This is a genomic window from Enterobacter cloacae complex sp. IR5441 (assembly GCF_049238215.1).
Lineage (GTDB): Bacteria > Pseudomonadota > Gammaproteobacteria > Enterobacterales > Enterobacteriaceae > Enterobacter > Enterobacter hormaechei_C.
Genome location: NZ_JBMKIA010000001.1, coordinates 228,203 through 341,317, shown reverse-complemented (window position 1 = coordinate 341,317; position 113,115 = coordinate 228,203). Strand labels below are relative to the sequence as shown.

The 113,115-nt window shown below is 56.6% G+C and carries 105 protein-coding genes, 1 tRNA gene, 2 pseudogenes and 1 riboswitch (2 of these 109 only partly in view); of the genes and pseudogenes, 54 read left to right on the top strand and 54 right to left on the bottom strand.

What is annotated here, in order from left to right:
* The 4 genes in view from ACOTX5_RS01640 to ACOTX5_RS01625 are tightly spaced (at most 10 nt apart) and all read right to left on the bottom strand, a layout consistent with a single transcriptional unit that may run on beyond the window.
* On the bottom strand, positions 1-144 hold the 5' portion of the coding sequence (locus ACOTX5_RS01640; protein ID WP_017382918.1) for an SDR family oxidoreductase. The gene continues 606 nt to the left of window position 1, outside the view; only the first 144 of its 750 coding nucleotides appear in the window; it begins with the start codon at positions 142-144; its stop codon lies beyond the left edge, outside the window.
* A complete protein-coding gene (locus ACOTX5_RS01635; RefSeq protein WP_045910771.1) occupies positions 144-1,166 on the bottom strand; it encodes an aromatic ring-hydroxylating oxygenase subunit alpha in 1,023 nt (340 codons plus the stop codon). The genes ACOTX5_RS01640 and ACOTX5_RS01635 overlap by 1 nt, the downstream gene beginning before the upstream one ends.
* Before the next feature lie 10 nt (positions 1,167-1,176).
* Positions 1,177-1,485 (bottom strand): recombinase-like helix-turn-helix domain-containing protein, encoded by a 309-nt coding sequence (locus ACOTX5_RS01630; protein WP_017382919.1) that lies wholly within the window; start codon positions 1,483-1,485, stop codon positions 1,177-1,179.
* On the bottom strand, positions 1,482-1,805 hold the full coding sequence (locus ACOTX5_RS01625; protein ID WP_003860044.1) for a Rieske (2Fe-2S) protein: 324 nt from the start codon (positions 1,803-1,805) through the stop codon (positions 1,482-1,484). Before ACOTX5_RS01625 ends, ACOTX5_RS01630 begins: the two co-directional genes overlap by 4 nt.
* Positions 1,806-2,220: 415 nt before the next feature.
* On the opposite strand from ACOTX5_RS01625, the pseudogene ACOTX5_RS01620 reads away from it, so the two are divergent.
* Positions 2,221-3,431, top strand: a pseudogene (locus tag ACOTX5_RS01620) (MFS transporter).
* Positions 3,432-3,434: 3 nt separating this feature from the next.
* Here the strand turns inward: ACOTX5_RS01620 and speB are convergent.
* From speB to ACOTX5_RS01600, 4 genes are all read right to left on the bottom strand, one after another.
* A complete protein-coding gene (speB, locus tag ACOTX5_RS01615) occupies positions 3,435-4,355 on the bottom strand; it encodes an agmatinase (protein WP_017382921.1) in 921 nt (306 codons plus the stop codon).
* Positions 4,356-4,641: 286 nt separating this feature from the next.
* Positions 4,642-6,618 carry a biosynthetic arginine decarboxylase gene (gene speA / locus ACOTX5_RS01610; protein ID WP_017382922.1) on the bottom strand — a complete coding sequence of 659 codons (1,977 nt, stop codon included), beginning with the start codon at positions 6,616-6,618 and terminating at the stop codon, positions 4,642-4,644.
* 8 nt (positions 6,619-6,626) lie between these two features.
* Positions 6,627-6,758: an acid stress response protein YqgB gene (gene yqgB / locus ACOTX5_RS01605; protein WP_057979949.1), complete on the bottom strand. Its 132-nt coding sequence runs from the start codon at positions 6,756-6,758 to the stop codon at positions 6,627-6,629.
* Between the two features lie 94 nt (positions 6,759-6,852).
* Positions 6,853-6,993 carry a hypothetical protein gene (locus ACOTX5_RS01600; RefSeq protein ID WP_418235904.1) on the bottom strand — a complete coding sequence of 47 codons (141 nt, stop codon included), beginning with the start codon at positions 6,991-6,993 and terminating at the stop codon, positions 6,853-6,855.
* Positions 6,994-7,418: 425 nt separating this feature from the next.
* Between ACOTX5_RS01600 and metK the strand changes: the two genes are divergently transcribed.
* The 8 genes from metK to ruvX all read left to right on the top strand — a co-directional run bounded on the left by metK (position 7,419) and on the right by ruvX (position 14,558).
* The gene (gene metK, locus ACOTX5_RS01595) at positions 7,419-8,573 is read left to right on the top strand and encodes a methionine adenosyltransferase (protein ID WP_003860037.1); all 1,155 of its coding nucleotides are present in this window, start codon (positions 7,419-7,421) and stop codon (positions 8,571-8,573) included.
* Between the two features lie 416 nt (positions 8,574-8,989).
* Positions 8,990-10,387, top strand: a complete 1,398-nt coding sequence (galP, locus tag ACOTX5_RS01590) for a galactose/proton symporter (protein ID WP_015571832.1) — start codon at positions 8,990-8,992, stop codon at positions 10,385-10,387.
* A 58-nt stretch (positions 10,388-10,445) separates the two neighbouring features.
* On the top strand, positions 10,446-10,943 hold the full coding sequence (locus tag ACOTX5_RS01585; protein ID WP_015571833.1) for a SprT family zinc-dependent metalloprotease: 498 nt from the start codon (positions 10,446-10,448) through the stop codon (positions 10,941-10,943).
* A 94-nt stretch (positions 10,944-11,037) separates the two neighbouring features.
* Entirely contained in the window at positions 11,038-11,745 is a 708-nt protein-coding gene (endA, locus tag ACOTX5_RS01580; RefSeq protein ID WP_003860034.1) for a deoxyribonuclease I, read from the top strand.
* Positions 11,746-11,796: 51 nt separating this feature from the next.
* Entirely contained in the window at positions 11,797-12,528 is a 732-nt protein-coding gene (gene rsmE, locus ACOTX5_RS01575; protein WP_017382923.1) for a 16S rRNA (uracil(1498)-N(3))-methyltransferase, read from the top strand.
* Between the two features lie 31 nt (positions 12,529-12,559).
* On the top strand, positions 12,560-13,507 hold the full coding sequence (gene gshB, locus ACOTX5_RS01570; RefSeq protein ID WP_023295410.1) for a glutathione synthase: 948 nt from the start codon (positions 12,560-12,562) through the stop codon (positions 13,505-13,507).
* A gap of 74 nt (positions 13,508-13,581) precedes the next feature.
* Entirely contained in the window at positions 13,582-14,142 is a 561-nt protein-coding gene (locus ACOTX5_RS01565) for a YqgE/AlgH family protein (RefSeq protein WP_006811924.1), read from the top strand.
* Entirely contained in the window at positions 14,142-14,558 is a 417-nt protein-coding gene (ruvX, locus tag ACOTX5_RS01560; protein WP_006811925.1) for a Holliday junction resolvase RuvX, read from the top strand. Before ACOTX5_RS01565 ends, ruvX begins: the two co-directional genes overlap by 1 nt.
* A 9-nt stretch (positions 14,559-14,567) precedes the next feature.
* Here the strand turns inward: ruvX and ACOTX5_RS01555 are convergent, their stop codons facing one another.
* Complete coding sequence (locus ACOTX5_RS01555; RefSeq protein WP_045910774.1) at positions 14,568-15,548, bottom strand: type IV pilus twitching motility protein PilT; 981 nt, start codon at positions 15,546-15,548, stop codon at positions 14,568-14,570.
* Positions 15,549-15,565: 17 nt separating this feature from the next.
* Here ACOTX5_RS01555 and ACOTX5_RS01550 point away from each other — a divergent pair, with 17 nt between their 5' ends.
* From ACOTX5_RS01550 to ACOTX5_RS01525, 6 genes are read left to right on the top strand one after another with little or no spacing between them, the layout of a single operon-like run.
* The gene (locus ACOTX5_RS01550) at positions 15,566-16,267 is read left to right on the top strand and encodes a YggS family pyridoxal phosphate-dependent enzyme (RefSeq protein WP_045347340.1); all 702 of its coding nucleotides are present in this window, start codon (positions 15,566-15,568) and stop codon (positions 16,265-16,267) included.
* A 21-nt stretch (positions 16,268-16,288) separates the two neighbouring features.
* Positions 16,289-16,855, top strand: a complete 567-nt coding sequence (locus ACOTX5_RS01545) for a YggT family protein (RefSeq protein WP_015571838.1) — start codon at positions 16,289-16,291, stop codon at positions 16,853-16,855.
* Complete coding sequence (gene yggU, locus ACOTX5_RS01540) at positions 16,852-17,148, top strand: DUF167 family protein YggU (RefSeq protein WP_023304404.1); 297 nt, start codon at positions 16,852-16,854, stop codon at positions 17,146-17,148. The genes ACOTX5_RS01545 and yggU overlap by 4 nt, the downstream gene beginning before the upstream one ends.
* Before the next feature lie 3 nt (positions 17,149-17,151).
* Entirely contained in the window at positions 17,152-17,745 is a 594-nt protein-coding gene (locus ACOTX5_RS01535; RefSeq protein WP_063945136.1) for an XTP/dITP diphosphatase, read from the top strand.
* Positions 17,738-18,886, top strand: coding sequence for a radical SAM family heme chaperone HemW (hemW, locus tag ACOTX5_RS01530; RefSeq protein ID WP_045910775.1), 1,149 nt, complete (start codon positions 17,738-17,740; stop codon positions 18,884-18,886). The genes ACOTX5_RS01535 and hemW overlap by 8 nt, the downstream gene beginning before the upstream one ends.
* Positions 18,887-18,942: 56 nt before the next feature.
* Positions 18,943-19,281 carry an endonuclease domain-containing protein gene (locus ACOTX5_RS01525; RefSeq protein WP_045910776.1) on the top strand — a complete coding sequence of 113 codons (339 nt, stop codon included), beginning with the start codon at positions 18,943-18,945 and terminating at the stop codon, positions 19,279-19,281.
* Between the two features lie 81 nt (positions 19,282-19,362).
* Here ACOTX5_RS01525 and ACOTX5_RS01520 read toward each other — a convergent pair whose 3' ends face one another.
* From ACOTX5_RS01520 to trmB, 3 genes are read right to left on the bottom strand one after another with little or no spacing between them, the layout of a single operon-like run.
* Positions 19,363-20,079: a DUF2884 domain-containing protein gene (locus ACOTX5_RS01520; RefSeq protein WP_015571842.1), complete on the bottom strand. Its 717-nt coding sequence runs from the start codon at positions 20,077-20,079 to the stop codon at positions 19,363-19,365.
* Between the two features lie 56 nt (positions 20,080-20,135).
* A complete protein-coding gene (locus ACOTX5_RS01515; RefSeq protein WP_003862421.1) occupies positions 20,136-20,462 on the bottom strand; it encodes a YggL family protein in 327 nt (108 codons plus the stop codon).
* Positions 20,462-21,181 carry a tRNA (guanosine(46)-N7)-methyltransferase TrmB gene (gene trmB, locus ACOTX5_RS01510; RefSeq protein WP_015571843.1) on the bottom strand — a complete coding sequence of 240 codons (720 nt, stop codon included), beginning with the start codon at positions 21,179-21,181 and terminating at the stop codon, positions 20,462-20,464. The genes ACOTX5_RS01515 and trmB overlap by 1 nt, the downstream gene beginning before the upstream one ends.
* A 144-nt stretch (positions 21,182-21,325) precedes the next feature.
* On the opposite strand from trmB, the gene mutY reads away from it, so the two are divergent.
* The 4 genes from mutY to ACOTX5_RS01490 all read left to right on the top strand — a co-directional run bounded on the left by mutY (position 21,326) and on the right by ACOTX5_RS01490 (position 25,418).
* Positions 21,326-22,378, top strand: a complete 1,053-nt coding sequence (mutY, locus tag ACOTX5_RS01505) for an A/G-specific adenine glycosylase (protein ID WP_168728606.1) — start codon at positions 21,326-21,328, stop codon at positions 22,376-22,378.
* 26 nt (positions 22,379-22,404) lie between these two features.
* A complete protein-coding gene (locus ACOTX5_RS01500) occupies positions 22,405-22,677 on the top strand; it encodes an oxidative damage protection protein (protein ID WP_003862425.1) in 273 nt (90 codons plus the stop codon).
* 124 nt (positions 22,678-22,801) lie between these two features.
* The gene (mltC, locus tag ACOTX5_RS01495; RefSeq protein ID WP_017382930.1) at positions 22,802-23,878 is read left to right on the top strand and encodes a membrane-bound lytic murein transglycosylase MltC; all 1,077 of its coding nucleotides are present in this window, start codon (positions 22,802-22,804) and stop codon (positions 23,876-23,878) included.
* 283 nt (positions 23,879-24,161) lie between these two features.
* Positions 24,162-25,418 (top strand): nucleoside permease, encoded by a 1,257-nt coding sequence (locus ACOTX5_RS01490; RefSeq protein ID WP_015571846.1) that lies wholly within the window; start codon positions 24,162-24,164, stop codon positions 25,416-25,418.
* A 79-nt stretch (positions 25,419-25,497) separates the two neighbouring features.
* On the opposite strand, the gene citG is transcribed toward ACOTX5_RS01490, so the two are convergent.
* The 8 genes from citG to ACOTX5_RS01450 are packed head-to-tail and all read right to left on the bottom strand — an operon-like array spanning position 25,498 to position 32,809.
* Positions 25,498-26,301 (bottom strand): triphosphoribosyl-dephospho-CoA synthase CitG, encoded by an 804-nt coding sequence (citG, locus tag ACOTX5_RS01485; protein ID WP_039269791.1) that lies wholly within the window; start codon positions 26,299-26,301, stop codon positions 25,498-25,500.
* Positions 26,279-26,818, bottom strand: a complete 540-nt coding sequence (citX, locus tag ACOTX5_RS01480) for a citrate lyase holo-[acyl-carrier protein] synthase (RefSeq protein WP_045347345.1) — start codon at positions 26,816-26,818, stop codon at positions 26,279-26,281. The genes citG and citX overlap by 23 nt, the downstream gene beginning before the upstream one ends.
* Positions 26,815-28,338, bottom strand: coding sequence for a citrate lyase subunit alpha (gene citF, locus ACOTX5_RS01475; RefSeq protein ID WP_039269785.1), 1,524 nt, complete (start codon positions 28,336-28,338; stop codon positions 26,815-26,817). The genes citX and citF overlap by 4 nt, the downstream gene beginning before the upstream one ends.
* A gap of 10 nt (positions 28,339-28,348) precedes the next feature.
* Positions 28,349-29,224 (bottom strand): citrate (pro-3S)-lyase subunit beta, encoded by an 876-nt coding sequence (citE, locus tag ACOTX5_RS01470; RefSeq protein ID WP_039269783.1) that lies wholly within the window; start codon positions 29,222-29,224, stop codon positions 28,349-28,351.
* Complete coding sequence (citD, locus tag ACOTX5_RS01465) at positions 29,221-29,514, bottom strand: citrate lyase acyl carrier protein (RefSeq protein ID WP_017382935.1); 294 nt, start codon at positions 29,512-29,514, stop codon at positions 29,221-29,223. The genes citE and citD overlap by 4 nt, the downstream gene beginning before the upstream one ends.
* Before the next feature lie 16 nt (positions 29,515-29,530).
* A complete protein-coding gene (gene citC / locus ACOTX5_RS01460; RefSeq protein ID WP_039269781.1) occupies positions 29,531-30,553 on the bottom strand; it encodes a [citrate (pro-3S)-lyase] ligase in 1,023 nt (340 codons plus the stop codon).
* Positions 30,554-30,566: 13 nt separating this feature from the next.
* On the bottom strand, positions 30,567-31,430 hold the full coding sequence (locus tag ACOTX5_RS01455; RefSeq protein ID WP_015571851.1) for a fumarylacetoacetate hydrolase family protein: 864 nt from the start codon (positions 31,428-31,430) through the stop codon (positions 30,567-30,569).
* A gap of 17 nt (positions 31,431-31,447) precedes the next feature.
* Positions 31,448-32,809 carry a 2-hydroxycarboxylate transporter family protein gene (locus tag ACOTX5_RS01450; protein WP_015571852.1) on the bottom strand — a complete coding sequence of 454 codons (1,362 nt, stop codon included), beginning with the start codon at positions 32,807-32,809 and terminating at the stop codon, positions 31,448-31,450.
* A gap of 345 nt (positions 32,810-33,154) precedes the next feature.
* Here ACOTX5_RS01450 and ACOTX5_RS01445 point away from each other — a divergent pair.
* Both ACOTX5_RS01445 and ACOTX5_RS01440 read left to right on the top strand, forming a co-directional pair.
* Positions 33,155-34,792, top strand: a pseudogene (locus ACOTX5_RS01445) (ATP-binding protein).
* Positions 34,782-35,474: a response regulator gene (locus ACOTX5_RS01440; protein WP_015571854.1), complete on the top strand. Its 693-nt coding sequence runs from the start codon at positions 34,782-34,784 to the stop codon at positions 35,472-35,474. Before ACOTX5_RS01445 ends, ACOTX5_RS01440 begins: the two are co-directional and overlap by 11 nt.
* A 75-nt stretch (positions 35,475-35,549) precedes the next feature.
* Here the strand turns inward: ACOTX5_RS01440 and ACOTX5_RS01435 are convergent, their stop codons facing one another.
* Positions 35,550-37,688: an ornithine decarboxylase gene (locus ACOTX5_RS01435; protein WP_045910782.1), complete on the bottom strand. Its 2,139-nt coding sequence runs from the start codon at positions 37,686-37,688 to the stop codon at positions 35,550-35,552.
* A gap of 181 nt (positions 37,689-37,869) precedes the next feature.
* On the opposite strand from ACOTX5_RS01435, the gene ACOTX5_RS01430 reads away from it, so the two are divergent.
* Both ACOTX5_RS01430 and ACOTX5_RS01425 read left to right on the top strand, forming a co-directional pair.
* Complete coding sequence (locus ACOTX5_RS01430) at positions 37,870-38,583, top strand: DUF554 domain-containing protein (protein ID WP_017692680.1); 714 nt, start codon at positions 37,870-37,872, stop codon at positions 38,581-38,583.
* Between the two features lie 95 nt (positions 38,584-38,678).
* Positions 38,679-38,754 (top strand) — tRNA-Phe (locus ACOTX5_RS01425).
* A gap of 76 nt (positions 38,755-38,830) precedes the next feature.
* Here the strand turns inward: ACOTX5_RS01425 and ACOTX5_RS01420 are convergent.
* Both ACOTX5_RS01420 and ACOTX5_RS01415 read right to left on the bottom strand, forming a co-directional pair.
* Positions 38,831-40,615 (bottom strand): hybrid sensor histidine kinase/response regulator, encoded by a 1,785-nt coding sequence (locus ACOTX5_RS01420; protein ID WP_045910777.1) that lies wholly within the window; start codon positions 40,613-40,615, stop codon positions 38,831-38,833.
* Complete coding sequence (locus tag ACOTX5_RS01415) at positions 40,612-41,244, bottom strand: LuxR C-terminal-related transcriptional regulator (RefSeq protein ID WP_017382736.1); 633 nt, start codon at positions 41,242-41,244, stop codon at positions 40,612-40,614. Before ACOTX5_RS01415 ends, ACOTX5_RS01420 begins: the two co-directional genes overlap by 4 nt.
* A gap of 175 nt (positions 41,245-41,419) precedes the next feature.
* Here ACOTX5_RS01415 and ACOTX5_RS01410 point away from each other — a divergent pair, with 175 nt between their 5' ends.
* Complete coding sequence (locus tag ACOTX5_RS01410; protein WP_017382737.1) at positions 41,420-41,734, top strand: lipoprotein; 315 nt, start codon at positions 41,420-41,422, stop codon at positions 41,732-41,734.
* Between the two features lie 116 nt (positions 41,735-41,850).
* Entirely contained in the window at positions 41,851-44,883 is a 3,033-nt protein-coding gene (locus tag ACOTX5_RS01405) for an autotransporter outer membrane beta-barrel domain-containing protein (protein ID WP_045343986.1), read from the top strand.
* 61 nt (positions 44,884-44,944) lie between these two features.
* On the opposite strand, the gene ACOTX5_RS01400 is transcribed toward ACOTX5_RS01405, so the two are convergent.
* Positions 44,945-45,472, bottom strand: coding sequence for a helix-turn-helix transcriptional regulator (locus ACOTX5_RS01400; protein WP_045324834.1), 528 nt, complete (start codon positions 45,470-45,472; stop codon positions 44,945-44,947).
* 668 nt (positions 45,473-46,140) lie between these two features.
* On the opposite strand from ACOTX5_RS01400, the gene pgaA reads away from it, so the two are divergent.
* From pgaA to pgaD, 4 genes are read left to right on the top strand one after another with little or no spacing between them, the layout of a single operon-like run.
* A complete protein-coding gene (gene pgaA / locus ACOTX5_RS01395) occupies positions 46,141-48,579 on the top strand; it encodes a poly-beta-1,6 N-acetyl-D-glucosamine export porin PgaA (protein WP_045910778.1) in 2,439 nt (812 codons plus the stop codon).
* 8 nt (positions 48,580-48,587) lie between these two features.
* Positions 48,588-50,525, top strand: coding sequence for a poly-beta-1,6-N-acetyl-D-glucosamine N-deacetylase PgaB (gene pgaB / locus ACOTX5_RS01390; protein WP_039269771.1), 1,938 nt, complete (start codon positions 48,588-48,590; stop codon positions 50,523-50,525).
* Positions 50,518-51,849, top strand: a complete 1,332-nt coding sequence (gene pgaC / locus ACOTX5_RS01385; protein ID WP_015571860.1) for a poly-beta-1,6-N-acetyl-D-glucosamine synthase — start codon at positions 50,518-50,520, stop codon at positions 51,847-51,849. The genes pgaB and pgaC overlap by 8 nt, the downstream gene beginning before the upstream one ends.
* On the top strand, positions 51,846-52,280 hold the full coding sequence (gene pgaD / locus ACOTX5_RS01380) for a poly-beta-1,6-N-acetyl-D-glucosamine biosynthesis protein PgaD (RefSeq protein WP_015571861.1): 435 nt from the start codon (positions 51,846-51,848) through the stop codon (positions 52,278-52,280). The genes pgaC and pgaD overlap by 4 nt, the downstream gene beginning before the upstream one ends.
* A gap of 52 nt (positions 52,281-52,332) precedes the next feature.
* Here the strand turns inward: pgaD and gss are convergent, their stop codons facing one another.
* Positions 52,333-54,195 (bottom strand): bifunctional glutathionylspermidine amidase/synthase, encoded by a 1,863-nt coding sequence (gss, locus tag ACOTX5_RS01375; protein WP_039269769.1) that lies wholly within the window; start codon positions 54,193-54,195, stop codon positions 52,333-52,335.
* A 182-nt stretch (positions 54,196-54,377) separates the two neighbouring features.
* Here gss and yghU point away from each other — a divergent pair, with 182 nt between their 5' ends.
* Positions 54,378-55,244: a glutathione-dependent disulfide-bond oxidoreductase gene (yghU, locus tag ACOTX5_RS01370; protein ID WP_003862465.1), complete on the top strand. Its 867-nt coding sequence runs from the start codon at positions 54,378-54,380 to the stop codon at positions 55,242-55,244.
* 76 nt (positions 55,245-55,320) lie between these two features.
* Positions 55,321-56,082: an L-fucose operon activator gene (gene fucR, locus ACOTX5_RS01365; RefSeq protein ID WP_015571863.1), complete on the top strand. Its 762-nt coding sequence runs from the start codon at positions 55,321-55,323 to the stop codon at positions 56,080-56,082.
* Here fucR and ACOTX5_RS01360 read toward each other — a convergent pair.
* A complete protein-coding gene (locus ACOTX5_RS01360) occupies positions 56,072-57,619 on the bottom strand; it encodes a methyl-accepting chemotaxis protein (RefSeq protein WP_045910779.1) in 1,548 nt (515 codons plus the stop codon). The genes fucR and ACOTX5_RS01360 overlap by 11 nt on opposite strands.
* Positions 57,620-57,770: 151 nt before the next feature.
* Between ACOTX5_RS01360 and ACOTX5_RS01355 the strand changes: the two genes are divergently transcribed.
* The gene (locus ACOTX5_RS01355) at positions 57,771-58,811 is read left to right on the top strand and encodes an aldo/keto reductase (protein ID WP_045343997.1); all 1,041 of its coding nucleotides are present in this window, start codon (positions 57,771-57,773) and stop codon (positions 58,809-58,811) included.
* A gap of 72 nt (positions 58,812-58,883) precedes the next feature.
* Here the strand turns inward: ACOTX5_RS01355 and ACOTX5_RS01350 are convergent, their stop codons facing one another.
* On the bottom strand, positions 58,884-59,372 hold the full coding sequence (locus tag ACOTX5_RS01350) for a TIGR00645 family protein (RefSeq protein WP_045910780.1): 489 nt from the start codon (positions 59,370-59,372) through the stop codon (positions 58,884-58,886).
* Positions 59,373-59,415: 43 nt separating this feature from the next.
* Positions 59,416-59,919, bottom strand: a complete 504-nt coding sequence (locus tag ACOTX5_RS01345) for an ESA_00282 family adhesion-associated protein (protein ID WP_015571866.1) — start codon at positions 59,917-59,919, stop codon at positions 59,416-59,418.
* 103 nt (positions 59,920-60,022) lie between these two features.
* Between ACOTX5_RS01345 and ACOTX5_RS01340 the strand changes: the two genes are divergently transcribed.
* On the top strand, positions 60,023-60,427 hold the full coding sequence (locus ACOTX5_RS01340; RefSeq protein ID WP_032649523.1) for a hypothetical protein: 405 nt from the start codon (positions 60,023-60,025) through the stop codon (positions 60,425-60,427).
* A gap of 1 nt (position 60,428) precedes the next feature.
* Positions 60,429-60,854, top strand: a complete 426-nt coding sequence (locus ACOTX5_RS01335) for a hypothetical protein (protein ID WP_017382748.1) — start codon at positions 60,429-60,431, stop codon at positions 60,852-60,854.
* Positions 60,855-60,934: 80 nt separating this feature from the next.
* Here the strand turns inward: ACOTX5_RS01335 and exbD are convergent, their stop codons facing one another.
* A complete protein-coding gene (gene exbD, locus ACOTX5_RS01330; protein WP_001251472.1) occupies positions 60,935-61,360 on the bottom strand; it encodes a TonB system transport protein ExbD in 426 nt (141 codons plus the stop codon).
* Between the two features lie 4 nt (positions 61,361-61,364).
* Positions 61,365-62,096 carry a tol-pal system-associated acyl-CoA thioesterase gene (exbB, locus tag ACOTX5_RS01325; protein ID WP_003862482.1) on the bottom strand — a complete coding sequence of 244 codons (732 nt, stop codon included), beginning with the start codon at positions 62,094-62,096 and terminating at the stop codon, positions 61,365-61,367.
* A 251-nt stretch (positions 62,097-62,347) separates the two neighbouring features.
* On the opposite strand from exbB, the gene metC reads away from it, so the two are divergent.
* Positions 62,348-63,535 carry a cystathionine beta-lyase gene (gene metC, locus ACOTX5_RS01320; protein ID WP_015571868.1) on the top strand — a complete coding sequence of 396 codons (1,188 nt, stop codon included), beginning with the start codon at positions 62,348-62,350 and terminating at the stop codon, positions 63,533-63,535.
* A 142-nt stretch (positions 63,536-63,677) separates the two neighbouring features.
* Positions 63,678-64,337 carry a DedA family general envelope maintenance protein YghB gene (yghB, locus tag ACOTX5_RS01315; protein ID WP_015571869.1) on the top strand — a complete coding sequence of 220 codons (660 nt, stop codon included), beginning with the start codon at positions 63,678-63,680 and terminating at the stop codon, positions 64,335-64,337.
* A 45-nt stretch (positions 64,338-64,382) separates the two neighbouring features.
* Here yghB and ACOTX5_RS01310 read toward each other — a convergent pair whose 3' ends face one another.
* Complete coding sequence (locus ACOTX5_RS01310) at positions 64,383-65,282, bottom strand: AraC family transcriptional regulator (protein ID WP_017382749.1); 900 nt, start codon at positions 65,280-65,282, stop codon at positions 64,383-64,385.
* 195 nt (positions 65,283-65,477) lie between these two features.
* On the opposite strand from ACOTX5_RS01310, the gene yqhD reads away from it, so the two are divergent.
* Both yqhD and dkgA read left to right on the top strand, forming a co-directional pair.
* Entirely contained in the window at positions 65,478-66,641 is a 1,164-nt protein-coding gene (gene yqhD, locus ACOTX5_RS01305) for an alcohol dehydrogenase (RefSeq protein WP_003862492.1), read from the top strand.
* A gap of 105 nt (positions 66,642-66,746) precedes the next feature.
* On the top strand, positions 66,747-67,574 hold the full coding sequence (gene dkgA, locus ACOTX5_RS01300) for a 2,5-didehydrogluconate reductase DkgA (RefSeq protein ID WP_032655034.1): 828 nt from the start codon (positions 66,747-66,749) through the stop codon (positions 67,572-67,574).
* An 85-nt stretch (positions 67,575-67,659) separates the two neighbouring features.
* On the opposite strand, the gene ACOTX5_RS01295 is transcribed toward dkgA, so the two are convergent.
* The 5 genes from ACOTX5_RS01295 to ACOTX5_RS01275 form a co-directional block, all read right to left on the bottom strand.
* Positions 67,660-69,834: a YgiQ family radical SAM protein gene (locus tag ACOTX5_RS01295; RefSeq protein WP_063945137.1), complete on the bottom strand. Its 2,175-nt coding sequence runs from the start codon at positions 69,832-69,834 to the stop codon at positions 67,660-67,662.
* A 130-nt stretch (positions 69,835-69,964) separates the two neighbouring features.
* On the bottom strand, positions 69,965-71,377 hold the full coding sequence (gene ftsP / locus ACOTX5_RS01290; protein WP_017384056.1) for a cell division protein FtsP: 1,413 nt from the start codon (positions 71,375-71,377) through the stop codon (positions 69,965-69,967).
* Between the two features lie 61 nt (positions 71,378-71,438).
* A complete protein-coding gene (gene plsC / locus ACOTX5_RS01285) occupies positions 71,439-72,176 on the bottom strand; it encodes a 1-acylglycerol-3-phosphate O-acyltransferase (RefSeq protein WP_003862497.1) in 738 nt (245 codons plus the stop codon).
* Positions 72,177-72,339: 163 nt separating this feature from the next.
* Complete coding sequence (parC, locus tag ACOTX5_RS01280) at positions 72,340-74,598, bottom strand: DNA topoisomerase IV subunit A (RefSeq protein ID WP_032619018.1); 2,259 nt, start codon at positions 74,596-74,598, stop codon at positions 72,340-72,342.
* A 118-nt stretch (positions 74,599-74,716) separates the two neighbouring features.
* The gene (locus tag ACOTX5_RS01275) at positions 74,717-75,118 is read right to left on the bottom strand and encodes a YgiW/YdeI family stress tolerance OB fold protein (protein ID WP_003862501.1); all 402 of its coding nucleotides are present in this window, start codon (positions 75,116-75,118) and stop codon (positions 74,717-74,719) included.
* Between the two features lie 139 nt (positions 75,119-75,257).
* On the opposite strand from ACOTX5_RS01275, the gene qseB reads away from it, so the two are divergent.
* The 5 genes from qseB to lysM all read left to right on the top strand — a co-directional run bounded on the left by qseB (position 75,258) and on the right by lysM (position 78,886).
* Positions 75,258-75,917 (top strand): quorum sensing response regulator transcription factor QseB, encoded by a 660-nt coding sequence (qseB, locus tag ACOTX5_RS01270; protein ID WP_045911487.1) that lies wholly within the window; start codon positions 75,258-75,260, stop codon positions 75,915-75,917.
* The gene (qseC, locus tag ACOTX5_RS01265) at positions 75,914-77,263 is read left to right on the top strand and encodes a quorum sensing histidine kinase QseC (protein WP_045911488.1); all 1,350 of its coding nucleotides are present in this window, start codon (positions 75,914-75,916) and stop codon (positions 77,261-77,263) included. The genes qseB and qseC overlap by 4 nt, the downstream gene beginning before the upstream one ends.
* 104 nt (positions 77,264-77,367) lie before the next feature.
* Entirely contained in the window at positions 77,368-77,949 is a 582-nt protein-coding gene (locus ACOTX5_RS01260; RefSeq protein WP_015571876.1) for an NAD(P)H-dependent oxidoreductase, read from the top strand.
* Positions 77,950-77,979: 30 nt separating this feature from the next.
* Positions 77,980-78,294 (top strand): putative quinol monooxygenase, encoded by a 315-nt coding sequence (locus ACOTX5_RS01255; RefSeq protein WP_003862506.1) that lies wholly within the window; start codon positions 77,980-77,982, stop codon positions 78,292-78,294.
* Between the two features lie 151 nt (positions 78,295-78,445).
* Entirely contained in the window at positions 78,446-78,886 is a 441-nt protein-coding gene (gene lysM, locus ACOTX5_RS01250; RefSeq protein WP_014885249.1) for a peptidoglycan-binding protein LysM, read from the top strand.
* A 32-nt stretch (positions 78,887-78,918) separates the two neighbouring features.
* Here the strand turns inward: lysM and ACOTX5_RS01245 are convergent, their stop codons facing one another.
* From ACOTX5_RS01245 to ACOTX5_RS01235, 3 genes are read right to left on the bottom strand one after another with little or no spacing between them, the layout of a single operon-like run.
* A complete protein-coding gene (locus ACOTX5_RS01245) occupies positions 78,919-80,106 on the bottom strand; it encodes a glycoside hydrolase family 88 protein (protein WP_045911489.1) in 1,188 nt (395 codons plus the stop codon).
* Between the two features lie 28 nt (positions 80,107-80,134).
* Entirely contained in the window at positions 80,135-81,400 is a 1,266-nt protein-coding gene (locus ACOTX5_RS01240; protein ID WP_015571880.1) for an oligosaccharide MFS transporter, read from the bottom strand.
* Between the two features lie 31 nt (positions 81,401-81,431).
* A complete protein-coding gene (locus tag ACOTX5_RS01235; RefSeq protein ID WP_045911490.1) occupies positions 81,432-83,246 on the bottom strand; it encodes a DUF2264 domain-containing protein in 1,815 nt (604 codons plus the stop codon).
* A gap of 166 nt (positions 83,247-83,412) precedes the next feature.
* Between ACOTX5_RS01235 and ACOTX5_RS01230 the strand changes: the two genes are divergently transcribed.
* On the top strand, positions 83,413-84,252 hold the full coding sequence (locus tag ACOTX5_RS01230) for an AraC family transcriptional regulator (protein ID WP_045911491.1): 840 nt from the start codon (positions 83,413-83,415) through the stop codon (positions 84,250-84,252).
* A gap of 41 nt (positions 84,253-84,293) precedes the next feature.
* On the opposite strand, the gene ACOTX5_RS01225 is transcribed toward ACOTX5_RS01230, so the two are convergent.
* Genes ACOTX5_RS01225 through ACOTX5_RS01205 form a run of 5 tightly spaced genes read right to left on the bottom strand, consistent with a single transcriptional unit; the run spans position 84,294 to position 88,955 of the window.
* A complete protein-coding gene (locus tag ACOTX5_RS01225; protein ID WP_039269749.1) occupies positions 84,294-85,169 on the bottom strand; it encodes a MurR/RpiR family transcriptional regulator in 876 nt (291 codons plus the stop codon).
* Positions 85,166-86,116 carry an iron-siderophore ABC transporter substrate-binding protein gene (locus ACOTX5_RS01220; RefSeq protein ID WP_039269747.1) on the bottom strand — a complete coding sequence of 317 codons (951 nt, stop codon included), beginning with the start codon at positions 86,114-86,116 and terminating at the stop codon, positions 85,166-85,168. The genes ACOTX5_RS01225 and ACOTX5_RS01220 overlap by 4 nt, the downstream gene beginning before the upstream one ends.
* 9 nt (positions 86,117-86,125) lie before the next feature.
* Positions 86,126-87,166, bottom strand: coding sequence for a FecCD family ABC transporter permease (locus tag ACOTX5_RS01215; RefSeq protein WP_017692658.1), 1,041 nt, complete (start codon positions 87,164-87,166; stop codon positions 86,126-86,128).
* Positions 87,163-88,146 carry a FecCD family ABC transporter permease gene (locus ACOTX5_RS01210; RefSeq protein ID WP_032649559.1) on the bottom strand — a complete coding sequence of 328 codons (984 nt, stop codon included), beginning with the start codon at positions 88,144-88,146 and terminating at the stop codon, positions 87,163-87,165. The genes ACOTX5_RS01215 and ACOTX5_RS01210 overlap by 4 nt, the downstream gene beginning before the upstream one ends.
* Complete coding sequence (locus tag ACOTX5_RS01205) at positions 88,143-88,955, bottom strand: ABC transporter ATP-binding protein (RefSeq protein ID WP_017384046.1); 813 nt, start codon at positions 88,953-88,955, stop codon at positions 88,143-88,145. The genes ACOTX5_RS01210 and ACOTX5_RS01205 overlap by 4 nt, the downstream gene beginning before the upstream one ends.
* 384 nt (positions 88,956-89,339) lie before the next feature.
* Here ACOTX5_RS01205 and ACOTX5_RS01200 point away from each other — a divergent pair, with 384 nt between their 5' ends.
* The gene (locus ACOTX5_RS01200; protein WP_015571887.1) at positions 89,340-91,469 is read left to right on the top strand and encodes a TonB-dependent siderophore receptor; all 2,130 of its coding nucleotides are present in this window, start codon (positions 89,340-89,342) and stop codon (positions 91,467-91,469) included.
* An 85-nt stretch (positions 91,470-91,554) separates the two neighbouring features.
* On the opposite strand, the gene parE is transcribed toward ACOTX5_RS01200, so the two are convergent.
* Genes parE through nudF form a run of 5 tightly spaced genes read right to left on the bottom strand, consistent with a single transcriptional unit; the run spans position 91,555 to position 95,963 of the window.
* Positions 91,555-93,447, bottom strand: a complete 1,893-nt coding sequence (gene parE / locus ACOTX5_RS01195) for a DNA topoisomerase IV subunit B (protein WP_017384044.1) — start codon at positions 93,445-93,447, stop codon at positions 91,555-91,557.
* Positions 93,448-93,475: 28 nt separating this feature from the next.
* Entirely contained in the window at positions 93,476-94,057 is a 582-nt protein-coding gene (yqiA, locus tag ACOTX5_RS01190; protein WP_015571888.1) for an esterase YqiA, read from the bottom strand.
* Positions 94,057-94,884 carry a 3',5'-cyclic-AMP phosphodiesterase gene (gene cpdA, locus ACOTX5_RS01185; protein WP_017384043.1) on the bottom strand — a complete coding sequence of 276 codons (828 nt, stop codon included), beginning with the start codon at positions 94,882-94,884 and terminating at the stop codon, positions 94,057-94,059. Before cpdA ends, yqiA begins: the two co-directional genes overlap by 1 nt.
* Positions 94,885-94,911: 27 nt before the next feature.
* The gene (locus tag ACOTX5_RS01180) at positions 94,912-95,334 is read right to left on the bottom strand and encodes a DUF1249 family protein (protein ID WP_003862516.1); all 423 of its coding nucleotides are present in this window, start codon (positions 95,332-95,334) and stop codon (positions 94,912-94,914) included.
* Positions 95,331-95,963, bottom strand: coding sequence for an ADP-ribose diphosphatase (gene nudF, locus ACOTX5_RS01175; RefSeq protein WP_017384042.1), 633 nt, complete (start codon positions 95,961-95,963; stop codon positions 95,331-95,333). The genes ACOTX5_RS01180 and nudF overlap by 4 nt, the downstream gene beginning before the upstream one ends.
* Before the next feature lie 203 nt (positions 95,964-96,166).
* Between nudF and tolC the strand changes: the two genes are divergently transcribed.
* The 3 genes from tolC to ACOTX5_RS01160 all read left to right on the top strand — a co-directional run bounded on the left by tolC (position 96,167) and on the right by ACOTX5_RS01160 (position 99,668).
* Complete coding sequence (tolC, locus tag ACOTX5_RS01170) at positions 96,167-97,645, top strand: outer membrane channel protein TolC (protein WP_017384041.1); 1,479 nt, start codon at positions 96,167-96,169, stop codon at positions 97,643-97,645.
* A 194-nt stretch (positions 97,646-97,839) separates the two neighbouring features.
* The gene (locus ACOTX5_RS01165; RefSeq protein WP_003862522.1) at positions 97,840-98,505 is read left to right on the top strand and encodes a DUF1190 family protein; all 666 of its coding nucleotides are present in this window, start codon (positions 97,840-97,842) and stop codon (positions 98,503-98,505) included.
* A gap of 2 nt (positions 98,506-98,507) precedes the next feature.
* Positions 98,508-99,668 carry a glutathionylspermidine synthase family protein gene (locus ACOTX5_RS01160; RefSeq protein WP_045911492.1) on the top strand — a complete coding sequence of 387 codons (1,161 nt, stop codon included), beginning with the start codon at positions 98,508-98,510 and terminating at the stop codon, positions 99,666-99,668.
* A gap of 82 nt (positions 99,669-99,750) precedes the next feature.
* Here ACOTX5_RS01160 and ygiD read toward each other — a convergent pair whose 3' ends face one another.
* Positions 99,751-100,539: a 4,5-DOPA dioxygenase extradiol gene (gene ygiD / locus ACOTX5_RS01155; RefSeq protein ID WP_045911493.1), complete on the bottom strand. Its 789-nt coding sequence runs from the start codon at positions 100,537-100,539 to the stop codon at positions 99,751-99,753.
* Between the two features lie 130 nt (positions 100,540-100,669).
* Between ygiD and zupT the strand changes: the two genes are divergently transcribed.
* The 5 genes from zupT to ACOTX5_RS01130 all read left to right on the top strand — a co-directional run bounded on the left by zupT (position 100,670) and on the right by ACOTX5_RS01130 (position 106,607).
* Positions 100,670-101,443: a zinc transporter ZupT gene (zupT, locus tag ACOTX5_RS01150; protein ID WP_015571892.1), complete on the top strand. Its 774-nt coding sequence runs from the start codon at positions 100,670-100,672 to the stop codon at positions 101,441-101,443.
* Between the two features lie 266 nt (positions 101,444-101,709).
* A complete protein-coding gene (locus tag ACOTX5_RS01145; RefSeq protein WP_045911494.1) occupies positions 101,710-102,270 on the top strand; it encodes a fimbrial protein in 561 nt (186 codons plus the stop codon).
* A gap of 76 nt (positions 102,271-102,346) precedes the next feature.
* Positions 102,347-104,791, top strand: coding sequence for a fimbria/pilus outer membrane usher protein (locus tag ACOTX5_RS01140; protein WP_045911495.1), 2,445 nt, complete (start codon positions 102,347-102,349; stop codon positions 104,789-104,791).
* Between the two features lie 9 nt (positions 104,792-104,800).
* A complete protein-coding gene (locus tag ACOTX5_RS01135) occupies positions 104,801-105,562 on the top strand; it encodes a fimbrial biogenesis chaperone (RefSeq protein ID WP_045911496.1) in 762 nt (253 codons plus the stop codon).
* Positions 105,546-106,607 (top strand): fimbrial protein, encoded by a 1,062-nt coding sequence (locus ACOTX5_RS01130; RefSeq protein WP_045911497.1) that lies wholly within the window; start codon positions 105,546-105,548, stop codon positions 106,605-106,607. Before ACOTX5_RS01135 ends, ACOTX5_RS01130 begins: the two co-directional genes overlap by 17 nt.
* 44 nt (positions 106,608-106,651) lie before the next feature.
* Here the strand turns inward: ACOTX5_RS01130 and ribB are convergent, their stop codons facing one another.
* Positions 106,652-107,305, bottom strand: coding sequence for a 3,4-dihydroxy-2-butanone-4-phosphate synthase (gene ribB / locus ACOTX5_RS01125; RefSeq protein WP_015571897.1), 654 nt, complete (start codon positions 107,303-107,305; stop codon positions 106,652-106,654).
* Positions 107,306-107,410: 105 nt separating this feature from the next.
* A riboswitch (FMN riboswitch) is annotated at positions 107,411-107,561 on the bottom strand.
* Between the two features lie 120 nt (positions 107,562-107,681).
* On the opposite strand from ribB, the gene ubiK reads away from it, so the two are divergent.
* Positions 107,682-107,978 (top strand): ubiquinone biosynthesis accessory factor UbiK, encoded by a 297-nt coding sequence (gene ubiK, locus ACOTX5_RS01120; RefSeq protein ID WP_045911498.1) that lies wholly within the window; start codon positions 107,682-107,684, stop codon positions 107,976-107,978.
* Between the two features lie 99 nt (positions 107,979-108,077).
* Here the strand turns inward: ubiK and hldE are convergent, their stop codons facing one another.
* The 3 genes in view from hldE to ACOTX5_RS01105 are tightly spaced (at most 40 nt apart) and all read right to left on the bottom strand, a layout consistent with a single transcriptional unit that may run on beyond the window.
* Positions 108,078-109,508 carry a bifunctional D-glycero-beta-D-manno-heptose-7-phosphate kinase/D-glycero-beta-D-manno-heptose 1-phosphate adenylyltransferase HldE gene (gene hldE / locus ACOTX5_RS01115; RefSeq protein WP_015571898.1) on the bottom strand — a complete coding sequence of 477 codons (1,431 nt, stop codon included), beginning with the start codon at positions 109,506-109,508 and terminating at the stop codon, positions 108,078-108,080.
* Between the two features lie 40 nt (positions 109,509-109,548).
* A complete protein-coding gene (glnE, locus tag ACOTX5_RS01110) occupies positions 109,549-112,404 on the bottom strand; it encodes a bifunctional [glutamate--ammonia ligase]-adenylyl-L-tyrosine phosphorylase/[glutamate--ammonia-ligase] adenylyltransferase (RefSeq protein ID WP_045911499.1) in 2,856 nt (951 codons plus the stop codon).
* A 21-nt stretch (positions 112,405-112,425) separates the two neighbouring features.
* Positions 112,426-113,115, bottom strand: partial view of an inorganic triphosphatase gene (locus tag ACOTX5_RS01105; protein ID WP_045911500.1) — the 3' portion only. 612 nt of this gene lie beyond the right edge of the window; only the last 690 of its 1,302 coding nucleotides appear in the window; the start codon falls outside the window, past its right edge; the stop codon is at positions 112,426-112,428.

Below are 113,115 nucleotides of genomic sequence, written 5' to 3'. Positions count from 1 at the left end.
GGCACTCTCGGCCAGCTCGCCTTTGAGGATGTCGCACATCACCACCGCCGCGCCCTGCTCCGCGCAGGCCTGGGCAAAGTGGTAGCCCAGCCCGCGCGCGGCGCCGGTCACCACGATGCGCTTGCCGCTCAGCAGCCCGTTCATCAGGCGGCTCCCTGCTGTGCTTCACGCATCGCCAGCTGCTCTTTGGCGGCCTTTTGCATCATGCGGCGCAGGCGCGAGAGGCCAACGTCATGCTGATACAGGTACTCATGGTCGCGGGCGTTTGGCGCCAGGCTTTCCAGCACCACACGGTCCTGCTCCAGCACTTCCCAGTGCAGTTTTTCCAGACGGTTGCGGTACATGAAGCGCCACATATCGCGCTGCCAGCCCTGCACGCGGCGGATGCGCCAGAAGAAGACGCGGCAGTTGTCGTTATCTTCCGGCACCACCATGCCGACGATAAAGAAGTGGCCGCCCGGTCCGAAGCGCTTCCTGTACGGAATGGAGAGGCGCATCCAGCAGGTGCCGCTGTTGCCCAGCTCCACCCAGTCAAAATTGACGCCGCTCTGCCCTTTCTTCTCGAAAATAAAGCCGGTTTTGGTCGGCTGGAGCACCATGTCGGCCTTGCGATCCCCTTCCGCCATCGAGTGCGACGAGGAGTGCAGATAGGTGCCGTGCATCGGGTCCATCACGTTTTCCAGCGCGTACTGGTAATTGCATTTCCACGCGGCGGTGCAGAGGAAGTTGCTGAAGTTTTCCGTGTCGGCGAGTTCATCCGGGAAGGTCAGTTCGTCCGGCTGCTGGTCCGCGGTGACGCCAAACCACAGGAAGATAGCGCCGTGCGCCTCCTGCACGTTATAGCTGCGCACGCACTGCTGGCCGACCAGCGGACATTTATCCACGGCGGGCACGTCTTTCACCTCGCCGTTGCCCGCCACCTCAACGCCGTGATACCAGCAGGCAATGCGGTCCCCGAGGTTCCAGCCCATCGACAGGCGCGCACCGCGATGCGGACAGCGGTCCTCCAGCGCCTGAACCTGTCCATCTTTATTGCGCCAGACCACAATCTGCTCGCCCAGGCGGGTGATGCCCACCGGCGCAGACTGCACTTCCCAGCTCGCCAGCACCGGATACCAGAGGCCGCGCAGGCCTTTATCAAGATAGTTTTGTACGGTCGTCGTCATCGCGTTGCCCTCAGTAGCCGTTAACCTGTAAGAATGCCTGGAAGCTGGCGTCGCTCCACGGCTCGCCCTGCTGGTCGTGCATACGCACTGCGTTCAGCCCGCTTACCAGCTCCGGCAAGGTCTCAACGCCCTGCTCGAAGAGATCTTCCAGCGTCGCAATCAGCTTCACTTCCCAGCTTTCCGGCTCGCGGCTGCGGGTCTGCCAGATCAGGTTGGTGTAATCACCCGGCTTATGAATGGCACCGTTACCGCCCTCTGCCGGCGGGGTAAACTGGCGGCTTTCCGGCAGCGCCGGGTTGTAGTTCAGCGTGTCGCTCATGCCACGGTCTCCTCAACGAAGGTAATCTGAATCTGGTTTTCAAAGACCCGAACCGGGTATCGGTTGAGGTTGCGTCCTCCGGGGCCGTGCAGACACTGGCCGGTTTTGACGTCGAACACCGCCTCGTGCAGCGGGCATTCCACCTTGCCGTCTTCCACGAAGCCCTGGCTCAGCAGGGCATAGGCGTGCGGGCATACGTCCTCCAGCGCGTAATATTCACCGTCGATCAGGTAAACGCCGATCTCTTTACCGTCGACGTTGCCGCTAAAAGGGAAATCTTCCTGTACTTGCTCTGCGTCACATACGCCTATCCAGCTCATCACGATCCTCCAGGCTTTTGTTTCATATATGAAACTCTGTTTCTTATTTAATACGGTCAATATAAAAGCGATGAATGTTTCGTCAAGCGACAATGTGACGAATTTGTTAATCGATCGGCAATTAATTAACTAAGTGTGCAAGGGATCACGAAAAAATGCAGCGATATGAAATTTTCATTATTGCAGCGTGAGAAATACGTTTTTTTGATGGTCTCTTATTTTGAATAAAACAGATTGACTTCTTTTCTTTTTACTCTCTAAAAATAAATGAACGTCACCTCTTTCATGTTTCACCTGTGAAACTTATTTTTTATTTATCTTTATTAAACAAAGAGTTTCACAGGTGAACCATTTTAGCTCCGTGACAATCACATTGATGAAAAATATAAGTTACATAAAACGTAAGGCGGACATGATGACGGCAAGATGGCAAGGCACGATTGCGCTTTTATTACTCATTATTATTTCCTACGTCGATCGGGTAAATATCTCGGTAATGATTTTTAACCCGGAATTTGCCGAACATTTTCAGTTAAATGAAAACAGAATGTTACAGGGTCTGCTCATGACCTGCTTTCTGCTGGGTTATGGTTTTTCCGCTTTATTATTAACACCGGTTATTGAAAGCAAACTTCATTATCGGCAGGGATTATTAAGCAGTATTGCGATTTGGGCCGCGGTTTGCGCGGTTTCGCCTTTGCTTGGCTCGCTGACGGGAATGCTCATCGCTCGCGTGATTCTGGGGATCGCGGAGGGACCGCTTTTTTCACTGAAAACGCGCTTTATCAGCGATAACTTTAGCGCGCAAGAGATCGGCAAACCCAACGCCGTGACCGCGCTGGGCGTCTCGCTCGGGCTGGCCGTGGGCTTTCCGCTGGTGACCTGGCTGATGTCGCATCTGGGCTGGGCCGGGTCGTTTTACGCGCTGGCGGTGATGAATCTGGTGTTGGGCGGCGGGCTCATCTGGCGTTTTCTGCCCGCGCCGCGCAAGCTCCCGACCGCGAAAAACCGGGGTTTGTCCACACCTTCACGCTGGCCTGGCAGACGCCGCTGCTGGGCTGGATCATGGTGGTTGAAATCGCCACCCTGAGCTATCTCTGGGGGAGCAGCGCCTGGTTACCCGCGTGGCTGCGTGACGAGCACCATTTCTCGCTGCATGCCACGGGCTGGCTTGCGGCGATCCCCTTCCTGCTCAGCCTGGGGTCAAAGTTTCTGGGCGGCGTGCTGCTCGACAAAATGCGTCCTGAACAGGCACCGGTGCTGTTTGTGGTGGGCGGGGCGATGACGGCGCTGTCCGTGGTCGCGCTGATGCTCAGCCATCAGCCTGCCTGGCTGGCGCTGTTTATGCTTTCGGCTAACGTCTTCTGGGGGCTTCAGGGAGCGGCTATTCCGGCGGTGATCCAGCATCACGCCGCGCGGGAAGCGGTGGGCAGCGCTTACGGCATAATCAATGGGATCGGCAATATCTGCGCGGCGTTTATTCCGCTGCTGATGGGGATGGTGATGAGATCGGTGGGGTCGGTCAGTTCAGGCTTTTCGGTGCTGGTCGTCTCGCAGGTTGTCACCCTGCTTGCCGGGGGAATGTTGCTGCTGCGCATGCGGCGCGCAGCAGCAATCAGCGCGTAAGGCTTATTCGCCTTTTTTCGCCGCCTGGATGTAGAGCATTTCCAGCGCCAGGGTCGCCGCGGCCAGCGCGGTGATCTCGGACTGGTCATAGGCCGGAGCTACTTCCACCACGTCCATCCCGACGATGTTCAGATCCTTCAGGCCGCGCACCAGCTTGATGGCGCGGTCTGATGTCAGGCCGCCGATCACCGGCGTACCGGTACCCGGTGCGAATGCCGGATCCAGGCAGTCGATATCGAAGGTCAGATAGACAGGCATGTCGCCGACGATCTGCTTAACCTGAGCCAGAATATCGTCCACGCCGCGATCGTTCACCTGGCCCGCGTCGAGTACGGTGAAGCCGTTGTCTTTGTCGAACTCGGTGCGGATGCCGATCTGCACGGAGTGGTTCGGATCGATCAGGCCTTCTTTCGGCGCGGTATAGAACATGGTGCCGTGGTCGAATTCACAGCCGTTCGCGTAGGTGTCGGTATGCGCATCGAAGTGCACCAGCGCCATTTTGCCGAAGTGCTTCGCGTGGGCGCGCAGCAGCGGCAGGGTCACGAAGTGGTCACCGCCGAAGGAGAGCATGCGTTTACCGGCCGCCAGCAGCTTCTCGGCGTGCGCCTGCAATTTTTCGCTCATCTCACGCGCGTCGCCGAAGGCGTACACCAGATCGCCGCAGTCCACCACGTTCAGGCGCTCGCGCATGTCGAAGTTCCACGGGAAGCGGTTGTGCTCCCAGGCCAGGTTGGTGGAAACCTGACGGATCGCCGCCGGGCCATGACGCCCACCCGCGCGACCGGACGTTGCCATGTCGAACGGTACGCCGGTGATCACCCAGTCCGCATCGCTGTCGTACGGCTGGAAGTTCATCGGAAGGCGTAAAAAACCAAACGCGTTAGATACCAGAGAGTTATCGTACTGATGACCTAAAGTGCTCATGTCCTGACCTCATATAAAGTCGATACATTAAAAACAGATGAAAAAAAATCCCCTCCGCGTCGTTAAACCCGACGAGGAAGGGATTGATTCGTAAATCGCATATTGGGGCGAATTATCGCCGTTAATTCATACGGGTTCAAGTGAGTATAGCATTCTGCCGGATGGCGGCTTCGCCTTCTCCGGCCTACATTCGTAGGCCCGGTAAGCGCAGCGCCACCGGGCATCGGCGGCACAGCGGCCTGATGCCCTCACCCCGCCCCTCTCCCACAGGGAGAGGGAGGTTTTCTTACTCGTCTTCCAGATACGTATACCCGTACAGACCCGCTTCAAACTCTTCCAGGAACTGCTGCTGCAAGGCATCGTCCAGACCGGTGTTTTTAACCTGATCGCGGAACTGGGTGAGCAGTTTTTTCGGATCCAGCTGAACGTATTCGAGCATGTCCGCCACGGTGTCCCCTTCGTCGGACAGCTCAACCTCCACGCTGCCGTCAGGGAAGACAAACACGTCAACCGCTTCGGTATCACCGAACAGGTTGTGCATGTTGCCGAGGATCTCCTGATACGCCCCCACCATAAAGAAGCCCAGCATTGGCGGGTTCTCCGGATCGTACTCCGGCATTGGCATCGTCGTTGCGATACCGTCGCCGTCGACGTAGTGGTCAATTGCGCCGTCGGAGTCACAGGTGATATCCAGCAGCACGGCGCGGCGTTCCGGGGCGTGGTTCAGCCCTTCCAGCGGCAGAACCGGGAACAGCTGGTCGATACCCCAGGCATCCGGCATCGACTGGAACAGGGAGAAGTTGACGTACATTTTGTCCGCCATACGCTCCTGCAACTCGTCGATAATTGGACGGTGCGCGCGGTTGCTCGGATCGAGCTGTTTCTGCACTTCGTGGCACATATTCAGATAGAGCTGCTCCGCCCACGCGCGCTCTTGCAGGCTGAAGGTGCCTGACGAGTAGCCGACGTGAATATCGTGCAGGTCCATCTGGCTGTCGTGCAGCCATTCGCGCAGGGAACGACGCGTGCCCGGCTCGTGCATCTCCTGCCAGGTTTCCCACATGCTTTGCAGGGAACGTGGAGCATCGTCTGCCGGAGGCGTGGCTTCGGTGATTTCGCTACGCTCAACGCCGATGATGTTAGAGACCAGCACCGTATGGTGTGCAGTGACCGCGCGGCCGGATTCGGTGATTACCGTCGGGTGCGGCAGGCCGTGCTCTTCGCAGGCATCGCCAATCGCCCAGATGATGTTGTTGGCATATTCGTTCAGGCCATAGTTTACCGAGCAGTCAGACTGCGAGCGGGTCCCTTCGTAGTCCACGCCCAGGCCGCCACCCACGTCAAAGCACTGAATATTCACGCCGAGCTTATGCAGCTCAACGTAGAAACGCGCGGATTCACGCACCCCAGTGGCGATGTCGCGAATATTGGCCATCTGCGAGCCGAGGTGGAAGTGCAGCAGCTGAATGCTGTCCAGACGACCGCGCTCGCGCAGAATTTCCACCAGCTGAAGCACCTGGTTCGCCGCGAGGCCAAACTTGGATTTTTCACCGCCGGAAGACTGCCATTTACCGGAACCCTGCGACGCCAGTCGCGCACGCACGCCAAGGCGTGGGATCACGTTCAGACGCTCGGCCTCTTCCAGCACGATCGCGATTTCGGTCATCTTCTCGATCACCAGATAGACCTTGTGGCCCATCTTCTCGCCAATCAGCGCCAGACGAATGTATTCGCGGTCTTTATAGCCGTTACAGACGATCACCGACCGGGTCATGCCCGCGTGCGCCAGAACCGCCATCAGCTCCGCTTTAGAGCCTGCTTCCAGGCCCAGCGGCTCGCCGGAGTGGATCAGGGACTCAATCACGCGACGGTGCTGATTGACCTTGATCGGGTAAACGAGGAAATAGTCGCCGTTATAACCATACGATTCCCGCGCGCGTTTGAACGCGGCGTTAATAGAACGCAGGCGATGTTGCAGGATCTGCGGGAAGCAGAACAGTGCAGGCAAGCGCTGACCCTGCGCTTCACGGGTTTTCACCAGTTTAGCGAGATCCACGCGCGCTTCCGGGACGTCCGGATCCGGGCAGACACTGATGTGGCCCAGCTCGTTAACGTCGTAGTAGTTATTGCCCCACCAGGCAATATTGTAAGTGCGCAGCATCTTGCTGGCTTCCTGGGAGCTCATCGCAACCTCCTGCATAGAACGTAGTACACCCTGTTCGCCTGCTGACGAAGGCGAAAGCGAAGACATGTCGTCAGACATAGCGAACCTCAACTCTTTGTATTAAGTGTAAAACAGTTGACTACTATCGCAGCGTTATACGGCGATAACAACCCATTAACGGCTCCATTTCCCAGCAGAGTATGCTGAAATCCAGACCGTGCGACCGGTTTCTTATTCATATCATTGTAAAACACGTATCCGAACTCTGTATGACAAGGTTCGGCGAAACCACGAGAAAACTCCTGTATTAACAAGAGCGCCCTTGTTCAGTTTTCACAAAGCGTGACCGGCTCTGGAATCCTGAGAAGCACCGAGATGGGTATAACATCGGCAGGTGTTTAGACCAGAAGTGCGGGTGGGAATCAAATGCGCGCCAGAACGGCTGCGCTGAATGAGCGGAAAACGATGGTTCATTATCTCGTATCACCTCCACGGCCGCCTCTGCTGAAACGGACCACAAGCCAAAGCTAAAAGTTCACTGCTTAACCCGGCTGGAAGTGGCGACACGATGTGTTCATCGAGCGCTTATTTTATATGAGCCGCGCGCCGCGTTTTATACCGAGAAGGTCGCTAAAAAGCAAAACAAAAATGCGCATGTTGCCAGCGTCGTCAGGAAAAATTTCCAGCAGCGTTTTCAACACAGTGAGAGGTGAGTCAAAAAAAACTGGAAATCAGGTGAAGAAGTGACCTAAAATAGACGTCCAGATGTTAATCCATCCATACCGATTAACACTCAGACTGCCAGTGTCAAAATCCTGTAGGCCTTGGTAGAATTATCTCCTATGGCTATTCCACACAGCAGCTTGAGCTAACCAAATTCCTCTTAGGTGAAATAAAACATGGCAAAACACCTGTTTACGTCCGAGTCCGTATCAGAAGGACATCCTGATAAAATTGCTGACCAAATCTCCGATGCGGTGCTGGATGCGATCCTCGCGCAGGATCCAAAGGCGCGCGTAGCGTGTGAAACCTATGTCAAAACCGGCATGGTTCTGGTTGGCGGTGAGATCACCACCAGCGCATGGGTTGATATCGAAGAGATCACCCGTAACACGGTGCGTGAGATTGGCTATGTACATTCTGATATGGGCTTTGATGCCAACTCCTGCGCCGTACTGAGCGCGATTGGCAAACAGTCTCCGGATATCAACCAGGGCGTTGACCGTGCCGATCCGCTGGAACAGGGCGCGGGTGACCAGGGCCTGATGTTCGGCTACGCAACCAACGAAACCGACGTGCTGATGCCAGCGCCGGTAACCTACGCCCATCGTCTGGTGCAGCGTCAGGCTGAAGTGCGTAAAAACGGCACCCTGCCGTGGCTGCGTCCGGATGCGAAAAGCCAGGTGACCTTCCAGTATGACGACGGGAAAATCGTCGGTATCGATGCAGTGGTTCTTTCCACGCAGCATGCTGAAGAGATTGACCAGAAATCCCTGCAAGAAGCGGTGATGGAAGAGATCATCAAGCCGGTTCTGCCAACTGAATGGCTGAGCTCTGCGACCAAATTCTTCATCAACCCAACCGGACGCTTTGTTATCGGCGGCCCAATGGGTGACTGCGGTCTGACCGGTCGTAAAATCATCGTAGATACCTACGGCGGCATGGCACGTCACGGCGGCGGCGCATTCTCCGGTAAAGATCCGTCTAAAGTTGACCGTTCTGCGGCGTACGCTGCACGTTATGTAGCGAAAAACATCGTTGCTGCCGGTCTGGCTGACCGCTGTGAGATCCAGGTTTCCTACGCTATCGGCGTGGCTGAGCCAACCTCCATCATGGTGGAAACCTTCGGTACTGAAAAAGTGCCTTCTGAACAGCTGACCCTGCTGGTGCGTGAGTTCTTCGACCTGCGTCCATACGGTCTGATTCAGATGCTGGATCTGCTGCACCCAATCTACCAGGAAACCGCAGCGTACGGTCACTTTGGCCGCGAACATTTCCCATGGGAAAAAACCGACAAAGCCGCCCTGCTGCGTGATGCTGCCGGTCTGAAGTAATCGACTGCCAGTAGCTTAAACAGGCCAGCCGTTGTGCTGGCCTTTTTTATGTCGGGTGGCGGCTATGCCTTACCCGACCTACGAGTAGTGAGTTTTTGTAGGCCGGGTAAGGCGCAGCCGCCACCCGGCAATGTTTGGAACCGTTTACACCTCACTCTCTATACCCCGCTTTCAGAATATTCTCTTTGCATGATCGCATTTCTTCTGCTGTTACATTCCCTTTCAGTTAAGTCTGAAATTTGTGCAAACGCGATGCACATCAATTAATTTACCTCTATATTTTCAAAGCTTTAATTATTTTTACGGTTACAAGCCAGTGTAACCGATTACACCGTTGTGATTTGACTCACATATTTTTATGAGCCGCTCACCTACTCTTAATATCGTAAAAACTGATAACCCAACTGGAGGGCATAATGCCTGACAATAATAAACAGGGGCGTACGTCCAATAAGGCAATGACGTTCTTCGTCTGCTTCCTCGCCGCTCTGGCAGGATTACTCTTTGGCCTGGATATTGGCGTAATTGCCGGTGCATTACCTTTCATCACCGATGAGTTCCAGATTAGCGCACACACTCAGGAATGGGTGGTTAGCTCCATGATGTTCGGTGCCGCCGTCGGCGCGGTCGGTAGCGGCTGGCTCTCCTTTAAGCTCGGGCGTAAAAAGAGCCTGATGATCGGCGCGATCCTGTTCGTTGCCGGCTCACTGTTCTCTGCCGCTGCGCCTAACGTTGAAGTGCTGATCATCTCCCGCGTGCTGCTCGGTCTGGCAGTGGGCGTGGCGTCTTATACTGCCCCGCTGTACCTGTCTGAAATCGCTCCGGAAAAAATCCGCGGCAGCATGATTTCCATGTATCAGCTGATGATCACCATCGGTATTCTGGGGGCTTATCTCTCGGATACCGCATTCAGCTACAGCGGCGCATGGCGCTGGATGCTGGGCGTAATCATCATTCCAGCCATCCTGCTGCTGATTGGCGTCTTCTTCCTGCCGGACAGTCCGCGCTGGTTCGCCGCCAAACGCCGCTTCCATGATGCCGAACGCGTGCTCTTACGCCTGCGTGATACCAGCGCCGAAGCCAAAAACGAGCTGGAAGAGATCCGCGAAAGCCTGAAGGTCAAACAGTCCGGCTGGGCGCTGTTCAAAGAGAACAGCAACTTCCGCCGCGCGGTGTTCCTCGGTGTGCTGTTACAGATCATGCAACAGTTCACCGGGATGAACGTCATCATGTATTACGCGCCGAAAATCTTCGAACTGGCGGGCTACACCAACACCACCGAGCAGATGTGGGGCACCGTGATCGTCGGCCTGACCAACGTGCTGGCGACCTTTATCGCTATCGGTCTGGTGGACCGCTGGGGACGTAAGCCAACCCTGACGCTGGGCTTCCTGGTGATGGCCGTCGGGATGGGCGTGCTGGGTACCATGATGCACATGGGCATTCACTCTCCAACGGCACAGTACTTCGCCGTGGCGATGCTGCTGATGTTTATCATTGGGTTTGCGATGAGCGCCGGTCCGCTGATTTGGGTGCTGTGCTCTGAGATCCAGCCGCTGAAAGGGCGTGATTTTGGTATCACCTGTTCTACCGCAACCAACTGGATTGCCAACATGATCGTCGGCGCAACGTTCCTGACCATGCTCAATACCCTGGGTAACGCCAATACCTTCTGGGTCTACGCCGGTCTGAACCTGTTCTTTATCGTTCTCACTATCTGGCTGGTTCCTGAAACCAAACATGTTTCACTGGAACACATTGAACGTAACCTGATGAAAGGTCGTCCTCTGCGCGAAATCGGCGCACACGACTGATCCTCCTGCGGGAGGCGCCTCTTGCGCCTCCCCGCTTCCCGCTTTATGCTCTGCCCCTATGAAAGCTCCCCGTCTCCCCATCGCCATTCAGCAAGCCGTCATGCGCAGCCTGCGGGAAAAACTCGCCCAGGCCAACCTGAAGCTCGGCCGCAATTATCCTGAACCGAAGCTGGTCTATCAGCAGCGTGGCACCGCGGCAGGCACCGCCTGGCTGGAATCGTATGAGATCCGCCTGAATCCGGTGCTGATGATGGAAAACCAGCAGGCGTTTATCGACGAAGTGGTGCCGCACGAGCTGGCCCACCTTCTGGTGTGGAAGCACTTTGGCCGCGTCGCACCGCACGGCAAAGAGTGGAAATGGATGATGGAGGCGGTGCTCGGGGTTCCGGCCCGCCGCACCCATCAGTTCGAGCTGGAATCGGTACGCCGCAATACCTTCCCCTACCGCTGCCAGTGTCAGCAGCACCAGCTTACCGTCCGCCGCCATAACCGCGTTGTGCGCGGCGAGGCGACCTATCGCTGCGTTAAATGCGGCGAACCGCTGGTTGCGGAATAATCACTCGAACTTTCAGGAACTTTCCTGATCTGACTGATTGCATACGGGAACTACATTCGTTACGTTGCGGGCTCGTTTTGACACGGAGTGTAAGATGTCCCGTAATGTTTCTCTCGCGGTCGCTTTTCTGGCGACAGCGCTCTCCGGCCATGCTCTGGCCGACGGTATTCACAGTTTCTCTCAGGCAAAAACCGCAGGCGTAAAGATTAACGCCGACGTACCGGGTGATTTCTACTGCGGCTGTAAAATTAACTGGCAGGGTAAGAAAGGGGTCGTGGATCTGGGATCCTGCGGCTATAAGGTGCGCAAGAACGAGAATCGCGCCAGCCGAATCGAATGGGAACACGTTGTTCCGGCCTGGCAGTTTGGCCACCAGCGCCAGTGCTGGCAGGACGGTGGACGTAAAAATTGCGCAAAAGATCCGGTCTACCGCCAGATGGAAAGCGATATGCACAACCTGCAACCCGCCGTGGGTGAGGTCAATGGCGACCGCGGAAACTTCATGTACAGCCAGTGGAACGGTGGCGAAGGCCAGTACGGTCAGTGCGCCATGAAGGTCGATTTCAAAGAGAAAGTCGCCGAACCACCTGCCCGCGCGCGCGGCAGCATCGCCCGCACTTACTTCTATATGCGCGACCGCTACGATCTCAATCTTTCCCGCCAGCAGACGCAGCTCTTCAATGCCTGGGACAAGCTCTACCCGGTGACGGACTGGGAATGCCAGCGCGACGAACGTATCGCCAAAGTCCAGGGGAATCACAACCCTTACGTCCAGCGGGCTTGCCAGGCGCAAAAGAGCTAACCTACACTACGGCAATTCGCTTATATCGCATGACACATGGAATTTCTGACTATGCGCATCCCTCGCATCTATCACCCTGAACTGATTACCCCAGGCGGCGAAATCGCCCTGTCTGATGATGCCGCAAACCATGTAGGTCGCGTGCTGCGCATGGGGGCAGGCCAGGCGATTCAGCTCTTTGACGGCTCTAATCAGGTTTTCGACGCTGAAATTACGCGCGCCGATAAAAAAAGCGTGCACGTGAAGGTGCTGCGTGGCGACGTGGACGACCGGGAATCCCCGCTGCACATTCACCTGGGCCAGGTGATGTCGCGTGGGGAAAAGATGGAGTTCACCATTCAGAAATCCATTGAACTGGGTGTAAGCCTCATTACGCCACTTTTTTCTGAGCGCTGCGGCGTTAAACTGGATGCGGAACGTCTGAACAAAAAGATCCAGCAGTGGCAAAAAATTGCCATTGCGGCCTGCGAACAGAGCGGCCGCAACCGTATCCCGGAGATCCGCCCGGCGATGGATCTGGAGGACTGGTGTGCAGAAGAGGAAAGCGGGCTTAAGCTCAATCTTCATCCACGCGCCAGCGCCAGCATCAATACGCTGCCGCTGCCCGTTGAGCGTGTACGCCTGCTGATTGGCCCGGAAGGCGGCCTGTCGGCTGACGAAATTGCCATGACGGCGCGTTACCAGTTTACTGATATTCTGTTGGGACCTCGCGTTCTGCGCACTGAGACAACGGCACTCACCGCCATTACCGCGCTACAGGTGCGATTTGGCGATCTGGGTTGAAGCAAAGCCTGACCCATAACCGGAGAAGAAGATGATTAAGCTCGGCATCGTGATGGACCCCATCGCAAACATTAACATCAAGAAAGACTCCAGCTTCGCTATGCTGCTGGAAGCGCAGCGTCGCGGCTATGAACTCCACTATATGGAGATGAACGATCTTTACCTGATCAACGGTGAAGCCCGCGCACGCACCCGCATCGTTAACGTCGAGCAGAACTACGAAAAATGGTACGAATTCGGTACCGAGCAGGATATTGCCCTGGCCGACCTTAACGTGATCCTGATGCGTAAAGATCCGCCGTTCGACACCGAATACATTTACGCCACCTATATCCTTGAGCGTGCCGAAGAGAAAGGAACGCTGATCGTCAACAAGCCGCAGAGCCTGCGCGACTGTAACGAGAAGCTCTATACCGCATGGTTCTCTGACCTGACGCCGGAAACGCTCGTCACCCGCAGCAAAACGCAGCTGAAAGCATTCTGGCAGAAGCACGGCGACATCATCATGAAGCCGCTGGACGGCATGGGTGGCGCGTCGATCTTCCGCGTGAAAGAGGGCGATCCGAACATTGGCGTGATTGCCGAAACGCTGACCGAGCTGGGAACCCGCTACTGCATGGCGCAGAACTATCTGCCGGCCATTAAAGACGGCGACAAGCGTGTGCTGGTCGTAGACGGCGAGCCGGTGCCTTACTGCCTGGCGCGTATCCCGCAGGGAGGGGAAACCCGTGGCAACCTGGCGGCTGGCGGCCGTGGCGAACCGCGTCCGTTAAGCGAAAGCGACTGGGAAATTGCCCGCCGCGTCGGCCCTACGCTGAAAGCCAAAGGCCTGATCTTCGTCGGCCTCGATATCATCGGCGATCGTCTGACCGAAGTGAACGTCACCAGCCCGACCTGCATTCGTGAAATCGAAGCGGAATTCCCGATCTCGATCACCGGAATGCTGATGGACGCTATCGAAAAACGTTTACAGAAATAACCTGTGACAGCGCCTGTGTTTATCCCCATACTGGGCGCTGTCGCTTTTTAAACCAGGAAACAGTACCTCTGACAATGAATTTACAGCATCACTTTCTTATTGCCATGCCTGCTCTCCAGGATCCGATTTTCCGCCGCTCCGTGGTCTATATTTGCGAATACAACGAAGACGGCGCGATGGGGATTATCATCAATAAGCCGCTGGAAAACCTCCAGGTGGAAGGCATTCTGGACAAGCTGAAAATCCCTGCTGAAGCGCGGCTGCCGGAAATCCGTCTCGATAAACCGGTGATGCTCGGCGGCCCGCTTGCAGAAGATCGTGGCTTTATCCTGCATACCCCGCCGGTTTTCTCGTCCAGCATTCGTATCTCCGATAACACCGTCGTCACCACCTCTCGCGACGTGCTTGAAACGCTAGGCACTGCCAGTCAGCCTTCTGAGGTGCTGGTTGCGCTTGGCTACGCCTCCTGGGAAAAAGGGCAGCTGGAACAAGAAATTCTGGACAACGCCTGGCTGACAGCCCCTGCGGATATGAATATCCTGTTTAAAACCCCTATCGCCGATCGCTGGCGTGACGCGGCAAAACTGATTGGCATTGATATTCTGACCATGCCTGGCGTTGCGGGGCACGCGTAATGAGCGGCACCCTTCTCGCCTTCGACTTCGGCACCAAAAGCATCGGCGTCGCTGTGGGTCAACGGATCACCGGCACCGCTCGCCCGCTCACGGCGCTGAAAGCTAACGACGGGACGCCGGACTGGAACCTTATTGAGCGCTTGCTCAAAGAGTGGCAGCCGGACGACGTGATTGTCGGCCTGCCGCTAAACATGGACGGCACCGAGCAACCGCTTACCGCCCGCGCGCGCAAATTCGCGAACAAAATCCATGGCCGCTTTGGCGTCTCCGTTAAGCTGCACGATGAACGTTTGAGCACCGTCGAGGCACGCGCTGGCCTGTTCGAGCACGGTGGCTTCCGGGCGCTGAACAAAGGCAGCGTGGATTCAGCTTCAGCCGTCATTATCCTCGAAAGCTATTTCGAACAGGGTTACTGAGCGCCGGGGCTACAGCCGCCCCTGCGCCCGTCGCTCCGCCAGACTCTGCTCAAAGTTCTGCATTCCCGCCTGCTGCCCCGTTTGAATAATGCCCGGCAGTTGCCAGGTTTTGCCTTCGCGGATCAGGTTTGCCGCCGCCGAGGTATTCACCAGTAGCTCATACAGCGCCACGCGCCCGCCCTGGACATCCTGACGTAGCTTCTGCGCCAGGACCGCACGCAGGCTTCCCGCCAGCTGATTACGCACCGGATCTTTCTCCTGCGCCGGAAAGGTATCGACCAGGCGCTCAATCGCCTGCGTCGCACCGCGCGTGTGCAGCGTGGCTAACACCAGATGGCCGGTTTCCGCCGCCGTCAGCGCCAGGCGTATCGTCTCGCTGTCGCGCAGCTCACCAAGCAGAATCACATCCGGATCTTCACGCAGCGCGCTGCGTAGCGCCTCGGCAAAGGACGGGCTGTGCTGGCCTATCTCCCGCTGCTGGATCAGACAACGTTCGCTCTGGTACATAAACTCCACCGGATCTTCCAGGGTCAGAATATGCCCGTCCGTCTGGTGATTGAGGAAATCGACCATCGCGGCCAGGGTGGTCGATTTCCCGCTGCCGGTGGCGCCGGTGACCAGAATCAGGCCATTGTCATTGGACAGCAGCTCCGGGATCGCTCGCGGCACACCTAACGCAGAGAGCTGCGGGCACGTCAGCGGCAACAGCCGCAGCGCAATCGAAACGCCGTGCATATGCTTAAACGCACTGCCGCGCAGCCGCTGACGGCCTGCGAGGGTAACGGCAAAATCCACCTGCCCGTTTGCCCACCATGCGCCCTGCTGTTCGTCGTTGAGCCACGCTTTTAATAACGCCTCCACATCCGGGGGCGGAAACGGCGCAGGTTCAAGACGGCCTGACCTGCGCCAGCGCGGTGGCGAATCACTGCACAGGTGTAGATCGGAGACGTTATGCTTTACACTAAGGGCCACAATTTCTTCCACATCCATAGACTACTCCTCGGAAAATGAACGACATTGCGCATAACCTGGCACAGGTCCGGGACAAAATCTCAGCCGCGGCAACGCGTTGCGGCCGTGCTCCAGAAGAAATTACGTTGCTTGCAGTCAGCAAAACTAAGCCTGCGAGCGCCATCGCAGAAGCGATAGCCGCTGGTCATCGTGCCTTTGGTGAAAACTATGTGCAGGAAGGCGTGGATAAAATTCGCGCTTTCCGGGAACGGGGAAATACAGACCTGCAATGGCACTTTATCGGTCCGCTACAGTCGAACAAAAGCCGTCTGGTAGCAGAGCACTTTGACTGGTGCCACACCATCGATCGTCTGCGCATCGCTACCCGTCTGAGCGACCAGCGCCCTATGGAGATGCCAGCGCTTAACGTGCTGATTCAAATCAACATCAGCGATGAAAACAGCAAGTCCGGCATTACGCTGGGCGAACTGGAGGCGCTGGCGGCAGACGTGGCGGCGCTGCCGCGCTTAACCCTGCGCGGGCTGATGGCTATCCCGGCGCCAGAGTCAAGTTATGAAAGGCAGTTTGCCGTGGCACAGCAAATGGCTGTAGCATTTGAGGCGCTTAAGGCGCGCTATAACACGGTAGACACGCTTTCTCTGGGCATGTCGGACGATATGGAAGCCGCCATCGCGGCAGGCAGCACCATGGTGCGCATCGGCACGGCAATTTTCGGTGCGCGCGATTACCCCCAATAATAAGGAAACCTGAGGAACGCCATGAAGACGTTGACTTTCCTGCTTTCAACGGTCATTGAACTGTATACGATGGCGCTGCTGTTGCGCGTCTGGATGCAGTGGGCCCGTTGTGATTTTTACAATCCATTCTCACAATTTATCGTGAAAATCACGCAGCCCGTTGTGGGGCCGCTTCGCCGCGTCATTCCGGCAATGGGGCCAATTGACAGTTCATCTCTGCTGATGGCGTTTATTCTGAGCGTTATCAAAGCGATCGTGCTGTTTATGGTCATCACTTTCCAGCCGATTATCTGGATTTCAGCCGTTCTGATCCTGGTTAAAACCGTCGGCTCGCTGATCTTCTGGGTCCTGCTGGTGATGGCGATCATGAGCTGGGTAAGCCGGGGCCGTAGCCCGGTGGAGTACGCGTTGATTCAGCTGACTGAACCGTTGCTGCGTCCGATTCGTAGCCTGCTGCCTGCAATGGGCGGAATCGACTTCTCCCCGATGCTTCTCGTTCTGCTGCTGTACGTGCTGAATATGGGTATCGCGGAACTGTTACAGGCGACGGGTAATATGCTGCTGCCGGGGCTGTGGATGGCGTTATGAGTGCAGTTAGCCCCTGCGCCGACGGGCTGGTTTTGCGGCTGTACATTCAGCCGAAAGCCAGCCGCGACAGTATTGTTGGGCTGCATGGCGACGAGCTAAAAGTCGCCATCACTGCCCCGCCGGTTGACGGCCAGGCGAATGCGCATCTGACCAAATATCTGGCTAAACAGTTTCGCGTCGCTAAAAGCCAGGTCATCATTGAGAAAGGTGAACTTGGCCGGCATAAACAGGTAAAAATCCTTAACCCGCAATCTATCCCGACGGAAGTCGCGGCTCTGAAAGAACAGGACTAAACCATGCAGAAAGTTGTTCTCGCCACCGGTAACGCCGGTAAAGTGCGCGAGCTGGCCTCGCTATTAAATGATTTTGGGCTGGACGTGGTGGCCCAGACCGAGCTGGGCGTGGACTCCGCCGAAGAGACCGGCCTGACGTTTATCGAAAACGCCATTCTGAAAGCGCGCCACGCCGCGCAGATCACCGGACTGCCCGCGATAGCCGATGACTCCGGTCTGGCCGTGGATTTTCTGGGCGGTGCGCCGGGGATTTACTCCGCCCGCTATTCCGGGATGGACGCCACCGACCAGCAGAATCTGGAAAAGCTGCTTGTGGCCCTGAAAGACGTCCCTGACGAACAGCGTACCGCGCAGTTCCACTGCGTGCTGGTCTACATGCGTCACGCGGAAGATCCCACGCCGATTGTCTGTCACGGCAGCTGGCCGGGCGTGATCACCCGTGAAGCGGCGGGCAACGGCGGCTTTGGTTACGACCCGATTTTCTTTGTCCCGACCGAGGGAAAAACCGCTGCGGAACTCACCCGCGAAGAGAAAAGCGCGATCTCCCACCGTGGACGCGCCCTGAAACTGTTACTGGAAGCACTGCGTAATGGCTAATTTGCCGCCTCTGAGTCTTTATATTCACATCCCATGGTGCGTGCAGAAATGCCCGTACTGCGATTTCAACTCGCACGCGCTGAAGGGCGAAGTGCCGCACGATGATTACGTCGCGCATCTGCTGGCCGATCTGGATGCTGATGTATCGTACGCACAGGGACGTGAAGTGAAGACCATTTTTATTGGTGGCGGTACACCGAGCCTGCTTTCAGGCCCGGCGATGCAGACGCTGCTGGATGGCGTGCGCGCACGCCTGAACCTGACAGTGGATGCTGAAATTACGATGGAAGCCAACCCCGGTACCGTTGAGGCCGACCGTTTTGTCGAGTATCAGCGTGCGGGCGTGAACCGTATCTCTATCGGCGTGCAGAGCTTTAGCGAGCCAAAGCTGAAGCGTCTGGGGCGTATCCACGGCCCGGAAGAGGCAAAACGCGCGGCAAACCTGGCAACGGGGCTTGGGCTGCGCAGCTTTAACCTCGACCTGATGCATGGCCTGCCGGATCAGTCGCTCGAAGAAGCGCTGGACGATTTGCGTCAGGCGATTGAACTGAATCCGCCGCATCTGTCGTGGTATCAGCTGACCATTGAGCCTAACACCCTGTTTGGTTCCCGTCCTCCGGTGCTGCCGGACGATGACGCGCTGTGGGATATCTTCGAGCAGGGCCACCAGCTTTTGACCGCGGCGGGGTATCAGCAATACGAAACGTCGGCGTATGCGAAGCCGGGCTATCAGTGTCAGCACAATCTGAACTACTGGCGTTTTGGTGATTATCTGGGAATTGGCTGCGGCGCACATGGCAAAGTGACCTTCCCGGACGGACGCATTCTGCGTACCGCTAAAACGCGTCATCCGCGCGGGTATATGGAAGGCCGCTACCTGGAGCGTCAGCACGACGTCGAGGCGGCGGATAAGCCGTTTGAGTTCTTTATGAACCGCTTCCGTCTGCTGGAAGCCGCACCGCGCGCGGAATTTACGCGTTATACCGGGCTGCCGGAGTCAGTGATTCGTCCGCAGATTGACGAGGCGCTGGCGCAGGGGTATCTGACCGAGTGTGATGAGTCCTGGCAGATCACCGAGCACGGCAAGCTGTTCTTAAACTCCCTTCTTGAGCTGTTCCTCGCTGAAAATCCTGAAGGCTGATTCAGAATTTTACATCCCGTTCTGCTGGCTGAGGGAAAGGCTGGCAGAGTGTGGGGATGGAAAAATCAAAACAACTCCGCAAACAAATGACACCCGAAGAAGTACGCCTCTGGTATTTGCTCAGAGGTTGTCGTTTCTTCGGGTATAAGTTTCGTCGTCAGATGCCGGTTGGGCCGTATATCGTGGATTTTGCCTGCTTTAAGGCGAAGCTGATTATTGAGCTGGACGGTGGGCAGCATCAGGATGAGGAGAACTATGATTCACGTCGTACCGCGTTTTTGAATACGAACGGATGGGAAGTCGTACGGTTCTGGAATAATGAATTTCGCGTTAACGAAGATGAAGTGTTAAATATCATTCTTCAACGACTGCAATGCCTGATGCCCTCACCCTAACCCTCTCCCACAGGGAGAGGGAACTCTGACTCCCTCTCCCCTGGGGAGAGGGCTGGGGTGAGGGCCCAGTGCGCACAAATCTTACTTCAACGTCCCCACCAGCGCCTTCCGGCTGTCTTCCAGCGACACCACGCGTTTACACACGTCTTTGCCGAACTGCTGGAAATCGGCTTCCTGATTCTTCCACTCGTTCTGAATCGAGGTTTGCAGTCCGCCCAGGCTACCCAGTACACCCTGCAACGGATTACCGCCCCCCTTCAGCACCGCTTTGGCGCCCATCTCGTTGATGCTGTCCTGGAGAATGCCGCCCATCGCCTGGTTCACCAGCTGCTGACCGTCGGCACGCACCTGATCGATCGCCTTATAGTGGAACGTCAGGCCATCAGAGCGCGTCTCGATAATACGGTTCATCTGCTCTTTCAGCTGTTTATCCAGCTTCGTCAGGCGGGTGCGCATATTGCTGCTCTCCCCCACCTCTTTGGTGATGATTTTATCCAGCGCCACGCGGCTCTTTTCAACGCGGGTCAGCGCGCCATCGTTGATCCAGGGCAGCGCGGTACGCAACTCGGCCTGGTAGTCCATCGCCTGCTCGCGCTGGGCGGCCGTCAGGTTTTGCGGTTTGCCGTTAAAGGTCACGTTGCCATCCGGCGTAATCACCAGATTGCCATTCTCGCCCTTAACCTGCACGGTTTGCGGACTCAGCACCACGTCATCACGCGGGGTGACGCTACATTTATACTCCGCATGGGCGGTGGTTCCGATTGCCAGTAAAGCAACAGCCAGCAACGTTTTGCGCATCTTTAACACTCCCTCAGACAAAATGGGCCAGCTAATGCTGGCCCGTTCTTGCTTTATTAGTCCCACCAAACGTCGAAAAGTTCGCTAACGCGGACATCTTCCAGTTTGTGGTCTTCAAGCCATTTGCGTACCAGCGCCTGATGCTCTTCGGTGCATTTCCCCACTTCCTGGGTGCAAATCAGACCTTCCCACGCCAGATAGCCGCTACCGTCGAAGGCCAGCTTGTTTGGCTCGATCACCTCGTTGATGAACGCATCAACGTCCTGATCGATCTGTTCCACACTGGTGCCTTCCGGGAAACGCCAGGCAACGGAGAAACCCACTTCCTGGAATTCTTCGATGTGCATCTTTTTACGCAGTCGACGGCTACGATTCTTTGCCATTATTTCACCCTCTCGAACATTAAGTCCCATACGCCGTGACCAAGACGATGGCCACGTTGTTCAAATTTTGTCACCGGACGTGAATCCGGACGCGGTACGTAGTCGTTGCTTTCAGACTGATTTTTATACCCGTCCAGGGACGACATCACTTCCAGCATATGTTCCGCATAAGGTTCCCAGTCGGTTGCCATGTGGAAAACGCCGCCCAGCTTGAGCTTACTTTTCACCAGCTCGGCAAACGGCGCCTGAACGATACGGCGTTTATTATGACGCGCTTTGTGCCATGGGTCAGGGAAAAAGAGCTGAACCATGTTCAAAGAATTGTCAGGAATCATTTTGTGCAGCACTTCCACCGCGTCGTGACACATGACGCGCAGGTTCTCAACGCCCTCTTCGTGGGCCGTTGCCAGGCACGCGCCGACGCCCGGCGAGTGTACTTCGATACCGAGGAAGTTCTGCTCCGGGCGCGCTTTCGCCATAGTCACCAGCGAGGTGCCCATGCCAAAACCAATCTCCAGCGTCACTGGCGCGTCGCGGCCAAACAGGTCGGTGAAGTCGAGCGGTTGCTCGCTGAACTCAACGCCCATCACCGGCCAGTAGTTGTCCAGCGCGTGTTGCTGCCCTTTTGTCAGGCGCCCCTGACGGCGGACAAAGCTGCGAATACGGCGCAGCGGGCGACCGTTTTCATCAAATTCCGGTGAAATGACGTCGTTTTTCATAAAAGAGTTGTCTGCTTGTGAGAATGTTCGGGAAACGGGCATTATCCAAAGTTAAGGCTTCTATGCAAGCATGGGAAAGATCCGGTTTACAGCAGATTGACGCTGTGCTGCAATCTGCGTCCCTGATTAAGCGAATCGATGACCATGCAAGCCTCTCAATTTTCAGCCCAGGTGCTGGACTGGTACGACAAATACGGGCGTAAAACCCTGCCCTGGCAAATTGAAAAAACGCCGTACAAAGTATGGCTCTCTGAGGTGATGTTGCAACAAACGCAGGTCGCGACGGTCATTCCTTACTTCGAGCGTTTTATGGCGCGCTTCCCGACAATCACCGATCTGGCCAACGCGCCGCTGGACGAGGTACTGCACCTGTGGACCGGCCTCGGCTATTACGCCCGCGCGCGCAACCTGCACAAAGCCGCACAGCAGGTCGCCACCCGCCACAACGGTAAATTCCCGGAGACCTTTGACGAGGTGGCGGATTTGCCCGGCGTCGGGCGTTCAACCGCAGGCGCAATCCTCTCCCTCTCTTTAGGCAAACATTTCCCTATTCTCGACGGCAACGTCAAGCGCGTGCTCGCACGCTGCTACGCCGTAGATGGCTGGCCGGGCAAGAAAGAGGTTGAGAAACGCCTGTGGGAGATCAGTGAAGCGGTCACTCCGGCGAAAGGAGTGGAGCGTTTTAACCAGGCGATGATGGATCTGGGCGCAATGGTCTGCACCCGTTCAAAACCGAAGTGCGAACTCTGCCCGGTAAACAACCTCTGCGTGGCGTATGCGAACCACACCTGGGCGCAGTATCCGGGGAAAAAACCGAAGCAGACACTGCCTGAACGCACCGGGTACATGCTGCTGATGCAGCATGGCGACGAGGTGTTTCTCGCTCAGCGCCCGCCGAGTGGCCTGTGGGGTGGTCTATACTGCTTCCCACAGTTTGAGGATGAAGCCTCGCTTCGGGCATGGCTTGAACAGCGCGGCATTGCGGCCGATACCCTGACGCAACTCAACGCGTTCCGTCATACCTTCAGCCATTTCCATCTGGATATTGTGCCGATGTGGCTTCCCGTGTCCTCATTCACGTCGTGCATGGATGAAGGCAACGCTCTCTGGTATAACTTAGCGCAACCGCCATCAGTCGGGCTGGCGGCTCCCGTGGAGCGCCTGTTACAGCAATTACGTGTCGGTGCAATGGTTTAGCATCGGCAAGACAAAGAGGAATGAGTATGGCCAGAACCATTTTTTGTACTTTCCTACAGCGCGACGCTGAAGGCCAGGATTTCCAGCTCTACCCGGGCGACCTGGGTAAGCGCATTTACAACGAGATCTCCAAAGAAGCCTGGGGACAGTGGCAGAAGAAGCAGACCATGCTGATCAACGAGAAAAAGCTCAGCATGATGAACCCGGAACACCGCAAACTGCTGGAGCAGGAGATGGTGAACTTCCTGTTCGAGGGTAAAGACGTCCATATCGAAGGCTATACGCCACCGGAAAAATAATACTCTGCGGCTGCTGCCCCGCGGCGCTGCGCTTGCACGGGCCTACGGTTTCGTAGGCCGGGTAAGCGCAGCGCCACCCGGCAACAGCAACCCCAAAGCAAACACAACACGCACTCCCGGAATGATGAAAAAACTTTTAGCGCTAGCCCTTGTTGCGCCGTTGCTTGTGTCTTGTTCTTCCAAAAAAGGCGATGAATACAACGAAGCCTGGGTCAAGGACACCAACGGTTTTGACATTTTGATGGGGCAGTTTGCCCACAACATCGAGAACATATGGGGATTTAACGAAGTTCTTATTGCCGGACCGAAGGACTACGTTAAGTACACCGACGCCTATCAGACCCGTAGCCACATCAACTTCGATGACGGTACGATTACGGTTGAAACCATCGCAGGGACTGAACCTGCGGCGCATTTACGTCAGGCCATCATCAAAACCCTGCTGATGGGCGACGATCCGGGGTCTATCGACCTCTACTCTGATGCCGATGACATCACCATCTCCAAAGAGCCGTTTCTGTATGGCCAGGTCGTTGACCAGACCGGTCAGCCGATCCGCTGGGAAGGCCGCGCCACGAAATTTGCCGACTACCTGCTGCAAACGCGCCTGAAAAGCCGCACCAACGGCCTGAAAGTGATCTACAGCGTCACGATCAACCTGGTGCCGAACCACCTCGACAAGCGTGCGCATAAGTATCTGGGCATGGTGCGTCAGGCGTCGCGTAAGTATGGCGTGGATGAGTCGCTGATCCTGGCGATTATGCAGACCGAGTCCTCGTTCAACCCCTACGCGGTAAGCCGTTCCGACGCGCTGGGGCTGATGCAGGTTGTACAGCACAGCGCCGGTAAAGACGTGTTCCGCGCACAGGGGAAATCCGGCACGCCGAGCCGCAGCTACCTGTTCGATCCGCAAAGCAACATTGATACCGGTACGGCCTACCTGGCGATGCTGAACAATGTCTACCTGGGCGGGATTGATAACCCAACCTCACGCCGCTATGCGGTGATCACCGCCTATAACGGTGGCGCGGGCAGCGTGCTGCGCGTCTTCTCAAATGACAAAGTGCAGGCCGCGAACATCATCAACAGCATGGCGCCGGGGGATGTCTACTCAACCCTCACCACCCGCCACCCGTCTGCGGAATCACGCCGCTATCTGTATAAGGTGAATACGGCGCAGAAGAACTACCGTCGTCGCTAGAAAACTACCCCTCACCCTGCCCTCTCCCAGAGGGAGAGGGTATTCAAGTTCCCTCTCCCTCTGGGAGAGGGTTAGGGTGAGGGGACATCAGACCGCACCCATCTCACCCCATCCATACGAAAATGCTATTTGCATCACAATCCAGACTGCAAATTATTGTGGATTGCATTTTTTTGCGGGAGGTAACAAAACATATCGTTGCCAACTGATAGAATTGCATCAAATAACAACCCTGAATGTTCCCAAAACAACATATCTCCCGCTCACTTGTGAGGAAAGTAACATGAACCTTAAGCTGCAGCTTAAAATCTTGTCGTTTCTGCAGTTCTGCCTGTGGGGTAGCTGGCTGACTACACTCGGCTCCTATATGTTTGTGACGCTCAAGTTCGATGGTGCGTCGATCGGTGCCGTTTACAGCTCGCTGGGTATTGCGGCTGTCTTCATGCCAACGCTGCTCGGTATCGTGGCGGATAAATGGCTAAGTGCGAAATGGCTGTATATGCTTTGCCACCTGGTGGGTGCGGGGACGCTGTTTATGGCGGCCGAAGTGACCACGCCGGGGGCGATGTTCATGGTGATCCTGCTTAACTCGCTGGCCTATATGCCAACGCTTGGCCTGATCAACACCATCTCCTACTATCGCCTGAAATCTGCCGGTCTGGATATCGTCACCGACTTCCCGCCAATCCGTATCTGGGGCACCATCGGCTTTATCATGGCGATGTGGGGCGTGAGCTTCGCGGGCTTCGAGCTGAGCCATATGCAGCTCTACATCGGCGCGGCGCTCTCCGTACTGCTGGCGCTGTTCACCCTGACACTGCCCACCATTCCGGTATCTAATCAGCAGAAAAACCAGAGCTGGAGCACCATGCTTGGCCTGGACGCCTTCGCACTGTTTAAAAACAAGCGCATGGCGATCTTCTTTATCTTCTCCATGCTGCTGGGCGCGGAACTGCAAATCACCAACATGTTCGGTAATACCTTCCTGCACAGCTTCGATAACGATCCGCTGTTTGCCGGGAGCTTTATCGTCGAACACGCGTCGGTGATGATGTCCATCTCGCAGATCTCCGAGACGCTGTTCATCCTGACCATCCCGTTCTTCCTGAGCCGCTACGGTATCAAGAACGTCATGCTGATCAGTATCGCCGCCTGGATGTTGCGCTTCGGTCTGTTCGCCTATGGCGACCCGAGCGCGTTCGGCACCGTGCTGCTGGTTCTGTCGATGATTGTTTACGGCTGTGCCTTCGACTTCTTCAACATCTCCGGCTCGGTGTTTGTGGAAAAAGAGGTGAAGCCTGAAATCCGCGCCAGTGCGCAGGGCATGTTCCTGATGATGACCAACGGCTTCGGCTGTATTCTGGGCGGCGTGGTGAGCGGCAAAGTGGTTGAGATGTATACCACTAACGGCATCACCAACTGGCAACCAGTGTGGCTGATCTTCGCCGGGTACTCGCTGGTGCTGTTCTTCGCGTTCATCGCGCTGTTCAAGTACAAGCACGTGCGCGAGCCGCACGGTGCACAGCCGATCGCGCATTGATTGTTGTGCCCGGTGGCGCTGCGCTTACCGGGCCTACAAAACCAGACCGTAGGCCGGGTAAGGCGTAGCCGCCACCCGGCTATTTTATTCCAGAAAGCACCCACCCCACCGACAGCAAATCCGCGCTGCCGCCCGGGCTCAGGTTGCGTTCAATCAATGCCTTATCCATCTTCAGCAACGCCTCGCAGTCCCAGCCGTTAGCCAGTAATTCCCGCGCGTAGCCCTGAACGTAGCGCAGCCCCTCAATGCCGCCGCGCGAAACGAGATTGCTGTCCTGATTTACCGCCATCAGGCGCAACAGCAGGCCGTGAAGCGACTGACCGTTCCACGCATCCAAAGCCTTACGCACCGTGGCAAAGCCGCTTTCCGCCTCGCCACGCGCGCCGGTTAAACCGTACAGCTGAAACTGCCGCTCCCCCGCCGTTGCCTGCCCACTGCGCCCGGCCAGCTCCCTCGCCACCAGCCCATGACAGATGTTACTTACCTCACAACAGAGGCTATCCGCAGAGATATTTTTCACACGCCCGGCGGCGAAGCAGAGCAAACCGAGGGCAAAAATCCCGCCCTTGTGGGTATTTACCCCGCCCGTGGCGGCGTACATTGCCTGCTCGCAGGCCATTCCCATTGGGCGAAGAATCCGCAACTGCCGATCGGCAGGTTTGGCCGCATGTGCTTCACCCAGTTCCGCAAACCGGGCAAACCACGGCGTAATCGCCATAATGCTGCGGACAAACAAGGCATGGTCCATATCGCGATGGGAGCCGTTATTGAGCCTGTCCACCAGCCCCGGTTTTGGCGTCAGCTCCAGCTCCTGCCACAGCGCCTCTGCGGCAAGCGCAGGGAGATCAACCGGGCGCGGTTCAGTCGCGAGCAAACCAGTCATCGATCATCTTCTCCACGCGGGAAACCACCTGCTCAGCGGGGTGATTGCGCGAACGGGAACAGGCGTGGGCGGGCTCGTCACAGATCAGGCAGCGTCTGAGATTCGCCCCCAGCGACTGACGCCCGACGTGGCCGTTTTCAGGGCAGATCACATCCAGATCCCACAGCCTGCCGAGTGGGTGCGTCTGCTCCAGTTCTGCACAGTGCGCCTTAATTTCCGCCGCCGGATGCGCGATGCACCACAAGGCTTCAGGTCCGGTGGGTAGCCACAGCACCTTACGGTCCAGCACCTGCCAGCGGTTTTCCCACAGCAGCTGGTCGCACATTTGCAGCGCCACGCCCATGGTGTTGCGATAGCGAAGGCTGTCTTTGATTTCCCCGGGCGTAACCAGCGTGAGGGAGATCACCGGTTGTTGATAGTGCGCAAGCATGTCAGCCTGGCGCGCTGCGCGGCGCTCTTTCGCCGCCAGCAGTTCGTCCAGGCTGACAACCGTCCGCACGGGTGTCGCAATAGTCACACTTCCTCCTTTACCTGTCGAACGGTGTCGATCACGCTGCCGTCGCGGTAGCGGATCACCCCGACGATTTTGTCGGTGAACTCAATCGGTTTCGGTACGCCTGTCAACGAAATCGCTCGCTCATACAGCGCGTTGATATCTACAACCTTCAGCCCTGCTTCCATGAGTCGCTCGCGGATCTCCGGGCGCGCCGGGTTGACCGCAATACCGTGGTCGGTGACCAGCACGTCAATGCTCTCCCCCGGCGTGAGGCGGGTGGTAACGCGCTTCACGACCGTCGGGATGCGGCTTCGCAGCAGCGGCGCGACCACAATGGTCAGGTTGGCTGCCGCCGCCACGTCGCAGTGTCCGCCGGATGCGCCACGCATCACGCCATCGGAGCCGGTGATGACATTAACGTTAAAGTCGACGTCGATTTCCAGGGCGCTGAGGATCACCACGTCGAGCTGGTCGCAGCTTGCCGCCTTGCTGCCGGGGTTGGCGTAGACGTTGGTGGAGATCTCCACGTGGTTCGGATTGCGCGCCAGCGAGGCCGCAGCCTGGCCGTCAAAGCACTGGGTGTCGAGCAGCTTTTCGATGAGCCCCTTCTCGTGCAGATCCACCAGGCTGCCGGTGATGCCGCCAAGGGCGAAGCGCGCCTTCACGCCGCTGCGCTCCATCTTCTCTTCCATAAAACGGGTGCAGGCGGTGGCCGCCGCGCCGGAGCCGGTCTGCATCGAGAAGCCTGGTTTGAAATAGCCAGAGTGTTCAATCACGTCCGCCGCATAGCGGGCGATCATCAGCTCGCGCGGGTTGCTGGTGACGCGCGCCGCGCCGACGCTGATTTTCGCCGGGTCGCCCACGCTCTCCACCTGCACGATGTAGTCCACCTGATCCTGCACCAGGCTGGCGGGCATATTGGGGAACGGCACCAGTTCTTCCGTCAGCAGCACCACCTTACGGGCAAAGTGCGCATCCACCATGGCGTAGCCCAGCGAACCGCAGCACGATTTTCCGTGCGTGCCGTTGGCGTTGCCAAACTCATCGCTGCACGGCACGCCAAGAAACGCCACGTCGATGTTCAGTTCGCCGTCCTGGAGCAGCTTCACGCGCCCGCCGTGGGAGTGAATTTGTACCGGCTCGTCCATCAGCCCGTGGGAGATGGCATCCGCCAGCCTGCCGCGCATGCCGGAGGTGTAAATCCGGGTGATGACGCCACTCTCGATATGTTCGATCAGCGCGTCGTTGCAGGTCATCAGCGAGCTGGAGGCCAGGGTCAGATTTTTGAAGCCCATCCGCGCCAGCAGCGCCACGACGGTGTTGATCACCCGGTCGCCTTCGCGAAAGGCATGGTGGAAGGAGATGGTCATCCCGTCCTGTAAGCCGCTGCGCTTAATCGCCTCTTCAATAGAGGCGCAGAGCTTGCGGCTGTGTTTCGCCTCGCTGTCCGCCAGCCACGGCGTCGCGCTGTGGGCGGTATCAAAGGGTTTCAGAGCCCGCAGATGGGGGAAATTTACATGGAGAAGTTCTGTCTGATTCATTATGTCATCCTTACCGACGCACGCCGGAGGCCGCCGCGCGCTCCAGCACCACCTGCGCGTGGTTAATAATCGGTGCATCCACCATTTTGCCGTTGAGCGACACCACGCCCAGGCCGTTACGCTCGCCCTCTTCTGCCGCTTCAATCACCCTTCTGGCGTGATCCACCTCTTCCTGAGTCGGGGCGTAGGCGTTGTGCAGCAGGTCTATCTGGCGCGGGTTAATCAGCGATTTGCCGTTGAAGCCCATCTTGCGGATCAGATCGACCTCGCGCAGGAACCCGGCTTCGTCGTTAACGTCGGACCACACCACGTCGAAGGCGTCGATACCGGCGGCGCGGGCGGCGTGCAGCACGGCGCAGCGGGCGTAGAACAGCTCGGTGCCGTCGCCGCGCTCGGTCTGCATGTCCATCACGTAGTCAAAGGCGGCCAGCGCGATGCCGATCAGGCGCGGGGAGCTGCGGGCAATCGCCACGGCGTTGATGACGCCAATGGCCGATTCAATCGCCGCCATCACGCGGGTGGAACCCACCTCACGCCCGCACTCCTGCTCAATGCGCTCGAGGTGGCCTTCCAGCTCGTAGATGTCATCCGGGGTATCGGTTTTCGGCAGGCGGATCACGTCCACGCCCGCGCGCACGGCGGCCTCCAGATCCAGCAGGCCAAACGGCGTGCTCAGCGGGTTAATGCGCACCACGGTTTCGATATCCTGATACATCGGGTGCTGCAACGCGTGGAACACCAGCATGCGCGCGGTGTCTTTCTCGCGCAGGGCCACGGCGTCCTCAAGGTCAAACATGATGGAGTCGGGGCGGTAGATAAAGGCGGTAGAGAGCATGGCGGCATTGGCGCCTGGCAGGAACAGCATACTGCGGCGGAGTTTGCTCATTTCAGCGCCCCCCAGTTGATGGCCTGTTCATCGGCGGCACGCAGAAGCGCGCTTTGCAGGCGAGCGCGGATCACACAGTCCAGCGCCCCTTTGTCTTCAATAATGATTAATCCCTGGTGCACGTTCATGGCGCGCAATGTGTCGTTGACCACCTGGCGTATCTGCTCGCCAAACTGCTTAATCACTTCACTGTGGATGACAATCTCCAGCTCACCGTGAGCGGGGGCGATTTTCACCATCAGGTCGCTGGACTCCTGCGTTCCGGCCAGCGCCTCCCTTACAATATTCATGATAAATTCCTGATAGTTATGCGACTTCCGCACTCGCACGATAATGTGCTTCGAGGTGCGCGAAGGTGGAGTCCGGGACAATCTCCCGGATCCGGGAAAACTGCTGTGTCTTGAGTAAACGGCGCACTTCCGAGGCCGAAATGGCGTTGCCGGTGGCCTTGATGCGCGGCATCTCCACCACCTCAATATGCGAGGCCAGAAGGTCGTGCAGCGTCTGGTTGTACTGGCGGGTGATGTCGCAGAACGGCTCCGAGCCGATGAAGCGGTGCGTGATGCCCAGCGCCGGGGCGATATAGTCCCGGAAGATCAGCACGTCGATCTCGCTCCACGCCTGCTGCACTTTGCCAGTCTCCTTCAGGAAGTAGGCCGGAAACGTGGCGCGGGAGATGATGTACTGCGAGCCTTCATGCACCACCACGTTCGGCAGATGCGCCACGCCCGCACGCACCATCTCAAGGCGCGCGCTGAACGGGAAGAACGAGGCGTCTTCACGCACCACAAACAGATGCAGGGCATCGCACTGCGCCGCTGCCTGCTCCACCAGATGACGATGGCCGAGGGTGAAGGGATTGGCGTTCATCACGATCGCGCCCGTTTTTTCCCCACACCGGCGCTTCGCGCGCAGGGATCGGCAGTAGCGCGCGATCCCCTGCGGAGTGTTCTCCATTAGCACCGCGTTGTTCCCGCTCTGGGCAATCGGCCAGAAACCGCTGCGGCCAAAGCGCTCCTTATTGCATGGACGGGTGCAGAGGAAGAGGTGAAAATGGCCGCGCTCCAGCGCCGCGTTTTCCACCTCTGCAAGCAGACGCGCGCTGAGGTTTTCCCCACGAAGCTGCTCGTTGACCGCCACGCATTTGATGACGTTGGCAGCCAGCCCGGCGCAACCCACCAGCTGCGCGCCGGACCAGGCTTCGACAAACAGCGTGATGTCGTTGTCCAGGCCAAGGCCGCTGTCTGCCAGCAGGTAGCGGATTTGGCTTAAGCGTTCCGGGTGTTTCGCCACAACGGTGTGCCGAAAATCAATGGGTTGCGATTGCATGCTGCCGCCTTACTCAGTGCGCTGCCGCGAGCCCGACGGCTGGCGCTTCCACGATCACGTTGCTCAGATGACCGATATGCTCGATCTCCACCTCAATGCGATCCCCCTCCTTCATAAACAGCGGCGGGTTGCGCTTTTTACCCACGCCACCAGGCGAGCCGGTGATGATCACGTCGCCCGGGCTGAGACGGGTGAAGGTGCTGATATACTCGATCAGCTCCGCCACCTTGTGGATCATGCTGCTGGTGTTGTCCTCCTGCACCATGCGGCCGTTCAGCCAGGTGCGGATCGCCAGGCTGTGCGGGTCCGGGATCTCATCCGCCGTCGCCATCCACGGGCCGAACGCCCCGGTCTGGCGCCAGTTTTTCCCGGCGGTGAACCAGGTGTGCTGCCAGTCGCGGGCGGAGCCGTCCATGTAACAGCTGTAGCCCGCCACGTGGCGCAGGGCGTCGTCGCGGCTGATGTTCTCCCCGCCTTTGCCGATGATCACCGCCAGCTCGCCTTCGTAGTCGAACTCGCTGGAGTGGCGCGGCTTCAGCACCGGCTCGTTGTGGCCGGTCTGTGAATCCGGGAAGCGGACAAACAGCGTCGGGGCCGGGTTGTGCTGGTCAAACTCCTTGCGCTTGTCGGCATAGTTCATGCCCACGCAGAGGATTTTTTCCGGCTGGACAATCACCGGTAAGAAGGTGATGGCGTTCAGCGGTACATCCACCGCGTCGTTCAGAAAACGGGTGGCCTGCGCCAGCCCGTTCCCCTGCAACAGCGCTTTAAGGTCGCCATAGCGGTCGCCCAGGCGGCGGCCCAAATCAATCACGCCTTCGGCCTGTACGATGCCGTAGCTGCGTTTTCCCTGGTATAAAAAGCTTGCGAGTTTCATTGTTCTTTCCTGAAAACTTAAACGAGGAAGTTGCCCAGAATCAGCAGTGAGACAGAGACGTTAATCGCGCCGCCGATACGGGTAGCAATCTGGGCGAATGGCATCAGGCTCATGCGGTTGCCTGCGGTCAGGATCGCCACGTCACCGGTGCCACCCTGCCCGCTCTGACAGCAGGAGACGATGGCGACATCAATCGGGTGCATACCAATCTTTTTGCCAACGAAGAATCCGGTCGCCACCAGCGCGGAAACGGTGCTGACAATCACCAGCAGGTTGCTGACGGTGAACGCCGCCACCAGTTCATGCCATGGGGTGATCGCCACGCCGACAGCGAAGAGGATTGGGTAGGTCACGGAGGTCTGGAAGAATTTGTACACCACCTGGGAACCCTCCAGCAGACGCGGAGAGGCGCCGTTGCAGAGCTTCACCAGCACCGCCATAAACAACATGCCCACCGGCGCTGGCAGACCAATCAGCTTGTGACCGAGCATGCCCAGCATGTACAGCAGCACCGCCAGCAGCGCGCCCGAGGCGATGGTCGTCACGTCCGCTTTGCCGGAGAACGCAGGTTGGGAAACAGTGGCATCAGCGTTGGCGCGATTCGGCATCAGCTGGCCTTCACCGGTCAGGTGCGGGTAGCGTTTACCGAGCTGGTTGAGGCAGCCGGAGATAATGATCGCCGTCAGGCCGCCGAGCATCACCATCGGCAGCACGCGGCCGAGCGCCACGCCCTGATCCATATGCAGCAGGGTGGCATAGCCGATAGAGAGCGGGATCGCCCCTTCCCCGACGCCGCCCGCCATGATCGGCAGAATGATAAAGAAGAAGATCTGGAACGGCTCGAGGCCCAGCGCCAGCCCAACACCCATGCCGACAATCATGCCGACGATTTCACCGCACAGCATCGGGAAGAAGATGCGCAGGAAGCCCTGGATCAGCACGGTGCGGTTCATACTCATGATGCTGCCGACGATAATGCAGCAGATATAGAGGTAGAGAATATTGGTGGATTTATAGAATTTGGTCGTGGACTCAACCACCACGTCCGGCAGCAGGCCGTAATAGACCAGCGCGGAAGGGATAAAGGTGGCGCAAATTGCCGCCGCACCGAGCTTGCCGACAATCGGCAGGCGTTTGCCGAATTCACCGCAGGCAAAGCCGAAGAAGGCCAGCGTGGCCACCATGACCACAATGTCGCTCGGCAGTTTTCCGCCCAGGCAATCAATCGCAATCAGCGCGCCCGCCAGAACGAACAGCGGCAGAGGAATAATGCCGATTTTCCAGGTATCCATAATATGCCACCAGCGCTCTTTGAGCGATGGCCGCTGAATATCAATCGGGTCGTGGGTAACAGAGAATGAATCGTCAGTTGTGCTCATAATAAGCCCCTTAGTTATTTTGTGCGTTCAGCTTAGAGTCACAAAGGCTTACTTTATGTGAGGGATGGCATATTAAAAGCGAAGTTTTAATGGACGCTATGGTTTTAATGGTTTCTTTTATTTAATGTGATTTACGCCTTATTTATTGCCGTGGTTTTTATGGTTTCTTTTCTTAACTGAACAAAGAAATAACATTTATTCATTTAACCTTAAGAGGATGAGACTTTCGGAAAAATCTTTTACAGGCTGCGCTGTGCAAGGGATCACAAGTTTTCGGCAAAGCGGGCATCCTGGCTTTAAAAGATGATATATTCAGCCGACCTGTTGATATCTCGCGTGATAGTTATGAAAGTATCGTTTCAGATCAAGCTGTTTATTTCGCTGGTCGCCTTTTTCTCAGTGCTGTTCGCATTACTGGGCGGATAATATTATGTCGATGTCGGCAGGCAGCTTTATCAGGAAATGAGCGCGCGCGCAAAAATACAGGCCGAAGAAATTGCGCTTATTCCTACCCTGCGAAAAGAAGTCGAACAAAAGGATATCCTGGGCATCCATGACTTTATGCAGAAAATAGCCGCCCGCAGCGACGCCAGTTTTATTGTGATTGGTGACAATAAGGGGCTGCATCTTTTCCACTCCGTGTTTGCCGACCGGGTAGGCAAAACGCTGGTTGGCGGAGATAACGACGAGGTATTACACGGCAAAAGCACCATCACCATCCGCAAGGGCGGGTTAGGCATTTCGCTGCGCAGCAAAGCGCCCATTTTTAATGATGCCGGGCAGGTGGTGGGGATTGTTTCGGTAGGCTATCTCACGAGCTATCTGGACACCATCACCGTCAACAAGGTGGTTAATATCCTGATTGCCGCCGTGCTGCTGCTTATCGCCCTGTTTATTTTCTCCTGGTTCTTCACCCGCAGCATCAAGAAGCAGATATTCTCTCTGGAGCCGCGCGAAATCGGCCTGCTGGTGCGCCAGCAAAAGGCGATGATGGAATCCATTTATGAAGGGGTGATTGCCATCGACGACGATCTTCGCATTGAGGTGATTAACCAGGCGGCGCGTAAATTATTAGGCTTACGCCAGCCCGCCCGCGAACTGCGAGGTCAACTCATCAGCCAGGTGATCGCGCCCGTCCCGTTCTTCAACGCGCAAACCATGCTTGCGAAAGACACCCACGATGAGATCTGTCGCTTTAACGATCTCACGGTCATTGCCAGCCGGGTGCGGATCATGCTGGAAGATGCGTTGCAGGGCTGGGTGATCACCTTTCGCGATCGCAACGAGATCGACTCGCTCAGCGCCCAGCTCAGCCAGGTGAAGCGCTACGTTGATAACCTGCGCATCATGCGCCATGAACAGCTGAACCGCATGACTACGCTGTCCGGCCTGCTGCATATGGGCCGTTATGACGAAGCGATTCGCTACATACAGGCGCAGTCGGAACACGCTCAGGAGCTGCTGGACTTTATCTCGTCCCGCTTTAGCTCTCCGACGCTGTGTGGTTTGCTGCTTGGAAAGGCCGCCCGCGCGCGTGAAAAAGGCGTTGAGCTGAGTTTCGACCCGGCCTGCCGGGTGGATAAACCGTTCCTGCCGCTGCTCGAATCGGAACTTATCTCGATCATCGGGAACTTGCTGGATAACGCCATTGAAGCGACCCAGCGTGCACCGCTCCCGCATGCCCCGGTGGACGTGCTGATAAAGCTGAACGAGCAGGAACTGATTATTGAAGTCGCCGACCAGGGCGTCGGCATCACACCGGAGATCCGCGACCGGATCTTTGAGCGCGGCATCACCACCAAAACGCGCGGCGATCATGGTATTGGCCTGTATCTGATTGAAAGCTATGTCACACAGGCTGGCGGTGCAATTGAAGTTGCCGATAACACCCCACGCGGTGCCATTTTCTCACTGTTTATTCCCGCCACGGGAACGGCCCGGCACCCCGTACAGGAACTGGAAGATACCGACTATGCAACATGAACTTATCGACGTACTGATTGTTGAAGACGAGAACGAACTGGCGCAACTGCACGCGGAGCTTATCGGTAAACATCCGCGCCTGAGGCTGGTGGGGATTGCCGCGTCGCTGGCCGACGCGCAGGTACAACTGGAGAGCAAACAGCCGAAGCTGATGCTGCTGGATAACTACCTGCCGGACGGCAAAGGCATCACCCTTATCAGCAACCCGATGCTCACCCGCGCCAACTGCTCGGTGATTTTCATCACCGCCGCCAGCGATATGGACACCTGTAGCCAGGCAATTCGTAACGGCGCGTTCGACTACATCCTCAAGCCGGTTTCCTGGAAGCGCCTGAGCCAGTCGCTGGAACGTTTTGTGCAGTTTGCCGAACAGCAGCGCGTCTGGAAGATCGTCGACCAGCAGAACGTAGATTCACTCTATCAATTGCAGGCGAAAAACTATCGCCTGGACAACGGCAGCAAAGGGATAGAGGAGAACACGCTGGCGCGGGTGCAAATGCTGTTTAACAACAAGGCGGCGCACTGTTTTACGGTGGATGAGGTGGTGAGCGAGACGGGCCTGAGTAAAACCACCACCCGGCGCTATCTGGAACACTGCGTGGAGGTGGGTTTTCTGACGGTGGAGATGCTGTACGGGAAGATTGGGCATCCGAGAAGGATGTACCGCCGCGCAGAAGCCTGACGCAGTATTGTAGGCCCGGTAAGCTTGCGCCGCCGGGCACTCGCCGGGTGGCGCTAACGCTTACCCGGCCTACGTTCAGACATTCAATACGTATCCATACAGCCGCTTAATCCCGTCCGCATCTTTCTCGCTGTAAACGCCCTGCAACTCTGGCGAGAAACCCGGCAGCATATTAATGCCCTCTTCCAGCGCCAGGAAATAGCGCTGTACTGCTCCACCCCAGACTTCCCCGGGCACCACACACAGCACGCCCGGCGGGTATGGCAGCGCACCTTCGGCGGCAATGCGTCCTTCGGCGTCACGAATACGCACCAGTTCGACGTTCCCGCGAATGTACTCCTGGTTGGCATCCTGCGGGTTCATCACCACGGCAGGCAGGCTCTCCTGACGGAACATCGCCTTCTGTAAATCCTTCACGTTAAAGCTGACGTAGAGATCGTGCATCTCCTGGCACAGCTGACGGATCGTGTAGTCGCGGTAACGCACCGGGTATTTCTGATAGATAGTCGGAAGCACATCCGCGAGCGGTGTGTCGTCTTCAATATGCTGTTCAAACTGCCCCAGCATTGCCACGAGCTGCATTAGCTTCTCCGCGCTCTCGGCTGGCGTCAGCAGGAACAGGATGGAGTTGAGATCGCACTTCTCCGGCACAATGCCGTTCTCGCGCAGGTAGTGGGCGAGAATGGTCGCCGGAATGCCGAAATCGGTATAGTGCCTTGTTTCAGCATCAATGCCCGGCGTGGTCAGCAGCAGCTTGCACGGATCGACGAAATACTGTTCGTGGGCATAGCCTTCAAAACCGTGCCATTTTGCACCCGGTTCAAAACTAAAGAAGCGACGCTCGCTGGCGATAGCCTGTGTGGGGTGATCCTGCCATGGCCGCCCCGCCACCACCGGCGGGATAAACGGTTTGATCATATTGCAGTTGGCGATGATGGCCTTGCGTGCTTCAATGCCCAGCTCGACGCACTCCGCCCACAGCCTGCGTCCGCTCTCGCCCTCGTGGATCTTGGCGTTCACGTCCAGCGCAGCAAACAGCGGGTAAAACGGGCTGGTGGAGGCATGCAGCATGAACGCATTGTTCAACCGCTTGTGCGGGCAGAAGCGCGACTGACCGCGAATATGGTTATCCTTTTTATGGATCTGCGACGTTTGCGAGAACCCGGCCTGCTGCTTGTGGACCGACTGGGTCACGAAAATTCCCGGATCGTTCTCGTTCAGTTCCAGCAGAAGCGGAGACGTTTCCGCCATCATCGGGATAAATTGCTCGTAGCCGACCCAGGCGGAGTCAAAGAGGATGTAGTCGCAAAGGTGACCGATCTTGTCGATCACCTGACGGGCGTTGTAGATCGTGCCATCATAGGTGCCGAGCTGAATGATCGCCAGGCGGAACGGGCGCGCCTCGGCGGCTTTCTGCGGCGCGACGTCACGGATCAGTTCCCGCAGCCAGGCCTCATCAAAGCAGTGCTCATCAATCCCGCCGATAAAACCAAACGGATTACGGGCTGCCTCAAGATAGACAGGCGTTGCCCCGGCCTGGATCAGCGCCCCATGATGGTTGGACTTATGGTTGTTGCGGTCAAACAGTACCAGGTCGCCACGGGTCAGCAGCGCGTTGGTCACCACCTTGTTGGCCGCCGACGTGCCGTTCAGCACAAAGTAGGTTTTGTCCGCGTTGAATACTTTCGCCGCGAACTTTTGCGCGTGCTTGGCGGAGCCTTCGTGGATCAGCAGATCGCCCAGCTTAACGTCGGCGTTGCACATGTCGGCGCGAAAAACGTTCTCACCGAAGAAATCATAGAACTGCCGCCCCGCCGGGTGTTTTTTGAAAAAGGCACCGTGCTGGTGACCCGGACAGGCAAAGGTGCTGTTTCCCATCGCCACATACTGGCTCAGGGTGTCAAAAAAGGGTGGCAGCAGGTTCTCTTCATACCGGCAGGCGGCAGATTCCAGTTCCAGCAATTCCTGTGCTTTACCTGAGATGATCGCCGTGACACCCTCTGGCATCTCTCCTGGCTCTGTTGAGAACATAAATACCGGTAGCTGAAAGCCCGTACGCTTCAGCAATGCGAGAATGCCGCTGTAGCTTTCAACAACCGTAATGACGACTGCCGCCACATCGGTGAAATCAGTGTTATCCAGCATAACTTTTTCGCGATGCGTAGAAACTTTGGATACCAGCTCACGGCTGACGGCAATTTTCATGGTTTTCATAGGCGCAAATACCCTCACCGAACGGCGAGACAGGAAGGAGAAAATTCGCGCAATCATGTCACCTTTTATTTTCAGGTGCAAGAAGGAATCAGTATGCGTTACGCCTCCCAAAGCTAAGCGTAATCTGGGACGAACGTGCCATAATCATGCAATGCCAGTGCTTAAATAACAGGAGTTAAACGTGGTAATTGGACCCTTTATCAATGCGGGAGCCGTATTGCTGGGCGGTGTACTTGGGGCAGTATTAAGTCAGCGCCTGCCGGAGCGTATTCGCGTCTCCATGCCTTCTATTTTTGGCCTGGCGTCGTTAGGGATTGGTATCCTTTTAGTGGTGAAATGCGCCAACCTGCCGGTGATGGTACTGGCGACGCTGCTCGGCGCGCTCATCGGCGAGTTTTGCTATCTGGAAAAAGGTATTAATCACGCGGTAGGCAAAGCCAAAAATCTGATTGCCCGACCAGGCAAGGCAAAGCACGGCACGCACGAGTCGTTTATTCAGAACTACGTTGCGATCATTATTCTGTTCTGCGCCAGCGGCACGGGGATATTCGGTTCGATGCAGGAAGGGATGACCGGCGATCCCAGCATATTGATTGCGAAAGCGTTTCTGGATTTCTTTACTGCCACCATTTTTGCCACCACCCTCGGCATCGCCGTCGCCGCGATTTGTGTGCCGATGTTGCTTATTCAGCTGGCGCTGGCCACCTGCGCCACGCTGATCCTACCGCTGACAACGCCAGCGATGATGGCAGACTTTACCGCCGTCGGCGGCCTGTTGCTGCTGGCGACAGGGCTGCGCATCTGTGGCATTAAGATGTTTGCAGTGGTGAACATGCTCCCTGCCCTGCTGCTCGCGATGCCGCTTTCCGCGCTCTGGACGCGCTTTTTCGCTTAAGTTTGCGACGAAATGGTGAGAGAGTGTGCAGTCTGCACCGAAAGCAACAAATTTCGTTGACGCCGGAGGGAGGATCGGGTTTAATGCGCCCCGTTGCCCGGATAGCTCAGTCGGTAGAGCAGGGGATTGAAAATCCCCGTGTCCTTGGTTCGATTCCGAGTCCGGGCACCAAATTTATATTAACGGACCTCCACGGAGGTCCGTTTTTGCATTCTGAACCCGCCAGAATCGACACTTCTGCATTCCCTTAACGACACCCCGACCACTGCGTCAGCAGCGCATGCAGTTTAGCCGGCTCAAGAGGCTTGCGAAGCACCAGGTAACCCTCCTGCTCCGCCTCCAGCAGAACCGGAGAATTAAATTCGCCGCTGACTATCGCGCCGCTCATATCCGGCAGACGTTCAAAAAGCGCTTTCAGGATATCGAAGCCGCTTTCGCCCGATCGCAGACGCTGGTCGCACAGCACGGCGAACGGCGTAAAGCCGTCGTCGATTATGGCAAACGCTTCTTCAGCCGAGGCCGCACAGCGTACGTCGATTCCCCAGACGCTCATCAGGCTCTCCCAGGCAGACGTCACCAGCGGGTCGTCATCAACGACCAGGCAGGAACCGTGCAGCGGCGCATAGCGTACCGGCGTGGCGGTGTTGTCAGCGGCGGGCGGGGTGTCCAGCACGCTATCTTCGCCAGCATATTGGATAAAGCGCATCCAGAAGCGTGAGCCTTTACCTTCAATGGATTGCATTCCGTATTTCACCTTCATCAGCTTGGCACAACGGGCAACGACGGCCAGTCCCAGCCCGTGCCCGGCGCTGTCGATCTTCCATGCCAGCTCGGGGCGGTAGTAAGGTGAGAAGATTTTGCCCTTCTCTTCATCGGCGATACCGACTCCCGTGTCCCACACCTCCACCATACACTCGTCACCGCGCGGTCGGATGGCGACCAGCACCCCGCCCTGGAGCGTGTAGCGAAGGGCGTTTTGAATCAGGTTAATCAGGGACTGTCGCACCAGCAGCGGATCGCCCATCACGTCGATACGGCGTTTAGGCCGCCGGATGCACAGCCTAAGCGCGCGGCTGTTGGCCTCTTCACGAAACAGCGTGATGACCGAGTCGAGCAGAGCACCGATATCCACTTTGGTCGGGGCAGAGAGGACATTCCCGGATTCTATTTTGCTCAGATCGAGCAGAGAATTGAGCATTAAATGCACCGAGCGAACGCTCTGCTGAAGGTCAAGGAGTTGCGGCGTCAGGCTGTCGTCCCGGTTTCGGTGGAGGATGGCTTCGATCAGAAAGCCCATTGCGTGTACGGGCTGGCGCAGATCGTGACTGGCGGTGGTCAGAAACTGATTTTTATCCAGCAGTGCCTGCTCCGCGTCCTCTTTGGCCTGACGAAACTGTTCCGCAAGGCGTGAGCTTTTTTCCTCAAGCAGCGCTTGCTGAATAAAGAACGCATGGGAAGTTAACGCATGGCGGTAAATCGCGAAGCCGTAAAGCAGATTCAGCATGAGCACGATGAACATCAACTCATCCAGCCGCCAGATAATACCGAGGTTCAGCACCCCCCAGGAGGCGAAGAAAAAACGCGTAAAGGTACTGATGACAGGCGTCAGATGCGTCGCATTGGCGGCGACGATGGCGGCAATGCTGATATTAAGTAACAGGAAAAAGTCAAAATTCTGCGTCTGTGGCGTAATTAAATAGAGTGATGAAATTCCCAGCCCGTGAATAAAGGCAATATTATTAATACGCGGAAGCCAGCGTCGCAGAACGTCCCTTTCACCGTTTTCTTTCGCTTCACGCTGATAGCGTCGGTGCAATATTCGTATCGCCACGGCACATAGCAGATAAATAATTATCCAGATAATCGTCGGGCCGAGTTCATCCCCAAGCATATAAATCCAGATGGCGAAAGGAATACCAACAAAGGGTACCGCACTAAAGCTGAATACCAGCCGCAGAAAGGTGTTGTTTAGCAAACGGATCTGCGCCGGAGCAGAGATACCATCATTTTGTAAGCTCTGAAAAAACCTCATTCCGACGGTTCCTGCTTGCCATGCAGAAGCGTGATGGCTTCGACCCGGCTGTTAACGCCTATCTTTTTCAATATATTGCTGATGTGTTCTTTGACCGTGGGCTCAGAAATTGAAAGCTGGGCGGCGATGCGTTTATTTGGCAGGCCGCGCATAATCATATTTAACACGTCTATTTGTCGCGGCGTTAAGTTAAATTTACTTAACTTCTCATTATTCGTCTTAACGGAAATTTCGTTTCCCTCAGGAAACCAGGTCTGATTATCAGTGAGTGCGAAAACGGCCCGCGAGAACATCTCAGGTGGCTCGCTTTTCAATACAAAACCGTGTCCCCCGGCGGCATTAACTTTGCGCCAGATATCATTATTGTCATCCCCGCTGACCACCAGGAGTCGTACCTGTGGGTAAAGTTGCTTTACTTCTTTAAGTAATTTCAGGGCCGTTCCGGAAGAGAGCCAAAAATCGATTACCAGCAAACGTGGCGGGCCATGATCCCTAATTTGGCGGTAGCAATCATCCTCATTCGTCACCACACACGCCTGCTTAAAATGGCAATGTGTAATCAGAAAATTGGCGATGCCGCTTGCTACCAATGGATGGTCATCAACGACTAACGCATAATTCTGTCCCAAAGGAGCCTCCTTTTACCTTCGCATATCTTAGAGTACAGATGAATTATTATCTACCCACCCTACTTTAGGAGGGTTTTTTCGATTAGGAAAGAGAAATATATTATTCGCTGATTTGGGTAAAAGAAAACATAAATACAATCAGTGAAATTAACTGGTTGGATATCAAGGATAATTTATGAAAAAACCACTCATCGTTTTAACCGTTACGTTGATGCTAGCCGGTTGTTCCACGTTGAAAACCGATCAGGCTATTCCACTCCTACAGGCGGAGACCGCTAAAATGCTGGGACTGGGCTCATCGGATGAAATAACCGTATCCAACGTTAATGGCGCCCAGCCGGACGCACTGGGAGGACAAAAACTCTCTTATCGCGCCACGACAGAAAAAGGGCGTATTTTCGATTGCTCATCGATGATGATGCCGGGAATTTTAGGATCTGCACCGACGCTGAGCGCGCCAACCTGTACACCAGTTGTCACACATAAATAATTAGCACCGCATTAAAAGGCGTACTGAAATAACGCCTTTTACGTTATCTGACGTATCTGAGTTTTCATATAAAAACGATGTTCCTGACATCATGCTAATGAGTACGGAGATAGCCCGTGAATAACTCTACATCACATTCTTTAGCGGTTAAGACACCGCTTTCCAGACTTTACCTCGCTCTATTTTCCGCGCCGCTGTTACTTTTTTTACCTGCCGATGTCGCGCGTGCAGCCGATGCCTTTTTTGATGGCGAGTCGCGTATTACCGAAACGCTGGGTTACACCGGAGATGTTTATGTTGGACGTAACCAACGCGGAAACCTGCTGATCGATAATGGCAAAATCACCGCCTATAACATCAATATCGGTCGGCTGTTCGACGGCAAAATTTATGAAAGCGTGGTCACGGTCCGTGGGCCAGACGCTGAGCTTAACGCGGTGAACGATCGGTACGTCCTTCGCGGCGACCTGAATCTTGGCCTCGGCACCCTGCGAGTCGAAGAGGGCGCGCTGGCGAGCGCAAAGGAGATCGTTGTCGGCACCACCCGCGGCTACGACAGCCACCTAATCGCCACGGGTGCCGGCTCTCGTGTGACCAGTAATTTTCTCAGTGTAGGCACCGATCTGGGCGCACGCTCCACGCTTGCGATTGAAGACGGCGCGTCGCTCAGCACCGCTTACGATGCGCGCATCGGCAACGGTACCGGGCCGGGTGAAACCGACACGCTGAGCCCGAAAGCCACCGTCACGGGGAGCGGGTCACAGTGGAACGTTGGCCGTACGTTGACGCTATATGGCGACCTGGATGTGCTGAACGGCGGAACGGTTAACGTTGGCGGCGTGCAGGTGGCGGGCGTCTCCGGCGCAGGGAAAACTGCCGAACTGGTTATTGCAGGCAAGGACTCGCGCTTTACCAGCGGCAGCAGCGTGAGCGTGGGCGATTACGGCAATGGCGTGCTGTCTGTGATTGACGGCGGTTCATTTTCCGCTGGCAGCAATGCGCTGATCGTGGGGACATCGGGTTCCGGCTCGAACCGGGGTGCGCTCATCATCGGCAGCCGCGGCAATATGGACACCGGCACGGGTTTAACTGAGCCAACGCTTGGCACGGCGGGCGGCGCAGGTACCCTCGATGCGAAGACGGCAATCAGCCTTCGTGGCGGACTGTTCGGCAGCTATGTCTACTTCAACCATACCGACGGAAATTACCTCTTCAGCAACACGATGAGCGGTGAAGGTGATGTGATCAACACCTCCGGGCAGACGACGCTGAACGGCGATCTTTCGGCACTCAAGGCGAACGTAACCGCGCGGGGCGGTAAAGTCATCCTTGCCAGCAATATTAATACCCAGCCAGAAGACGATATCTTTGACGTCCAGACCCTTAGCGCGGAGAACGGCGGCACGTTGATCCTCAACGCGACGGCGGGTTCAGACGTCAGCAACGGGGTGGGTTATAGCAGCGCCGCGTCAATCAAGTCCGGCGGCACGCTGGGCGGCAACGGGACGCTGGGCCAGACCGAGATCCTGTCCGGCGGACATATCTCGCCCGGCGACGGCAATATCGGTACGTTGACGCTGAAACGCTATCTGAACTTTATCGGCGAATCCTTCTATGACGTCGATATCGCAGGAGATGGCCGCAGCGACCAGCTACTGGTATCGGGCAAAACCACCATCAGCAATCAGGCTAAGGTACAGGTCACCGCGCTGGATCCGCAAACCAGCTATAAAACGGGCCAAAGCTACCGCATTTTGACCTCCGACGGGGGAATCGACGGTGAGTTCGCCGGAGCGATCTCCAAATCCGCATTCCTCGACGTGGCGCTTAAGCAAAGCACCAATGCCGTCGATCTGACCATCGCGCAGAAAGAGACCGGTGGCGAGAATCCTGGAGGAGAAAACCCCGGAGGCGAAAACCCTGGCGGTGAGAATCCTGGCGGTGAAAACCCCGGAGGCGAAAATCCTGGTGGTGAAAACCCGGGCGGTGAGAATCCTGGCGGTGAAAACCCGGGCAGCGGCAAGCCGGGCATTTTCCAGACCGTGGCCCAAAGCAGCAACCAGTGGAATACCGCTGGCGCGCTCTCCACGCTGACGCAAAGCGGCCCGTCGCTGGCGCTGTATAACTCGCTGCTTCTGCTAAGCGCACCGGAAGCGCGCGAGGCGTTCAACCAGCTTTCTGGTGAAGTTTATCCGTCAATGCAGTCCAACCTGATCGCTGGCAGCACGCAGGTGTTTAACGTGTTAAACCAGCGGATGCAGCGCGCGTTTGATAACGACAGCCTGCCGATACCACCGTTAGCCATGTCGCTGGTGCAGCAGCCGGAGCCGCAAAACAATGGCGTCTGGGGCCAGACCTTCAGCTCCTGGAGCCGAAACAGCGGCGACGGTAACGTGGGCAAGCTGGACGGCAACACCACCGGCTTCCTGCTGGGGGCAGATCGCAAACTGGCGGACCATAACGTGCGTGTCGGCGGCTACTTCGGCTACAGCCGGGGTGATTATGACGTCGACAGCCGTCGCTCCTCAACGGATACCGACAACTATCACCTTGGTCTGTATGCGGCGGGTCAACAGGATGCGTTCTCCCTTCGCGGCGCGCTGGGTTACACCTGGCACAAGATCGAAGGCGAGCGCAATGTTGATTTCAGCGGCTTCTCGGATCGGCTGAAGTCAGATTACGACGCGAACTCCCTGCTGGCGTTCACCGAAGCGGGCTACCGTTTCGGCCAGCCAGACAGGAATATTGAGCCGTTCGTCAATTTATCGTACATCCGGCTGCATACCGACAGCTTCAGGGAAGACGGCGGTGCCGCTGCGCTGAGCGTCCGTAACGAAACGATGAACACCTTCTATACGACACTCGGGTTGCGCGGTGTGACCGAGTTGCCGAAGCACGTTAACCTCTACGGTTCGTTGGGCTGGCAGCACGCCTATGGCGATAAGAATACCTCTTCGCGCATGGCGTTTGCGGGCAGCGACGCGTTCATTACTCAGGGACAGGCCGTGGATGAGGATGTGATGGTCGGTGATATCGGCGTGAGCGTACAGCTGTCGCGTGCTGCGACGCTGGATGTGGGTTACCAGGGACAATATGGTGCGGATACCCGCGTCAACTCTGTTAACGCCAATCTGCGCTGGTCGTTCTGAATTATTTCCATTAAAAGAACCCGCCCTCGTGGCGGGTTTCTGCTTTTGGCTTCTGACGAAGCTAGGGATCGTTCCCAACCACGTCCAGCAGTTTGTTTTTAAAGATAAACAAACACGCCTCGTTGAAGTTACCTGCTCCTAACCGCTCCGACAGCACCGTTCGCTTGCGATAGAGGCTTTTAACCGACATATTCAGCTTATCTGCAATCTCTTCCATTGACCTCCCTGCCTTCAGCAACCTGATCATTATCGCTTCGTGTCGACTCAGCCGTAAGTTAAGCAGCCATTTGGTTGTCAGACGCCTGCCTTTCATATCAAGCACCAGATTGAATAACGACGCCATATCCGGAGCCGTAAGCGACGTGTTCATAAACAGCTTCATACTGAGAAGATCCTCCTCTCGAGGACGCATATCCAGCATAACGCAGCAGATCGTTTTTCTCGTTCTGGCCGGATGGCGTATCAGGTAATCATATAAACGGAGCGGCGTACGGCTATCAATCAGTACAGTATATTCATTTGCGTCGGTATCAAATATGTTTCTGTCTATCGAACTGAGGCAAATTATATCCGGGAAAAATAGCCGCATCCCCCTGACAAGGAAACAATCCTGAGTCACTAACACTATTGAAGTCGCCACTAACCATCCCTTTTAGATTAAAGCAAGCCCGCCTCTTAAGAAACAAGAACGCTTTCGTTTATAGCGTTTTACATTAACGGCAAATGTTTTCTGGCTTTGATCATCCCTCAATATGACATTGGTGAGCTAGACTTTTTGTAGACTATCACTCAATGCCTGGCGTTAATTATAAATAAAAAAGAATTTCAGAAAAGTCACTTCTCTGAACATTAAGAATTTTTGTCATGAAACTTCCCAAACATGCACCAGAAAGTACTTTAATTAACTCAGCAGAACTTCATTTCTAATATAAAAAAACAGGAAGCAGCAAAAGAAAAAACATTTAACATCAATCAGTTAAAAAGAACAATCCTGCACTGAATTATCTAAAAAACTTACTTCTTCCAGAATTATCTCAAAACCTCCCAGCCGCTTTTCAACTTATTTATCCCCCAACATATCGGGTGTACATTAAGCCCAATCAGACCACTGAGATGAGGGCTCATAATTACCTTTAAGTAAGTACCCCATAACGTAGCATCATTCAGATTTAATGTTCTCCTTTATGCCCTTTAACACAGAGTTAAAAGGCGGCCGTGTTATGCAATGGATTCACGATAAACAAATGGCAAATAGATATGGAAAGATCGCTTAGCTTCACTACGTTATTCTTTTATCGCACCACAATATTATTGCTCCTGCTTTTACTCTTTCCTGTTCTGGTTCAGGCTGATGAATCCGTTTATGAGCATCAGATACAACAGGCACGTAACGGTAATTACGCTCTGTTTCTTGATTACCTACAGCGCTATGAGCAACAGCATGCTTTAACACCCGGACAGGTTGCGGACTGGTTACAGGTAGCCTCCTGGGCAGGACGCGATGATGAGGTTATCCGGGTCTGGCAGCGTTATGGTATTTATATGCCGCTGCCCGCTCGCGCCATCGCTGCTGTCGCCCAGTCCAGAAGAAACCAAAAAGCCTGGCCATCCGCCTTATCGCTGTGGAAAGAGGCGCTCAGCCTTGCGCCAGATAACGACGATTACCGCATCGGCTATGTTAAGACCCTGGCCGATGCCCGCAGAGATCGCCTCGCGCTTTCGGAAGCCCGGCAGCTGGTTAAGGACGATCCTTCTCCCGCGCACCTTGAGACGCTCTCCTATGTCTGGATGCGCCAGGGAAAAAACGGGGACCGGCTGCTGGCGGACATGCGTGCACTGAACGCCGCTCCCGAGAATAATGCCCTTCTTCGCGAGACGATCGATGCGTTAACGGAAAACCGGGTAAGCACGCCTGCACTCTGGCTGTCGCAAAGCGCGGCGATGTCTCCCGCGGAGCGCCGCCGCCTTGAGCGTAACGCCGCGGCTGAAAGGGTACGCCTGGCGGATGTGCCTGGCAGAACGGAGAAAGAGCGCCTGCGGCTGGCACAAAACGCGTTAGATCGCTATCACACCCTGCTTTCCCGCTGGCAAAACGAACCGCAGGCGGCTGAAGACGTCGTCCTTGCCCGTATCGATCGGCTTGGCGCCCTGTATGCGCAGGGTAATTACCGGCAGGTCATTAGCGAATATGAGGCGTTGACGGCCGCACAGCATCCGGTACCGGACTGGGCCATCGGCTGGGTGATCTCGGCATATTTGCAGGAGAAAAACACCGTCGCCGCCTTCTCGCTTGTGCAACGCTATCCACACTACGCCTCCGATCCGCAGGATGAGGAGCATGCGCTTTTCTACGCCTGGCTGGATACGGGGCAGTATCAGACCGCCCGCCGCTACGTTGAGCGCGAGACTCGCAGCGTTCCCTGGACCCGCTACGATTTCGGATCCCCGACCGCTCAGCCGAACGATCGGTGGCTCACCGGACAGTCTCTCAAACTTAACTATTTGCTGGCGACCAACGCCCTGCCGGAGGCCGAAAAGCTGTCGTATCGTCTGGCATCAACGGCGCCGGGAAATCAGGGGTTACAGATTGATTATGCCGCCCTGCTTCAGGCCAGAGGCCTGCCGCGCGCGGCCGAGCAAAAGCTTAAACGAGCAGAGGTGCTTGAACCCGCGAATCTGGAGCTTGAAAAACAGCAGGCTTACGTCGCAATGGACCTTCAGGAGTGGCGTCAGATGGATTTACTGGCTGATGACGTGATTGCTCGCGCCCCCGCCGATCGCAGCGCCCGTCGCCTGGACAGGCTCAGAGCGGTCCACCACATGTCTGAGCTGCGTCTGAACGCGGGTAAAGGATTGCACTCAGATAACCCCGTCAGCGGTAGCCACGACATGAGCTGGGACGCCACGCTCTATGGCCCGCCCGTGGCGGATAACTGGCGGCTGTTTGCCGGCGCCCGCTATGCCCAGGGGAATTTCGACGAAGGTAAAGGCATCAGCCGCCACCTGTTGGGCGGCGTTGAGTGGCGCCCACGTGACCTCACGCTCGAAGCCGAGCTCTCCAGCAACCGCTATCACGGCACAAACAGGCCGGGCGCACGGCTCTCAACAACCTACAGCCTGAGTGATAACTGGCAGGTCAGCGGTAACCTCGAACACTTGTCACGTGCGACACCCTTACGGGCATTACGCAATGGGATCAGCGCCAACCGGGGTGAAGGTGGGGTGCGCTGGTATCAAAACGAGCGACGTGAATACCAGTTCAACGCCGCCGTCAGCCGCTTCTCGGACCACAACCGCCGTCAGGAATACACCCTCTCCGGGAAAGAGCGTCTCTGGCAGACCCCGACCCTGACGCTGGATCTCGAACCGGGGATCGCCGCCAGTAAAAACAGCCTGCGGAATACGCTCTATTACAACCCGGCACGGGATCTGTCCGTGACGGCTGCCCTGTCCGTTGACCATGAGATGTACCGCCACTACGACACCCTCTGGAGCCAGCAGTTCGTGGCAGGAGGGGGCAGCTACTGGCAGAAAAATCAGTCCGCGGGTGCCGTTACCCTGCTGGGTTACGGGCAACGCATCCAGTGGAACAACGTTGTCGATACTGGCGTGATGCTGAACTGGGATAAGCGCCCTTACGACGGCAAACGCGAGAGCAATCTCTCCGTCACGTTAGATGCGACTTTACGCTTTTAAGGATGAATATGCTGAACACACGTTTTTCTGTAAGCCTGATCGTCATCGGCTGGCTCTGCCTCAGCGCGAGCCTCTGCGCGCAGCCGCTCTCCTTTATGGCCCCTGAAAAGAGGCCGCAGCTGGAGGCCAGCAAACCCTGGCCGGAGAATCAGTTTCTGGTCCTGGCCTACCACGACGTTGAAGATGATGCCGCCGATCAGCGCTACCTCTCCGTTCGCACCAGCGCGTTAAACGAGCAGATAAGCTGGCTTTTGCACAACGGCTATCACGCCATCAGCGTGCAGGACATTCTGGATGCGCATGAAGGGAAAAAAGCGCTGCCGCCGAAAGCCGTTTTGCTCAGCTTTGACGACGGCTACAGCAGCTTTTACACCCGGGTCTGGCCTCTGCTTCAGGCCTGGAACGTTCCTGCGCTGTGGGCGCCGGTGGGCAGTTGGGTGGATACGCCGGCAAATCAAAAAGTTAACTTCGGCGGTCTGATGACGCCCCGCGATCGCTTTGCCACCTGGGATATGGTTCGCGAGCTCAGCCAGTCCCCGCTGATTGAGATTGGCTCGCATACCTGGGCCTCGCATTACGGCATTCCGGCCAACCCGCAGGGAAGCCGTGAACCCGCCATCGCCAACCGTTTTTTCGATAACGCGACGGGGCATTACGAAACCGATGAACACTTCAACCAGCGGATCGCCGCAGACGTACGCAAAGTCACCGATAAAATCACCCAGGTGACGGGAAAAGCGCCGCGTGCCTGGGTGTGGCCCTATGGGGCTGCCAACGGTACGTCGCTCGCTATCGCCCAGAAACAGGGCTATCAGTTGGCCTTTACCCTGGAAGACGGGCTGGGAAACGTGCGCGACCTCGGCAACATCCCGCGCCTGCTGATCGCTGGAAATCCGTCGATAAAAACCTTTGCCAACACGGTTAGCCGCGTTCAGGAGTTTGACCCGGTGCGCGTCATGCATGTCGATCTCGATTACGTCTACGATCCCGATCCGGCCCAGCAGACGAAAAACATCAACAAACTCGTCCAGCGGGTCTACGACATGAAAATCAGCCATGTGTTTCTCCAGGCGTTTTCGGATCCGCGGGGCGACGGCAGGATCGATGCGCTCTATTTCCCCAACCGTCGGCTCCCGGTCCGGGCCGATCTCTTTAATTTTGTCGCCTGGCAGCTACAAACCCGCGCGGGAGTGAAAGTCTTCGCGTGGATGCCGGTTCTCTCTTTCGATCTCAGTCCAGCCTTGCCGCGCGTGCAGCGCCGGGATCGTCAAACGGGAGCGTTGACCGTGGCCGCCGAGCCCTATATCAGGCTCTCCCCCTGGAGTCCGCAGGTTCGCCAGCAGGTAACGGAGATCTATGAAGATCTGGCCCGCTATGCCAGCTTCAATGGCATCTTATTTCATGACGACGCGGTGCTGACGGACGTTGACGATGCCGGACAGGACACGACCCGGCAGAAGAGTCAGCGGCTTATCGGCTTTACCCGCACCCTGAGCCAGGCGGTGAAAAACATCCGTGGCCCGCAGATCAAAACCGCGCGGAACATGTTCGTGTTACCCATTCTCGAGCCGGAAAGCGAGGCATGGTTTGCGCAAAATCTGGATGATTTTCTGGCGGCCTACGACTGGACGGTGCCGATGGCAATGCCGCTGATGGAGTCCGTCCCGGCAGAAGAGAGCAATGCCTGGCTGACGCGTTTAGTCAAAGCCGTCGCCGCACGCCCCGGCGCGCTGAATAAAACGATTTTTGAGCTACAGGCCAGGGACTGGGCGCAGAAACCGCAGCGTGCCGTAGCCGATGAACGTCTGGTGGAGTGGATGCGGGTGCTCCAGCTGAACGGCATCAAAAATTACGGTTATTACCCCGACGACTTCCTCAACAACCAACCTGATATTTCGCGTATCAGGCCTGAATTTTCTTCGTACTGGTATCCTGACAATGACTGATCGCATTATCGCCTTCTCTATTTTGTGTCTGGTATTCGGGTTGCCGTTAGGCGTAGCCGCGCTGTTTACCGGCGAACTGATTCTGGACTTTGTCTTTTTCTGGCCGCTTTTTATGTCCGTGCTCTGGGTAACCGGCGGCCTCTATTTCTGGTTTCAGCTTGAACGGCACTGGTCGTGGGATAACGCAACACCCGCCCCCGCCTTAGCCGGTGAGCCGTTAATCTCGATTCTTATTCCCTGCTTCAATGAGGAACGCAACGCACGGGAGACCATTAGCGCCGCGCTGGGTCAGCGGTACTGGAATGTGGAAGTTATCGCCATCAACGACGGTTCTTCTGATAACACGGCGGAGGTACTGCAACAGCTGGCGCGAGAGCAACCGCGCCTGCGGGTGATTAATCTCGCGGAGAACCAGGGGAAAGCCGTGGCGCTCAAGGCCGGCGCTGCGGCGGCCCGGGGCGATTTGCTGGTCTGCATTGACGGCGACGCCCTGCTCGACCGCGACACCGCGGCGTATCTGGTGGCACCGCTGATTCAGTATCCCCACGTTGGGGCCGTCACCGGGAATCCGCGTATTCGCACGCGCTCAACGCTGATTGGCCGCATTCAGGTGGGCGAGTTTTCTTCCATTATTGGCCTTATCAAGCGAACGCAGCGGATCTATGGCCGGGTCTTTACCGTCTCCGGCGTCATCGCCGCCTTTCGCCGACAGGCGCTGGCGGATGTCGGGTACTGGAGCCCGGACATGATCACAGAGGATATCGACATAAGCTGGAAGCTTCAGCTTCGCCACTGGGATATCTTTTTCGAGCCGCGGGCACTGTGCTGGATCCTGATGCCGGAGACGCTAAAGGGGCTGTGGAAACAGCGTCTGCGCTGGGCGCAGGGGGGTGCAGAGGTGTTTCTGGTTAACCTGCGCAAGATGGCCCGCTGGGAGCATCATCGCATGTGGCCCCTGTTTCTTGAGTACGCGCTATCAACGCTGTGGGCGTTTGCCTATGGGGCGACCGTGGTGTTGTTCATTCTCAGCCATATTATCCCTCTTCCCGCGAACCTGGCCGTTGCGAGCCTGTTTCCACCGGCGTTTACCGGGCTGCTGCTGGGCGTGATGTGCCTGCTGCAATTCCTCGTCAGTTTGTATATCGAGCGGCGCTACGAGCGGAAAGTGGCAGGCTCGCTGTTCTGGGTAATCTGGTTCCCGATGGTGTACTGGATGATTGGCCTGTTTACCACCCTTGTGGCATTTCCGAAAGTCATGCTTAAACGTAAACGCGCCCGCGCGCGCTGGATCAGTCCGGACCGGGGTAAAGGGAGCATTCAATGAACGAGAATACGTTAATTTTGACTGAACATCGGCTGGCACCGCGTCTTTTCGATGCCGCATTAACGCTGATAGCCTGGGGAGGATTCCTGTTTTTCCTTTACGCCAGGCTGTGGATGCAGTTAACCGAGGAGGGCGATCACCGCTGGAGCGTGATTATCGCCTCTTTTAATACGGTGCTGGTCTATCTGCTGATTGCCGCGTTCAACGGCTGGCTGCTGATCCTGTGGTATCAGTACAATCGCCGCCGCGCGCATGTGAGGCGGCGTCATCCGGAAATGTTGCGCCATGACGAGCTTGCCCAAAGTTTTAACGTCACGCCGCAAATTATGTCCGAGATGAGCCAGTACAACCTGCTGACGGTTTACCATGACCAGATTGGCCGGATCATTGATTTGAAGATCAGCGAGCAGCAGGAAGAGGAAGAGCAGTAATGAAACGCCCCCGCAACATGCCCTGCGGGGGCGTTTTTATAACAGGGAGACGCTATTTATCTTTCACCACAATCAGCGGTTCAATATCGCTCTCTTTCTTCACCACCAGCGAGTCATCCCCGCGCAGACAGGTTCCGCCATAGTTCCCGCCCACGGTAAAAGTGCAGACCTGAATGTATCTGCCGTCAACCTTCGGCAGGCACCATAGCTGCTGGTAGATATTTTTGCGGTCAACAAACTTGCCGCTGGACTGGTCCAGCAGTTCGTCCTGGGCGCCGATCAGATCGATATTGCTCCCGCAGCGTCCGGCGATCGGTTTAACGGCATAACCGGTCCGTTTGAGCAGATCGTTGACCTCAAAATCGGTATCCAGCAGGTAACGGTGGTTCGGGAACAGCTGCCACAGCACCGGCAGGATCGCCTTGTTACCTGGGATCACCGTCCACAGCGGTTCAAAGACCAGCACTTCCGGGCGCAGCAGGACGTCAATCAGGCGCACTTCACCTTGCGGGTGACCGGTGCGGATAGGCACGGCGGCGTACTCGGTTTCGCTCACCTCGCGGATCTGCTCAATCGCCGTTTCCCACGCCCAGGTTTTCCATACGCAGTTGACGTGACGGCCTTCATCATCAATCAGTTGCCCGGCGGCATCCCAGCTCAGCGCCCCCAGTCCATGCAGGATTTTGGTTTCAAACCCGGCCTGGATCAGCGAGCGCTGAATAAAGAGCGCGTGGTAATCCTCTTCGATATCGTTGTCCTGCATGATATGGACGAACGGCCGCGCGTGGCTGTGCTTCCATGCGCCGGTCAGCTCCTCCAGCAAGCCTTCCGCCGGATTGTGGCCGGTGCCGCGATAGCCGTTTTTCACCCACTCTTCAAGAATGAGCCCGCCCTCGGTATGGCAGGAGGCGGAATCCGCGTTGTACTCGTAAACCTTGATGCCGCGATCATCCATGCAGAAATCCATACGACCGGTGATCATATGGTGACGACGCCACTGCCATGAAAGACGCAGACGCGGCCAGAGAATTTTCGGGATGTCGAAAAGCGCGAGTAAGCTGTCGTCTTTCAGCACCTTGTCGGTGGCATGAAGGTACATCAGATGCAGTTCGTTGGTGGCTTTGATCAGCTCCTGCTCGGCGCTTTCGGTAATGGTAAAGTACTGGCAGGGATCGTTGTTGATAACGTGGCCGTTGGCGCGAACGTACGCCTGTTGCAGGGCGTCGTTTTCATTGAGCCATTTTCCGTCGAACTGACGGTTGTTCTTCAACCGCGCGCCGCTGATTTTCAGCAGTTCACCGTCGATCTCCGGCTGAGGAATACTGTGTTCCGTCTCCTCCGTCTGGATCATCCAGCCGAGGATCTCGGTATCGTTGAACGTGTCATGAAGCGTATAGCAACCGTCCTCCACGCTCAGACGCAGCTCGCGCGTCCACTGCTGCCCCATCGGCAGCGGGGAGTGAATAACGTTCTGCTCGGCAATGCGCACTCTGTCATCCAGCAGCTGGGTAATGACGGCGACGTGGCCGGTCTCATGAAACTCACCGCCCTTTTGCCAGATGAGCAGCGCACCGGCCTGCGGCGCGCGTTTCGAGCCATTAGCAAAGGCCTGTAGCGGCAAAATATTGTCGTTTACCACCTGGCGCAAAAAACGCAGGGAGAAGATCTCCCACGCCATCCCGACGTCGGTAAAAACAAACCCGTGATTGAGAAACAGGAAACGGCGCGCAAACTCAACGCACTGCCATTTATGGCCCATGTATTCGTTGCCGATATAGCTGCGAAATTCCGCGTCTTCCGGGTAGTGACGCGGATCGAGACTGCCGTAATTTGAAGAGTAAATCGCCACGCCACCCGGCGCATAACCTAATAACGTCCCGAAGGGTGCGTCACTGCTTAACGTTCCTTTACGCATGTGTCCAACCTAAGACAGGCAGGCGGCAATTTTTTGTGGGGTTGTCGTCGTCTGCACGTTGTAATTAACTGACAGAGGTGGCGTTATCATACACCCGCCCTGCCCATTACGCTCGCATCGTTAAACGGTTCCTGCATCTCCTGCTACACTGCCTCAACACAACACCAAAAAGGCAGGCCAACATGTCAGATAACACCTATCAGCCACCGAAAGTGTGGGAATGGAAACAGAATAACGGCGGCGCGTTCGCCAATATCAACCGTCCCGTCTCGGGCGCGACGCACGAGAAAGAGCTACCTGTGGGCGCGCACCCGCTCCAGCTGTACTCTCTCGGTACGCCGAATGGACAGAAAGTTACCATCATGCTGGAAGAGCTGCTGGCGCTGGGCGTGACGGGCGCGGAATACGACGCATGGTTGATCCGCATTGGTGAGGGCGATCAGTTCTCCAGCGGTTTTGTCGACGTGAACCCGAACTCGAAGATCCCGGCCCTGCGTGACCACTCCACCACCCCGCCGACGCGCGTCTTTGAATCCGGCAATATCCTGCTCTACCTGGCCGAGAAATTTGGTCACTTCCTGCCAAAAGATCCGGCAGGACGAACGGAAACCCTGAACTGGCTGTTCTGGTTACAGGGCGCGGCCCCGTTCCTCGGCGGCGGTTTTGGCCACTTCTATAACTACGCACCGGTGAAGATTGAGTACGCTATCGATCGCTTCACCATGGAAGCTAAACGCCTGTTCGACGTGCTGGACAAACAGCTGGCGCGCGGTCGTTACGTAGCGGGTGAGGAATATACCATTGCGGATATGGCAGTCTGGCCATGGTTTGGCTGCGTGGCGCTGGGCAGCGTGTATAACGCCGCCGAGTTCCTGGATGCCGGGAAGTACACCAACGTGCAGCGCTGGGCAAAAGATGTGGCGAATCGTCCGGCCGTTAAACGCGGGCGCATTGTTAACCGTACCAACGGCGAGCTGAACGAGCAGTTACATGAGCGTCATTCAGCAAGCGACTTCGATACCCAGACGGAAGATAAACGTCAGGGTTGATCCATGACCGGGCGGTTCGCCGCCCTTCTTCCGCGATGAGAAAAATGCGTCAGCACGCGTGCGCAAGGAGCCTCGTATGTCAGACCAGACGCTAAAAGCGACCCGACAGCAGAGTCTTATCACCTTGCTGAGTAAAAGCGACTGGCTGACTACCGATGTGCTGGCTGAAAAGCTCTCCGTCAGCAAAGAGACCATCCGCCGGGATCTGAAGTCGTTGCAGCAGCAGGGGAAGCTTCTGCGCCAGCACGGGCGCGCGCGTCTGATTCATCCGGACAGCCGCGACAGCGGTGAACCCTTTGGCGCACGCCTGAAAAGCCATTATGCCGACAAAGCCGATATTGCCCGCCACGCGCTGGGCTGGATCAGCGAAGGGATGACCATCGCCCTCGACGCCAGCTCAACCTGCTTTCATCTGGCGCGCCAGTTGCCGGACATCGACCTCACCGTATTTACCAACAGTCTGCCTATCTGCCACGAGATGGCAAAGCGCGAGCGGATCACGCTTATCTGCTCCGGCGGAACGCTTGAGCGTAAGTATCGCTGCTATGTTAACCCGGCGCTGGTGACGCAGCTAAAAGGGCTGGAGATCGATCTGTTCATCTTCTCGTGTGAAGGGGTCGATGAGCATGGCGTCCTTTGGGATCCGTCCGAGCACAACGCGGGCTTTAAGGCGCTGCTGTTAAACCGCGCCAGCCAGTCGCTGCTGCTGATCGACAAAAGTAAATTTATGCGGGCAAGTGAAGTGAAAATTGGTCAGCTGTCGCAGGTGACACAGATTATTCAGAGCGATAAACGTCAGGCCGCCAGAGACGGCCTGACACGAGAGGTTACGCGGTGAGACGGAATTTCTGCACTGAGCGCTGGAGTTCTTCGGTCTGCCGTTCAAGTGCGGCGGCGGCGGCGGAAACCTGCTCCACCAGCGAGGCGTTCTGCTGGGTCACGCCGTCCATCTGCGTGATGGCAACGCCGACCTGAGAAATACCTTTGCTCTGCTCCTCTGACGCGGTGGCGATCTGCTTCATAATGACGGTCACTTCCGTCACGTCGCGCAGGATCGCTTCCATCGTGGTGCCGGTATCGTTCACCAGCTGCGCCCCCTGCTCCACGCGGGCAACGGAATCTGCAATCAACCCTTCGATCTCTTTTGCCGCATTCGCGCTGCGGCTGGCCAGATTACGCACCTCACCCGCCACGACCGCAAAGCCCCGCCCCTGCTCCCCGGCCCGGGCCGCTTCCACCGCGGCGTTCAGCGCCAGAATATTGGTCTGGAAGGCGATGCTGTTGATGACGGTAGTGATTTCAGCGATTTTTTTCGAGCTGTCCGAAATGCCGCTCATGGTTGTGACCACATCTTCCACCAGCGAGCCGCCGCGGCTGGCCGTACTGGAGGCGACATCCGCAAGCTGGCTGGCCTGGCGCGCGCTTTCGGCGTTCAGCTTCACCGTTGCGGTTAGCTGCTCCATGCTGGCCGCGGTCTCTTCCAGCGCGGCGGCCTGCTCTTCGGTACGCGAAGAGAGATCGTTATTCCCGCTGGAGATCTCCGTAGCCCCGCGCCAGATATTCTCGCTGCCGGAACGAATCGTGCTGACCGCTTCCCGCAGGCTGTCCTGCATGGCGCTCAGCAGCGGCACCAGTTGCCCCACGCAGTTGCGGCCAAAGGATTCAATCGGCTGGCTGAGATCGCCCTGCGCAATCTGGCGGAACTGCTGACGGATACGATCCAGCGGTTTTACCAGTATCGCCACCAGGTAGCGGTCGGTGAACAGCAGGATCAACAGACCCACGATCGTGGCGGTGATAATCACCGTCCGGGTCATGCTGGTGAGGCCGTCGACCACCACCCGCGTGCTGTCGAGCGCCTTCGCCGCGGTGTTGTTAAAGTTCTCAGCCGCTGACCCGAATGCACGGCTTAGCGGCGGCGTGACGTTGTTGGCATGCTGACGATAGCCTTCGAGCGTCGCCTGCTTCGCCTGCGCCATCTGCGGCGTCACGCCACGCTCGAGCAGCGCCTGCCAGGTGGAAATCACCTGCGCAGACACCTTTTCATCCATCGGGCCCGGAGAGATAGCTTTCATCTCTGCCAGCTTTTTACTCATGTTATCCAGCGCCTGCTGAGCAGGAGCCAGGTCCGGCGTGCCGCCCGCCGCTTTAACTTCCATCGCCCGGCTCAGGCGGGTGACGAAACGGAAATACTGATCGTTGCCCTGGCTCAGCACCGTCATTTGCCGGACCAGCTGGCGGTCAACATCATTACCATCAGAAACACGAGACAGAGACCAGGTGCTGTAAAGCCCCACGCCTGCCCACATGACACAAAAGATCCCCAGTATCGTCAGCATGACGAAACGGATGGTGAAATTACGAAGCATCTTCATTGAGTATTCCTTGCCGTGAGGGTGAATTCGCCCAGAGGCGAGTACTACCCTCTTTATCGGAAGATACCGCAGAAAATATACTTTTTTGTTATCGAGTCGGCATAGAATGAAAACGTTGTTTCGAAAATTCACCGACAAGAAAGGAGACATCATGTCCTGGCACCCTTACACCGGCCGATACGAAAACATGCAGTACCGATACTGCGGCAAAAGCGGCCTGCGCTTACCGGCACTGTCGCTAGGCCTGTGGCACAGCTTCGGTCACGTTCAGCCGCTCGATTCCCAGCGCTCGCTGCTGCGTAAGGCCTTCGATCTCGGTATTACCCACTTTGACCTTGCCAACAACTACGGCCCCCCACCGGGCAGCGCTGAAGAGAATTTTGGCCGTCTGCTGCGGGAGGATTTTGCCGGGTATCGTGACGAGCTGATCATCTCCACCAAAGCGGGCTACGACATGTGGCCAGGGCCGTATGGTTCGGGCGGTTCACGTAAATACCTGCTCGCCAGCCTCGACCAGAGCCTGAAACGCATGGGTGTGGAGTATGTGGATATTTTCTATTCTCACCGCGTAGACGAAAACACGCCAATGGAAGAGACCGCCTCCGCGCTGGCGCACGCGGTGCAGAGCGGAAAAGCGCTGTACGTCGGCATTTCGTCCTACTCCACGGAACGCACGGCGGTAATGGCCGAATTGCTGCGCGAGTGGAAGATCCCGCTTTTGATCCACCAGCCGTCTTACAACCTGCTTAACCGCTGGGTCGACAAGACCGGCCTGCTGGACGCGCTGGAGAAAAACGGAACGGGCTGTATCGCCTTTACCCCGCTGGCACAGGGCCTGCTCACCGGAAAATACCTGAACGGTATTCCGGACGGTTCACGTATGCAACGCGAAGGGAAAAAAGTGCGCGGCCTGACGGAGAAAATGCTGACGGAAGCCAACCTGAGCAGCCTTCGTTTGCTGAACGAGATGGCGCACGCGCGCGGGCAGACGATGGCGCAGATGGCGCTAAGCTGGCTGTTGAAAGATGAGCGTGTAACGTCGGTGCTGATTGGCGCGAGCCGCCCGGAGCAGCTGGAAGAGAACGTTCAGGCGCTGAATAACCTGCGCTTTAGCGAAGATGAACTGACGCGGATTGACCAGCACGTTGCGGATGGTGAGCTGAATTTGTGGCAGGCGTCGTCGGATAAATAAATAGTGCGGCCTGCTGCCCTCACCCCGGCCCTCTCCCACAGGGAGAGGGTTAGGGTGAGGGGCATGGTGAATTTATTTCTTACTGATCTTATCCAGATACCCCATCACAAACGCCGACAGCACAAACGTCAGGTGGATAATCACATACCACATCAGCTTATTATCCGGGACGTTTTTCGCGTTCATAAAGACGCGTAACAGGTGTATAGACGAAATCGCCACAATCGACGCCGCGACTTTATTCTTCAGCGATGAGGCATCCATTTTCCCCAGCCAGTTGAGCTTTTCTTTGTGCTCGGCGATATCAAGCTGAGAGACGAAATTCTCATAACCGGAGAACATCACCATCACCAGTAACCCCCCCACCAGCGTCATATCCACCAGCGACAGCAGAACCAGAATCAAATCGGCTTCTGCCACGGAGAAAATGTTTGGCAGGACGTGAAATATCTCCTGGAAGAACTTGATCGTCAGGGCGACCAACGCCAGGGAGAGACCAAAATAGACGGGTGCGAGCAGCCAGCGAGAGGCATACATTGCGTTTTCAAAGAAGCGTTCCATAAAATCCTGTCTGCAAACGAAACCAGCGCTCAGTATATCTCAACTATACCTCGTTGGGATCCACATCCGGACGCGCATACTCCGGCCAGACCAGCGCGACCAGTTCCGGGTAGGCTTCCAGGCTAAACTCGCGAAAACACTGGCGCAGATTTAATACGTCTAAATCGGAGTACGACACCTTCTCGCCATTCAGACAGCGCTTTTTGATATTGTCGTAATATTTATAAACCGCCGAATTAAGGTCGCTACAACGGCGCTGCGCGTCGAACAGGCCGGGCGTATCATTAATTTCAGCCATTTTCATTCGCTTAATTGTCGCATGGAGAAAATCGATATATTCGTGATTTACCCGCCAGTACCAGACCGGCGTCACGGCGTTCATCAATACGGAGAAATGATCTTCCCCCTCCTCTTTCGACATCAATTCAGGCTGCGGCGGTTCACTGGCGTCTTTTGACGCTTTCGTTTTATTTAACGCTTGCATCAATAAAAGCACGCCAGCGGTCAGTAATAGTAACGTTATGACCGTAAAGAAAATGCTGTTCATGGGTAGGCTCCATTTTTTTTGATTTTAAAATTGCCTCATGTTATTGTCAACGAATCTCACCCTTTTTCCACCCCCACCTTTTTTGAAATTAAAGGAAATTAAAATGCTGCCCGACAATCTTGTCCCGGCAAAGTACCACATTACGCCTGTGGAACAGCCTTCGACGGAAGCAGATAAAGAGGCGAATTTCACTCAAGGAAAAAGAAAACTCTCCGACTATGAAGCCGACATATTAATTGGTGTTTCACGCACCGGCAAATCCCGTAATATGGTGCTGGAAGAGCACGATCGCCATTTAAAAGAGCGTTTATTTCGCGCCATCAAGATTGAAGCCTTAGTTCATCTACTAAATGATTTACAGGCCGAAGGGGAAATAGATGCCCAGACGCTAAGTCAAATAATGACCGAGAAAACGCAGCAAATAAATGAGGCCGGCAATGAAATTTGGCTTAATTTAATTACGCGTGAAAAAAACAATCCCATTTTTTATAACCTGGGGGAAGATTAACGTGAATGATGACAGCGGTAATAACGTTTATTTGACTTTAGATGATAAGAAAAGCGATGAATTTATCTTAAAGCAGAATCTCGACGCCCTGAAAAAGATAAAAAATGACGAGATGACGCGAATTACGCAGGATTTGGTTTCGATTCCGGCCACGCTGGTGCGCCTGAAATGGCAGAATCGTCGGGAGATTTACGCCTTGCAGGCCAAGGAGGAGATTTACGGCGCGGTGATGAACGCCATTATTGAACAGCGCCCTGAGCTTAAAGAGAAGATCCTCGGGCGACTGGAGGCGAACTATCAGTACCTGCTGGCACGCGAGACAGCCACCCTGCGCCTGACCCGTAAACTCTCGGAAGGTCATTACCGAACTTCAAACGTGACCTGTGTAGCGCTTGATGAAGAGGCGCCGACGGCGCCTTCAGTGTGAGTCAACAATGATTGTTGCGGAATGCAGGCCGGGTAAGGCGACGCCGCCACCCGGCAGGGAAGGCTGCAAAAGCCTTCGTTTTACTTCGCGGCCGCTTTCTCTTCGCCGACCAGACCAATCTTCAGGTATCCCGCCTGATGCAGCGTGTCCATTACCTTCATCATGGTTTCATAATCGACGGTTTTATCCGCGCGGAAGAAGACGGTGGTGTCTTTCTTGCCGCCGGTCAGCTGGTCCAGCGCCGGAATAACCGAGGCATCCGTTACCGGATCGTTGCCCAGGAACATGGACTTATCGGCCTTCACGGACAGGTAAATAGGCTTTTCCGGACGCGGCTGCGGCTGGCTGGAGGACGCAGGCAGATTCACCTTCACGTCCACCGTCGCCAGCGGTGCGGCAACCATAAAGATAATCAGCAGAACCAGCATGACGTCGATAAACGGCGTCACGTTGATCTCATGCATTTCACCGTTATCGTCCAGATTTTCATTAAGACGCATTGCCATACAATCAACCTACGCGCAGTTTGGACGCCGCATGTACCGGTTTAACGGCGCTGGCGTTCAGGTCCAGATCGCGGCTTTGCAGCAGCAGAACCTGCGCGGCAACGTCACCCAGTGTGGCTTTGTAACTGCCAATCATGCGCGCGAAGATGTTATAGATAACAACCGCCGGGATAGCGGCAACCAGACCGATAGCCGTGGCCAGCAGCGCTTCTGCGATACCCGGCGCGACGACCGCAAGGTTAGTGGTCTGCGTCTGGGCGATACCGATAAAGCTGTTCATGATGCCCCAGACGGTACCGAACAGGCCGACGAACGGGGAGATGGCGCCGATAGTCGCCAGGTAGCCGTTACCGCGGCCCATATGACGACCCACGGCCGCAACGCGACGCTCCAGACGGAAGCCGGTACGCTCTTTAATGCCTTCGTTATCTTCACTGCCTGCGGAGAGTTCCAGCTCGTTCTGCGCTTCGTTCACTAACAGGGTAGTCAGGCTTTTCGCATGGAAGGATGAGGTGATATCAGAAGCCTGATCCAGAGAGCGGGCTTCCGCCAGCTGCTTCTGCTCACGCTTGAGGCGGCGTTTTTGTGAAAGAAGTTCGGCGCTCTTGCTGAAGAAGATAGCCCAGGTGATCACGGACGCCAGAATCAGGCCGATCATCACAATCTTAACTACGATGTCAGCATGTTGATACATGCCCCAAACGGAGAGATCCGTCTGCATCAAATTATTACCCACTCTGTATCTCCAGGACGCAAATCACAAAATCTGAACGTAATAATATCAAAACGTCGTCGAATTGATAGTAGTTCTCATTAGTATTTACATAGTGCCGTAATTTTCGCTCACTTTCCTTGCGCTTACGCAGTAAAAATTTCTTATGCGAATTTTTGATAATATTTTCTGCTTATTCGATAAGCATCCGGATGCACATTCTGACAATCGTGGTAGTCTGGACGTCCAGACGTATAAAAATAGGGTTAGCGAACATGACTAAAAAGCAGCTTGAGACCACGCTGGTGCAGGCAGGACGCAGTAAAAAATACACGCAGGGCTCGGTCAACAGCGTGATCCAGCGCGCCTCCTCGCTGGTGTTTGATACCGTTGAAGATAAAAAAATCGCTACGCGTAATCGCGCGAAGGGCGGGCTGTTTTACGGTCGTCGTGGCACGTTAACCCATTTCTCGTTGCAGGAAGCCATGTGCGAACTGGAGGGCGGCGCGGGCTGCGCGCTGTTCCCGTGCGGCGCGGCGGCGGTCGCCAATACCATTCTGGCGTTTGTGGAACAGGGTGACCACGTCCTGATGACCAATACCGCCTACGAGCCAAGCCAGGACTTCTGCACCAAAATACTCAGCAAGCTCGGCGTCACCACCAGCTGGTTCGATCCGCTGATTGGGGCCGGTATTGCCGCGCTTATTCAGCCCAACACGCGCGTTGTGTTCCTGGAATCTCCCGGCTCCATCACCATGGAAGTGCATGACGTCCCGGCCATCGTGAAGGCGGTGCGCAGCATAGCGCCGGAAGCGATCATCATGATCGACAACACCTGGGCGGCAGGTGTGCTGTTTAAAGCCCTGGAATTTGACATCGATATCTCCATTCAGGCGGCGACCAAATACCTGATTGGCCATTCCGACGGCATGATCGGTACGGCGGTGTCTAACGCCCGCTGCTGGGATCAATTGCGTGAAAACGCCTACCTGATGGGCCAGATGGTGGATGCCGATACCGCCTACATGACCAGCCGGGGCATCCGTACGCTCGGTGTGCGTTTGCGTCAGCATCACGAAAGCAGCCTGCAAATTGCACAGTGGCTGGCGCTGCATCCGCAGGTGGAGCGCGTTAACCATCCGGCGCTGCCGGGCAGCAAGGGCCACGAATACTGGCAACGTGACTTTACGGGTAGCAGCGGGTTGTTCTCATTTGTTCTTAAAAAGCGCCTGAATGACGCCGAACTGGCAAGCTATCTGGATAACTTTACCCTCTTCAGCATGGCCTATTCATGGGGTGGGTTTGAATCGCTGATCCTGCCCAACCAGCCGGAGCAGATTGCGGCCCTGCGCCCGGGCGGCGAGGTGGACTTCGAGGGGACCTTAATCCGCCTGCATATTGGGCTGGAAAATGTGGACGATTTAATTGCGGATTTATCGGCAGGATTTGAGCGCATCGTGTAAAGTGCTGGCTGAAATGTACTCCCCGGACGCTATTCTGAACACCGCAAGCAGAAAAGTCTGTATGAGATGCGCCTGCGATCAACCCCGACAGGCAAAATTGGGAGTACAATAGCGTTATATCTGCTGTTCCACAGGAAAGTCCATGGCTGTTATTCAAAATATCATCACGGCGCTCTGGCAACACGATTTTGCCGCGCTGGCGGACCCGCATGTCGTCGGGATTGTCTATTTCGTGATGTTCGCGACGCTGTTTCTGGAAAATGGATTACTGCCAGCCTCATTTTTACCCGGTGACAGCCTGCTCCTGCTCGCAGGGGCGTTAATCGGCAAGGGCGTGATGGACTTCGCACCGACAATGGTGATCCTCACCTCTGCGGCCAGTCTCGGCTGTTGGCTGAGCTACCTGCAAGGGCGCTGGCTTGGAAACACTCGCGTGGTGAAAGGCTGGCTGGCGCAGCTGCCGCATAAATATCACCAGCGCGCGACCTGCATGTTTGACCGTCACGGCCTGCTGGCGTTACTTGCCGGGCGTTTTCTGGCGTTTGTTCGTACCCTGTTGCCTACCATGGCGGGTATTTCAGGCCTCTCTAACCGCCGCTTCCAGTTCTTCAACTGGCTGAGCGCCCTGCTCTGGGTAGGCGTGGTCACCACGCTCGGCTACGCGCTGAATATGATCCCCTTTGTTAAGCGCCATGAAGACCAGGTGATGACCTTCCTGATGATCCTGCCGATTTTCCTGCTGGTTGCAGGGCTGGTGGGTACCATTGCGGTAGTGATTAAGAAAAAGTATTGCAGCGCATAAATAAAAGCCGGGTGGCGCTACCGCTTACCCGGCCTCCGTTTCCCCTCAGGCTCCCTGCATGGTTCTTATACGTGACGCATCTTCCCCCGGCGTGACGCCGAAGTAGCGCTTAAACTCCCGACTAAACTGCGACGCGCTTTCATACCCGACCCGCATCGCCGCGGCGCTGGCCTTCATGCCATCGTGGATCATCAGCATCCGCGCCTTATGCAGACGGTAGGTTTTGAGGTACTGCAACGGTGACGTGCTGGTGACAGATTTAAAGTTATGGTGAAACGCCGAGACGCTCATATTGGCTTCCGCCGCCAGCTGGTCAACGCTGAGGTTTTCCGTGTACTGGCTCTCGATGCGCTTCAGCACGCGGCTAATCAGGCTGAAGTGCGTTTGCCGGCTTACCAGCGCCAGCAGCGCCCCGCCGCCCGGTCCCAGCAGCACATGGTAAAGAATTTCGCGGATAATCTGCTTTCCGAGAATACGCGCATCCAGCGGCCTTTCCATCACGTCTAACAGGCGTTCAATCGCGCAGAGAATTTCCTCCGACAGGGTCGCGGAGTTGATACCGCTTGCCGCCATTGACGGCCGGAAAAGTTCGTCCTCCCCAATCTCCATCAGCAGCTCCTGCAACTGGAGGATGTCGACGTTGACGCGGATCCCGGCCAGCGGTACCTCCTCTGTCGCGAAAGTTTCACATTCGAAGGGTAAAGGTACTGTCAGAAGCAGATATTCATTGGTGTCGTAACGGAACACGCGCTCATTGATATAGCCAATCTTATGGCCAGAAAAGAGAAACACGATGCCGGGCTGATACATCACCGGGGTGCGCGTCCCGGGCTGGGTACCGTACAGCAATCGGATATCCGGCAACAGCTCAGCCGAATCATTTCCGTTATCTATCAGTCTTTTAATCTGCGACGTTAGCTGGCGGCAGATGGCATCACGGTTCATTTTCAGTTACTCCGGGTACGGTTTCCGACGCTGACAGTGTGCGCATTTTCTTACCGTTTCTCCAGCGCGCTGTAGAAATGGGCAAGACATCGGCAGGAATGTGCATTGAGAGGATAGCGCCTGCCCGCCACAATGAGCAGCATCAGGTTGCCTTCTGCGCCACCACGATTTTTTACCCACTACAGGGAACAAGCCATGAACAACTTTAATCTTCATACCCCAACCCGCATTCTGTTTGGTAAAAACGCTATCGCTGACCTGCGCGCGCAAATCCCGACGGACGCCCGCGTCCTGATTACCTACGGCGGCGGCAGCGTGAAAAAAACCGGCGTACTGGATCAGGTGTACAGCGCTCTGGAAGGTCTGGACGTGCGCGAGTTCGGCGGTATCGAGCCTAACCCGTCTTATGAAACGCTGATGAACGCGGTAAAAATCGCCCGTGAGGAGCAAATCACCTTCCTGCTGGCTGTGGGCGGCGGTTCCGTGCTGGACGGCACCAAATTCATCGCGGCGGCGGCCCATTACGCTGACGGCATCGACCCGTGGCATATTCTGGAAACGGGCGGCAGCGACATCAGCAGTGCGATCCCGATGGGCTCCGTGCTGACGCTGCCGGCCACCGGATCAGAGTCCAACAAAGGCGCGGTCATCTCTCGTAAAACCACCGGTGACAAGCAGGCCTTTATGAACGAACACGTTCAGCCCGTGTTCGCGATCCTCGATCCGGTTTACACCTATACCCTGCCTGCGCGTCAGGTGGCGAACGGCGTGGTCGATGCCTTTGTTCACACCGTTGAGCAGTACGTTACTTACCCGGTAAACGCCAAAATTCAGGATCGTTTCGCGGAAGGCATTCTGCTGACGCTGATTGAAGAAGGTCCAAAAGCGCTGAAAGAGCCTGAAAATTACGACGTGCGTGCCAACGTGATGTGGGCTGCCACCCAGGCGCTGAACGGCCTGATCGGCGCAGGCGTGCCGCAGGACTGGGCTACTCATATGCTCGGTCACGAGCTAACGGCGATGCACGGCCTGGATCACGCCCAGACGCTGGCGGTGGTTCTGCCTGCGCTGTGGAACGAAAAACGTGACGCTAAACGCGCCAAACTGCTCCAGTACGCCGAACGCGTGTGGAACATCACCGACGGTTCCGACGATGCGCGTATCGATGCCGCGATTGAAGCCACCCGTCACTTCTTTGAAAGCCTGGGCGTGCCAACGCGTCTCTCTGGCTATGGCCTGGACGGCAGTTCCATCCCTGCCCTGCTGGCGAAACTGGAAGCACACGGTATGACGCAGATCGGCGAGCATGGCGACATCACCCTGGACGTCAGCCGTCGTATTTACGAAGCGGCACGCTAAGCGTTTTTAGGATCCTGACTTTCGTTTTTTGACATTTCGTCCAGACTTAATGCACATCACATCGTCGGAGGTTCCCTCCGGCGATGAGCACCTGAAGGAGGAAAAATGGCAAACCAAACCGTAATCAAGCTACAGGACGGCAACGTGATGCCCCAGCTGGGGCTAGGTGTATGGAAAGCCGGTAACGACGAGGTCGTCTCCGCCATTCATAAAGCCCTGGAAGTCGGCTATCGGTCCATCGATACCGCCGCCGCCTATAAAAACGAGGACGGCGTGGGAAAAGCGCTTACCAGCGCCGGCGTTCCCCGGGATGAGCTTTTCATCACCACCAAGCTGTGGAACGACGATCAAAAGCGTCCCCGCGAAGCGTTGCAGGAGAGTCTGGAGAAACTCCAGCTCGATTTCGTCGATCTTTATCTCATGCACTGGCCGGTACCGGCTATCGACCATTACGTTGATGCCTGGAAAGGGATGATTGAACTGCAAAAAGAGGGGCTGATAAAAAGCATCGGCGTCTGTAATTTCCAGGTTCATCATCTGCAACGCCTGATTGATGAAACGGGCGTCGCGCCGGTGATTAACCAGATTGAGCTGCATCCGCTGATGCAGCAGCGCCAGCTTCATTCATGGAACGCCACGCACAAGATCCAGACCGAATCCTGGAGCCCGTTGGCTCAGGGCGGCGAAGGGGTGTTTGACCAGAAAATCATCCGTGAACTGGCGGATAAGTACGGTAAAACCCCGGCGCAGATCGTCATTCGCTGGCATCTGGATAGCGGTCTGGTGGTGATCCCGAAATCGGTCACGCCATCGCGTATCGCCGAGAACTTCGACGTCTGGGATTTCCGCCTGGATAAAGACGAGCTGGGTGAAATTGCGAAGCTGGATCAGGGCAAACGGCTTGGGCCGGACCCGGATCAGTTTGGCGGGTAATCCCCTCACCCTGCCCTCTCCCCGGAGGGGAGAGGGTTAGACCTGTAGGCCCGGTAAGCGCAGCGCCACCGGGCATTGTTACAGGTTAACCGGTCTTACGTTTTACGTTCTTCTTCGTTCCCGTATCACCGTTCGAACGCTGATGCGCAATCGGCGTGTGCTTGGTCAGCGCCGGGCGCGTGTTGCGGTTCTGGCGGCGCGCTTCGCGCATCTCTTCCAGCGTTGGCGCTGGCACCAGGCAATCACGACGCGAGCCGATCAGGTGCTTTTTCCCCATCTCTTCCAGCGCCTGACGGATCAGCGGCCAGTTTTTCGGATCGTGATAGCGCAGCAGCGCTTTATGCAGACGGCGCTGTTTATCCCCTTTCGGCACCACCACGTCTTCGCTCTTATAACCAATCTTACTCAGCGGGTTTTTGCCGGTGTAATACATGGTCGTCGAGTTGGCGAGCGGCGACGGATAGAAGTTCTGCACCTGATCCAGACGGAATCGACGCTGCTTCAGCCACAGCGCCAGGTTCACCATGTCTTCATCACGGGTGCCGGGGTGTGCGGAGATGAAATATGGGATCAGATACTGCTCTTTTCCCGCCTGTTTTGAATAGGTATCAAACAGCTGTTTAAAGCGGTCATAGCTGCCCATGCCCGGCTTCATCATTTTGGACAGCGGGCCTTCTTCGGTGTGCTCCGGGGCGATCTTCAGATAACCGCCAACGTGGTGCGTCGCCAGCTCTTTGATGTAGCGCGGATCTTCCACCGCAATGTCGTAACGCACGCCGGAGGCGATCAGGATCTTCTTGATGCCTTTCAGGTCACGGGCGCGACGGTAGAGATTGATAGTCGGCTCGTGGTTGGTGTCCATATGCTCGCAAATGCTCGGATAGACGCAGGAGAGACGACGGCAGGTCTGCTCGGCGCGCGGCGATTTACAGCGCAGCATGTACATGTTGGCCGTTGGACCACCCAGATCGGAGATCACGCCGGTAAAGCCCGGCACCGTGTCGCGAATCGCTTCGATCTCGTTAACAATCGACTCTTCGGAACGGCTCTGAATAATACGGCCTTCATGTTCGGTGATCGAACAGAATGAGCACCCGCCGAAGCAGCCGCGCATGATGTTGATTGAGAAACGGATCATCTCGTACGCCGGAATACGGCTGTTGCCATATGACGGATGCGGCACACGCTTGTACGGCAGAGCAAAGACGCTGTCCATCTCTTCGGTAGAGAGCGGGATCGCCGGTGGGTTAACCCAGATATAGCGCTCGCCGTGCTTTTGCATCAGAGCGCGCGCGCAGCCGGGGTTGGTTTCATGGTGTAAGATGCGCGACGCGTGGGCGTAAAGTACTTTATCGCTTTTTACTTTTTCGTAAGACGGCAGCAGCACATAGGTTTTTTCCCACGGCTTCGGACGCGGCGGCTGCACCACCACGGCCTTTGCTTCCGCTTTCTTCGGCTCAACCGGTTTGTTATCCGCGCACGGCAGATCGTCACCGTACGGATGTGGGATAGGGTCGATTTTGCCCGGCATATCGATAATGCGGGAATCCACCCCGCTCCAGCCCGGCAGCGCCTCTTTCACCATGATCGCGGTGTTGCGCACGTCGCGGATCTCGCTGACCGGTTCACCCTGCGCCAGGCGATGCGCCACCTCCACCAGCGGACGCTCGCCGTTGCCGAAGATCAGCATGTCGGCTTTCGAATCCACCAGCACCGAACGGCGCACGGTATCAGACCAGTAGTCGTAGTGTGCGGTGCGGCGCAGGCTCGCCTCGATGCCGCCCAGGATCACCGGCACGTCTTTCCATGCTTCTTTGCATCGCTGGGTGTAGACGAGGGTCGCGCGATCGGGACGTTTACCCGCCACGTTGTCAGCCGTGTAAGCGTCGTCATGGCGCAGCTTACGGTCGGCGGTATAGCGGTTGATCATCGAGTCCATGTTGCCCGCGGTCACGCCGAAGAACAGGTTAGGCTTGCCCAGTCGCATAAAGTCGTCTTTGCTGTTCCAGTCAGGCTGGGAGATGATCCCCACGCGGAAGCCCTGGGCTTCAAGCATACGGCCACAGATCGCCATGCCAAAGCTCGGGTGATCGACATACGCATCGCCCGTCACCAGAATGATATCGCAGCTGTCCCAGCCCAGTTGATCCATCTCTTCCCGGGACATCGGCAGGAACGGCGCCGGTCCAAAGCAGGCTGCCCAGTACTGGGGCCAGGAGAAGAGGTCGCGATCCGGCTGGATCAGGGAAATAGCGCTCATAATGCTTCCGAAGAAAAAATAGACAAAAGGAGCGGGATTATACGCTGGTTTACCGGGGGAAATGAAGGGGTATTGTGCGGGCTGTTGCCCTCACCCCAACCCTCTCCCACAGGGAGAGGGAGAAAGCGTTTTATGGTGCCGGATTCACCAGCATCTGCCCTACCGATCCCCTGTCCATCATCTCCAGCGTCTGGCTGTGGAACAGGAACGGGAAGTGCGGCCAGGAAGGCTGACCGTAGTAGACGAGCAGTTCGACCTGGCCATCCACCCAGACGGTATCTTTCCAACCCCTGTCTTCCGGGAACGGCATCGCCCCGTTGACGTTGCGGATCAGGAATGACACCCCTTCAATATGGAACGACTGCGGCATCTCCGAGCGGACGGTCCAGCGCTCCCATGTTCCCTGTTGGGCGGTGATATCAATGCGGTTTACGTCCCACAGCGCACCGTTGATGCCCGGATCGTCGCCAAGGCTGATATCGCGACTGCGTACTGCCGGGCCGGTCACAATCTCCTGCGGCAGCAGGCGCATCGGCAGGCTGTCGGTCACCAGCGGCAACAGGCCGGTCGGGCGCAGCGTCAGCACCAGCGTGGAGACCAGAACGCTCGATGGTTCAAAGAAGCCACGAATACGGTCAACAATGCTTGCCGCTTCGCCGCAGGTCACGGACACTTCATCCCCGTTGGTCATATCCACGAGGATCTCACGACGTTCGCCCGGTGCCAGCGCCAGCTGTTTTACCGACACCGGCGCAGGTAATAACCCCTGATCGCCTGAAATCACGTGCAGCGCGCGGCCGTCGCTCATCTGCAACTGATAGCGACGCGAGTTAGAAGCATTCAGCAGACGCAGGCGCACCCAGCCACGAGACACTTCAACATACGGGCTTTGCGCGCCGTTAACCAGCAGCGTATCGCCCACAAAACCACCGCTGCCCGGCTCGCTGTACTCCGGCGTGCCGAAGTTATCCAGCCGCTTGTCCTGAATAATGATCGGGAAATCATCGACGCCGTAGTGATTCGGGATCGGCAGCGTTTTGCTGACCTCATCTTCAATCAGCCACATTCCGGCCAGGCCGTTGTAGACCTGCTGGGCGGTGCGGTTCGGGGTGTTGGCGTGATACCACAATGTCGCCGCGCTCTGACGAATCGGGAGGACGGGCGCCCAGTCGGCATTCGGCGACATCATGCGTGCCGCGCCGCCAATCAGCGGCCCCGGCACCTGCAAACCACTGACGGTCATCGCGACATTTTCCGTCGTACGGTTACTGTAGATGAGCTTAACGTCATCGCCATTCCACACGCGAATGGTCGGCCCGAGGTAGCGTCCGTTAATGCCCCATACCTGCGCGCGCGTTCCCTGGGTAAAGGACCAGTGGCTACGCTGAAGCGTGAGGAATAGCGGCTGCCCGCGACGGGATTCAATCAACGGCGGAATAGGCAGCGGCTGTTGCTGCCCGGCGGCGCTGGCTGTCCGCGGCATCGCACCCGCACAAAGGGCGATACCCGAAGCCTGAATAAACTGACGCCGACTGAGTGACATATAAGCTCCATCTGAAACGACTAACAACGCGGGAATTCGTTTTCCCTTACACGACACCGGGTCAAATCTTACCGGCGGCTTCTCGCTCTGCAACTTCTTTATCGAGCTGCGCAATATGCTGAGCCATCAGCTCGCGGCAGTGCGTGGCCAGCTCGCGCACCTGGTCTTTACCGTATTTTGAGGTATCTACCGGCGGCAGCATTTCGACAATGACCAGTCCGTTATTCAGACGGTTAAGATTAATCTTATTCGATGTATTGGAAACACACACGGGAATAATTGGAACGCCTGCCGCAATTGCAGCATGAAACGCGCCGGTCTTAAACGGCAGCAGGCCGCGACCACGGCTGCGCGTCCCTTCCGGGAACATCCAGATGGAAATCCGGCGCTTTTTAAACTGATCCACCACTTCCGCAATGGTGCCATGCGCTTTGGCGCGGTTGTTACGGTCAATCAGTAAGTTACCGGTGAGCCAGTACAGCTGACCGAAAAACGGGATCCACAGCAGGCTTTTTTTACCCACGGTTACGGTCGGCGGAAGAACAATATTTGAGGCCGTCACCATATCGTAGTTGTTCTGATGGTTAGCGATATAGATGGCGTTACCGAAATTCTCCGCCCCTTCAGGCAGACGCTTTTCAACCTTCAGGCCAAACAGCGGCGCAAGACGACCAAACATGTGGCCAAACGTCGCGACATGCTTTGGGTTACGCGGGCTGAACAGGCAATAAATCGATCCGAAAATACAGACCAGAATGCAATAAATAACGGTAAGAATGAGACGAACAATGTATAGCATAGCGACCTCTGAAGCCCTGACAGCTGACAATTATACTTCACCTGTGGCCAGGTAAGGACTTTATTACGAGCGCGTATTGTTAATCGCAACGCACGAATTAACAACGTTTTTACGGGAAATTTTATGGTAATTCCCCCTCCGGAAAGAGGGGGGATGAAACAGGTTACTCTTCGCTGTCATCCGCTTTGCTGCGCGCCGGCGAGTCGATCTCCACGCGGTCGATTCGCTGGAGGCCGCGCATCAGTGAGCCGCGACGTCCACGCTCACCCACCACCTTCTGCAACTCTTCCGGACGCAGTTTGATTTTACGCTTGCCGACATGAATGGTCAGCGTGCTCTGCGGCGGCAGCAGGAAGAGATGCGCGAGGCCATCGACGCCTTTTGCCGCTTCCGCTGACGGGATACTGATGATCTTGTTGCCCTTCCCTTTCGACAGCTCCGGCAGATCGCTGACCGGGAACATCAGCATGCGTCCGGCAGCTGTGATCGCCAGCAGCATGTCGCTTTCGTTCTCGATGATCAGCGGCGGCATGACGTGTGCGTTATCCGGCAGGCTAATCAGCGCCTTACCAGCACGGTTACGCGACACCAGATCGTTGAAGGTACAGATAAAGCCGTAGCCCGCATCAGACGCCATCAGCAGTTTTTGATCGTCGGCCTCCATCAGCATATGGTCCACCGTGGCGCCCGGCGGCAGCGTCAGCTTGCCAGTTAGCGGTTCGCCCTGGCCGCGCGCAGACGGCAGCGTGATCGGGTCGATGGCGTAGCTGCGGCCCGTGGAGTCGATGAACGCCACCGGCTGGTTACTCTTGCCCTTCACCGCCGCCTTGAAGCTGTCACCGGATTTGTAGCTCAGACCCGGCGCGTCGATATCGTGGCCTTTGGCGCTACGTACCCAGCCGCTCTGGGAAAGCACGATGGTCACCGGCTCGGAAGGCAGCATGTCGTGCTCGTTCATCGCCTTCGCCTCTTCGCGCTCGTGCAGCGGAGAACGACGGTCGTCGCCAAAGGCGTCGGCATCGGCCTGCAACTCTTTCTTCAGCAGGGTGTTCATCTTGCGCTCGGATGCCAGAATCGCCTGAAGCTGATCGCGCTCTTTTTCCAGCTCGTTCTGCTCGCCGCGGATCTTCATCTCTTCCAGTCTGGCGAGATGGCGCAATTTCAGTTCGAGGATCGCTTCGGCCTGGGTTTCGCTGATGCCAAAGCGCGACATCAGGGCAGGCTTAGGTTCGTCCTCGGTACGAATGATCTCGATCACTTCGTCAATGTTGAGGAACGCCACCAGCAAACCTTCGAGGATATGCAGGCGCTTAAGCACTTTTTCCAGACGATGGTTCAGACGACGGCGCACCGTATCGCGGCGGAAGGCCAGCCATTCGGTGAGGATCTCCAGCAGGTTTTTCACCGCCGGACGACCGTCCAGACCAATCATGTTCAGGTTGATGCGGTAGCTTTTTTCCAGATCGGTAGTGGCGAACAGGTGGTTCATCACCTGCTCCATGTCCACGCGGTTAGAGCGCGGCACGATCACCAGACGGGTCGGGTTTTCGTGGTCCGATTCGTCGCGCAGGTCGTCCACCATCGGCAGCTTTTTATTGCGCATCTGGGAGGCGATCTGCTCCAGCACCTTCGCACCGGACACCTGGTGCGGCAGCGCGGTGATCACCACGGCCCCGTCTTCTTTGGTCCACACCGCGCGCATGCGCACGGAGCCACGGCCGTTCTGGTAGATTTTGCGGATTTCCGCGCGCGAGGTGATGATCTCGGCTTCGGTCGGATAGTCCGGCCCCTGCACAATATCCAGCAGATCGTCCAGCGAGGTTTTCGGCTGCTCAATCAGGGTGATGGCGGCTTTTGCCACTTCACGCAGGTTGTGCGGCGGAATGTCCGTCGCCATGCCCACGGCGATACCGGTCGTGCCGTTCAGCAGGATGTTCGGCAGACGCGCAGGCAGCATCTTCGGCTCCTGCATCGTACCGTCGAAGTTTGGCACCCAGTCGACCGTCCCCTGCCCCAGCTCGCCCAACAGCACTTCGGCATATTTAGACAGGCGGGATTCGGTATAACGCATTGCCGCGAAGGATTTCGGATCGTCCGGCGCCCCCCAGTTCCCCTGGCCATCCACCAGCGGATAGCGATAAGAGAACGGCTGGGCCATCAGCACCATCGCTTCATAGCAGGCGATGTCGCCGTGCGGATGGTATTTACCCAGCACGTCGCCGACGGTACGGGCGGATTTCTTAAACTTGGCGGTAGCATTCAGTCCCAGTTCGGACATCGCATAGACGATGCGGCGCTGAACGGGCTTCAGGCCATCCCCGATAAACGGCAACGCCCTGTCCATGATGACGTACATGGAGTAGTTCAGGTAGGCGTTTTCCGTGAATTCATGTAGCGCGAGGCGCTCTGCCATATCGCTCATTACGTGTGATTCCTCAACTCAGAAACCGATGGGTTTCAGGCAATATTGCCGCAGATACTACCTCATCTGGCGAGTTGAGTCACAAAGAAAAAGGGCCGCATAAGCGGCCCTTTCCGGGTTATTTGTTCAGCTTGATAACCTGCTTCACGTCGATTTCAAACTCGTTCCAGTCTTTATCGATTTTACCCTGGAGTTCGACTTTATCCTGGGGCGTCACCGTCACGCCGTTCCAGCGCTTGTGGTCGATCTCCACCACCACCGTGCCGCTCTCATCGCGGAAGGTGTAACGGTCATCGGACAGGCGCTCGGTAATGTTCCCGCGCAGCTTCACCCAGGCATCGTCCTTCAGGTCTTTCACTTTAGCCGCGGTGGTGAGGTTGGCGTTGTTATCGACAAAGCCACCCTGCTGGGTTTGCGTCTGGTTCTGTGTCGCAGATGGGCCAGAGAAGCCACCCTGTGCAGCAAAGACAGGGGCCGTGGTCATCATCATGATGGCAGCAATTGCAGCGAATTTTTTCATCTTTATCTCTCCCTTTAATGTCGTTTCACAATCCATTAAACAGGGTAAACCTTAACAACTTCTTAAGGGGAAAATTTATTTATTTTTACTGTACAGCAGGCGCTTGCAGAAGGTTTACTGACGGCATCAAGGAGGAAATATGCGCATTTTACTGGTAGAAGACGACAGGCTCATCGGCGACGGCATCAAAGCGGGCTTAAGCAAAATGGGCTTTAACGTGGACTGGTTTACCGACGGTAAAACCGGGCAGTCGGCCCTGTACACCGCGCCGTATGATGCCGTGGTGCTGGACCTGACGCTGCCAGAAATCGACGGGCTTGAGATCCTGCGCGCCTGGCGCGAAAGCGGTAAGAGCGAACCGGTGCTGATCCTGACCGCGCGGGATGCGCTGAATCAGCGCGTCGAAGGGTTACGCCTGGGGGCGGATGATTACCTGTGTAAGCCGTTCGCGCTGATTGAAGTGGCGGCCCGCCTTGAAGCGCTGATGCGCCGCAGCCACGGTCAGGCGCGCAGCGAGCTGCGTCACGGCAAGGTCACGCTCGATCCGGCAAGCCTTGTCGCCACACTGGAGGGCGAAACGCTGGTGCTCAAACCCAAAGAGTTCGCCCTGCTGGAGCTGCTGATGCGCAACGCGGGCCGCGTGCTGCCGCGCAAGACCATCGAGGAGAAACTCTACAACTGGGATGATGACGTCTCCAGCAACGCCGTCGAAGTCCACGTTCATCATTTACGCCGCAAGCTCGGCAGCGAATTTATCCGCACCGTGCACGGCATCGGTTATACCCTGGGTGACGCATGAAACTGACCCAACGCCTGAGCCTGAAGCTGCGCCTGACGCTCCTCTTTTTGTTGCTGTCCCTGGCGGCCTGGTTTGCCGCAAGCGTGGTGGCCTGGCACCAGACGACCGACAAGCTCGATAAGCTGTTCGATACCCAGCAGATGCTGTTTGCCAAACGGCTGCTGACGATGGACGTGGACGAACTTCGCGCCCCGGAACGCATGCGCGAGGTACCGAAAAAAGCCAAACACGGCCATCTGGACGACGATGCGCTGGCCTTCGCAATCTTCACCGCCGACGGCAGCATGGTGCTTAACGACGGCGAAAACGGGCGCGACATACCTTACCTCTACCGCCGGGACGGGTTTGATGACGGTCGGTTGCAGGATGACAACGACGAATGGCGTTTCCTGTGGCTGACTTCTCCGGACGGGAAATACCGCGTGGTGGTTGGCCAGGAGTGGGAGTACCGACAGGATATGGCGCTGGACGTGGTCAGCTCGCAGCTGACGCCGTGGCTGGTGGCGCTGCCCGTCATGCTTTTGTTGCTGATTGTTCTGCTGAGCCGGGAACTGAAACCGCTGAAAAAACTGGCGCGGACCCTGCGCTCGCGCTCGCCGGATGCGACCGATACGCTGCCCACCCACGGCGTGCCGACGGAGGTTCGCCCGCTGCTTGATGCGCTTAACCATCTTTTCGCCCGTACGCAGGAGATGATGGCCCGCGAGCGCCGCTTCACCTCGGATGCCGCCCATGAGTTGCGCAGCCCGCTGGCCGCGCTGAAGGTGCAAACCGACGTGGCGCAGCTTTCCTTTGACGATCCCGGGGCGCAGTCTAAAGCGCTGGGGCAGCTGCATGCGGGCATCGACCGCGCCTCCCGGCTGGTGGACCAGCTTCTCACCCTGTCGCGCCTGGATTCACTGGATAATCTTGATGACGTCGAACCCGTGATGATGGCCGATTTGCTGCAATCCGCGGTGCTGGATATCTGGCATCCGGCGCAGCAGGCGGGCATTGATATTCGGCTCAACGTCAACGCGCCCGAGGTGATGCGTCACGGACAGCCGCTGCTGCTGAGCCTGCTGGCGCGTAACCTGCTGGACAACGCCGTTCGTTACAGCCCGCGCGGCAGCGTGGTGGACGTGACGCTGAATACCCAAACCTTTACCGTGCGCGACAACGGCCCGGGCATTTCATCCGATGCGCTGGCGCGTCTCGGCGAGCGCTTTTATCGTCCACCGGGCCAGGACGCCACCGGCAGCGGTCTGGGGTTGTCTATCGTCAAGCGTATCGCGGCGTTGCACGGGATGCGCGTCTCGCTGGGCAATGCGCCGGAAGGGGGCTTTGAGGTGACCGTCAGCTGGTAGCCATTATTGCGCTCTGCGCAAAAGACTTTGCACATTTTGCTTATTTTTCCGCTCCGTCCTCGCGCGTAGAATACCCGGCATACTCTCATCATCGAGGACAAATAATGAGCAACATTCTGATTATCAACGGCGCGAAAGAATTTGCGCACTCTAAAGGCCAGCTGAATGACACCCTGACCGAGGTCGCGGATGGTTTCCTGCGCGACGCCGGACATGATGTTAAGGTCGTGCGCGCGGACAGCGATTACGACGTGAAGGCCGAAGTGCAGAACTTCCTGTGGGCCGACGTGGTTATCTGGCAGATGCCGGGCTGGTGGATGGGCGCACCGTGGACCGTGAAAAAATACATGGACGATGTGTTTACCGAAGGTCACGGTTCGCTGTATGCCAGCGACGGTCGCACCCGCTCAGACGCGTCTAAAAAATACGGTTCCGGCGGCCTGATTCAGGGCAAGAAATACATGCTCTCCCTGACCTGGAATGCCCCGCTTGAAGCCTTCACTGAGCAAGATCAGTTCTTCGAAGGCGTGGGCGTAGACGGCGCGTATCTGCCGTTCCACAAGGCGAATCAGTTCCTGGGGATGGAGCCGCTGCCGACCTTTATCGTCAACGACGTGATTAAAATGCCGGACGTCCCGCGCTATATCGCAGAATATCGCAAGCATCTCGCGGAAATTTTTGCTTAACTGGTAGCCTGGAATTAGAAGGAGTTAATTATGCTTACCGTTATTGCTGAAATCCGTACGCGTCCTGGCCAACATCACCGCCAGGCGGTACTGGATGAGTTCGCGAAGATCATCCCGACCGTACTGAAAGAAGAAGGCTGCCACGGCTACGCGCCGATGGTGGACGCCGCCACCAGCGCAAGCTTCCAGGCGACCGCGCCAGACTCAATCATCATGGTTGAGCAGTGGGAAACCGTCGCGCACCTTGAAGCGCATTTGCAGACCGCGCATATGAAAGCGTGGAGCGACGCGGTGAAAGGGGACGTTCTGGAAACCCACATCCGTATTCTGGAGCAAGGGGTTTAAGTTCTGTGAAATTTGCCGGGTGGCACTGCGTTTACCCGGCCTACAACTTCCCTCCCGGGCCCGGTAAGCGTTAACGCCACCGGGCTTTTTTTATCACCTTAACACTCAACTGCTATGCTTATTCTGACTTCATGTTTAACAGGAGGATGGAATGGGACTTTTTAACTTCGTAAAAGAAGCAGGCGAAAAGCTGTGGGATAACCTGACCGATCATAAAGGTCAGGGCGACAAAATCACCGAGCACCTCAAGAAACTCAACATTCCCGGTTCCGATAAGGTTCAGGTTAACGTCACTGACGGCAAGGCCAGCGTGACGGGCGACGGGCTGACGCAGGAGCAGAAAGAAAAAATCCAGGTCGCCGTCGGCAACATCGCGGGCGTCAGCGAAGTGGAGAACAATATCACCGCGACAGATGCCAAAGATGAAGCCACCTACTATACGGTGAAATCCGGCGATACCCTGAGCGCAATCTCTAAAACCGTGTACGGCGATGCCAACCAGTACAATAAGATTTTTGAGGCTAACCGCCCAATGCTCTCCAGCCCGGATAAGATCTATCCCGGCCAGACGCTGCGTATTCCGAAAGCGTGATCCCTCTGTCGGGGGTTACCCCCCGACTGTTTTTACCAGTACAGTTTCCAGCTCTGCGTAAAACGCACCAGTGCCTCAACGTAGAAGTAATCGCCCCAGCTCGCGCACTCATCCACGCCTTTCTTGCTCGCCAGGTGATACACAGAGTGCTTAAGCAGCCCGCTGCCCTTCTCTTCTTTGCCCATCAGATAGTGCTTTGTCAGCGAGGACATAATCCCTTTCGCCCATTCGAGGTAACATTCGCGATCCGGATCTGTGACCGGCAGATGTTTCACCAGCTCCAGCAGTCCACACACCGCAATTGCCGCCGAGGAAGAATCACGCAGTGCGTCGGTGCCCACCAGCGCCAGATCCCAGTGGCAGACGTAGTCTTCCGGCAGGCGATTGAGGAAGTAGTTCGCCAGCCGTTTTGACAGGGCGATCATCGTTTCGTCGCCGGTATAGATATAGCTCAGCAGGAAACCGTAAATGCCCCAAGCCTGCCCGCGCGACCAGCAGGAGTCGTCGGCGTAGCCCTGCTGGGTGTTGCCGTAGCGCGGTGCGCCGGTTGCCACATCCATATAGTAGGTGTGGAAGGTGGAGGCATCGTCACGAATGAGGTATGTCGCGGCCTGCATGACGTGCGCTTTTGCGGCGTCGGCAAAGCGCGGATCGCCCGTCTGCTCCGTTGCCCAGTAGAGCAGCGGCAGGTTCATGTTGCAGTCGATGATCATCCGCCCGGCCTGCTCCGGATCGGAGAGATCGCCCCACGCCTGGATGATTTTCGCCTTCTCGTGGAAGCGTTCCAGCAGGGCTTCCGCCGCCAGCAGCGAGAAGCCGCGCGCCTCGCGGTTTCCGGTCAGCCGCCACGCGGCTACGCAGGAGAGCGTGTAGAGGAAGCCTAAATCGTGGGTGTTGGTGTCGTTGCGCCCGGCGATGCGCAGGCCAAACGAGCGCACGTGTTTTTCCGCCATCGCGCGGAATTTTTCCTCGCCGCTCATCTCCCATGCCAGCCACAGCTGCCCGGTCCAGAAGCTGGTGGTCCACTCCACGTTGTCAGTCAGCGGATAAAAACCGTTCTGGCAGGTTTCCGCCGGGAATTTGTCGCCGAACTCCGTTAAATGACGGCTAATCAGGTCGAGAACGTGGCTGCGCGCCGAATTCAGTTCATCGCTGAATGCGCGGGAGTCAACGGGCGCAACGATAACAGGTAGACGTTCTTCTTTGATACGACTTAACATATTTCGGTTCCTTCTTTGACGGCGTAATTTATCGTGTTGACGTTTCTGCTACGTTCAGCGCACGAGCCCCGCGCCATTTGCTCTGACAGGCGGATAACGTAAAAGCAGAAATAAGGGTAAAGGTCAGCGCCGTTGCGCCCATGATGATATAGGTGTGCTCAAAGCCAATACGGTCATACATATAGCCGGCAGGGGAAGAGACCACCACGTTGCCAACGTAGAGCATCGCCTGATAGCCGAGTAAATACATGGTGGCATTGACGCGCTTGTCGAAATGCTCGGCGATATATTTAAATACCGACACCAGCAGGAGACAAATTTCCAGACCGTATAGCGGCTTAAGCACTGAAATTAACAAGTGTGAATCACACATGCCGGAAATAATCAGACGCGCCCCAACCACCAGCCCGACAATTAACAGCCCGCGTTTGGCGCCAATAAAGTTCACAAACAGCGGGACCACCATATACATGACAAATTCCATGCCCGACTGTACGGTCCCGAGATAGCCGAATACGGCGTTGCCCTCATGAATATCATCGAAGAAGGTGACGAAATAGCGCGAGAATTGCTGCTCGGCGATAAACATCATCCATGCCACGCCCGCCACGTACAGGCAGAAGGCCCAGAATTTGCGGTTACGCAGCAGGGCGTAAACGTCGGACGGGGCAATTTTCTCTTTCGTCAGCACCTCGCCTGCGTGAGCGGAGTTAGTGTTCACTTTCAGGCTCAGAAGGACAATCAGCATCACCACCGACGCCACGCTGCCGAGAATAAAGTTATACGCCGGTGAGAGGTTGAACAGCAGGCCGGAGAAAGATGACGCCACCGCCCAGCCGAGCGATCCCCACATACGGATCTGCCCGAACTCCATGCCATTCAAACGGCTAAAGCGGTCGGAATAGGATTCACACGCCGCCACGCCCGCGTACCAGGCAAAGCTTAAATAGAGCGCGCCGATAATAATCCCCAGCAGGGTATTAGACATTAACAGCGGCTGGTAAACATAAATAAAGAATGGCGCCATCAGGGCCGACATGATCACCACAAAATAGAGCAGATATTTGCTCATGCCGATCTTATCGAGAATATAGCCGTAGATCGGCTTGAGAATAACGGAGAATATCCCGTTCACCGCAAAGACGGTTCCAATCACCGATCCGCTCAGGTTGGCTTTCTGACCGAGCCAGATCGCCAGCAGACCAATACTGGCAGACCAGGTAAAGAAATAGAGAAAGATAAAGCTGCTGATTTTGTAATATTCAGTTCTGTTGGTTGTCGATGTGCTTTTCATATCATCCTCGCCGGGGTGTAGGGCCAGATTTTTATAATGTGAACGACAGCTTACGTTCGCTTCCGGGTTCGCTAATCACGACCTGGTTATGGGTTATATTCAGCTGCGGCGTCGCCGCAGCGGGCTGTTTTCCGCCAGCCAGAACGGCGCAACAGAGCCAGCTTTCCCCTTGCGGGAGGTCAGCTTTTAACAGCGGAATGGAGGCACACTCCGCAAACATAATGCTGCTGTTCGGCGGCGTGACGATGCTGTCTGGCTGGCGATGAATGATCGGCGAAAGATCGACAATGACGCTGCTGCCGTTTTCAGCCAACAGATAACAACCGCGTTCGCGCACCTGGTGGGCGGTTTTCATCACCGCAAAGCCGCCCTCGACGGTTTGCAGAGTGCGCGCGCTGTTGATACGGTGCAGGCGCAGGTGCCACTCCCCGAACGGGATCTGCCAGGTCGCAATCTGCACGTCGCGCCACGGCGACCAGCGCGAGAAAATGTAATTTTCATCCACCCGAACCTCTTCGCACTCGCGACGACCGCGGAAATAGTCATCTCCGTCCGCCAGCAGCAGCATGGAATCGCAGGCGGCATGCTTCAGGCCAAAACGCCCGCGCTCAAGGGTGAATCCGAAGCGGCTGGAGTAGGCAAATTTGGTGTATTTCGCTTCGGTGTTGACGTAGTTGTTCAGCTCCAGCTGACCGGCGGTGAGCATGACGACGTGCTGAGAATCTTTCGAATGCATCAGGATCTGCTGCGCATGCGGAATCACATGTTTTTCAGCAAGCGTGGGCAGCGGTTGTTCTTCCGCCTGCCAGAACGGGTGTGCTTCCGGCAGCGCCAGGATCAGATAGATTTTCAGCGCCCAGTACGGTGAACCGGGGGAGTTGTAATCCTCGCACATCGCCAGGTTCGGATACGCAAACCCCAGGGTAAGAATACCGTCGCGATCGACAATCGACTGCTGCTGCCACCAGCGCAGATGCCGCAGCACAATGCCCTTCACGATGCCCGGGGTGAAGACGTCCAGTTGAGAAAAGGCCACCGCGCTCCAGAAGGCAACCATGGCAAAGCGGTAGGTCAGGCTGCGGCCAAACGGCACCGAGGCGCCATCGGCGGCGGACCAGTAGATAAAGTCTTCCGCGAACAGACGCGAGCGCTCGCGCAGCACCTTCGCCCTCGCCTCGTCGTCACTCAGCGTGGCGTAAATCAGGCCGTAGAAATGGAAAGCCATGGAGATGTAGTAATCTTTCGGGCGACCGGGACCGTCGGAATACCAGCCGTCGCCGAGGTAGTAGGCGTCCATCAGCGCAAAGCGGTGGTCAATGGCGGCCCGATCGTACGGCAGGCCGGCGCGCTTAAAGCCGAGCTGGACCATAATGGCAAAATAGTTCCAGTTGCTGTCCGGCATCTGCGCGTCGGTGATTTGGTTGAGCCACGCGTGCAGGTTCATCACCTCGCGCCCGGTAAAGTGCGCGGTGAGTTTATCCCCCAGCAGAGCGAGCCCCAGACCGTAGGCCGCCATCTCCACCAGACGCTGATCGTACGGGCCGGTTTCACCCCAGTAGCCGCTGCTTTGCGGGTCGGTACCAAGCTTAATGGCAGTAAGGTACTTCTCGCTGAACGGCGTGCTTTCGCCAGATGCCATCAGCGGAAACAGCCCCCACAGCGCGCGGGAAAGTCCCTCCATCTGCGCAATATCCGCTGTGTAATGGGCGCAGGTGTCGCCCAGCGGGAATCGTGAACGGTTCGCCGGAAATTGCGTGTCCAACGCCTGTAAAAGTGCATTCAACGACGCCACTACCTCCTGGCGTGAAGACAACGGATTTGATTTTTCTTTGTTTGCCGCCCACATCGGTTCGCCCTCGTAATCAACTGCGGCAAAGCATAGTGAATCCGCAAGGGGCAGAAATGTTAGCCATGTCACAGGCATGAACGATGAATAAACCTCCAGTTGAGAAAATTTAAAAAGGTGGTTTATAAAGACGATCAGACGGGAAAAAGTTGAGTTTTATTGCACTATGCGCGACACGCCGACATCCGACCTTCTGGAACTGATCGCCCTGAATGATACCGTGGCCTCGTTCAGCCGCCTGTTTGCCAATACGGTGCGCTACCATCACTGGCATCAGTGTCTGGAGATCCTCTATGTGGAAGAGGGCTATGGCGTGGCGATTGTCGATAATCGTCACTACACCATGCGCCCCGGACGACTGTTTTTCTTCCCGCCTTTTACGCTGCACAAGGTCATGGTGGACGAACAGGCGGAGGCAATTTACCGCCGCACCATTATTCATCTCGACCAGCACGCGGTGCTGAAGATCCTGCGGGATTTTCCCCAGACCCGGCAGCGCCTGGAGCGGCTGTCACGCCGTGGCGGCGAAGCGTGGGTCGCCGATTTAGCCCACTGTCACCACCATATCGACCATCTGTTTAGCTGCTATAAACCGCCGATGAACGGCGAGAGCATCGCCAGCCTGCTGATCGGCCTGTTCGCGATGCTCCCCGACGATCGCGACGGTGAGCCGGGCAACAGCCAGGGGATCGCCAGCCAGGTAATGTTCTGGCTCGACGAGCATTATCAGGAGAAATTTCGTCTGGATGCGCTGGCCGAAGAGCTGGGTAAATCACGCAGTTACGTATCGCGAAGATTCCATGCGGAAACGGGCGAAAAAATTCACGACTACCTGAACACGCTAAGATTGCGTAAGGCGTGCGAGTGTTTACTCCACACGGATTCGAGCGTGCGTGACATTGCCGCACAGGCGGGATTTTCCGACGTGACGTGGTTTATCAGCGCTTTTAAAAAGGGGATTGGCGAGACGCCGTTGCAGTACAGGAAGAACCATCGTGCGGTTTGACGCCCTCACCCCAGCCCTCTCCCACGGGGAGAGGGGGAAGATCAACCGCTCTTTTTCCCCGGCTTTAATCCGCGGTGTAACTCGTTGATGCGCTTCATCGACTTGATGGTGCGCTGCGGCTCGGTGGAGGCGACGGACAGAATAATCATCTCCAGGCACAGCAGTACCGTGCCGTGCAGCGGGATTTTGCCCTTCTCGCCGCCGCGCGGGACGTGGATCACTACGCTTGCCTCTTTGCTAAAGCGCGAGTCCGTGGCGTTGGTCAGCAAAATGGTGGGAATACCCAGGCGCTTCGCTTCGCGCAGCGTGGTCTGCCCCTCCCGGTGCGCGGATTTTTGCGCCATCATTACCAGCACGTCACCGCGCTGTAGGGCAATCAGCTGTTCGGCGAGGCCAATACCGGTGCGGTTGAGCGGGATCGCAGGCAGGCCTATACGGCTAAACAGTCGCGAGGTGTACTCAGCCAGAATGCCGGATGCGCCAATGCCAAAAATAGCGACCTGTCTCGCCTGCGCCAGCAGCGACACGGCCTGCGCCATCGCGTAGCGGTTGCCCGGTTCGGACAACACCGCGCAGGTGTGCTGATGGCCTTCCAGCACAAAATCGATGCTCGCGTCGACGTCGCTGGTAAGCGTGTTTACCGTGGTGGACATCTTCTCGCTGGAGGTGACCACCGGGCCAAACCACTGCTCCAGGGTCTGCTTGAGATCCCGCAGCCCGCCAAACCCAAGCGCCTGAATGGCACGCACCACGGTGGCGTCCGAGGTGTGTAGCACAGCGGCAATCTCCATTGCCGTCTGCTCCATAACCGCTTCACGATTTTCATTGATATAGCTCGCCACCTGCAGCAGACGCGGCGTCAGCAGGTGCGCCCGCGAGCGGAGGCGGTCGCCGTAGACATCAATTTTTCGGATCATTGTGCGGCCTCCGGCAGCGGACGGCCCGCTATCTGCGACTGCACCTGCGCGGCCATCAGCCCCAGCGAGGCAAATGAATTTGAGATCGCTTCCTCGCGGGAGATGAGCACGTAATGCCCGGTTCGGCAGGCGTTGAGAAACTGACACCAGCCCGGCATCACCGCATCCATCGCCGCCAGCTCGTCCTGCGGTTTTCCGCCGGTGTCCCCGCGCCAGGTGGCAAAGACAAAATCAGCATCCAGCTCCGGCAGGCGCTCGGCGCTGACGTCGATGCGCCCGCCCTCCGGGATGCTCTCAATCAGCGGCGGGAACCTGAACCCTGCGTCGCGCAGCACGCGCCCAAGCGAGTGGTAGCTGTGCATGGCGTTGATTTTGCCCTGATTGGCCTGAATCACCGAGACGGTCAGTTTGCTCGTATCGATGGTCGCCTTTAGCGCCTCGATCTGCTCCTGATAGCGACGCTCCAGAATCTTCAGCCGCGCCTCTGTCCCGGTAAGCTGCGCCAGCTTGCGGTAGATCTCCGGCGCGCCGCCGTCGAGGTGATCGATACTCACCGTCGGGGCAATTTTTTCCAGCTGCTCGACCGGCGTGTTGCGGGTCGGCTCGGTGATGATAAGATCCGGCTTCGCCGCGGCGATGGCTTCAATATCGATATCCGCGGTGCCGATGAATGTGATATCGGAATTATCAAAATCGATGCCCGTCAGCATACCGCTGGAACGCAGAAAATGGCTGCCGTCCGGTCGGGTGCGGCCATGGCTGGCAACCGGCGGTACGCCAAGCTCGATCAGCGGAATGGTGATATCCAGGTCGTGCAGGGACACAATCCGCTTCGGGTTAACCGGCACCACCACGTTGCGGTTCAGGTCGTCAGTAAACGTCTGCGTTGGCTCTGCGGCTCCTACAGCAAAACCCACCAGCACCAGCATTGCAAAAAATACGCGCATTTTTATCCCCTAAAATCGATCCCGACGCTGCCAGAGCAGCAGCAGGAAAAACGGTCCGCCAATCAGTGAAATGACAATTCCCGCCGGCAGCTGCAACGGGAGAAATGCCAGCCGCCCGACGTTATCCGCCAGCAGCACCAGCAGCGCGCCCAGTACGGCACTTCCCGTCAGCAGTGCCGTTTGCCCTCCGCGCAGCAGCAGGCGCGCCATGTGCGGGGCAATCAGCCCGACAAAGCCGATACTCCCCACGCAGGAGACGCAGGCCGCGGTGAGCACCACGGGGGCAAACACGCGCAGCAGAGCGAGGCGTGAAGTCCTCACGCCCAGCCCCGTCGCAGTGTGGTTGCCGAGCAAGGCTACGTCTGCGGCGCGTGCGGTAAAGAGCAGCAGCGCAAACGCTGGCACTGTCCAGGCAGCAGCGATGCTGACCAGCGTCCAGCTTGCCGCATGCAGGCTCCCCGCCAGCCACAGCATCGCCGTCTGGACGTCGCGCACGTCGGCGGTCGTCATAAAGACCCCCATCGCGGCGGCAAACGCCCATGACACGCCGATGCCGATCAGGATGAATCGCGGGCGCGAGATATCACGCGCCAGCGCCACTACCAGCAGCGCGGTCAGCAGCCCACCGGCCATGCCGATAAGTGGACGCCAGTACGGCCCCAATCCCGGAAACTGAAAAATCAGCAGCAGCACCGCCGCGCTACAGCCCTCTTTCACGCCGATAAGACCGGGGTCAGCAAGGCCGTTGCGGGTAATGGACTGCATGGCCGCCCCCGCCATGCCGAGCATCGCGCCGCACAGCACCGCCATCAGCAGGCGCGGCAGGCGGATATCCATCACAATGTAATGCGCATCCGCCGTCAGACGTTCAGGATAAAACAGCGCACGTCCGATGGCGGAAGCAGGAATGGGCAGCGAACCGTGCGTCAGGCCAAAACTTAGCAGCAGGAGAGCGGCAAGCGATAATACGGCCAGATACAGCAGCGCTCTCGGGCGAACCAGCGCCGAGAAGGAGAAAAATCGTACTGCCCTCAATCCAGCCCGGTTCATTTGAACATCCTTGACGCCATAAGGATAAAGACCGGCGCGCCGACCAGCGCAGTCATCACGCCGGTTGCCAGCTCATACGGCGTAAACAGCGTACGGGCGGCGATATCCGCCATCAGCAGAACCAGCGCCCCGCAGAGGGCTGAAAGCGGCACCATCACGCGCAGGTCCACCGATACCAGACGGCGAATCAGCTGCGGCACCACGAGTCCGATAAACCCGATCGGTCCGGCAACTGAAACCGCCGCGCCGCACAGCAGGGCGATGGCCAGCAGCGCGAGCAGGCGCGTTTTCAGCAGCGACACGCCAAGCCCCTGCGCCATTCTCTCGCCCAGCGCCAGCATGTTCAGCGACGGCGACAGCCAGAGCGCCAGCGCAAAACCCACGGCAGCGGCCCCCGCGGCGCTAGCGATCGTCTCGCCGATGACTCCCGCCACATCCCCCGCAAGCCAGGTCCGCATGGCCAGCAGCGTCTGTTCATCCAGAATCAACACCGTGGCGGTTATCGATGAGGCAAATGCCGACATCGCCACGCCGCACAGCGTGACCTTCATCGGCGTGAGACCGGTACGCCCGGATGAGGAGAACGTTAGCACCAGCAAAAAGAGCGCGGCGGCGCCAGCTGCGGCTATCAGAGGGCGGCCAAACGGCAGCGACAGCCCGAGGGCACTCGTCAGCACCACCGCCAGCGCCGCCCCTGCATTCAGCCCCAGGATATGCGGCTCGCCGAGCGGGTTGCGGATCACTGATTGCAGCAGCACGCCCGCGACGCCGAGCGCCGCGCCCGTCACCAGGGCGGCGCATAGCCGCATCAAGCGCAGCCTGACGATCACGCTATGCTCAAAATTGCGCGGGTCGAAGTGGAAAAATGCGTCTACTACCGTCCGGGGGGCGATAACGCGCGCCCCGATGCTCAGGTGCGCAATCGCGCCTGCCAGAAGCAGCAGCGTAAAGAGAATAAAGGCCACAGATGTGCGCATCATGGTTTGTCGTCAGCCTGACGGAACGGCATAAAGAACGGCTTGCCGGTCAGCGGGTTAACCGACATATGCACGTCGACGTCAAACACCGCTTTGATTAGCTCCGGCGTGCAGGCGTCGCCCTCATGCAGTACCCCCTCAACCTTTCCCTGACGTAAAAAGACCAGCGAATCACCGTAATTCACGGCGAAGTTGAGATCGTGCAGAACCACCACCACGGTGCGCCCGTGCCGGCGCGTCAGCGTGTGCAGCAGTTCGAGGATCTCCACCTGGTAGCGAAGATCGAGGTACGTCGTGGGTTCATCCAGCAGGATATAGGGCGTTTGCTGCGCCAGCACCATAGCGATCCAGCAGCGCTGGCGCTGGCCGCCGGACAGGCTTTCAACCAGATGATGGGCAAACTCTGCCGTTCCGGTCAGGCGTAACGCCTCTTCCACGGCCCGCTCGTCTTCCTCGCTCCACTGGCGCATCACGTTCTGCCAGGGGAAACGTCCGCGCGAGACCAGCTCAAATACGGTTAACCCTTCTGGAAGCAGCGGAGACTGCGGCAGGATCCCGAGCTGGCGGGCGACCGCTTTGGTTGGTTGCGAGTGGATGGCTTTGCCGTCCAGCACCGCGCTGCCGCCGAGCGGCTGAAGCAGCCTTGCGAGGGTACTTAACAGCGTCGATTTTCCGCAGCCGTTTGCGCCCACCAGAACAGTCATTTTCTGCTGGGGGATCGCAAGGGAGATATCATCAACGATGATTTTTTTCTGGTAACCCGCGGAGAGGTTCTCAAGAACCAGTCCCGGCTTTTTGATGTAGTGAGCCACGTGAACGCCAACGTAAGAAAAAAAACCAACAAATAAAAATAAAACTCATTCTCTTTTGTGAGTTTGCCGCCGCTCCATGTAGTAGTCAAGCGAAGATACACCCTGTAAAACCCAGGGATAATTGAGCGTCACCGCACAAATTAAAATTCATTTTTATTAATTATTTTCAATACCTTAAACAAGAAACCGAAGCGTTTTAGCCAGAGAGAAACCTCTGTAGCGAAATTTTTATTTATTCCATTTACTACTACATGCCCTCATGCTTGAATGATTCTCAATTACAAGTCCGATGCCGTAGAGGCTAACGGACAGAGCGTAAGGGCAATGACTCACACATTCTTCCGCGAGCATTTCATCGCAGGATATTTTGGGAAAACAGATGTAATGGCTAAGTTCACACCTTCATTCGCCGGGGTAAAAGGGCGCGCGCTCTTTTCACTCCTGTTCATGGCGCCTCTGGTGCACGCAGCAGCAAAAGACGGTGAGACGCTTACCGTCACTGCCGATCCTTACGCTTCCACCGACGCCACCAGCGGCTATCAGCCCCTGAACACCTCCACCGCCACGCTGACCAACATGCCGATGCTGGACATCCCGCAGGTGGTCAATACCGTCAGCGATAAAGTGCTGGAAGACCAAAACGCGACCACGCTAGACGAGGCGCTGTATAACGTCAGCAACGTGGTGCAGACCAACACCCTGGGCGGCACGCAGGATGCCTTCGTGCGCCGTGGCTTCGGCGCAAACCGCGATGGCTCGATCATGACCAACGGCCTGCGCACCGTGCTGCCGCGCAGCTTCAATGCCGCAACCGAGCGCGTGGAGGTGCTAAAAGGCCCGGCCTCGACCCTTTACGGTATTCTCGACCCCGGCGGCCTGATTAACGTGGTGACCAAACGCCCGGAGAAAACCTTCGGCGGCTCGATTTCTGCCACATCAACCAGCTTTGGCGGCGGTAGCGGACAGTTTGACGTCACCGGTCCAATTGAAGGTACGCGTCTGGCCTATCGCCTGACGGGGGAGTATCAGGACGAGGATTACTGGCGTAATTTCGGCACCGAACGCAGCACCTTTATCGCCCCGTCTTTGACCTGGTTCGGCGATGATGCCACCGTGACCGTGCTCTATTCGCATCGCGACTATAAAACGCCGTTCGATCGCGGAACGATCTTCGATCTCAACACCAAAAAGGCCGTCGACGTCGATCGCAAAACCCGCTTTGATGAGCCATTTAACGTGACCGACGGTCAGTCCGACCTCGCTCAGCTTAACGCGGAGTATCGGCTCAACAGCCAGTGGACCGCGAAGTTCGACTACAGCTACAGCCAGGATAAGTACAGCGATAACCAGGCTCGCGTGATGGCCTACGATTCAAAAACCGGCAACCTGACCCGCCGCGTGGATGCGACCCAGGGTTCGACCCAGCGTATGCACACAACGCGGGCAGATTTGCAGGGGAACGTGGACATCGCGGGCTTTTACAATGAGATCCTGACCGGCGTGTCGTATGAGAATTACGATCTGCTGCGCACGGACATGATCCGTTGTAAGAACGTTAAGGATTTCAATATTTACAACCCGAGCTACGGCAGCCTCGGCAAGTGCACCACCGTCTCGGCAGCCGACAGCGATCAAACCATCAAGCAGGAGAGCTACTCCGCCTACGCGCAGGACGCGCTGTACCTGACCGATAAATGGATCGCCGTTGCCGGACTGCGCTACCAGTATTACACCCAGTACGCGGGCAAAGGCCGTCCGTTTAACGTCAACACCGACAGCCGCGACGACCAGTGGACGCCGAAGCTGGGCCTGGTATACAAGCTCACGCCGGCAGTCTCCCTGTTTGCCAACTATTCCCAGACGTTTATGCCGCAGTCGTCCATTGCGAGCTACATCGGCGACCTGCCGCCGGAAACGTCTAACGCGTATGAAATAGGCGCTAAGTTCGACCTGTTCGACGGCATTACCGCCAACATCGCGCTGTTTGATATCCACAAGCGCAACGTGCTGTACACCGAAAGCGTCGGTGATGAAACCGTCGCCAAAACCGCGGGCCGCGTGCGCTCGCAGGGTGTCGAAGTGGATCTCGCCGGATCGCTGACCGAGAACACCAACATTATCGCCAGCTACGGCTATACCGATGCGAAGGTGCTGGAAGACCCGGACTACGCGGGCAAACCGCTGCCGAACGTACCGCGCCATACCGGCTCCCTGTTCCTGACGTACGATATTCACAATGCGTTTGCCGGGAATACGCTGACAATTGGCGGCGGCGGGCACGGCGTAAGCCGCCGCTCAGCGACTAACGGTGCGGATTATTATCTGCCGGGCTATTTCGTGGCGGATGCATTTGCGGCGTACAAAATGAAGCTGCAATATCCGGTGACGCTACAGGTGAACGTGAAGAATCTGTTCGATAAGACCTACTACACGTCGTCGATTGCGACCAACAACCTGGGCAACCAGATTGGCGACCCGCGTGAAGTGCAGTTTACGGTGAAGATGGAGTTTTGACGTAAAAAAGCCCGGTGGCGCTAACGCTTACCGGGCCTACGATCCTAACCCTCTCCCTGTGGGAGAGGGTTAGGGTGAGGGGACATCAGGCCTCTATATCCGCCATATCGCCTTTCTCCTGTAGCCAGTTACGTCGGTCTTCAGAACGTTTCTTAGCCAGCAGCATGTCCATCACGGCGTTGGTTTGCTGTTCGTCTTCATCGCTGATGGTCAGCTGCACCAGACGGCGGGTGTTCGGATCCAGCGTGGTTTCACGCAGCTGCATCGGGTTCATCTCGCCCAGCCCTTTAAAGCGCTGAACGTTCGGTTTGCCCTTCTTGCGTTTGAGCTGCTCCAGCACGCCCGCTTTCTCTTCTTCCGTCAGCGCATAGTAGACTTCTTTGCCAAGGTCGATACGGTACAGCGGCGGCAGCGCCACGTGGACGTGACCGTTTTTCACCAGCGTGCGGAAGTGCTTCACGAACAGCGCACAGAGCAGCGTGGCGATGTGCAGACCATCGGAGTCCGCATCCGCGAGGATACAGATCTTGCCGTAGCGCAGCTGGCTCAGATCGTCGCTGTCCGGATCGATGCCGATCGCCACGGAGATGTCGTGTACTTCCTGCGAGGCCAGCACTTCATCAGACGAGACCTCCCAGGTGTTGAGGATCTTACCCTTGAGCGGCATGATCGCCTGATATTCACGATCGCGCGCCTGCTTGGCCGATCCGCCTGCCGAGTCCCCTTCCACCAGGAACAGCTCGGTGCGGTTGAGATCCTGGGCGGTACAGTCCGCCAGCTTGCCCGGCAGCGCGGGGCCGCTGGTCAGCTTTTTACGCACCACTTTCTTCGCCGCGCGCAGGCGACGCTGGGCGCTGGAGATGGCCATTTCAGCCAGCATTTCTGCGGCCTGAACGTTCTGGTTCAGCCACAGGGTAAACGCATCTTTCACCACGCCGGAGACGAACGCCGCACACTGGCGTGACGACAGGCGCTCTTTAGTCTGACCGGCAAACTGCGGATCCTGCATCTTCACGGAGAGCACGTAGGCGCAGCGGTCCCAGATATCTTCTGCGGAAAGCTTCACGCCGCGCGGCAGAATGTTGCGGTATTCGCAGAACTCGCGCATCGCATCCAGCAGCCCCTGACGCAGGCCGTTGACGTGCGTCCCGCCGAGCAGCGTTGGGATCAGGTTGACGTAGCTTTCCGTCAGCAGCTCACCGCCTTCCGGCAGCCACAGCAGCGCCCAGTCCACCGCTTCGGTGTCACCTTCGAAATTCCCGACGAACGGTTTTTCCGGCAGGGTCGGCAGGCCGTTAACCGCTTCGCACAGGTAGTCGTTCAGACCCTTTTCGTAGCGCCAGCTCTGTTCGGTGTTGTTTACGTGATCTTTAAAGGTGATTTCCACGCCCGGGCACAGCACCGCTTTGGCTTTCAGCAGGTGCGTCAGGCGAGAAACGGAAAAGCGTGGGCTGTCGAAGAAGCTTTCGTCAGGCCAGAAATGGACGCTGGTGCCGGTGTTGCGTTTACCGCACGTCCCGACGACCTGCAAATCCTGCACTTTTTCGCCGTTTTCAAACGCGATGTTATACACCTGGCCATCGCGACGGACGTTCACTTCCACGCGCTTTGACAGGGCGTTAACCACGGAGATCCCCACGCCGTGCAAGCCGCCTGAGAACTGGTAATTTTTGTTGGAGAACTTACCGCCCGCGTGCAGACGACAGAGGATCAGCTCAACGGCGGGAACACCCTCTTCCGGGTGGATATCTACCGGCATGCCGCGGCCGTCGTCGATAACTTCCAGCGACTGATCGGCGTGCAGGATAACGTCCACGCGTCTGGCATGTCCTGCCAGCGCTTCGTCCACACTGTTATCAATTACTTCCTGGCCCAGGTGGTTTGGGCGCGTCGTATCGGTGTACATCCCCGGGCGGCGGCGAACCGGCTCAAGCCCGGTGAGTACCTCAATGGCATCAGCGTTATAGGTTTGCGTCATGATTTAAGCTAGCAATTCGCATTGATTGTCAGTGGCTGTGCAGTCCAAGAAAATCGACAATCTGGGTGAAATGATCTTCAAAGCCCGTGAAAGCATGGTTACCGCCCTCTTCTACAGTCTGGCGGCAGGATGCGTAATACGCCACTGCCTGGCGGTAATCCAGCACTTCATCTCCCGTCTGTTGCAGCAGCCAGATAAGATCGGGCGCTTCAAGCGGGTCGACCTGCATAACTTTGAGATCGTAAATATGGCGTGACTCTAGCACATATTGTTGGCCGGTGTAGGGGTTCTCGTTTTCGCCAAGAAAGTCCCTTAACAGCTCAAATGGCCGGACCGCCGGGTTGACGACGACAGCGGGTAACATAAAGCACTGCGACAGCCAGGTGGCGTAGTAGCCGCCGAGCGACGACCCGACAACGCCAAACGATTCGCCGCCGTGTTCAAGCACGATCGATTCCAGCATCTCTGCCGCATCCGCCGGATAAGGGGGCAACTGCGGAATAATCATCTCCACGTGGGGATGATTCGCGCTCAGCCACTGGCGAAGCTGCGTCGCTTTCGCCGATCGTGGTGAGCTGTTAAACCCATGCAGATAGAGAAGCGTCGACATCAATAGCCTTCCGAAGCGGTATCCGGGCGGAATTGAGCCCCGGTCAGACGGCAAACTTCGGTGGTCAGCGAGCCATCGGCATGCAGCTCCAGCCAGCGCCAGCCCGGTGCGATGGTATCCAGCGTAAAGTTGGCGCAGTGCGGCTTAAACTGCACGCAGGTAGAGGGCGTCGCGAGCAGGCGGCGACCATTCCAGTCGAGATCCTGTTCCTGGTGAATGTGCCCGCACAGCAAATTTTTCACGCGCGGAAATTTCGCCAGTACGCCGTCCAGCGCCGCAGAGTTGCGTAAGCTGTGCTGATCGAGCCAGCTACAGCCCGCCGGCAGCGGGTGATGATGCAGCAACAGCAGCGTATTGCGATTCGGTTCGGCGGCCAGTTTTGTCTCCAGCCAGTCAAGCTGATAGTCGCTCAACTCACCGTGGGGAACGCCAAACACCTGACTGTCGAGGAGCAGAATTTGCCACTGGTCCCCCGCAAAGACACATTTTGCCGGTGAAATCCCCGCATCCTGAAGCGAACTGTACATAGCGGGTTGAAAATCGTGATTGCCCGGTAGCCAGACGCAAGGCACGCTAAAGCTCGCAATCCCTTCAGCAAAATGCTGATAGGCTGCGGAGGATTGATCCTGCGCCAGATCGCCCGTCGCGACGATCAGATCGCATGGCCGCTTTTCAGCATGGATCGCGTCAAGAACCGCCTGATAACTCTCCCAGGTGTTCACGCCCAGAAGCGTCTCATGCTTTTCGGCAAAAAGGTGGGTGTCGGTGATTTGTAATATCCTGACTGGCGCCCCACCAGCAACAGTCAGGTTCAACAGGCTTTCCAAATGGTGTCCTTAGGTAGGTTTATGACGCTAACAAACCGGAATCGCCATTGCTCCATGTGCTAAACAATATCTTAGCCAGTCGGCTAAAAACTGGTTAATTTGATGCTTTTCGTCGCGTTGATGCAACTTTTTATTCGGGTAATCATACCGCGCTTTAAAGCGAAAGATCTGCTGGCTTGAACACACTTCAGCGACCATCGCGTCATGATAAAGACGTACCGTCATCGACGGCAGGCTCCAGTAGCTGATGCTCGGCGCCGTTTGCTCAATCTCCACCAGCGTAGTGTAGCGCGTTGATTCTGTTATCGTTAACCGATACTGCGCGTTGCTCACCTGATAGCTCACCGTTTCGCCGGGCGCGTCGTTTCGCGGCAGCAGGCGGCGCAGCTGGGCGAAATTGGTTTCGCACAGGCGCATCATTTCTGGGAAGTCAGGTGTATAACGCTTCATTTTTTCCACTCGTGTCGTAATGTCTGATAATGCAGCTGTAGCCATTGCAGGGCGATGACAGACGCTGCGTTGTCGATTTTCCCCTCTTCTACCCACTGGTAAGCCTGCTCCCGACTCACCACATGAACCCGAATATCTTCGTTTTCATCTGCCAGACCGTGGATCCCTTCCGCTGTCTTGGCGTCCACTTCGCCCACCATAATAGATGAACGTTCCGTTGTCCCACCCGGGCTTGCCAGGTAGCTCAACACCGGTTTCGTCCGGCCGATCGCCAGGCCCGCCTCTTCCAGCGCCTCACGGCGAGCGACGTCTTCGACCGACTCACCTTCTTCGATCATCCCGGCCACCATCTCCAGCAACCACGGCGTATCGCTGGTATCATAAGCCGCAATACGCACCTGTTCGACCAGCACCACTTCATCACGCACTGGGTCATAGGGTAGCAACACAGCCGCATGCCCGCGCTCAAAAATTTCGCGTTTGATTTCACCGCTCATCTCACCGTTAAACAGACGATGCCTGAAACGGTAAAGTTCCATTGAAAAAAAACCGCTATAAAGCGTTTCTCGTGCAATAATTTCTACATCGTTTTTGGCGAAGGTGACAGGCACGTTTTCTGGTTTTTGCATCGGTCGAGTCCTGGTAGCAATGGTGATGAAATTGTGAATTTCAAGGCTGTTTGGCTGCCGTTTGTATGGCTATATGGTAGATTGGAGCAAATTACCGCCAGATGGCACGTTACGCCAACCTTTTGGTGTGGATGATTCTGTTAGAATCGGCAATTATTTTTAATTAGATCAGCGCTAATACTGCTTCACAACAAGGAATGCAAATGAAGAAATTGCTCCCCATCCTTATCGGCCTGAGCCTGACGGGCTTCAGTGCAATGAGCCAGGCAGAAAACCTGTTACAGGTCTACCAGCAGGCACGTCTGGGCAACCCTGATTTACGTAAATCAGCGGCCGATCGTGATGCTGCGTTTGAAAAGATTAACGAAGCACGTAGTCCACTGCTGCCGCAGTTAGGCTTAGGTGCAGATTATACCTACACTAACGGTTTTCGCGATAACAATGGCATCGATTCGAATGCCACCAGCGCCTCTTTACAGCTTACACAAACCCTGTTCGACATGTCCAAATGGCGTGAACTGAGCTTGCAGGAAAAGAGCGCCGGCATTCAGGATGTCACCTATCAAACCGATCAGCAGACGCTGATCCTGAATACCGCGACCGCCTATTTCCAGGTTCTGAGCGCGATTGACGCCCTCTCCTACACCGAAGCGCAGAAACAGGCGGTTTACCGTCAGTTAGATCAAACCACCCAGCGTTTTAACGTGGGCCTGGTCGCCATTACTGACGTGCAGAACGCCCGTTCACAGTACGATACCGTACTGGCTAACGAAGTGACCGCACGTAACAACCTCGACAACGCCCTGGAAGCACTGCGTCAGGTCACCGGTAACTACTATCCTGAGCTGGCCTCTCTGAACGTGGACAGTTTCAAAACGGACAAACCGCAGGCGGTTAACGCCCTGCTGAAAGAAGCGGAAAACCGCAACCTGACCTTGTTGCAGGCACGCCTGAGCCAGGATCTGGCGCGCGAACAGATCCGTCTTGCACAGGATGGTCACCTGCCAACTCTGAGCCTGAGCGCCTCTACCGGCGTATCGGACACCAGCTACAGCGGGTCTAAAACGACCTCTCAGGCCTATGACGACAGCAACGTTGGCCAGAACAAAGTGGGTCTCAGCTTCTCTCTGCCGCTGTACCAGGGCGGGATGGTTAACTCTCAGGTGAAACAGGCGCAGTACAACTTTGTGGGCGCCAGCGAGCAGCTGGAAAGCGCACACCGCAACGTGGTGCAGACCGTGCGTTCTTCCTACAACAACGTAAATGCCTCTATCAGCAGCATCAACGCCTATAAACAGGCCGTCGTCTCTGCCCAGAGCTCACTGGATGCGAACGAAGCGGGTTACTCCGTAGGTACGCGTACCATCGTGGACGTGTTAGACGCAACGACCACGCTGTATAACGCGAAACAGCAGCTCTCCAGCGCACGTTATCAGTATCTGATTAACCAGCTGAACATCAAGCAGGCGCTGGGTACGCTGAACGAGCAGGATCTGCAAATGCTGAACAGCACGCTAGGCAAACCGGTCCCTACGTCGCCTGACAGCGTCGCGCCGGAAAATCCACAGCAGGATGCCGCCGTTGATAATTTCACCCCTAACAGCAGCGCCCCGCTTGCGCAGCCAGCGGCAGCGCGTAGCACCGCACCTGCCAGCAGCGGTACGAATCCGTTCCGTCATTAAGCCTTGCCCGATGGCGCTGAGCTTATCGGGCCTACTTAACCGTAGGCCGGGTAAGCACAGCGCCACCCGGCGCAAAATCACACCTGAACGTAAGCCAACGTAAAGATCCCCCGCATTTCGCCCCTCTTCGCTTCATTTTCAACCACTCATCCTCTATCCTGAGCGTTATTACCACTGGGTCCTGGAAGACAAATATGAAACGGACAAAAACGATGAATCACGCGTCGTTCCGCAAAAGCTGGAACGCACGCCACCTGACACCTGTCGCGCTGGCGGTCACCGCCGTCTTTATGCTGGCAGGCTGTGAGCAAAACGACGAAACGGTTTCGCTGTATCAAAACGCCGACGACTGCGCGAGCGCAACCGGTAAAGCCGCTGAGTGTACGACGGCCTATAACAACGCCCTCAAAGAAGCGGAACGTACCGCGCCGAAATATGCCTCTCGCGAAGACTGTGTAGCCGAATTCGGTGAAGGCCAGTGCCAGCAGGCACCTGCTCAGGCGGGTATGGCACCGGAAAACCAGGCGCAGGCACAGTCCAGCGGCAGCTTCTGGATGCCGCTGATGGCGGGTTATATGATGGGCCGTTTGATGAGCGGCGGTGCGGGCTACCAGCAGCAGCCGCTGTTTAGCTCCAAAAACCCGAACAGCCCGGCCTACGGTAAATACACCGATGCCACCGGCAAGGGTTACGGTGCTGCAACGCCAGGCCGTACGATGACCGTACCGAAAACCGCAATGGCGCCGAAACCAGCCACCACCAGCACCATTACCCGTGGCGGCTTTGGTGAGTCTGTTGCCAAACAAACCACCATGCAGCGTAGTGCGACCGGCTCCTCAACTCGCTCAATGGGCGGGTGATCATGGAACGAGTCAGTATTGTTGAGCGCCCGGACTGGCGCGAAAAAGCCACCGAATACGGTTTCAACTTTCACACCATGTATGGCGAGCCGTACTGGTGTGAAGATGCTTACTATAAGCTCACGCTCGCTCAGGTCGAAAAGCTTGAAGAGGTAACCGCAGAACTGCACCAGATGTGCCTGAAGGTAGTAGAAAAAGTCATCGACAGCGATGAGCTGATGACCAAATTCCGCATTCCGAAGCACACCTGGAGTTTTGTTCGTCAGTCCTGGAAAACGAACCAGCCTTCGCTCTACTCTCGCCTCGATCTGGCATGGGATGGCGTGGGTGAACCGAAGCTTTTAGAAAACAACGCAGATACGCCAACCTCCCTGTACGAAGCCGCGTTCTTCCAGTGGATCTGGCTGGAAGATCAGGCGAATGCCGGCAACTTGCCGGAAGGCAGCGATCAGTTCAACAGCCTTCAGGAAAAGCTGATTGAGCGTTTCGTCGAACTGCGTGAACAGCACGGTTTCAACCTGCTGCATCTCGCCTGCTGCCGCGATACTGAAGAAGACCGCGGTACGGTTCAGTATTTGCAGGACTGCGCAGCCGAAGCGGAAGTGGCGACGGAATTTCTCTATATCGAAGATATCGGTTTAGGCGAAAAAGGTCAGTTTACGGACATGCAGGATCAGGTGATCAGCAACCTGTTCAAGCTCTATCCGTGGGAATACATGCTGCGGGAAATGTTCTCTACCAAACTGGAAGACGCTGGCGTGCGCTGGCTGGAACCGGCCTGGAAGAGCATTATCTCCAATAAAGCCCTGCTGCCGATGCTGTGGGAGATGTTCCCGAATCACCCGAACCTGCTGCCTGCTTATTTTGCCGAAGATGATTTCCCACCGATGGAGAAATACGTCGTTAAGCCAATCTTCTCCCGTGAAGGGGCAAACGTCTCGATTATCGAAAACGGTAAAACGCTGGAAGCGGTTGAAGGGCCGTACGGTGAAGAAGGGATGATCGTCCAGGCGTTCTGTCAACTGCCGAAGTTTGGCGACAGCTATACGCTGATCGGCAGCTGGCTTATTAACGATCAGCCTGCCGGGATTGGCATTCGCGAAGATCGCGCGCTGATTACGCAGGATCTGTCGCGTTTCTACCCGCATATTTTCGTCGAGTAAGACTTGCCCGGTGGCGCTACGCTTACCGGGCCTACGCTCAATATGTAGGTCGGGTAAGGCGAAGCCGCCACCCGACATGTTTTTACCCCACCTGCACCGACAGCATACTCAAACTCCCCATCTCAATGCCGTCGACCGGGATTGTAATAACCTCCTGACCATCCCATGCGCCTAATACATACAGCAATGGCAAGAAGTGTTCCGGCGTCGGGTTAGAGAGCGAACCGCCGTCGTGATCCAGATAGTTCACCAAAGGGTGCCGTTCGACCGGCCCTTGCCAGGTCAGGTTGTCTTTTACATAGTCATTAAAGGCTGTTGCCCAGGGGTACGGCGTATTTTCACCGTGCCAGCGTACCGTACGCAGATTGTGTACCACGTTGCCACTGGCAATCAGCATGATGCCCTCATCACGAAGCGAAGCCAGCTTACGCCCCATCTCCATGTGCCAGGCAGCCGGTTTGGTGCTGTCGATACTCAGTTGCACCATCGGAATATCGGCATCCGGATACATTTTGATCAACACCCCCCATGAGCCGTGGTCAAAGCCCCAGGCTTCTTTGTCCAGCGCAACCGGAACAGGGGCGAGCAGATCAACCAGCCGCTGCGCCAGCTCAGGGGAGCCCGGCGCAGGATAATGCGTGTCATACAGCGCCTGCGGAAAGCCGCCAAAATCATGAATCGTTTTTGGCGCTTCCATGGCCGTCACGCCGGTACCCCGGGTAAACCAGTGCGCAGAGACCACCACAATTGCCTTCGGACGCGGTAACGTCTCACCCAGTCCACGCCAGGCGCGGGTATAGACGTTATCTTCCAGGACGTTCATTGGGCTGCCATGGCCTAAAAACAGTGCTGGCATACGAGAAGAAGACATGGTGATATCCTTAGAGAAGGTGTCAATGTGATGGGCCTACATTACGCGCATTCAGGTGAAGATGAACGCAGATAACCGTGAAGATCATCATCAGGAAATTTGAATGTCAGATATCGCTTAAGGAGTATGCATGTCAGTACCGTTGATTTTGACCTTACTTGCGGGCGCCGCGACCTTTATCGGTGCGTTCCTCGGGGTACTCGGGCAAAAACCCTCTAATCGCCTTCTGGCCTTCTCGCTGGGTTTCGCCGCCGGGATTATGCTGCTTATCTCGCTGATGGAGATGCTGCCCGCCGCGCTTCACACCGAAGGTATGTCGCCTGTTCTGGGCTATGGCATGTTTATCATTGGCCTGCTGGGTTATTTTGCGCTCGACCGTATTCTTCCTCACGCGCACCCGCAGGATTTAATGCAAAAAAGCGTTACCCCCATTCCGGGCAATATCAAACGCACGGCCATTCTGCTGACGCTGGGTATCAGCCTGCATAACTTTCCGGAAGGTATCGCCACCTATGTCACGGCCAGCAGCAACCTGGAAATGGGTTTTGGTGTAGCGCTGGCCGTGGCATTGCACAATATTCCTGAAGGACTTGCCGTTGCCGGACCCGTTTATGCCGCAACGGGTTCAAAACGTACGGCTGTCTTTTGGGCGGGTATCTCCGGGATGGCTGAAATTCTCGGCGGCGTGCTGGCGTGGCTGATCCTCGGTAGCCTCGTCTCCCCGATCGTGATGGCTGCGATTATGGCTGCCGTAGCCGGGATTATGGTCGCGCTCTCTGTCGATGAACTGATGCCGCTGGCGAAAGAGATCGATCCCAACAATAACCCCAGCTACGGCGTACTGTGTGGAATGTCAGTGATGGGGATGAGTCTGGTACTGCTGCAAACGGCAGGTATTGGCTAACAATTTATGCCTCCGTTTTATACGGAGGCTTTATATTATTCAAAAAAACAATCCTATATATTTCACCTATAATAACCCTCAAAACTTAAACCTATTAAAATTTCGAAAAACAACACATCTTAAGATAGCCTGAAAATATTAATTAAACCCATCTAAAAATATATTTAAGTCACGTTAATCGCGTCACCCCTCCCCAATCCGTATACTTTCCGAGTATTCTGAAATTAATATTCACATTACGAATCACTCTGAAAAAGGATATTTTCATGTATATGGGTAAGAAATTATTGTTAGCGGCAGCTATGGCTGCCATTGTATCGGGTTCTGCGTTTGCTGATGATCAAGGCTCAGGCAAAATCAAATTCAAAGGCGTGGTTATTGACGCACCGTGCAGCATCGCTCCAGACAGCGTTGATAAAGAAGTCGACCTGGGTGAAGTGACTATGGCCGTTATCAACGCCAACAAAAAATCCACGCCGGTTCCGGTCGATATCAATCTGGAAAACTGCCAGCTTGACGATCCGGCAGACGAAACCGACACGCCAATTACCAAAGTGGATGTGACCTTCACCAGCGCAGCGACAGATGCGACGGATACCAGCCTGATGAGCAACACCTTTGCAAACGGTGCGCAGAACGTGGGCGTCCGTCTGCTGGATAACGCGGAAAGTAACATCACGCTTGGGCAGCAACAAGAGCTTGATCTGCTGGCGGGTTCAACCACCCAGACGCTGCATTTCAAAGCGGTTATGGAAGTCCCTACAGGTAAAACTGCGACGGCAGGCCAGGTTGAAGCCACGGCTAACTACGTCCTGATGTACAAATAATTCCGTTACGTCACGGTATCAGCCGACTGGCAATCCAAGCCGGTCGGCACTCTTTATTTATTCGAGTAACAGGATGATGACATACAAATTACAATGGATAATCATCATTGCGTCCCTGTTAATGACGAAAGTTGCCTCTGCCACTGAATTTAATATAAACGCCATCGATAAAGATCAGCGCGGCAGCGTCGATTTATCACTTTTTAAAGATCAAATATCGGTTACGCCGGGGAGCTATTTCGTTACGGTTGCCGTCAATGATATTCCGCTGGCAAATGGCTGGCAGCTTCGCTGGCGAGAAATAAATAACGCAGTTCAGGTCTGTATTCCCCCCGAGCTGGCCGATACATTCGCATTGCAGGATGACGTTCGTCAGGCTTTGCCGGAAAAGGAGGGATGCGTTGATTTCGCCGCCAGACCCGACATCAAATTTACTTTTGAGCAAGGCAGCCAGACCCTGAAAGTAACGATCCCCCAGGCGTGGCTGCAATACCGTGCGGTTGACTGGATGCCGCCATCCACCTGGGACAACGGCGTGCCGGGCGTGCTGCTGGATTACAATCTTTTTGCCAGCCATTATCAGCCCAATAGCGGCGGCAGCAATGACAACGCCAATACCTATGGCACCGCCGGTGCGAACATGGGCGCGTGGCGGCTACGCAGCGATTACCAGTACACGCAAAGCCATACGGACGCAGGCTCGGAGCATGATGGACGTTTTTCACGCGTATATATGTTCCGCCCTCTGCCCTCGATCGGTGCGAAACTGACGCTGGGTGAAACGGATTTCCAGTCCGCCATTTTTGACGCCTTCACCTACACCGGCGCATCGCTAATCAGCGATGAACGTATGCTGCCATGGTCGCTGCGCGGCTATGCCCCGCAGATTACCGGGATAGCGCAAACCAACGCCACGGTGACCGTAAGCCTTGCCGACCGCGTGATTTATCAGAGTAAAGTGCCGCCTGGTCCTTTTGTTATTCAGGATCTTAACCAGTCGGTTCAGGGCACGCTGGACGTCAAAGTCACGGAAGAGGACGGACGCGTCAGCACCTTCCAGGTCTCGGCTGAATCCGTGCCGTTTTTAACGCGCAAGGGCCAGGTGCGCTATAAGCTCGCGGCGGGTAAAGCGCGCCAGGGCGCCTCCCATGATGTTGAAGATAACGCCTTCATGAGCGGCGAATTTTCCTGGGGCATGCTGTCGCACACCTCTCTGTATGGCGGCACGCTGGCCGATGGCGACCGTTATCGTTCCGTCGCTGCCGGGATCGGCCAGAATATGGCCTGGCTGGGGGCGCTCTCTTTTGACGTCACGCAGGCCACCAGCCAGCTGCCACACCAGCGCAGCCAGACGGGTTACAGCTATCGCATTAACTACAGCAAGCGTTTCGATACCACCGGCAGTCAGCTTACGCTCGCCAGCTACCGCTACTCAGACCCACAGTTTTTGAGCTACGCCCGCTACCTTGATTATGACGACGGTGACCGCCAGTCGGAAAAACAAACCCTGAGCGTGACGGCAAGCCAGTACATTTCGGCGTTATCCCTGAACCTGTACGTCAATATGCTGCGTCAGACATGGTGGAATGATTCACCCTCCACGACCGGCAGCATCACGGCGGGCTACAACTTTGATATGGGCCGCTGGAAGAACCTTGGCGTAACCCTGTCCTGGAGTAAAACGCATTACGATGAGAAAGACGAAAGTGACGATACTCAGTTTTATCTCTCGCTCAGCGTACCGCTCGATCCCGATCATCGACTTAACTATGACCTGCGTAACAGCGACACGCTGAGCCATAACGTGTCGTGGTATGACATGTCGGATCGCAATAATACCTGGGGCGTTTCCGCAGGTGCGGAAAGCGGGAAGCCGGACTCCGGCGCGCAGGTCAGCGGGAATTATCAGCATTATTCTGCGTACGGCGATCTCAATCTCTCCGGCAGCTATAAAGCTGACGAATATAACTCCCTTAGCGCGAGCTGGAGCGGTTCCTTCACCTCAACGGCGAAAGGCGCCGCGCTACACCGTCGCAGCTACGGTAATGAACCCCGCGTAATGGTCAGCACCGACGGGGTAGGCAATATCCCCCTGAACATGTCGCGCGATGAAACCAACCGTTTTGGCATCGGCGTTTTACCGTCATTCTCCAGCTATTCCCCCTCCAGCGTGCAGGTCAATATGAACAACCTTCCGGATGGCGTGGACGTGGACAGCCGCGTCGTGACCTCAACCTGGACTGAGGGGGCCATTGGTTATCGTCAGATTGCCACGCGCGCAGGTAAGGACGTGGCAGGCGTTCTGCGGATGCCATCAGGAACGCCACCGCTCGGGGCGATTGTTCGCCTGGAAGAAAGCGATTTGCAGGTCGGGATGGTGGCCGATGACGGCCACGTCTGGCTCGGCGCCGTTGAGCCAGAACAGCAGTTTCGCGTGACATGGGGCGACAACCAACAGTGTCGCTTCTCGTTACCTTCTCACTTAGAAAACACTATGCAGTTGATACTGCCGTGTCAGTAAGAAATCATCATGAAATTAACGCCGATTAAAAGCCTGTGCCTGATGCTAATCAGCACAGCATTTACCGCCCACGCGGCCATTAACCTGGACCGCACGCGCATTGTTTTTCCTGAAAGCGACAAGGCCAGCAGCCTGAAAGTGGACAATCAGAGCAAGGCGCTGCCTTATCTGGCGCTCTCCTGGATTGAAGATGAAAAGGGGCAAAAAGAAGATGCGCACTTTATGGCGCTTCCCCCCATTCAACGTATCGAAGCGGGCGCCTCGTCGCAGATAAGAATTGTTAAACAAGCCGCTACCCGCCAGCTGCCAAAAGACAGGGAATCGCTGTTTTATTTCAACCTGCGTGAAGTACCGCCAAAAAGCACCAGCGCCAGCGAGGAGCGCAGCGTGATGCAGGTTGCCATGCAGAGCCGAATTAAGCTGTTCTGGCGTCCGCAAGCGATTCGCAAAAAATCTGGCGAACTGACTGAAATGCGCATGGAAATTACCGCCAGCGCGAAAGGACTCACGATCCACAACCCTACGCCGTACTACATCACGCTGGCGTGGCTGAGCAAAAATGCCAAAACCATGCTGCCGGGTTTCGACAGTCTGATGATTGCGCCTTTCGCCACGGCAACCGCCTCTACCGGCGATTACCACGGTAGTTATTACAGCATCGGCTATATCGACGATTACGGCGCCCTAAAAAAAGTCGACGTGCAGTGCACCGGAACGGCGCTATGTAAACTTACCGAACGGAAAATCGATAAAGATGCGAAAACTCGCTAGTTTGCTGGTTACCCTACTGCTTTCAGCGCTGCCTTTGAAAGACGCGCTGGCGCTCAACTGCTATCTGGGTGGATCGGGCGGCCCCGTCGAGGAGACAAAAACGATCTCCCCTTTTGCCATACCCAGCAACGCTCAGGTTGGCCAAAAAATATGGGAGTCTGATGACATTAAAATTCCGGTGACCTGCGACAACAACGTCACGAGCAATTTTCAGCCGGAAGATGTCTTTGCGTGGGTAAACCCTTATCCTGCCGCAACCGATCCCTATTATGAACTGGGCGTCACCTATGAAGGCATAGATTACGATGCCACAGGCCAGCCCAACGGCGTGGATACCCGCCAGTGCCTGGACAACGATAACATCAACATTTACACCCCGGATCAAATCCGCCAGATGGGTTGGGAGAATCGCATCTGCTCCGGCAATCCGGATGATATCCACATTACGCGCACGTTCGTCGCCCGGTTGCGTCTTTTCGTGAGAATCAAGGCTATGCCGCCGCATGGTTATGTCAGCTCGCTCAGCGATTACATCGTTGTGCAGTTTGACGGTAAGGGCGGCGTTAATCAGATGGCCGACGCGAAGAACCTCAAGTATCACATCAACGGGCTGCAAAACATTACCGTACTTGATTGCGGGGCGACGTTTAGCATTTTCCCTGAAAATCAGGAGATCGACTTTGGCGCCTTCAGCGCCCGCGACATTGTGAATCAGCAGACGCGTATGCGCACGTTTTCAATACGAACCACCAAAGTGCAGGATGCCCAGTGCTCGGACGGATTTAAGATGGACTCGTCGTTTTACACAACCGAAACGCTCAGTGCAGACGACACCGCAGTACTGATAGGGAATGGGTTAAAGCTGCGTATTCTTAACGGAACGGAGCCTTACACCTTTAACCAGTACAAGGAGTACGCCGATTTTACGGGCGATACTATGAATGTTGAGCAAAACTACACGGCTGAACTTTCACGGGAAGAAGGGAAAGCGATTCAGTCCGGGCCGTTTGAAACCGTGGTACTGTTCAAAATTAACTACCACTAGAAACAACAAAGCCGGGTTTCCCCGGCTTTTTCACATCAGCATGTTCAGCTGGCTTTGCGCTCGTGCGCGCGGCGGTACTCAACCAGATCTTCAATCGTCACCACTGGCATATTGTGCAGACGCGCAAAGGTGATGCACTCCGGCGCGCGCGCCATGGTGCCATCATCGTTGGTCAGTTCGCACAGCACGCCTGCGGGTTTGAAGCCAGCCAGCGTCACCAGATCGATGGTCGCTTCGGTATGACCACCACGGGTCAGCACGCCGCCCGGCTGCGCGCGCAGCGGGAATACGTGACCAGGGCGGTGCAGATCGGATGGTTTCGCACCATCAGCAATCGCTGCACGCACGGTAGTCAGGCGGTCAGCCGCCGACACACCGGTGGTTACGCCATGCGCTGCTTCAATGGTCACGGTGAAGCCGGTACCAAAGGCGCTGGTGTTGTTTTCAACCATCATCGGCAGATCAAGCTGCTTGCGACGGTCTTCGGTGATGCACAGGCATACGATGCCGCTACCGTGACGGATGGTCAGCGCCATCTGCTCAACGGTCATGTTCTCGGCGGCAAAAATCATGTCGCCTTCGTTTTCACGGTTTTCATCGTCAAGCACCATCACACCGCGGCCTTCGCGCAGTGCATCCAGTGCATGTTCAACACGTTGAGTTGAAGTGCCAAAAGAGGAAAGTAGCGTCTGATTCATGGTAAAAAAACCTCATTAACTTTATGGTTACCAGAATCAGGGCAGTCTTAGGAGCGCCGTACTAGCGGCAAAAAAATAACGTGAGCGGGCCATGCCCGACTGGATCGTTACTCTCTCCCATCCGGACTCTAACCGTCGGCCCCGGAATTACACCGGATCTGCTGACCTTTGAGAATTCACCCAAAGCGCTCGCGGGCTTTCAGCGTTAAGCTGATTTACCGCCGGTGGGGAATTTCGCCCCGCCCTGAGAATAAGCGAGATAACTATAACGCTATTGATTACCCTGGGCAATGCATAAGCTTCAAACAATTTTGTTTAACCCACGGCATGACGCGCTACAATAGGCACTAACACCTTTTCATCAAGGGAAACGACAATGATTGACCCAAAGAAAATTGAGCAGATCGCGCGTCAGGTTCATGAGTCCATGCCGAAAGGTATTCGTGAGTTTGGTGATGACGTTGAGAAGAAAATCCGCCAGACGTTGCAGGCACAGTTGGTTCGCCTTGATTTAGTCAGCCGCGAAGAGTTTGATGTGCAGACTCAGGTGCTGCTGCGCACCCGCGAGAAGCTGGCGCTGCTGGAGCAACGTCTGAGCGAGCTGGAGAGCCGCAATGCGCCGGAAGAAGTGAAGCCAGCGCCAGCTATTCCACCGGTGGATGACCAGGTATAAGTGCGGCCTGCTGTGCCCGGTGGCGGCTACATGAACGCGTAGGTCGGGTAAGGCGCAGCCGCCACCCGACATAAAAAAACGGGCCTGTTGGCCCGTTTTTTACTGACTGTCTTTCTGGATCTTCTTAATGATGTTGGTGGTTGAACACCCGTCCTCAAAGTTGAGCACCATCACTTCACCGCCATTCGCCCAGACCTCTTCGCTACCTGCGATTTGCTCTGGTTTGTAATCACCGCCCTTCACCAGCAGGTCAGGCAGAATTCCGGCAATCAGGCGCTGCGGGGTGTCTTCTTCAAATGAGACCACCCAGTCCACCGCTTCCAGCGCGCCGAGCACTATCATGCGCTGCTCCAGCGGGTTCACCGGACGTGTTTCACCCTTCAGACGTTTGGTTGAGGCATCGCTGTTGACCGCCACAATCAGGCGATCGCCCAGCTTACGCGCATTCGCCAGATACGAGACATGACCCGCATGCAGGATGTCGAACACACCGTTAGTCATCACTACTTTTTCACCGCGTTTGCGCGCGGCAGCAACGGCCACTTTCAGCTCGTCTTCGGTCATGACGCCAAAGCCGGTATCCGCACGCCCACGCACCGCGTTTTCCAGCTCGATTGGCGAAACGGTGGAGGTCCCGAGTTTACCAACGACCACGCCCGCCGCGGCGTTCGCGAAGTAGCACGCTTCTTCCAGGGAGTTACCCGCCGCCAGCGTCGCCGCCAGCACACCAATCACCGTATCACCGGCACCGGTCACGTCGTACACTTCCTGCGCCTGGGTTGGCATATGCAGCGGCGCCTTGCCCGGTTGCAGCAGCGTCATGCCCTGTTCGGAACGGGTCACCAGCAGCGCAGACAGCTCGAAATCAGCGATGATTTTCATGCCGCGCTCAACCAGCTCTTCTTCAGTTTTGCACTTGCCCGCCACCGCTTCGAACTCAGAGAGGTTTGGCGTCAGCAGGGTTGCGCCGCGATAGCGCTCGAAATCGGTGCCTTTCGGATCGATCAGCACCGGTACGCTGGCTTTACGCGCCAGCTGGATCATGGTCTGCACGCTCGCCAGCGCGCCTTTGGCATAATCAGACAGCACCAGCGCGCCGATATTGCCCAGCGCCTGGCTAATACGCTCGTGCAGAGGCTCAGGATCAACGCCTTCGAATCCTTCTTCGAAATCGAGGCGGATCAGCTGCTGGTTACGCGACAGCACGCGCAGCTTGGTGATGGTCGGGTGTGTCGGAACAGAAACGAAGTCGCACTTCACGTTCACGTCCGCCAGCGACTGACTCAGGGCACGCGCCGCATCGTCAATGCCGGTCAGGCCCACCAGACGCGAATGCGCGCCCAGCGAGGCTATGTTCATCGCCACGTTTGCCGCGCCGCCTGGACGCTCTTCAATGGTGTCGACCTTAACTACCGGCACCGGCGCTTCCGGAGAGATACGGCTGGTCGGCCCATACCAGTAGCGATCCAGCATCACATCACCGACAACCATAACTCCAGCACGTTCAAACTCTGGCAGTGTTACTTTCATTCCTGACTCCAGAAAGATTCACAATTTGCGCGCGATAATATCACACTTGTTTTGTTACGCACGGTTCCACCAGCCACTTCTGCCAGCTTGTGGTCACCTGCGCGCGTTCATCGGCGAAACAGTCCAGCGCCACATGGCCCGGCTGTTCCTGTAAGGCCAGATGGTGCAACTCATCACGCAGCGTGGTGTAGGCGCGGGTTAATGCCTGCGCCTCCTGCTCATCCATAATGTCGTTCTGCGCCAGCAGTTCCAGTATGCGCACGTTATCCGACCAGCGGGTCAGCTTCGGCTTATCGTGCGCGTGCAGCAGCACCAGGTACTGAGTGATAAACTCGATATCGGTAATGCCGCCTTCATCGGCTTTAATATCAAAGCGATCGCGATGTTTGTTGCCAAGGTGCGCGCGCATCTTCTCCCGCATTTCCCGCACTTCGGTTTGCAGCGTACTGCCCTCGCGCGGGGTCGTCATGACCGCCTTGCGGATCGCATCGAACTGCGTTTTGAGCTGCGGATCGCCGTATACCACGCGGGCGCGCACCAGCGCCTGATGCTCCCACGTCCAGGCTTCGTTCTTCTGATAGTCGGCGAAAGCCTCCGTCGAGGTGACCAGCATGCCTGCCGCGCCGGACGGGCGCAGACGCGCATCCACTTCATACAGAATGCCGGATGAGGTGCGGGTGCTGAACAGGTGCATAATGCGCTGGGCCAGACGCAGGTAGAACTGCCGCCCGTCAATCTCACGTTCGCCGTCGGTCATGACGTCTGCCGGACAGTCGTGGAGGAAAATCAGATCCAGATCGGAGCTGTAGCCCAGCTCCCAGCCGCCCAGCTTGCCGTAACCCACCACCGCAAAACCGCGGCCTTCGCGCTCTGCAAGGTGTTTCGGCTGCCCGTAGCGGGCCACCATCTGCACCCACGCCTGATGGACAACCGCGTCGATGATCGCTTCCGCCAGCCAGGTTAAGTGATCGCTCACTTTCATTACCGGCAGGGTGCCGGCGATATCTGCCGCCGCCACGCGCAGCATCTGCGCCTGCTTAAACTGACGCAGCGCCTCAAGCTGTTGCTCTTCGTCCTCTTCCGGTACGCGCAGCAGATACTGACGCAGCTCGTCGCGGTAGGCGTCCGTCGCCGTCGGCTGATACAGCGTATTCGGGTCGAGCAGTTCGTCCAGCAGCAGCGGATAACGCGCCAGCTTGTTCGCCACCATCGGCGAGGCGGCGCAGAGAGAAATCAGGTGCTTCAGCGCGCCGGGAAACTCGCTTAACAGTTCAAGGTAAGTGGTACGCGTGACGATCCCGCTCAGCAGCGGCATCATGCGCGACAGCGGCACCGGCGCATCCTCGCGGGAGCATACATCGCTCAGCAGATGCGGCATCAGATGATCCAGCACCTGACGACCGCGTGGGCCAATGGCGCGTTTGTTCAGTTCGAAGCGGAAATCGGCAATCAGCGCCACCACGCTATGGCGGGCATCGTCGCTTAAGTGCGCCAGCACCGGCGTGGTGTCATCTTCCTGGAGCGCGTCCTGCCACAGCTCGCGCCAGTGCTCGGAGAGCGCATCGTCCTGCGATTCGCTTTCGTCGTCGCCGATCAGATCGTTAAAGATGCGGCGCACGCCCGCCATATGCGCTTCCAGCCGTTGCGCCAGCGCCGCCCAGTCATCCACCCGCATCCCCCAGGCCAGACGCGCCCGGTTCAGCTCGTCGCCCGGTAACGTCTGGGTCTGTTCGTCGTTGATACTTTGCAGCAAATTTTCCAGACGACGCAGGAAGAGATAAGAGTCACGCAGCGTTTGCGCATCGCCTTCCGGCAGCAGATGCAGCTGCTCGATAGCGCTCAGCGTCGGCAGCAGCGAGCGGGATTGCAGAGAAGGTTCACGCCCACCGCGTATCAGCTGAAAGACCTGGACGATAAATTCGATCTCACGAATACCGCCCGCGCCGAGCTTGATATTGTCCTTCAGACCACGGCGACGCACCTCGCGGGCAATCATCCCTTTCATATTTCGCAGGGACTGGATCACGCTGAAGTCGATGTAGCGGCGGAACACAAACGGGCGCAGCATGGCGCGCAGCTCGTTGGCCCAGGCATCGTCGCTGTCACCCATGATCCGCGCTTTGACCATCGCGTAACGCTCCCAGTCGCGACCCTGCTCCTGGTAATAATCTTCCAGCGCGGCAAAGCTCAGCACCAGCGGACCGCTGTCGCCAAACGGACGCAAACGCATATCCACGCGGTAGACAAAACCATCCTGGGTGGGCTGATCCAGTGCCTTAATCAGCCGCTGCCCCAGGCGAGTAAAGAACTGGGCGTTGTCCAGCTCGCGACGACCGCCGCGCGTGGAGCCGTTCTCCGGCCAGGCAAAAATCAGGTCGATGTCTGAGGAGAAATTAAGCTCGCAGCCGCCCAGCTTGCCCATCCCCAGAATCAACAGCGGTTGCGGAACCCCGGCTTCGCTGCACGGCGTGCCCCACTCTTTACAGCAGGCGGCGTAGAGCCAGTCCCGCGCGGCGACAATCAACGTCTGCGCCAGCTCGCTCAACTGCTGCAAGGTACTCTCTTCGCTCACCAGCTCCAGCGCCTGCGCCCAGGCAATGCGTACCATCACCCGGCGGCGGAACTGACGCAGTACGCGCATCAGCGTGGCTTCGTCTGCCACCTCTGCCAGCGCGGTTTGCAGCCAGCCAGCATAATGCCGCCACTCGTCAGCCTGCGGCGGCGCGCTTTCCAGCTCTGCCAGCCAGTCCGGGTTGGCGCTGACGCTCTCCTGCACAAAATCACTGAACGTGAGCACGCTTTTCGCCTGCTCGCTTAACGATGACGCGGGTAACGACTCAGGCAGGCGTTCGCAAACGGTCTGCCAGTGCTGCTGTAACTGCGAAGAAAGCGGCATATCAGGGGTTCCTTGCCAGAATTAACGTTTTCCGCTGTGCAGCCAGTACGGATCCTGCGAAATGGCCTCGTTGCGGAAATGCTCGATTTCGATCTGCTGACGGGTCTCGATGGCATGCTTCAGCCCCTGCCAGTTCTCCAGCCAGGCCTGCGCCTTCACGCCCTCATACGCACCTGACAGCAGCAACATGCTGTCGATGTTACGCGCCAGGCGGGGAAGCTGATCGCCATACTGGTCGCCCAGCGGATGCGCAAAGGTGGTTCTCAGCTCGGCCGCGTGACGGGAGAGGTGGATATCCGCAAAACGTTTGAAGTTTTCCGCGATTTTGGTCTGCCCTTTCGCATCGAGGAAAATACGCCAGCCGCGCGTCACCAGAAATTCGGTCAGCGCCAGTTTCGCGCCGGCGTTTTGCGGGCTGTAGATCGCCGTTTGTGCCGACACGTCGGAAAGCATCAGCGTTTCGGTTTGAGTGAGCAAATCACGTAAGTGAGTGCTGGCTTTACGCGGTACAATTCCGCCAAAGAGCGTCAGGGTATGACGCACCAGCCCCATAGCGGCCAGCACCTGTTTTTTGGCATTTTTCACGTTACGCGCCCACAGCTCCTCGTGGTACTGCCACTGCGAGAGCGCCAGCTCCAGCGCCGCTTCCATGCCCTGCTCAACGGAGGCTTTCGGCACAACGCGCAGAATCGGGGTTTCTCGCAGCACGCG

What these genes read in the sequence shown, in the direction of transcription:
- ftsP (WP_017384056.1), bottom strand. Translation starts at nt 71,377, where the DNA reads ATGTCACTCAGTCGGCGTCAGTTTATTCAGGCTTCGGGTATCGCCCTT.
- lysM (WP_014885249.1), top strand. Translation starts at nt 78,446, where the DNA reads ATGGGACTTTTTAACTTCGTAAAAGAAGCAGGCGAAAAGCTGTGGGAT.
- plsC (WP_003862497.1), bottom strand. Translation starts at nt 72,176, where the DNA reads ATGCTATACATTGTTCGTCTCATTCTTACCGTTATTTATTGCATTCTG.
- ACOTX5_RS01585 (WP_015571833.1), top strand. Translation starts at nt 10,446, where the DNA reads ATGAAAGCTCCCCGTCTCCCCATCGCCATTCAGCAAGCCGTCATGCGC.
- citC (WP_039269781.1), bottom strand. Translation starts at nt 30,553, where the DNA reads ATGCAATCGCAACCCATTGATTTTCGGCACACCGTTGTGGCGAAACAC.
- rsmE (WP_017382923.1), top strand. Translation starts at nt 11,797, where the DNA reads ATGCGCATCCCTCGCATCTATCACCCTGAACTGATTACCCCAGGCGGC.
- ACOTX5_RS01625 (WP_003860044.1), bottom strand. Translation starts at nt 1,805, where the DNA reads ATGAGCTGGATAGGCGTATGTGACGCAGAGCAAGTACAGGAAGATTTC.
- ACOTX5_RS01140 (WP_045911495.1), top strand. Translation starts at nt 102,347, where the DNA reads ATGACATACAAATTACAATGGATAATCATCATTGCGTCCCTGTTAATG.
- ACOTX5_RS01235 (WP_045911490.1), bottom strand. Translation starts at nt 83,246, where the DNA reads ATGTGGGCGGCAAACAAAGAAAAATCAAATCCGTTGTCTTCACGCCAG.
- ACOTX5_RS01555 (WP_045910774.1), bottom strand. Translation starts at nt 15,548, where the DNA reads ATGGATGTGGAAGAAATTGTGGCCCTTAGTGTAAAGCATAACGTCTCC.
- ygiD (WP_045911493.1), bottom strand. Translation starts at nt 100,539, where the DNA reads ATGTCTTCTTCTCGTATGCCAGCACTGTTTTTAGGCCATGGCAGCCCA.
- ACOTX5_RS01550 (WP_045347340.1), top strand. Translation starts at nt 15,566, where the DNA reads ATGAACGACATTGCGCATAACCTGGCACAGGTCCGGGACAAAATCTCA.
- metK (WP_003860037.1), top strand. Translation starts at nt 7,419, where the DNA reads ATGGCAAAACACCTGTTTACGTCCGAGTCCGTATCAGAAGGACATCCT.
- ACOTX5_RS01245 (WP_045911489.1), bottom strand. Translation starts at nt 80,106, where the DNA reads ATGTTAAGTCGTATCAAAGAAGAACGTCTACCTGTTATCGTTGCGCCC.
- ACOTX5_RS01260 (WP_015571876.1), top strand. Translation starts at nt 77,368, where the DNA reads ATGAGCAACATTCTGATTATCAACGGCGCGAAAGAATTTGCGCACTCT.
- yqiA (WP_015571888.1), bottom strand. Translation starts at nt 94,057, where the DNA reads ATGTCGACGCTTCTCTATCTGCATGGGTTTAACAGCTCACCACGATCG.
- ACOTX5_RS01490 (WP_015571846.1), top strand. Translation starts at nt 24,162, where the DNA reads ATGAACCTTAAGCTGCAGCTTAAAATCTTGTCGTTTCTGCAGTTCTGC.
- ACOTX5_RS01135 (WP_045911496.1), top strand. Translation starts at nt 104,801, where the DNA reads ATGAAATTAACGCCGATTAAAAGCCTGTGCCTGATGCTAATCAGCACA.
- ACOTX5_RS01230 (WP_045911491.1), top strand. Translation starts at nt 83,413, where the DNA reads ATGCGCGACACGCCGACATCCGACCTTCTGGAACTGATCGCCCTGAAT.
- parC (WP_032619018.1), bottom strand. Translation starts at nt 74,598, where the DNA reads ATGAGCGATATGGCAGAGCGCCTCGCGCTACATGAATTCACGGAAAAC.
- ACOTX5_RS01160 (WP_045911492.1), top strand. Translation starts at nt 98,508, where the DNA reads ATGGAACGAGTCAGTATTGTTGAGCGCCCGGACTGGCGCGAAAAAGCC.
- hemW (WP_045910775.1), top strand. Translation starts at nt 17,738, where the DNA reads ATGGCTAATTTGCCGCCTCTGAGTCTTTATATTCACATCCCATGGTGC.
- yggU (WP_023304404.1), top strand. Translation starts at nt 16,852, where the DNA reads ATGAGTGCAGTTAGCCCCTGCGCCGACGGGCTGGTTTTGCGGCTGTAC.
- zupT (WP_015571892.1), top strand. Translation starts at nt 100,670, where the DNA reads ATGTCAGTACCGTTGATTTTGACCTTACTTGCGGGCGCCGCGACCTTT.
- galP (WP_015571832.1), top strand. Translation starts at nt 8,990, where the DNA reads ATGCCTGACAATAATAAACAGGGGCGTACGTCCAATAAGGCAATGACG.
- citD (WP_017382935.1), bottom strand. Translation starts at nt 29,514, where the DNA reads ATGAATATTGTAAGGGAGGCGCTGGCCGGAACGCAGGAGTCCAGCGAC.
- pgaA (WP_045910778.1), top strand. Translation starts at nt 46,141, where the DNA reads ATGGAAAGATCGCTTAGCTTCACTACGTTATTCTTTTATCGCACCACA.
- ACOTX5_RS01520 (WP_015571842.1), bottom strand. Translation starts at nt 20,079, where the DNA reads ATGCGCAAAACGTTGCTGGCTGTTGCTTTACTGGCAATCGGAACCACC.
- ribB (WP_015571897.1), bottom strand. Translation starts at nt 107,305, where the DNA reads ATGAATCAGACGCTACTTTCCTCTTTTGGCACTTCAACTCAACGTGTT.
- ACOTX5_RS01455 (WP_015571851.1), bottom strand. Translation starts at nt 31,430, where the DNA reads ATGAAACTCGCAAGCTTTTTATACCAGGGAAAACGCAGCTACGGCATC.
- dkgA (WP_032655034.1), top strand. Translation starts at nt 66,747, where the DNA reads ATGGCAAACCAAACCGTAATCAAGCTACAGGACGGCAACGTGATGCCC.
- glnE (WP_045911499.1), bottom strand. Translation starts at nt 112,404, where the DNA reads ATGCCGCTTTCTTCGCAGTTACAGCAGCACTGGCAGACCGTTTGCGAA.
- ACOTX5_RS01410 (WP_017382737.1), top strand. Translation starts at nt 41,420, where the DNA reads ATGAAAAAACCACTCATCGTTTTAACCGTTACGTTGATGCTAGCCGGT.
- ACOTX5_RS01500 (WP_003862425.1), top strand. Translation starts at nt 22,405, where the DNA reads ATGGCCAGAACCATTTTTTGTACTTTCCTACAGCGCGACGCTGAAGGC.
- ACOTX5_RS01340 (WP_032649523.1), top strand. Translation starts at nt 60,023, where the DNA reads ATGCTGCCCGACAATCTTGTCCCGGCAAAGTACCACATTACGCCTGTG.
- ACOTX5_RS01360 (WP_045910779.1), bottom strand. Translation starts at nt 57,619, where the DNA reads ATGAAGATGCTTCGTAATTTCACCATCCGTTTCGTCATGCTGACGATA.
- ACOTX5_RS01275 (WP_003862501.1), bottom strand. Translation starts at nt 75,118, where the DNA reads ATGAAAAAATTCGCTGCAATTGCTGCCATCATGATGATGACCACGGCC.
- yqgB (WP_057979949.1), bottom strand. Translation starts at nt 6,758, where the DNA reads ATGAATAAGAAACCGGTCGCACGGTCTGGATTTCAGCATACTCTGCTG.
- ACOTX5_RS01225 (WP_039269749.1), bottom strand. Translation starts at nt 85,169, where the DNA reads ATGATCCGAAAAATTGATGTCTACGGCGACCGCCTCCGCTCGCGGGCG.
- nudF (WP_017384042.1), bottom strand. Translation starts at nt 95,963, where the DNA reads ATGCAAAAACCAGAAAACGTGCCTGTCACCTTCGCCAAAAACGATGTA.
- pgaC (WP_015571860.1), top strand. Translation starts at nt 50,518, where the DNA reads ATGACTGATCGCATTATCGCCTTCTCTATTTTGTGTCTGGTATTCGGG.
- speB (WP_017382921.1), bottom strand. Translation starts at nt 4,355, where the DNA reads ATGAGCACTTTAGGTCATCAGTACGATAACTCTCTGGTATCTAACGCG.
- trmB (WP_015571843.1), bottom strand. Translation starts at nt 21,181, where the DNA reads ATGAAAAACGACGTCATTTCACCGGAATTTGATGAAAACGGTCGCCCG.
- ACOTX5_RS01215 (WP_017692658.1), bottom strand. Translation starts at nt 87,166, where the DNA reads ATGAACCGGGCTGGATTGAGGGCAGTACGATTTTTCTCCTTCTCGGCG.
- ACOTX5_RS01600 (WP_418235904.1), bottom strand. Translation starts at nt 6,993, where the DNA reads ATGAACCATCGTTTTCCGCTCATTCAGCGCAGCCGTTCTGGCGCGCAT.
- ACOTX5_RS01525 (WP_045910776.1), top strand. Translation starts at nt 18,943, where the DNA reads ATGGAAAAATCAAAACAACTCCGCAAACAAATGACACCCGAAGAAGTA.
- ACOTX5_RS01310 (WP_017382749.1), bottom strand. Translation starts at nt 65,282, where the DNA reads ATGAACCGTGATGCCATCTGCCGCCAGCTAACGTCGCAGATTAAAAGA.
- ACOTX5_RS01130 (WP_045911497.1), top strand. Translation starts at nt 105,546, where the DNA reads ATGCGAAAACTCGCTAGTTTGCTGGTTACCCTACTGCTTTCAGCGCTG.
- ACOTX5_RS01145 (WP_045911494.1), top strand. Translation starts at nt 101,710, where the DNA reads ATGTATATGGGTAAGAAATTATTGTTAGCGGCAGCTATGGCTGCCATT.
- mutY (WP_168728606.1), top strand. Translation starts at nt 21,326, where the DNA reads ATGCAAGCCTCTCAATTTTCAGCCCAGGTGCTGGACTGGTACGACAAA.
- ACOTX5_RS01240 (WP_015571880.1), bottom strand. Translation starts at nt 81,400, where the DNA reads ATGAAAAGCACATCGACAACCAACAGAACTGAATATTACAAAATCAGC.
- gshB (WP_023295410.1), top strand. Translation starts at nt 12,560, where the DNA reads ATGATTAAGCTCGGCATCGTGATGGACCCCATCGCAAACATTAACATC.
- yghU (WP_003862465.1), top strand. Translation starts at nt 54,378, where the DNA reads ATGTCAGATAACACCTATCAGCCACCGAAAGTGTGGGAATGGAAACAG.
- ACOTX5_RS01200 (WP_015571887.1), top strand. Translation starts at nt 89,340, where the DNA reads ATGGCTAAGTTCACACCTTCATTCGCCGGGGTAAAAGGGCGCGCGCTC.
- ACOTX5_RS01350 (WP_045910780.1), bottom strand. Translation starts at nt 59,372, where the DNA reads ATGGAACGCTTCTTTGAAAACGCAATGTATGCCTCTCGCTGGCTGCTC.
- ACOTX5_RS01420 (WP_045910777.1), bottom strand. Translation starts at nt 40,615, where the DNA reads ATGAGGTTTTTTCAGAGCTTACAAAATGATGGTATCTCTGCTCCGGCG.
- qseC (WP_045911488.1), top strand. Translation starts at nt 75,914, where the DNA reads ATGAAACTGACCCAACGCCTGAGCCTGAAGCTGCGCCTGACGCTCCTC.
- exbD (WP_001251472.1), bottom strand. Translation starts at nt 61,360, where the DNA reads ATGGCAATGCGTCTTAATGAAAATCTGGACGATAACGGTGAAATGCAT.
- ACOTX5_RS01255 (WP_003862506.1), top strand. Translation starts at nt 77,980, where the DNA reads ATGCTTACCGTTATTGCTGAAATCCGTACGCGTCCTGGCCAACATCAC.
- ACOTX5_RS01220 (WP_039269747.1), bottom strand. Translation starts at nt 86,116, where the DNA reads ATGCGCGTATTTTTTGCAATGCTGGTGCTGGTGGGTTTTGCTGTAGGA.
- yghB (WP_015571869.1), top strand. Translation starts at nt 63,678, where the DNA reads ATGGCTGTTATTCAAAATATCATCACGGCGCTCTGGCAACACGATTTT.
- hldE (WP_015571898.1), bottom strand. Translation starts at nt 109,508, where the DNA reads ATGAAAGTAACACTGCCAGAGTTTGAACGTGCTGGAGTTATGGTTGTC.
- mltC (WP_017382930.1), top strand. Translation starts at nt 22,802, where the DNA reads ATGAAAAAACTTTTAGCGCTAGCCCTTGTTGCGCCGTTGCTTGTGTCT.
- ACOTX5_RS01400 (WP_045324834.1), bottom strand. Translation starts at nt 45,472, where the DNA reads ATGCGGCTATTTTTCCCGGATATAATTTGCCTCAGTTCGATAGACAGA.
- parE (WP_017384044.1), bottom strand. Translation starts at nt 93,447, where the DNA reads ATGACGCAAACCTATAACGCTGATGCCATTGAGGTACTCACCGGGCTT.
- ACOTX5_RS01545 (WP_015571838.1), top strand. Translation starts at nt 16,289, where the DNA reads ATGAAGACGTTGACTTTCCTGCTTTCAACGGTCATTGAACTGTATACG.
- ACOTX5_RS01295 (WP_063945137.1), bottom strand. Translation starts at nt 69,834, where the DNA reads ATGAGCGCTATTTCCCTGATCCAGCCGGATCGCGACCTCTTCTCCTGG.
- ACOTX5_RS01210 (WP_032649559.1), bottom strand. Translation starts at nt 88,146, where the DNA reads ATGATGCGCACATCTGTGGCCTTTATTCTCTTTACGCTGCTGCTTCTG.
- ACOTX5_RS01635 (WP_045910771.1), bottom strand. Translation starts at nt 1,166, where the DNA reads ATGACGACGACCGTACAAAACTATCTTGATAAAGGCCTGCGCGGCCTC.
- ACOTX5_RS01440 (WP_015571854.1), top strand. Translation starts at nt 34,782, where the DNA reads ATGCAACATGAACTTATCGACGTACTGATTGTTGAAGACGAGAACGAA.
- pgaD (WP_015571861.1), top strand. Translation starts at nt 51,846, where the DNA reads ATGAACGAGAATACGTTAATTTTGACTGAACATCGGCTGGCACCGCGT.
- citG (WP_039269791.1), bottom strand. Translation starts at nt 26,301, where the DNA reads ATGACTGGTTTGCTCGCGACTGAACCGCGCCCGGTTGATCTCCCTGCG.
- ACOTX5_RS01535 (WP_063945136.1), top strand. Translation starts at nt 17,152, where the DNA reads ATGCAGAAAGTTGTTCTCGCCACCGGTAACGCCGGTAAAGTGCGCGAG.
- ubiK (WP_045911498.1), top strand. Translation starts at nt 107,682, where the DNA reads ATGATTGACCCAAAGAAAATTGAGCAGATCGCGCGTCAGGTTCATGAG.
- ACOTX5_RS01165 (WP_003862522.1), top strand. Translation starts at nt 97,840, where the DNA reads ATGAAACGGACAAAAACGATGAATCACGCGTCGTTCCGCAAAAGCTGG.
- ACOTX5_RS01345 (WP_015571866.1), bottom strand. Translation starts at nt 59,919, where the DNA reads ATGAACAGCATTTTCTTTACGGTCATAACGTTACTATTACTGACCGCT.
- tolC (WP_017384041.1), top strand. Translation starts at nt 96,167, where the DNA reads ATGAAGAAATTGCTCCCCATCCTTATCGGCCTGAGCCTGACGGGCTTC.
- fucR (WP_015571863.1), top strand. Translation starts at nt 55,321, where the DNA reads ATGTCAGACCAGACGCTAAAAGCGACCCGACAGCAGAGTCTTATCACC.
- ACOTX5_RS01435 (WP_045910782.1), bottom strand. Translation starts at nt 37,688, where the DNA reads ATGAAAACCATGAAAATTGCCGTCAGCCGTGAGCTGGTATCCAAAGTT.
- citF (WP_039269785.1), bottom strand. Translation starts at nt 28,338, where the DNA reads ATGAATCAGACAGAACTTCTCCATGTAAATTTCCCCCATCTGCGGGCT.
- pgaB (WP_039269771.1), top strand. Translation starts at nt 48,588, where the DNA reads ATGCTGAACACACGTTTTTCTGTAAGCCTGATCGTCATCGGCTGGCTC.
- metC (WP_015571868.1), top strand. Translation starts at nt 62,348, where the DNA reads ATGACTAAAAAGCAGCTTGAGACCACGCTGGTGCAGGCAGGACGCAGT.
- gss (WP_039269769.1), bottom strand. Translation starts at nt 54,195, where the DNA reads ATGCGTAAAGGAACGTTAAGCAGTGACGCACCCTTCGGGACGTTATTA.
- ACOTX5_RS01180 (WP_003862516.1), bottom strand. Translation starts at nt 95,334, where the DNA reads ATGAAGCGTTATACACCTGACTTCCCAGAAATGATGCGCCTGTGCGAA.
- qseB (WP_045911487.1), top strand. Translation starts at nt 75,258, where the DNA reads ATGCGCATTTTACTGGTAGAAGACGACAGGCTCATCGGCGACGGCATC.
- ACOTX5_RS01355 (WP_045343997.1), top strand. Translation starts at nt 57,771, where the DNA reads ATGTCCTGGCACCCTTACACCGGCCGATACGAAAACATGCAGTACCGA.
- ACOTX5_RS01565 (WP_006811924.1), top strand. Translation starts at nt 13,582, where the DNA reads ATGAATTTACAGCATCACTTTCTTATTGCCATGCCTGCTCTCCAGGAT.
- yqhD (WP_003862492.1), top strand. Translation starts at nt 65,478, where the DNA reads ATGAACAACTTTAATCTTCATACCCCAACCCGCATTCTGTTTGGTAAA.
- citE (WP_039269783.1), bottom strand. Translation starts at nt 29,224, where the DNA reads ATGAGCAAACTCCGCCGCAGTATGCTGTTCCTGCCAGGCGCCAATGCC.
- endA (WP_003860034.1), top strand. Translation starts at nt 11,038, where the DNA reads ATGTCCCGTAATGTTTCTCTCGCGGTCGCTTTTCTGGCGACAGCGCTC.
- ACOTX5_RS01630 (WP_017382919.1), bottom strand. Translation starts at nt 1,485, where the DNA reads ATGAGCGACACGCTGAACTACAACCCGGCGCTGCCGGAAAGCCGCCAG.
- ruvX (WP_006811925.1), top strand. Translation starts at nt 14,142, where the DNA reads ATGAGCGGCACCCTTCTCGCCTTCGACTTCGGCACCAAAAGCATCGGC.
- ACOTX5_RS01515 (WP_003862421.1), bottom strand. Translation starts at nt 20,462, where the DNA reads ATGGCAAAGAATCGTAGCCGTCGACTGCGTAAAAAGATGCACATCGAA.
- speA (WP_017382922.1), bottom strand. Translation starts at nt 6,618, where the DNA reads ATGTCTGACGACATGTCTTCGCTTTCGCCTTCGTCAGCAGGCGAACAG.
- ACOTX5_RS01450 (WP_015571852.1), bottom strand. Translation starts at nt 32,809, where the DNA reads ATGAGCACAACTGACGATTCATTCTCTGTTACCCACGACCCGATTGAT.